The 108542-nt window shown below is 71.5% G+C and carries 114 protein-coding genes and 3 tRNA genes (2 of these 117 running past the window's edge); 38 read left to right on the top strand and 79 right to left on the bottom strand.

All coding sequences use genetic code 11. The annotated features are described in order from the left end of the window. Positions 1-378 carry the 5' end (the start) of a ribokinase gene (locus ACVWWH_RS06225; RefSeq protein WP_457316002.1) on the bottom strand. 573 nt of this gene lie to the left of the window's left edge, so 378 of the gene's 951 nt are visible here — the first part of the coding sequence; it begins with the start codon at positions 376-378; its stop codon lies off the left edge, out of view. Between the two features lie 116 nt (positions 379-494). Next, complete coding sequence (locus ACVWWH_RS06220) at positions 495-2492, bottom strand: S53 family peptidase (RefSeq protein ID WP_084249239.1); 1998 nt, start codon at positions 2490-2492, stop codon at positions 495-497. A gap of 280 nt (positions 2493-2772) precedes the next feature. Here ACVWWH_RS06220 and ACVWWH_RS06215 point away from each other — a divergent pair, with 280 nt between their 5' ends. Together ACVWWH_RS06215 and ACVWWH_RS06210 are read left to right on the top strand one after the other, a co-directional pair. Next, positions 2773-3960, top strand: a complete 1188-nt coding sequence (locus ACVWWH_RS06215) for a TerC family protein (protein ID WP_066494788.1) — start codon at positions 2773-2775, stop codon at positions 3958-3960. 101 nt (positions 3961-4061) lie between these two features. Next, on the top strand, positions 4062-4199 hold the full coding sequence (locus ACVWWH_RS06210) for a DUF1905 domain-containing protein (protein ID WP_457316001.1): 138 nt from the start codon (positions 4062-4064) through the stop codon (positions 4197-4199). Position 4200: 1 nt separating this feature from the next. Here the strand turns inward: ACVWWH_RS06210 and ACVWWH_RS06205 are convergent, their stop codons facing one another. After that, positions 4201-4869: a haloacid dehalogenase type II gene (locus ACVWWH_RS06205; RefSeq protein ID WP_457316000.1), complete on the bottom strand. Its 669-nt coding sequence runs from the start codon at positions 4867-4869 to the stop codon at positions 4201-4203. A 17-nt stretch (positions 4870-4886) separates the two neighbouring features. Between ACVWWH_RS06205 and ACVWWH_RS06200 the strand changes: the two genes are divergently transcribed. Next, positions 4887-5270 (top strand): VOC family protein, encoded by a 384-nt coding sequence (locus ACVWWH_RS06200; RefSeq protein ID WP_457315999.1) that lies wholly within the window; start codon positions 4887-4889, stop codon positions 5268-5270. Here the strand turns inward: ACVWWH_RS06200 and ACVWWH_RS06195 are convergent. Further along, positions 5267-5920: a TrmH family RNA methyltransferase gene (locus ACVWWH_RS06195; protein WP_457315998.1), complete on the bottom strand. Its 654-nt coding sequence runs from the start codon at positions 5918-5920 to the stop codon at positions 5267-5269. The two genes, ACVWWH_RS06200 and ACVWWH_RS06195, sit on opposite strands and share 4 nt — an antisense overlap. A gap of 69 nt (positions 5921-5989) precedes the next feature. Between ACVWWH_RS06195 and ACVWWH_RS06190 the strand changes: the two genes are divergently transcribed. The 4 genes from ACVWWH_RS06190 to ACVWWH_RS06175 are packed head-to-tail and all read left to right on the top strand — an operon-like array spanning position 5990 to position 10107. Continuing rightward, complete coding sequence (locus ACVWWH_RS06190; RefSeq protein WP_457315997.1) at positions 5990-7015, top strand: amidohydrolase family protein; 1026 nt, start codon at positions 5990-5992, stop codon at positions 7013-7015. 50 nt (positions 7016-7065) lie between these two features. Beyond that, positions 7066-7749 carry a 4-carboxy-4-hydroxy-2-oxoadipate aldolase/oxaloacetate decarboxylase gene (gene ligK / locus ACVWWH_RS06185; RefSeq protein WP_457315996.1) on the top strand — a complete coding sequence of 228 codons (684 nt, stop codon included), beginning with the start codon at positions 7066-7068 and terminating at the stop codon, positions 7747-7749. A gap of 35 nt (positions 7750-7784) precedes the next feature. Further along, a complete protein-coding gene (locus tag ACVWWH_RS06180; RefSeq protein ID WP_457315995.1) occupies positions 7785-8720 on the top strand; it encodes an amidohydrolase family protein in 936 nt (311 codons plus the stop codon). A gap of 28 nt (positions 8721-8748) precedes the next feature. Continuing rightward, positions 8749-10107 carry an MFS transporter gene (locus tag ACVWWH_RS06175; protein ID WP_457315994.1) on the top strand — a complete coding sequence of 453 codons (1359 nt, stop codon included), beginning with the start codon at positions 8749-8751 and terminating at the stop codon, positions 10105-10107. A 160-nt stretch (positions 10108-10267) separates the two neighbouring features. On the opposite strand, the gene mltG is transcribed toward ACVWWH_RS06175, so the two are convergent. The 5 genes from mltG to ACVWWH_RS06150 all read right to left on the bottom strand — a co-directional run bounded on the left by mltG (position 10268) and on the right by ACVWWH_RS06150 (position 14140). Continuing rightward, positions 10268-11455, bottom strand: coding sequence for an endolytic transglycosylase MltG (mltG, locus tag ACVWWH_RS06170; RefSeq protein WP_457315993.1), 1188 nt, complete (start codon positions 11453-11455; stop codon positions 10268-10270). 129 nt (positions 11456-11584) lie between these two features. Then, entirely contained in the window at positions 11585-12040 is a 456-nt protein-coding gene (locus ACVWWH_RS06165; RefSeq protein ID WP_457315992.1) for a cupredoxin domain-containing protein, read from the bottom strand. Positions 12041-12071: 31 nt separating this feature from the next. Beyond that, positions 12072-12809, bottom strand: a complete 738-nt coding sequence (locus ACVWWH_RS06160) for a class F sortase (RefSeq protein WP_457315991.1) — start codon at positions 12807-12809, stop codon at positions 12072-12074. Positions 12810-12840: 31 nt separating this feature from the next. Further along, complete coding sequence (locus ACVWWH_RS06155; protein ID WP_066494775.1) at positions 12841-13599, bottom strand: hypothetical protein; 759 nt, start codon at positions 13597-13599, stop codon at positions 12841-12843. Positions 13600-13732: 133 nt separating this feature from the next. Beyond that, the gene (locus ACVWWH_RS06150) at positions 13733-14140 is read right to left on the bottom strand and encodes a hypothetical protein (protein ID WP_457315990.1); all 408 of its coding nucleotides are present in this window, start codon (positions 14138-14140) and stop codon (positions 13733-13735) included. A 337-nt stretch (positions 14141-14477) separates the two neighbouring features. On the opposite strand from ACVWWH_RS06150, the gene ACVWWH_RS06145 reads away from it, so the two are divergent. After that, entirely contained in the window at positions 14478-15026 is a 549-nt protein-coding gene (locus tag ACVWWH_RS06145) for a COG4315 family predicted lipoprotein (protein WP_457315989.1), read from the top strand. An 18-nt stretch (positions 15027-15044) separates the two neighbouring features. Here ACVWWH_RS06145 and ACVWWH_RS06140 read toward each other — a convergent pair whose 3' ends face one another. The 4 genes from ACVWWH_RS06140 to ACVWWH_RS06125 are packed head-to-tail and all read right to left on the bottom strand — an operon-like array spanning position 15045 to position 18211. Beyond that, entirely contained in the window at positions 15045-16169 is a 1125-nt protein-coding gene (locus ACVWWH_RS06140; RefSeq protein WP_457315988.1) for a sulfate/molybdate ABC transporter ATP-binding protein, read from the bottom strand. Further along, a complete protein-coding gene (locus ACVWWH_RS06135) occupies positions 16166-17044 on the bottom strand; it encodes an ABC transporter permease (protein ID WP_457315987.1) in 879 nt (292 codons plus the stop codon). The genes ACVWWH_RS06140 and ACVWWH_RS06135 overlap by 4 nt, the downstream gene beginning before the upstream one ends. Continuing rightward, a complete protein-coding gene (gene modA, locus ACVWWH_RS06130; protein ID WP_457315986.1) occupies positions 17022-17807 on the bottom strand; it encodes a molybdate ABC transporter substrate-binding protein in 786 nt (261 codons plus the stop codon). Before modA ends, ACVWWH_RS06135 begins: the two co-directional genes overlap by 23 nt. Continuing rightward, the gene (locus tag ACVWWH_RS06125) at positions 17804-18211 is read right to left on the bottom strand and encodes a TOBE domain-containing protein (RefSeq protein ID WP_457315985.1); all 408 of its coding nucleotides are present in this window, start codon (positions 18209-18211) and stop codon (positions 17804-17806) included. The genes modA and ACVWWH_RS06125 overlap by 4 nt, the downstream gene beginning before the upstream one ends. A gap of 156 nt (positions 18212-18367) precedes the next feature. Here ACVWWH_RS06125 and ACVWWH_RS06120 point away from each other — a divergent pair, with 156 nt between their 5' ends. Both ACVWWH_RS06120 and ACVWWH_RS06115 read left to right on the top strand, forming a co-directional pair. Continuing rightward, complete coding sequence (locus ACVWWH_RS06120) at positions 18368-19198, top strand: HAD-IIA family hydrolase (RefSeq protein ID WP_066494768.1); 831 nt, start codon at positions 18368-18370, stop codon at positions 19196-19198. A gap of 116 nt (positions 19199-19314) precedes the next feature. After that, positions 19315-20073: an SDR family NAD(P)-dependent oxidoreductase gene (locus ACVWWH_RS06115; RefSeq protein ID WP_457315984.1), complete on the top strand. Its 759-nt coding sequence runs from the start codon at positions 19315-19317 to the stop codon at positions 20071-20073. A 62-nt stretch (positions 20074-20135) separates the two neighbouring features. Here the strand turns inward: ACVWWH_RS06115 and ACVWWH_RS06110 are convergent, their stop codons facing one another. From ACVWWH_RS06110 to lhgO, 3 genes are all read right to left on the bottom strand, one after another. Beyond that, positions 20136-21137 carry a thioesterase domain-containing protein gene (locus ACVWWH_RS06110; RefSeq protein WP_457315983.1) on the bottom strand — a complete coding sequence of 334 codons (1002 nt, stop codon included), beginning with the start codon at positions 21135-21137 and terminating at the stop codon, positions 20136-20138. Between the two features lie 37 nt (positions 21138-21174). Further along, positions 21175-21753, bottom strand: a complete 579-nt coding sequence (gene pyrE / locus ACVWWH_RS06105) for an orotate phosphoribosyltransferase (RefSeq protein WP_457315982.1) — start codon at positions 21751-21753, stop codon at positions 21175-21177. 171 nt (positions 21754-21924) lie between these two features. Beyond that, positions 21925-23127 (bottom strand): L-2-hydroxyglutarate oxidase, encoded by a 1203-nt coding sequence (gene lhgO / locus ACVWWH_RS06100; protein ID WP_457315981.1) that lies wholly within the window; start codon positions 23125-23127, stop codon positions 21925-21927. 131 nt (positions 23128-23258) lie between these two features. Here lhgO and ACVWWH_RS06095 point away from each other — a divergent pair, with 131 nt between their 5' ends. Further along, positions 23259-24863, top strand: coding sequence for a stealth conserved region 3 domain-containing protein (locus ACVWWH_RS06095; RefSeq protein WP_457315980.1), 1605 nt, complete (start codon positions 23259-23261; stop codon positions 24861-24863). Between the two features lie 10 nt (positions 24864-24873). Here ACVWWH_RS06095 and ACVWWH_RS06090 read toward each other — a convergent pair whose 3' ends face one another. From ACVWWH_RS06090 to ACVWWH_RS06040, 11 genes are all read right to left on the bottom strand, one after another. Continuing rightward, positions 24874-25848 (bottom strand): metallophosphoesterase, encoded by a 975-nt coding sequence (locus tag ACVWWH_RS06090; protein ID WP_457315979.1) that lies wholly within the window; start codon positions 25846-25848, stop codon positions 24874-24876. A 183-nt stretch (positions 25849-26031) separates the two neighbouring features. After that, on the bottom strand, positions 26032-27459 hold the full coding sequence (uidB, locus tag ACVWWH_RS06085) for a glucuronide transporter (RefSeq protein ID WP_457315978.1): 1428 nt from the start codon (positions 27457-27459) through the stop codon (positions 26032-26034). 42 nt (positions 27460-27501) lie between these two features. Continuing rightward, the gene (uidA, locus tag ACVWWH_RS06080; protein ID WP_457315977.1) at positions 27502-29346 is read right to left on the bottom strand and encodes a beta-glucuronidase; all 1845 of its coding nucleotides are present in this window, start codon (positions 29344-29346) and stop codon (positions 27502-27504) included. A 106-nt stretch (positions 29347-29452) separates the two neighbouring features. After that, the gene (locus tag ACVWWH_RS06075) at positions 29453-29965 is read right to left on the bottom strand and encodes a gluconokinase (protein WP_229710686.1); all 513 of its coding nucleotides are present in this window, start codon (positions 29963-29965) and stop codon (positions 29453-29455) included. After that, on the bottom strand, positions 29962-31191 hold the full coding sequence (manD, locus tag ACVWWH_RS06070; protein WP_457315976.1) for a D-mannonate dehydratase ManD: 1230 nt from the start codon (positions 31189-31191) through the stop codon (positions 29962-29964). The genes ACVWWH_RS06075 and manD overlap by 4 nt, the downstream gene beginning before the upstream one ends. Positions 31192-31292: 101 nt before the next feature. Continuing rightward, the gene (locus ACVWWH_RS06065) at positions 31293-32612 is read right to left on the bottom strand and encodes a mannitol dehydrogenase family protein (RefSeq protein ID WP_457315975.1); all 1320 of its coding nucleotides are present in this window, start codon (positions 32610-32612) and stop codon (positions 31293-31295) included. A 26-nt stretch (positions 32613-32638) separates the two neighbouring features. Then, entirely contained in the window at positions 32639-34060 is a 1422-nt protein-coding gene (gene uxaC, locus ACVWWH_RS06060) for a glucuronate isomerase (protein ID WP_457315974.1), read from the bottom strand. 36 nt (positions 34061-34096) lie between these two features. Further along, positions 34097-34936, bottom strand: coding sequence for a sugar phosphate isomerase/epimerase family protein (locus ACVWWH_RS06055; protein ID WP_066494743.1), 840 nt, complete (start codon positions 34934-34936; stop codon positions 34097-34099). 2 nt (positions 34937-34938) lie between these two features. Then, positions 34939-35862: a carbohydrate ABC transporter permease gene (locus ACVWWH_RS06050; RefSeq protein ID WP_457315973.1), complete on the bottom strand. Its 924-nt coding sequence runs from the start codon at positions 35860-35862 to the stop codon at positions 34939-34941. Further along, positions 35859-36878 carry a carbohydrate ABC transporter permease gene (locus tag ACVWWH_RS06045; protein WP_066494741.1) on the bottom strand — a complete coding sequence of 340 codons (1020 nt, stop codon included), beginning with the start codon at positions 36876-36878 and terminating at the stop codon, positions 35859-35861. Before ACVWWH_RS06045 ends, ACVWWH_RS06050 begins: the two co-directional genes overlap by 4 nt. 28 nt (positions 36879-36906) lie before the next feature. Further along, positions 36907-38256, bottom strand: coding sequence for an ABC transporter substrate-binding protein (locus ACVWWH_RS06040; RefSeq protein ID WP_457315972.1), 1350 nt, complete (start codon positions 38254-38256; stop codon positions 36907-36909). Between the two features lie 138 nt (positions 38257-38394). Here ACVWWH_RS06040 and ACVWWH_RS06035 point away from each other — a divergent pair, with 138 nt between their 5' ends. Next, entirely contained in the window at positions 38395-39411 is a 1017-nt protein-coding gene (locus ACVWWH_RS06035) for a LacI family DNA-binding transcriptional regulator (RefSeq protein WP_066494737.1), read from the top strand. 63 nt (positions 39412-39474) lie between these two features. On the opposite strand, the gene ACVWWH_RS06030 is transcribed toward ACVWWH_RS06035, so the two are convergent. From ACVWWH_RS06030 to dgoD, 6 genes are all read right to left on the bottom strand, one after another. After that, positions 39475-40641 carry a Gfo/Idh/MocA family protein gene (locus ACVWWH_RS06030; RefSeq protein ID WP_066494735.1) on the bottom strand — a complete coding sequence of 389 codons (1167 nt, stop codon included), beginning with the start codon at positions 40639-40641 and terminating at the stop codon, positions 39475-39477. Positions 40642-40654: 13 nt separating this feature from the next. Then, complete coding sequence (locus ACVWWH_RS06025) at positions 40655-41515, bottom strand: sugar phosphate isomerase/epimerase family protein (protein ID WP_457315971.1); 861 nt, start codon at positions 41513-41515, stop codon at positions 40655-40657. A gap of 114 nt (positions 41516-41629) precedes the next feature. Then, the gene (locus ACVWWH_RS06020) at positions 41630-42673 is read right to left on the bottom strand and encodes a Gfo/Idh/MocA family protein (protein WP_457315970.1); all 1044 of its coding nucleotides are present in this window, start codon (positions 42671-42673) and stop codon (positions 41630-41632) included. A 76-nt stretch (positions 42674-42749) separates the two neighbouring features. Next, a complete protein-coding gene (locus tag ACVWWH_RS06015) occupies positions 42750-43706 on the bottom strand; it encodes a sugar kinase (protein WP_457315969.1) in 957 nt (318 codons plus the stop codon). Continuing rightward, the gene (locus tag ACVWWH_RS06010) at positions 43703-44356 is read right to left on the bottom strand and encodes a bifunctional 4-hydroxy-2-oxoglutarate aldolase/2-dehydro-3-deoxy-phosphogluconate aldolase (protein ID WP_457315968.1); all 654 of its coding nucleotides are present in this window, start codon (positions 44354-44356) and stop codon (positions 43703-43705) included. The genes ACVWWH_RS06015 and ACVWWH_RS06010 overlap by 4 nt, the downstream gene beginning before the upstream one ends. 26 nt (positions 44357-44382) lie before the next feature. Beyond that, entirely contained in the window at positions 44383-45528 is a 1146-nt protein-coding gene (gene dgoD / locus ACVWWH_RS06005) for a galactonate dehydratase (protein WP_457315967.1), read from the bottom strand. Between the two features lie 18 nt (positions 45529-45546). Here dgoD and nadE point away from each other — a divergent pair, with 18 nt between their 5' ends. The 3 genes from nadE to ACVWWH_RS05990 all read left to right on the top strand — a co-directional run bounded on the left by nadE (position 45547) and on the right by ACVWWH_RS05990 (position 48157). Next, positions 45547-46392 carry an ammonia-dependent NAD(+) synthetase gene (gene nadE / locus ACVWWH_RS06000; protein ID WP_457315966.1) on the top strand — a complete coding sequence of 282 codons (846 nt, stop codon included), beginning with the start codon at positions 45547-45549 and terminating at the stop codon, positions 46390-46392. A 78-nt stretch (positions 46393-46470) separates the two neighbouring features. After that, a complete protein-coding gene (locus ACVWWH_RS05995; RefSeq protein WP_457315965.1) occupies positions 46471-47283 on the top strand; it encodes an exodeoxyribonuclease III in 813 nt (270 codons plus the stop codon). A gap of 40 nt (positions 47284-47323) precedes the next feature. Further along, positions 47324-48157, top strand: coding sequence for a hypothetical protein (locus ACVWWH_RS05990; protein ID WP_066494723.1), 834 nt, complete (start codon positions 47324-47326; stop codon positions 48155-48157). Between the two features lie 28 nt (positions 48158-48185). Here ACVWWH_RS05990 and ACVWWH_RS05985 read toward each other — a convergent pair whose 3' ends face one another. From ACVWWH_RS05985 to ACVWWH_RS05915, 15 genes are all read right to left on the bottom strand, one after another. Then, the gene (locus ACVWWH_RS05985; RefSeq protein ID WP_457315964.1) at positions 48186-48770 is read right to left on the bottom strand and encodes a DUF3618 domain-containing protein; all 585 of its coding nucleotides are present in this window, start codon (positions 48768-48770) and stop codon (positions 48186-48188) included. Beyond that, positions 48767-49213, bottom strand: coding sequence for a phage holin family protein (locus ACVWWH_RS05980; RefSeq protein ID WP_066501839.1), 447 nt, complete (start codon positions 49211-49213; stop codon positions 48767-48769). The genes ACVWWH_RS05985 and ACVWWH_RS05980 overlap by 4 nt, the downstream gene beginning before the upstream one ends. A gap of 29 nt (positions 49214-49242) precedes the next feature. Continuing rightward, positions 49243-50163, bottom strand: coding sequence for a hypothetical protein (locus ACVWWH_RS05975; RefSeq protein ID WP_457315963.1), 921 nt, complete (start codon positions 50161-50163; stop codon positions 49243-49245). Between the two features lie 71 nt (positions 50164-50234). Beyond that, complete coding sequence (locus ACVWWH_RS05970; protein WP_066494714.1) at positions 50235-51257, bottom strand: LacI family DNA-binding transcriptional regulator; 1023 nt, start codon at positions 51255-51257, stop codon at positions 50235-50237. Positions 51258-51295: 38 nt separating this feature from the next. After that, positions 51296-51550, bottom strand: coding sequence for a hypothetical protein (locus tag ACVWWH_RS05965; protein WP_066494713.1), 255 nt, complete (start codon positions 51548-51550; stop codon positions 51296-51298). 17 nt (positions 51551-51567) lie between these two features. Further along, on the bottom strand, positions 51568-52449 hold the full coding sequence (locus tag ACVWWH_RS05960) for a carbohydrate ABC transporter permease (RefSeq protein ID WP_066494711.1): 882 nt from the start codon (positions 52447-52449) through the stop codon (positions 51568-51570). Position 52450: 1 nt separating this feature from the next. Next, positions 52451-53455 (bottom strand): carbohydrate ABC transporter permease, encoded by a 1005-nt coding sequence (locus ACVWWH_RS05955; RefSeq protein WP_066494709.1) that lies wholly within the window; start codon positions 53453-53455, stop codon positions 52451-52453. Positions 53456-53546: 91 nt separating this feature from the next. Beyond that, complete coding sequence (locus tag ACVWWH_RS05950; protein ID WP_371326643.1) at positions 53547-54839, bottom strand: ABC transporter substrate-binding protein; 1293 nt, start codon at positions 54837-54839, stop codon at positions 53547-53549. A gap of 229 nt (positions 54840-55068) precedes the next feature. After that, positions 55069-55350 carry a hypothetical protein gene (locus tag ACVWWH_RS05945; protein WP_457315962.1) on the bottom strand — a complete coding sequence of 94 codons (282 nt, stop codon included), beginning with the start codon at positions 55348-55350 and terminating at the stop codon, positions 55069-55071. 122 nt (positions 55351-55472) lie between these two features. Continuing rightward, positions 55473-56117, bottom strand: coding sequence for a hypothetical protein (locus ACVWWH_RS05940; RefSeq protein ID WP_066494707.1), 645 nt, complete (start codon positions 56115-56117; stop codon positions 55473-55475). After that, positions 56114-56743 (bottom strand): DUF6286 domain-containing protein, encoded by a 630-nt coding sequence (locus ACVWWH_RS05935; RefSeq protein ID WP_457315961.1) that lies wholly within the window; start codon positions 56741-56743, stop codon positions 56114-56116. The genes ACVWWH_RS05940 and ACVWWH_RS05935 overlap by 4 nt, the downstream gene beginning before the upstream one ends. Further along, a complete protein-coding gene (locus tag ACVWWH_RS05930) occupies positions 56736-57086 on the bottom strand; it encodes a hypothetical protein (protein ID WP_371326642.1) in 351 nt (116 codons plus the stop codon). Before ACVWWH_RS05930 ends, ACVWWH_RS05935 begins: the two co-directional genes overlap by 8 nt. Before the next feature lie 86 nt (positions 57087-57172). Further along, positions 57173-57364 carry a hypothetical protein gene (locus ACVWWH_RS05925; protein ID WP_066494703.1) on the bottom strand — a complete coding sequence of 64 codons (192 nt, stop codon included), beginning with the start codon at positions 57362-57364 and terminating at the stop codon, positions 57173-57175. Further along, a complete protein-coding gene (locus ACVWWH_RS05920) occupies positions 57361-57795 on the bottom strand; it encodes an Asp23/Gls24 family envelope stress response protein (protein WP_066494702.1) in 435 nt (144 codons plus the stop codon). The genes ACVWWH_RS05925 and ACVWWH_RS05920 overlap by 4 nt, the downstream gene beginning before the upstream one ends. A gap of 80 nt (positions 57796-57875) precedes the next feature. Beyond that, positions 57876-58424, bottom strand: coding sequence for a TetR/AcrR family transcriptional regulator (locus ACVWWH_RS05915; RefSeq protein ID WP_066494701.1), 549 nt, complete (start codon positions 58422-58424; stop codon positions 57876-57878). A 121-nt stretch (positions 58425-58545) separates the two neighbouring features. Here ACVWWH_RS05915 and ACVWWH_RS05910 point away from each other — a divergent pair, with 121 nt between their 5' ends. Continuing rightward, entirely contained in the window at positions 58546-59964 is a 1419-nt protein-coding gene (locus ACVWWH_RS05910; protein ID WP_457315960.1) for an MFS transporter, read from the top strand. Between the two features lie 18 nt (positions 59965-59982). On the opposite strand, the gene ACVWWH_RS05905 is transcribed toward ACVWWH_RS05910, so the two are convergent. From ACVWWH_RS05905 to ACVWWH_RS05890, 4 genes are all read right to left on the bottom strand, one after another. Beyond that, the gene (locus ACVWWH_RS05905; RefSeq protein ID WP_457315959.1) at positions 59983-60432 is read right to left on the bottom strand and encodes an SRPBCC family protein; all 450 of its coding nucleotides are present in this window, start codon (positions 60430-60432) and stop codon (positions 59983-59985) included. 133 nt (positions 60433-60565) lie between these two features. Beyond that, positions 60566-60638, bottom strand: a tRNA-Phe gene (locus ACVWWH_RS05900). A 50-nt stretch (positions 60639-60688) separates the two neighbouring features. Then, a tRNA-Asp gene (locus tag ACVWWH_RS05895) sits at positions 60689-60762 on the bottom strand. A gap of 82 nt (positions 60763-60844) precedes the next feature. Further along, a tRNA-Glu gene (locus ACVWWH_RS05890) sits at positions 60845-60917 on the bottom strand. 63 nt (positions 60918-60980) lie between these two features. On the opposite strand from ACVWWH_RS05890, the gene ACVWWH_RS05885 reads away from it, so the two are divergent. Continuing rightward, positions 60981-61355 (top strand): metallopeptidase family protein, encoded by a 375-nt coding sequence (locus ACVWWH_RS05885; protein WP_457315958.1) that lies wholly within the window; start codon positions 60981-60983, stop codon positions 61353-61355. Between the two features lie 239 nt (positions 61356-61594). Here ACVWWH_RS05885 and ACVWWH_RS05880 read toward each other — a convergent pair whose 3' ends face one another. Beyond that, positions 61595-62635 (bottom strand): universal stress protein, encoded by a 1041-nt coding sequence (locus tag ACVWWH_RS05880; RefSeq protein ID WP_066494697.1) that lies wholly within the window; start codon positions 62633-62635, stop codon positions 61595-61597. 270 nt (positions 62636-62905) lie between these two features. Between ACVWWH_RS05880 and ACVWWH_RS05875 the strand changes: the two genes are divergently transcribed. Further along, positions 62906-63535, top strand: coding sequence for an FAD-dependent monooxygenase family protein (locus ACVWWH_RS05875; protein WP_229710701.1), 630 nt, complete (start codon positions 62906-62908; stop codon positions 63533-63535). A 10-nt stretch (positions 63536-63545) separates the two neighbouring features. Here the strand turns inward: ACVWWH_RS05875 and ACVWWH_RS05870 are convergent, their stop codons facing one another. Further along, complete coding sequence (locus tag ACVWWH_RS05870; RefSeq protein ID WP_066494695.1) at positions 63546-64193, bottom strand: copper resistance CopC family protein; 648 nt, start codon at positions 64191-64193, stop codon at positions 63546-63548. A 124-nt stretch (positions 64194-64317) separates the two neighbouring features. Here ACVWWH_RS05870 and ACVWWH_RS05865 point away from each other — a divergent pair, with 124 nt between their 5' ends. Next, positions 64318-65751, top strand: a complete 1434-nt coding sequence (locus tag ACVWWH_RS05865; protein WP_066494694.1) for an NCS2 family permease — start codon at positions 64318-64320, stop codon at positions 65749-65751. A 110-nt stretch (positions 65752-65861) separates the two neighbouring features. Beyond that, positions 65862-66428, top strand: coding sequence for an NADPH-dependent FMN reductase (locus ACVWWH_RS05860; RefSeq protein ID WP_066494692.1), 567 nt, complete (start codon positions 65862-65864; stop codon positions 66426-66428). On the opposite strand, the gene ACVWWH_RS05855 is transcribed toward ACVWWH_RS05860, so the two are convergent. From ACVWWH_RS05855 to ACVWWH_RS05845, 3 genes are read right to left on the bottom strand one after another with little or no spacing between them, the layout of a single operon-like run. Beyond that, complete coding sequence (locus ACVWWH_RS05855; protein WP_066494688.1) at positions 66406-67194, bottom strand: permease prefix domain 1-containing protein; 789 nt, start codon at positions 67192-67194, stop codon at positions 66406-66408. The genes ACVWWH_RS05860 and ACVWWH_RS05855 overlap by 23 nt on opposite strands. Further along, a complete protein-coding gene (locus ACVWWH_RS05850) occupies positions 67191-67514 on the bottom strand; it encodes a PadR family transcriptional regulator (RefSeq protein WP_066494686.1) in 324 nt (107 codons plus the stop codon). The genes ACVWWH_RS05855 and ACVWWH_RS05850 overlap by 4 nt, the downstream gene beginning before the upstream one ends. 40 nt (positions 67515-67554) lie before the next feature. Beyond that, a complete protein-coding gene (locus ACVWWH_RS05845; RefSeq protein ID WP_141305571.1) occupies positions 67555-69669 on the bottom strand; it encodes an elongation factor G-like protein EF-G2 in 2115 nt (704 codons plus the stop codon). A gap of 162 nt (positions 69670-69831) precedes the next feature. On the opposite strand from ACVWWH_RS05845, the gene hutG reads away from it, so the two are divergent. From hutG to ACVWWH_RS05830, 3 genes are read left to right on the top strand one after another with little or no spacing between them, the layout of a single operon-like run. Next, a complete protein-coding gene (gene hutG, locus ACVWWH_RS05840; RefSeq protein WP_457315957.1) occupies positions 69832-70812 on the top strand; it encodes a formimidoylglutamase in 981 nt (326 codons plus the stop codon). Between the two features lie 30 nt (positions 70813-70842). Continuing rightward, entirely contained in the window at positions 70843-71340 is a 498-nt protein-coding gene (locus tag ACVWWH_RS05835; RefSeq protein ID WP_066494682.1) for a MarR family winged helix-turn-helix transcriptional regulator, read from the top strand. Then, complete coding sequence (locus ACVWWH_RS05830; RefSeq protein WP_457315956.1) at positions 71337-73019, top strand: MFS transporter; 1683 nt, start codon at positions 71337-71339, stop codon at positions 73017-73019. The genes ACVWWH_RS05835 and ACVWWH_RS05830 overlap by 4 nt, the downstream gene beginning before the upstream one ends. A gap of 16 nt (positions 73020-73035) precedes the next feature. On the opposite strand, the gene ACVWWH_RS05825 is transcribed toward ACVWWH_RS05830, so the two are convergent. Continuing rightward, positions 73036-73728, bottom strand: coding sequence for a DUF4396 domain-containing protein (locus ACVWWH_RS05825; protein WP_457315955.1), 693 nt, complete (start codon positions 73726-73728; stop codon positions 73036-73038). Positions 73729-73761: 33 nt separating this feature from the next. Beyond that, a complete protein-coding gene (locus tag ACVWWH_RS05820; protein ID WP_457315954.1) occupies positions 73762-75528 on the bottom strand; it encodes a chloride channel protein in 1767 nt (588 codons plus the stop codon). 81 nt (positions 75529-75609) lie between these two features. Here ACVWWH_RS05820 and ACVWWH_RS05815 point away from each other — a divergent pair, with 81 nt between their 5' ends. Further along, positions 75610-76116, top strand: a complete 507-nt coding sequence (locus tag ACVWWH_RS05815; protein WP_170221558.1) for a MarR family transcriptional regulator — start codon at positions 75610-75612, stop codon at positions 76114-76116. A 96-nt stretch (positions 76117-76212) separates the two neighbouring features. On the opposite strand, the gene ACVWWH_RS05810 is transcribed toward ACVWWH_RS05815, so the two are convergent. From ACVWWH_RS05810 to ACVWWH_RS05795, 4 genes are all read right to left on the bottom strand, one after another. Continuing rightward, the gene (locus tag ACVWWH_RS05810; RefSeq protein WP_307723593.1) at positions 76213-76398 is read right to left on the bottom strand and encodes a hypothetical protein; all 186 of its coding nucleotides are present in this window, start codon (positions 76396-76398) and stop codon (positions 76213-76215) included. 256 nt (positions 76399-76654) lie between these two features. Then, positions 76655-78256 (bottom strand): histidine ammonia-lyase, encoded by a 1602-nt coding sequence (gene hutH / locus ACVWWH_RS05805; protein ID WP_457315953.1) that lies wholly within the window; start codon positions 78254-78256, stop codon positions 76655-76657. A gap of 14 nt (positions 78257-78270) precedes the next feature. After that, entirely contained in the window at positions 78271-80034 is a 1764-nt protein-coding gene (locus tag ACVWWH_RS05800) for a urocanate hydratase (RefSeq protein WP_457315952.1), read from the bottom strand. A gap of 145 nt (positions 80035-80179) precedes the next feature. Beyond that, entirely contained in the window at positions 80180-80593 is a 414-nt protein-coding gene (locus tag ACVWWH_RS05795; protein WP_066494667.1) for a GNAT family acetyltransferase, read from the bottom strand. Positions 80594-80652: 59 nt separating this feature from the next. On the opposite strand from ACVWWH_RS05795, the gene ACVWWH_RS05790 reads away from it, so the two are divergent. Beyond that, positions 80653-81066 (top strand): hypothetical protein, encoded by a 414-nt coding sequence (locus tag ACVWWH_RS05790; protein WP_457315951.1) that lies wholly within the window; start codon positions 80653-80655, stop codon positions 81064-81066. 31 nt (positions 81067-81097) lie between these two features. Here ACVWWH_RS05790 and ACVWWH_RS05785 read toward each other — a convergent pair whose 3' ends face one another. Next, positions 81098-82450 (bottom strand): LCP family protein, encoded by a 1353-nt coding sequence (locus ACVWWH_RS05785; protein ID WP_457315950.1) that lies wholly within the window; start codon positions 82448-82450, stop codon positions 81098-81100. Between the two features lie 111 nt (positions 82451-82561). Continuing rightward, positions 82562-83149 (bottom strand): TetR/AcrR family transcriptional regulator, encoded by a 588-nt coding sequence (locus ACVWWH_RS05780; RefSeq protein WP_066494658.1) that lies wholly within the window; start codon positions 83147-83149, stop codon positions 82562-82564. 95 nt (positions 83150-83244) lie between these two features. Between ACVWWH_RS05780 and ACVWWH_RS05775 the strand changes: the two genes are divergently transcribed. Beyond that, positions 83245-84255, top strand: coding sequence for an NADP-dependent oxidoreductase (locus ACVWWH_RS05775; protein WP_457315949.1), 1011 nt, complete (start codon positions 83245-83247; stop codon positions 84253-84255). A 45-nt stretch (positions 84256-84300) separates the two neighbouring features. On the opposite strand, the gene ACVWWH_RS05770 is transcribed toward ACVWWH_RS05775, so the two are convergent. Beyond that, the gene (locus ACVWWH_RS05770; RefSeq protein WP_066494654.1) at positions 84301-85092 is read right to left on the bottom strand and encodes an IclR family transcriptional regulator; all 792 of its coding nucleotides are present in this window, start codon (positions 85090-85092) and stop codon (positions 84301-84303) included. Positions 85093-85343: 251 nt separating this feature from the next. Here ACVWWH_RS05770 and ACVWWH_RS05765 point away from each other — a divergent pair, with 251 nt between their 5' ends. After that, positions 85344-86780, top strand: a complete 1437-nt coding sequence (locus ACVWWH_RS05765) for an amino acid permease (protein WP_457315948.1) — start codon at positions 85344-85346, stop codon at positions 86778-86780. A 114-nt stretch (positions 86781-86894) separates the two neighbouring features. Here ACVWWH_RS05765 and ACVWWH_RS05760 read toward each other — a convergent pair whose 3' ends face one another. Both ACVWWH_RS05760 and ACVWWH_RS05755 read right to left on the bottom strand, forming a co-directional pair. After that, a complete protein-coding gene (locus ACVWWH_RS05760) occupies positions 86895-87638 on the bottom strand; it encodes a 3-hydroxybutyrate dehydrogenase (protein ID WP_066494649.1) in 744 nt (247 codons plus the stop codon). Further along, positions 87635-89011, bottom strand: coding sequence for an MFS transporter (locus ACVWWH_RS05755; RefSeq protein WP_457315947.1), 1377 nt, complete (start codon positions 89009-89011; stop codon positions 87635-87637). Before ACVWWH_RS05755 ends, ACVWWH_RS05760 begins: the two co-directional genes overlap by 4 nt. Positions 89012-89191: 180 nt before the next feature. Here ACVWWH_RS05755 and ACVWWH_RS05750 point away from each other — a divergent pair, with 180 nt between their 5' ends. Then, on the top strand, positions 89192-90157 hold the full coding sequence (locus ACVWWH_RS05750; RefSeq protein WP_084249232.1) for a LysR family transcriptional regulator: 966 nt from the start codon (positions 89192-89194) through the stop codon (positions 90155-90157). 58 nt (positions 90158-90215) lie between these two features. Here ACVWWH_RS05750 and ACVWWH_RS05745 read toward each other — a convergent pair whose 3' ends face one another. The 4 genes from ACVWWH_RS05745 to ACVWWH_RS05730 are packed head-to-tail and all read right to left on the bottom strand — an operon-like array spanning position 90216 to position 92705. Beyond that, a complete protein-coding gene (locus ACVWWH_RS05745; RefSeq protein ID WP_066494645.1) occupies positions 90216-91070 on the bottom strand; it encodes a spermidine synthase in 855 nt (284 codons plus the stop codon). Beyond that, positions 91070-91609 (bottom strand): N-acetyltransferase family protein, encoded by a 540-nt coding sequence (locus tag ACVWWH_RS05740; protein ID WP_457315946.1) that lies wholly within the window; start codon positions 91607-91609, stop codon positions 91070-91072. The genes ACVWWH_RS05745 and ACVWWH_RS05740 overlap by 1 nt, the downstream gene beginning before the upstream one ends. A 4-nt stretch (positions 91610-91613) precedes the next feature. After that, complete coding sequence (locus tag ACVWWH_RS05735) at positions 91614-92276, bottom strand: O-methyltransferase (RefSeq protein ID WP_066494641.1); 663 nt, start codon at positions 92274-92276, stop codon at positions 91614-91616. Positions 92277-92333: 57 nt separating this feature from the next. Beyond that, positions 92334-92705 carry a thiamine-binding protein gene (locus ACVWWH_RS05730; protein WP_066501827.1) on the bottom strand — a complete coding sequence of 124 codons (372 nt, stop codon included), beginning with the start codon at positions 92703-92705 and terminating at the stop codon, positions 92334-92336. 93 nt (positions 92706-92798) lie between these two features. Between ACVWWH_RS05730 and ACVWWH_RS05725 the strand changes: the two genes are divergently transcribed. Both ACVWWH_RS05725 and ACVWWH_RS05720 read left to right on the top strand, forming a co-directional pair. Next, complete coding sequence (locus tag ACVWWH_RS05725) at positions 92799-93425, top strand: TetR/AcrR family transcriptional regulator (protein ID WP_066494640.1); 627 nt, start codon at positions 92799-92801, stop codon at positions 93423-93425. Positions 93426-93480: 55 nt separating this feature from the next. Beyond that, the gene (locus ACVWWH_RS05720) at positions 93481-94128 is read left to right on the top strand and encodes a DUF5684 domain-containing protein (protein ID WP_457315945.1); all 648 of its coding nucleotides are present in this window, start codon (positions 93481-93483) and stop codon (positions 94126-94128) included. A gap of 118 nt (positions 94129-94246) precedes the next feature. On the opposite strand, the gene ACVWWH_RS05715 is transcribed toward ACVWWH_RS05720, so the two are convergent. From ACVWWH_RS05715 to ACVWWH_RS05705, 3 genes are read right to left on the bottom strand one after another with little or no spacing between them, the layout of a single operon-like run. After that, positions 94247-94558, bottom strand: a complete 312-nt coding sequence (locus ACVWWH_RS05715; protein ID WP_066494638.1) for an AzlD domain-containing protein — start codon at positions 94556-94558, stop codon at positions 94247-94249. Next, complete coding sequence (locus tag ACVWWH_RS05710) at positions 94555-95334, bottom strand: AzlC family ABC transporter permease (RefSeq protein WP_066494636.1); 780 nt, start codon at positions 95332-95334, stop codon at positions 94555-94557. Before ACVWWH_RS05710 ends, ACVWWH_RS05715 begins: the two co-directional genes overlap by 4 nt. A gap of 55 nt (positions 95335-95389) precedes the next feature. After that, positions 95390-96262, bottom strand: coding sequence for a glycerophosphodiester phosphodiesterase (locus ACVWWH_RS05705; RefSeq protein ID WP_066494634.1), 873 nt, complete (start codon positions 96260-96262; stop codon positions 95390-95392). 109 nt (positions 96263-96371) lie between these two features. Here ACVWWH_RS05705 and ACVWWH_RS05700 point away from each other — a divergent pair, with 109 nt between their 5' ends. Together ACVWWH_RS05700 and ACVWWH_RS05695 are read left to right on the top strand one after the other, a co-directional pair. Continuing rightward, the gene (locus ACVWWH_RS05700; RefSeq protein WP_457315944.1) at positions 96372-97781 is read left to right on the top strand and encodes an MBL fold metallo-hydrolase; all 1410 of its coding nucleotides are present in this window, start codon (positions 96372-96374) and stop codon (positions 97779-97781) included. 94 nt (positions 97782-97875) lie between these two features. Next, the gene (locus ACVWWH_RS05695; RefSeq protein ID WP_457315943.1) at positions 97876-99177 is read left to right on the top strand and encodes a DUF445 domain-containing protein; all 1302 of its coding nucleotides are present in this window, start codon (positions 97876-97878) and stop codon (positions 99175-99177) included. Positions 99178-99259: 82 nt separating this feature from the next. Here ACVWWH_RS05695 and ACVWWH_RS05690 read toward each other — a convergent pair whose 3' ends face one another. Then, positions 99260-100090, bottom strand: a complete 831-nt coding sequence (locus ACVWWH_RS05690) for a hypothetical protein (protein WP_066501823.1) — start codon at positions 100088-100090, stop codon at positions 99260-99262. Positions 100091-100269: 179 nt separating this feature from the next. Between ACVWWH_RS05690 and ACVWWH_RS05685 the strand changes: the two genes are divergently transcribed. The 6 genes from ACVWWH_RS05685 (at position 100270) to ACVWWH_RS05660 (ending at position 106595) form a co-directional block, all read left to right on the top strand. After that, complete coding sequence (locus ACVWWH_RS05685) at positions 100270-100524, top strand: DUF6458 family protein (RefSeq protein WP_307006951.1); 255 nt, start codon at positions 100270-100272, stop codon at positions 100522-100524. Positions 100525-100704: 180 nt separating this feature from the next. After that, positions 100705-101496 (top strand): DeoR/GlpR family DNA-binding transcription regulator, encoded by a 792-nt coding sequence (locus ACVWWH_RS05680; protein ID WP_066501817.1) that lies wholly within the window; start codon positions 100705-100707, stop codon positions 101494-101496. Continuing rightward, the gene (locus ACVWWH_RS05675; protein WP_066494632.1) at positions 101493-102455 is read left to right on the top strand and encodes a 1-phosphofructokinase family hexose kinase; all 963 of its coding nucleotides are present in this window, start codon (positions 101493-101495) and stop codon (positions 102453-102455) included. The genes ACVWWH_RS05680 and ACVWWH_RS05675 overlap by 4 nt, the downstream gene beginning before the upstream one ends. A 12-nt stretch (positions 102456-102467) precedes the next feature. Next, positions 102468-104498, top strand: coding sequence for a PTS fructose transporter subunit IIABC (locus ACVWWH_RS05670; RefSeq protein ID WP_457315942.1), 2031 nt, complete (start codon positions 102468-102470; stop codon positions 104496-104498). Between the two features lie 25 nt (positions 104499-104523). Next, positions 104524-106236 (top strand): phosphoenolpyruvate--protein phosphotransferase, encoded by a 1713-nt coding sequence (gene ptsP, locus ACVWWH_RS05665; RefSeq protein WP_457315941.1) that lies wholly within the window; start codon positions 104524-104526, stop codon positions 106234-106236. Between the two features lie 80 nt (positions 106237-106316). Next, positions 106317-106595 (top strand): HPr family phosphocarrier protein, encoded by a 279-nt coding sequence (locus tag ACVWWH_RS05660; RefSeq protein ID WP_066494625.1) that lies wholly within the window; start codon positions 106317-106319, stop codon positions 106593-106595. 80 nt (positions 106596-106675) lie between these two features. Here ACVWWH_RS05660 and ACVWWH_RS05655 read toward each other — a convergent pair whose 3' ends face one another. The 3 genes in view from ACVWWH_RS05655 to ACVWWH_RS05645 are tightly spaced (each overlapping or abutting the next) and all read right to left on the bottom strand, a layout consistent with a single transcriptional unit that may run on beyond the window. After that, positions 106676-108052 (bottom strand): FAD-dependent oxidoreductase, encoded by a 1377-nt coding sequence (locus ACVWWH_RS05655; protein ID WP_457315940.1) that lies wholly within the window; start codon positions 108050-108052, stop codon positions 106676-106678. After that, entirely contained in the window at positions 108049-108468 is a 420-nt protein-coding gene (locus ACVWWH_RS05650) for an arsenate reductase ArsC (RefSeq protein ID WP_457315939.1), read from the bottom strand. Before ACVWWH_RS05650 ends, ACVWWH_RS05655 begins: the two co-directional genes overlap by 4 nt. After that, positions 108465-108542, bottom strand: partial view of an aquaporin gene (locus ACVWWH_RS05645; protein ID WP_066494621.1) — the 3' portion only. 624 nt of this gene lie beyond the right edge of the window; only the last 78 of its 702 coding nucleotides appear in the window; the start codon falls outside the window, past its right edge; its stop codon occupies positions 108465-108467. Before ACVWWH_RS05645 ends, ACVWWH_RS05650 begins: the two co-directional genes overlap by 4 nt.

Raw genomic sequence — 108542 nt, 5'->3', positions numbered from 1 at the left:
CGCTTCTGCGACCTCGGCGGGGCCGAGCAGGGCGTTCGCCCCCGGCACGATCACGATGCTGTTCTCGCCCTCCGCGTCGACGGTGATCCCCGCGACCCCGGTCGGCACGCCGCCGGCCGCTCGGACCGCGGAGACGTCCACGCCCGCGGCGGTGGCGGAGGCCAGGAGCAGGCGCCCGTGCGCGTCGTCGCCGACGCTCCCCACGAGCCGCACGGCGGCCCCGAGCCGCGCCGCGGCGACCGCCTGGTTCGCGCTCTTGCCGCCGGGATGGACGGCGAAGCCCGTCCCGGCGACCGTCTCGCCCGGTGCGGGCATCCGCTCCGCCGAGAAGACGAGGTCCGCGTTGAGTGATCCGACCACGACCACGGTGGAGTCCATGCGACTCATCCTAGGGTCGCCCTTCCCGGGGCGACCCTAGGACAGCGGCGGGGCGCACGACGCCGGTCCCCATCCGCCGTCGTGCGCCCCGCCGTGCGCGCTCCTTCAGGAGCGGATCAGTGCGCCGCCGCCACCTGCTGCGCGAACGCCTCGGTCATGCTGCCGACGCCGGTGACGTCGTCGTAGCCCGGCGCCGTCGCGAGGGACGAATCGTGGTCCATGCCCACCAGGTAGGTGTTGCCGCTGACCGTGCTCGAGAAGGCGACAGAGACCGGGTTGGCCGGCGGCGCGACGTCATGCTCCGCGCCTCCCGCCGCTGCGGTGTCGTAGATCGCCGGGTTCGCGAACCCGATGACCTTGTTGGCCGTGGCCTGGGCAACCGCCATCTGCGCGGCCGTCAGGGGGCTGGCGAGCGAGGTGCCGCCGTAGGTCTCGAACGCGAAGCCGCCCGTCTTGAGGACGTGGTCGTTCGTGATGGGGCTCAGGCCGATGCGGTAGCCGGTGTACGGGTCCGCCAGGGACGCGACGTCCGGCGAGACGCGGTGGCCGCCGGCCAGGGCTGCTGGCACGAGCCCGCTCTGGTAGGCGGGCTGGGCGAAGACGGCGCTCGTGCCGCCGCCGGCACCGAACCTGAACGGCCCGGGCAGGGAGCCGGCGTAGGTGAGGTTGCCCGAGGCGTCCTGCACCACGCGCTGGCGCGCGGTGCCCCAGCCGGTCTCGAACTTGTAGGTGTCATCGGCGCCCACCGCGAGGCTCGTGCCGCCCACCGCGGTCACGTACGGGGAGCTTGCGGGGAAGTCCGGCGACGCGTAGCCGAGGTTGGCCTTCTCGTCGCCCGAGTCGCCGCTGGAGAAGTACAGGCCGATGCCCTCCCCTGCCGCCTGCAGGTGGATGTTCTGCTCACCCTGGAGGGCGTCCGGGGAGAGCGCCTCGCCCACGTTGCCGTAGCTGTTGGAGACGATGTTCGCGAGGTGCCCGTCGAGGATCGTCGACATCGCGATGTCGAGGCCGCCGCCGCAGTTGAACCCGCCCACATAGAGGATGTTGGCCCCGGGTGCGAGGCCGTGCACGGCCTGGACGTCGAGGGTCTGCTCGCCCTGCCATCCGCTCGGCTGCGCGCAGAGCGCCTGGTCGAGGAACATCTGCGAGTCCGGCACGATCTGGCTGTACTGTCCGGGCGCGAGGGCGGGGACGCCGCTGGCAGCGGCCCACGTGTTGGTGTCCGACTCGATGGTCGGCGAGGCGTACGCGTCGATGATCGCGACCGTCTGGCCGGAGCCCGCGGTGCTGCTCACCGTCCCCGGCGTGGAGACGCCGTAAGCGCCCTGGAGCTGCTTCGGGGTGTACCCGCAGATGAACGTCGGGAAGCTCGTGGTGCCGTAGGCCTCCGGCAGGGTGACGCTCTTCTCGCCCCAGGAGGTGGAGCACGGCGCCGTCACCGGCGGCTGGATCGGCTTGTTGCCGTCCGGCGACGACGGGGACGCCTCACCGGAGGTGGGCGAGGCGAGGGCCGGGCGGGTCAGCAGCCGGCCCTGATCCACCGAGACCGACTGGATCGAGGCCGCGATGTCCGCGGGCACCGAAGGCGCCGTGGCCGGCCCGATGAGGGTCTGGCCCCCGAACGAGTAGTTCTGCTCGGTGGTGCTGAACACCTGGTTGATCTGGGCGACGGTGCCCCGGAAGACCACGTACAGGCGGCTCTGCGGGACGCCCATGATCACGAGGCCCTGCGCCTTGAGCCAGTTGACGGTCGCATCCACCGTGTCCTGCGTCGGGGCGTACTTCGAGATCCAGTCCCCGGGCTTGAGGTACTGGCCGTAGGCGGCGCTGTCCGGGGTCGACACTGCGTCCGCCGCAGCCTTCGCCCCGGCCAGGTCCGGGAGGTTGAAGTAGATCTCGCCCTCGACGGTCGTGTTGCTGAGCGGAATGCCGGTCTTGGTCCGCGATCCTGCCCACGAGGGGACCGAGCCGGGGAACGACTTCGAACTCTTGGGAGGGGGGTTGGGCGGCGCGGCCGCCGCACTCGTGGCGGCGAGCCCGACTGCGCTGGCCACGGCCGCGGTGACGGCCAGGACGCGCAGGGACAGCCGGTGGGAACCGTGATCTGGTGCCATGCTTCATCTCCCCTTCGGCCGGACACCCCAGTGCATCCGGCTTCGAGCGACACTAGTTGCACCGAATGCCTTACAGGGAGTGTCCAGAAGCTGGGAGTTCGCCATGAGTTGGCAGCGCGCCCGGCGGCCCGGTAGGCTTGATCCTGCGCAGGGGAGTATCCCAAGCGCTGCACACGTCAGCACGTCGGGCGCCGGAGCCCGGCCGGGTGCAGCGGCCATCCGCGGAATCGGGTGGTAGAGAGACTTGTGGCGGTTACGCCTACCTGCGAAAGGGACTTCGATGTCCGTCTCTCCCCTTGTCTGGGGCATCACCATCGTGGTGATCCTGGCCCTGCTGGCCTTCGACTACTTCTTCCACATCCGCAAGGCGCACGTTCCCACCCTCAGGGAAGCGGCCGTGTGGTCCTCCCTCTACGTGGGGGCCGCGATCGTGTTCGGCCTGCTCGTGCTCATGTTCGGCGGCCCCACGATGGGCGGCGAGTACTTCGCCGGCTTCATCACCGAGAAGGCTCTCTCGGTCGACAACCTGTTCGTGTTCCTCGTGATCATGGCCAGCTTCCGGGTGCCCCGCGAGGACCAGCAGAAGGTGGTCCTGTTCGGGATCGTCTTCGCGCTGGTGGCCCGCTCGGCGTTCATCTTCGCCGGCGTCGCACTCATCAACGCGTTCGCGTGGGTGTTCTACCTCTTCGGCATCATCCTGCTCGTCACCGCCGGAAACCTCCTCAAGAGCGAGGACTCCGGCGAGGAGGAGGCGGACAACGTCGTGATCCGCCTCGCCCGCAGGCTCCTGCGGACCTCCGAGCACTACGACGGGGACAAGCTCTTCACCGTCGAGAACGGCAAGCGTGTCCTGACCCCGATGCTCCTGGTCATGGTCGCGATCGGCGGCACGGACCTGCTGTTCGCCCTCGACTCGATCCCCGCGATCTTCGGCCTCACGCAGAACCCGTACGTCGTCTTCACGGCCACCGCGTTCTCCCTCATGGGCCTGCGCCAGCTGTTCTTCCTGCTCGACGGCCTGCTGGACCGGCTCATCTACCTCTCGTACGGGCTCGCGGCCATCCTCGCGTTCATCGGGGTGAAGCTCATCCTGCACGCTCTGCACGAGAACACGCTGCCCTTCATCAACGGCGGCGAGCACGTGGCGGTCTTCGAGATCACCACGGCCCTCTCGCTCAGCGTGATCATCGGCGTCCTCCTGGTCACGGTCCTCGCCTCGCTCTACAGCCGGGCCGGCAAGGCGCACGCGGCCGTCAACAACGCCCGGCGCCACGCGGAGAGCTACCTCGACCTCGGCTACACTGCGGACCTGGCCGAGCGCGAGCGCGTGTACCGCGCCCTCCTGGAGGAGGAGCAGGACATCCTCCGGATGGACAAGAAGTACCGCGACAAGGTCAAGGACATCGAGGCGATCCGGGCCAAGGTCGCCCAGGCCCACGAGCGGCACGCCGAGTTCACGGCGCGCTGACCCGGCGCCTCCTCACGGGACGCGACGCACGACGGCGGGCCGGTCGCCCCTGGTGACCGGCCCGCCGTCGTGCGCTGCCCGCTCACTGCCTAGACTCTGCCGTGGGAGTCCTGCCCCCGTGGACCACCGCGCTCATGCCGAAGGACGCCGCGCACCTCGTGCCGCTGCGGAAGGCCTTCCGCGAGGCCGAAGGGATGGAGGTCGACGACGTCGGCCCGGTCGCCCCCGTCCTCGGATGACCTAGCGGAGCGCTGCCCTGAGCTCGGCGAGCGAGGAGACCACGAGGTCCGGTGAGGCGAAGTAGCCCGGGTACGCCCCGCCGTCGCGGTTCACCCAGGCGGTGCGCAGTCCCGCGCGGGCGGCCCCGTGGATGTCCCAGGGGTGCACGGCGACGAGCACCATCTGATCCGGCCGGGTTCCACACGCCTGGGCCGCGTAGGCGTAGGAGGACGGGTGCGGCTTCCAGTTCGGCGCGTCCTCGACCGAGAGGAGCTTCTCGAACTCGCCGAGGATGCCGGCCGCGTCGAGGAGCTTCTCCGCTACCTTGGCCGAGCCGTTGGTGAGGGTCACAAGGCGGTGCCCCGCTGCACTCAGCGAGCGGACGGCGTCGGCCACCTCCGGGTGCAGCGGTAGGTCGCCGAGCGATCCCGCGAGGCGCCGCGCCATCTCCCCCGGCTGGGTGACGCCAGCGGCGTCAAGCAGCGGCGCGAGGATTCCCGCGCCGACCTCCGCGAAGCCCGCGGAGTCCCCGGTGGCGGCGAGGGCGAAGCCGTCGCGGAGGAGCGCGGCGAACCACTGCTTCGCGAGGTGGGCGGGCGCGCCGGCATCGGCGAAGCGCTGCCCCATCGGCGCCAGGTCGGACAGGGTCTCGTTGACGTCGAAGACGACGACGCTCGCGGCTGATGCCATGGGTCTAGCCTAGAGCCATGGCGATCGCTGTGCCCTATCTCAGCTACGCGGACGCGCCCCGGGCCATCGACTGGCTCGTACAGCTCGGGTTCTCCGTCGTAGCCCGCCAGGACGGCGCGGACGGCCGGGTGGTCCACTGCGAGCTCCGTCTCGGCGACGCGGTCCTCATGGCCGCCAGCGATGACGCGGACTACACCTTCCCGGCCCTGAGCGGGCAGTCCACGGGGGCGGGCGTCTACCTCGCGACGGACGACGTCGACGAGATGTTCAGCCGCGCACTCGCCTCCGGCGGCACTCCCGTGATCGAGCCGGAGGACACGGAGTGGGGCTCGCGCCGGGCGCGGGTGCTCGACCCCGGCGGACGCGAGTGGAGCTTCGGCTCGTACCTCCCGGGCGGCTAGGAGGGCCGGGCGACCTGCCCGAAGACCCAGCGGCGCACCCACGCGTGCATCGCGATGGCGGCCGCCGAGGCGGCGTTGATGGACCGGGTCGAGCCGAACTGCTCGATGGACAGGGTTGCCTCCGCCGCAGCGTGGACCTCTGCGGTGAGGCCGGGGCCCTCCTGCCCGAACACGAGCACGCACCGGCGCGGCAGCTCGTAGGTCTCCAGCGGCACAGAGTCCGGGAAGATGTCCACGGCGAGGATCGGCAGGTCCTCGGCGCGCGCCCATTCGACGAAGTCCTCGACACTCGGATGGTGGCGGATGTGCTGGTAGCGGTCGGTGACCATCGCCCCGCGCCGGTTCCACCGCCGTCGGCCGATGATGTGCACCTCCTGAGCGAGGAACGCGTTCGCGCTGCGCACCACGGTGCCGATGTTGAGATCGTGCTGCCAGTTCTCGATGGCCACGTGGAACTCGTGCCGGCGGGTGTCCAGCTCGGCCACGATCGCCTCGTGCCGCCAGTACCTGTACCGGTCCAAGACGTTGCGGCGGTCGCCGTGCTCGAGCAGCTCTGGGTCCCACTGCTCGCCCTCGGGCCAGGGGCCCTCCCAGGGGCCGACTCCCACCTCGTGCCCCGCCTCGCGCCCTTCGGCCACCTGATCTGCCACCGAACAAGGGTAGGACGAAATGCGGACGAGATATTGTCAACAATTTTGTGTGCACCTATGCTCATCCTCATGATTATCGACATCCACGGCCACTACACGACCGCGCCACCCGCTCTCGGGCAGTGGCGCGACCGTCAGGTCGACGCGGTCGCGCGGGGCGCCGCGGAGCCCGACCCGGCCGAGCTGCGCATCAGCGACGATGAGCTGCGCGAGAGCATCGAGGCCAACCAGCTCAAGGTCATGGACGAGCGCGGGATCGACGTCACGGTGTTCTCGCCGCGCGCCTCGTTCATGGCGCACCATATCGGCGCGTTCGGGACCTCGGCGGCGTGGGCGCGGATCTGCAACGACCTGTGCCACCGCGTCAGCGAGCTGTTCCCCGAACGGTTCGCCCCCGCCGTCATGCTTCCCCAGTCCCCCGGCGTGGAGCCGGCCACCTGCGTGGACGAGATCAAGCGCGCGGCGACGGAGCTCGGCGCCGTCGCCGTGAACCTCAACCCGGACCCCTCGGGCGGGAACTGGACCGCACCGCCGCTCACCGACCGCTCCTGGTACCCCGTCTACGAGGCGCTCGTGGAGCACGGGCTGCCGGCCATGGTCCACGTGAGCACGAGCGTGAATCCGTGCTTCCACACCACGGGCGCGCACTACCTCAACGCGGACACGACCGCGTTCATGCAGCTGCTCCAGGGCGACCTCTTCAGCGACTTCCCCGACCTCAGGCTCGTCATCCCGCACGGCGGCGGCGCCGTGCCCTACCACTGGGGGCGCTTCCGCGGCCTCGCGCAGGCGCTCGGCAAGCCGGAGCCGGAGGAGCACCTCCTCGGGAACGTCTTCTTCGACACCTGCGTCTACCACCAGCCCGGCATCGACCTCCTGCTCGAGGTCATCCCCCACCGGAACGTCCTCTTCGCCTCCGAGATGATCGGCGCCGTCCGCGGCATCGACCCCCGCACGGGGCACCACTTCGACGACACGCGCCGCTACGTCGAGGCGGCCGGCCTCTCTCCCGCGGACCTCGCCGCCGTCGAGGAGGGCAACGCGCGCCGCGTCTACCCCCGCCTCGACGCCCGCCTCGCCGCCCAGGGCCGCTGACCCGCTCGGCACCACTGCCCCACCGCACTCCCGAGGAGGACTTCAGAAGCATGTACGAGATCGGAGTCGTGCACCGCACGATCACCCGCGCCGAGCCCGCCGCGCTGAAGGCGCTCGCGCCGTTCGGCGTCGCCACCGTCCACGAGGCGATGGGCCGCACCGGACTGATGCGTCCCTACATCCGGCCCGTCTACGAGGGCGCAGCCCTCTGCGGGACCGCCGTCACCGTCCTGCTCCAGCCCGGGGACAACTGGATGTTCCACGTGGCCGTCGAGCAGCTCACCCCCGGGGACGTGCTCGTCGCCGCGTGCACCACGGAGTGCGAGGACGGATTCTTCGGCGAGCTCCTGGCCACCTCGGCCCGGGCCCACGGCTGCGCCGGGCTCGTGATCGACGGCGGCTGCCGCGACATCGACGCCCTGCGCGGCATGGACTTCCCCGTCTTCAGCCGCGCCGTCAATGCCAAGGGCACCGTCAAGGCCACCCTCGGCTCCGTCAACGTCCCCGTGGTCTGCGCCAACGCCCTCGTCCACCCCGGCGATGTTGTGGTCGCGGATGCGGACGGCGTCGTGGTGGTCCCCGCGGGCCGAGCCGCCGAGGTGGCCGAGGCGGCAGCGCGGCGCGAGGAGAACGAGGAGGGCAAGCGCGCCCGCTTCGCGGCCGGGGAGCTCGGCCTCGACATCTACGGCATGCGCGAGAAGCTCGACGCCGCCGGCCTCCGCTACCTCGACTGACGCCCGGCCGGACCGAACCCATCCTGAAAGGCCCCATGACTCCCGTCTTCGAGAAGACTCCCGGCTGGCTGGACTGGCATGCCTCCCCGTCCACGCCCGCCTTCGCCCTCCCCGCTGGCGCGGTGGACGCCCACTGCCACGTCTTCGGGCCCGGCAGCGAGTTCCCCTTCGCTCCCGAGCGCAGGTACACCCCGTGCGACGCCGGCAAGGACCAGCTCTTCGCGCTCCGCGACCGCCTCGGCGTCAGCCGCAACGTGATCGTCCAGGCCACGTGCCACGGCGCCGACAACCGCGCGATGGTGGACGCCGTCCGCTCCGCCGGCGGCCGGGCGCGCGGCGTCGCGACCGTCCGGCCGGACGTGTCCGCAGCCGAGCTCGCCCGGCTGCATGAGGCCGGCGTGCGCGGGGTGCGGTTCAACTTCCTCAAGCGCCTCGTCAGCGCGGCGCCCCGGGACGAGCTCGCCGAGATCGCGCGCAAGGTCGCCCCGCTGGGCTGGCACATCGTCATCTACTTCGAGGCAGCGGACCTTCCCGAGCTCGAGGGCTTCTTCGCCTCGCTGCCGGCCCCGCTCGTCGTGGACCACATGGGCCGCCCAGATGTCTCCCAGCCGGTGGGCGGACCCGAATTCAGCCGCTTCCTCCGCTTCGTGGAGCGCAACGAGGTCTGGGTCAAGGTCTCCTGCCCCGAGCGTCTCAGCCTCGCCGGGCCGCCCGCGCTCGACGGCGAGCGGGACGCCTACCGCGACGTCGTCCCCTTCGGGCGGCGGGTCGTGGAGGAGTTCCCCGATGCCGTCCTCTGGGGCACCGACTGGCCGCACCCCAACCTCACCGACCACATGCCCGACGACGGGCTCCTCGTGGACTTCATCCCGCACATCGCCGTGACGGCCGAGCAGCAGCACCGGCTGCTCGTCGCCAACCCCACGCGCCTCTACTGGCCAGAAGAGGCCCTCCCCGGCGAGGCCCTCTAGACCCCCGAGAATCCCAGGAAGGGCTTCAGTGCCGAATCCCAACGTCGTCAGCCGCGTCAACCGGCTGCCCATCGCCCGCTTCCATAAGATCACCCTGCTCGCCGTCTCGTTCGCCTACTTCTTCGAGTTCGCCGACACCAACACGTTCGCCACCACCGCGCCGAAGCTCATCAAGCTGTGGGGCGTGACGGTGGGGCAGATCGCCTACGTCACCTCGCTCTCCTTCGTGGGCATGTTCCTCGGCTCGCTCGCCGCCGGCTGGCTCGCCGACCGCTGGGGCCGGAAGAAGGCCCTCACGGTCACGACCCTCTGGTTCGGGGTCTTCTCGCTCGCCTCGGTCTTCTCCTGGGACGTCGTCTCGCTCGGCGCGTTCCGCGTCCTGACGTCCGCGGGCCTGTCCGCGATGACCGTGGTCGCCGTCATCTACGTCAACGAGCTCTTCCCGGCGGCCAAGCGCGGCAAGTACCAGGCCTACGCGATCGTGATCGGCATCTGCGGCACCCCTGCCACCAACCTCATCGCGAGCGCCGTGGTGCCCTTCTCCGACTGGTCCTGGCGTCTCGTGTACCTGTGGGGCGCGCTGGGGCTGCTGTTCGTCCTCTTCATCCGGCACCTCAAGGAGTCGCCCCGCTGGTACGAGAGCAAGGGCCAGCCCGAGCGCGCGGACGCCGTCCTGACCGAGATCGAGGCGATCGTCGCGGCCGAGAAGGGCCCCCTCCCGGCGCCGGCCGCGCCCGTCGAGGTGGCGCCCCAGGCCAGGGCCCATCTGCGGATGCTCCTGCAGAGGAAGTACCTCGGGCCCACCCTGCTGCTCTCGCTGCTGTGGGTCACCCAGACCATCGGCTTCTTCGGCTACTCGAGCTGGGCGCCCACGCTCCTGTCGAAGCAGGGCTTCAGCGTCGAGAGCTCCATCTTCTACGTCGCCCTCACCACGGTCGGCGCCCCGCTCGGCTCCTTCATCGCGGCCCTCGTCTCGGACCGGTGGGAGCGCAAGTGGTCGCTTGTCGTGTTCGGCACCGCCATCGCGATCAGCGGCCTGCTCTACGGCCTGACGTTCAACCCGGTCATGATCGTGGCGTTCGGGTTCCTCGTGAACATGTTCGAGCGCGGCTACACGGCCGTGGCGTACGCCTACTCACCCGAGCTGTTCGACACCCGGGCGCGGTCCCTGGGCACCGCCGTCTCCTACGGGCTGGGCCGGCTCTCCAACGCCGTGGGCCCGCTCATCATCGCTGCCCTGTACACGGGGAGCGGGTATCAGAGTGTCTTCATCTTCATTGCCGGGACCTGGCTCGTCGGGGCGCTCGCGCTGGCGCTCTTCGGGCCGAGGACCGGGGTGAGGGCGGCCGAGGCTGCGGACGGCCCGGAGAGCGTGCTCAGGCACTGAATGTTGGGACCGCGTAACCTTTCGGGGGCGCCGGACGATTACAGCGATGGAAGCCGGGCGGCACCTGTCCCCCCATCTGGTTGCGGCCCGGCTGACCCTGTCCAATGCAGCCGGGCCGGAGCCTTCCCCAGATGCTCCGACCCGGCTGCGGGCTTTCACGTCACTGGCACTTGCCCGGGTTGGCGGTGCACCACTGCTCGTACTGGGCCACGTAGCCCTGGTGCTCGGCGTAGGTCTTGGCGAACTTCGTCTCCCCCGTGTCGAGGTTGACGGTGACCCAGTACAGGTAGTCGTTCGGGGTCGGGTGCGCCGCCGCGGCCACGGCCTTGGACCCCGGCGAGCCGATCGGCCCGGGCGGGAGGCCCGGATGGACGTACGTGTTGTACGGGTTGGACGCGTCCTGCTTCTGCGTATCGGTCAGCTGCACGGTCTTCGTGCCCAGCCCGTACGTCACCGTCGCATCCGACTGGATCAGCCCGTTGGTCTGGTCATTGGGCTTGAGCCGGTTCTCGATCGCCCCGGCCACGTTCCCGTAGTCCGCCTGCCCGCCCTCGGCCTGCACGATGCTCGCCACCGTCAGGACCTGGTACTGCTGGTCCGGGTCGGTGATGCCGTCCTGCTTGAGCTCGTCCACCGTGGTCGAGACCAGCTTGGCCAGGATGTCCTTGGCCGAGGTCCCCACTGGGAACCGGTACTCCCCCGGCGCCAGGTAGCCCTCCAGGCTCTTCGCCTTCGCCGGCAGCCCGAAGTCCCCCGGCTTGGAGTTGAGCGCATCGAGGTCCTTGCGGTCCACCGAGGCAGCCTTCGCGATCGCATCGAGCGAGTCGCCCACCCGCATCCCCGCGCTCAGGGCGAAGTAGATCACCTTCGCGCTGTCCGAGCCGGCCAGGATCGCCGCCGCGTCCGAGGCCTTCATCTCCTTCTTGAACGTGTAGTCACCGGGGCTGATCTTCCCGCCGGTCCCGGCGAGGGCCCGCACGAAGGTCTCGGCGTCGGCAATGACTCCGTCCTGCTGGAGTTCCTGCGCCACGGACAGGGGGCCCGCGCCCGCGGGGACGGTCACCTGGACCTGTCCGGTGCCCGGGCCGGGATAGTCCGTGACCTTGTCCATCTTCAGGGCCGCGCGGAGGCCGAGCCCGAGCAGGATGGAGCCGGCCACAGTGAAGGCGATGACGACACCCATGGCGATGGCTGCGGTGCGGAGCGGATGCCGGGCCCGGCGGCGCTGTGCTGCCGGATCGTTCAGGGGCTTCTCGGGCGCGCCCGGGGTGGCTGTGATCGCCTCGACTCCCACGGCCGCGACCGGGTCTGCGGCAGGGGGCCTGCCCGGTCGCCTCGGGATGGTCACCGTATCAATGCTCCTAGCGCTCGTGGGCCTCAGTCCGCCCCGGGGGTAGGGCCAGCCACATGGGCCACCCGGAACTTTACCCCGCGTCCGCCACAATCAAACGCGGAAGCTGCCGGCGGCGCGTCCGCGTCATCCCACGGTGAGGGTGCCGTGCATGTCCGCGTGGTACTCACAGTGGAAGGGGTAGGTGCCGCGCGCGGCCGGGGCGGTGAAGGTGACGCTGCGGCCGGCCGGCGCCGTGACCTTGAAGGCGCCGCCGTCCGCCGTGACGGTGTGAGCCTGCGCGTCCATGTTCATGACCGTGACCGTGGCGCCGGGGCCGACAGTGCCGGGATCGGAGTAGGCCGAGGCGCTGATGTGGATGGTGACCGCCGCTGCGGAGGTGGACCCCGAGGGGCCCATGGCCATGCCCGGGTCCATCGATGCAGTCGCGGCAGGCGCGGACTGGGCCGCGCCACTGCCGGCGCTGGCGCTGCCGGGGCTGCCCATGGCAGCGCCGGAGCAGGCAGTGGCGCCCAACGATAGCGCGCTGAGGAGGAGGGCCAGGCCAGCCAGGCGTCGGCGGGAGCGTGGGGACAGTTCCATGGTCAGGGTCCTTCGGGAAGATCGGCCCGGTTCAGGCCGGGTGGCTCGAGACGAGGTGGGCGTAGACGACGGTGTTGTCCAGGTACTGGCCCGACGCCGGGTCGTAGCCGCCACAGGTGATCAGACGCAGTTCGGCCCGGTCCGCGTTGCGGTAGACCTCGACGGTGGGGAACTGGGACTTGTGGTAGACGTCGGTGCGGTCCACGACGAACACGGCTGCGGTGTGGTCGGCCCGCACCACAGTCACCTGGGCGCCGGGCGCGAGCTCGTGGAGGCGGTAGAACACGCCGATGGGTGTGCCGATGGCGTTGACGTGCCCGAGGATGACGGCGGACCCGGAGGCGCCGGGCGCGACCGACCCGGTGTACCAGCCGGCCGGAGACCCGGGTGCGCCCGGCGGAACGGCGACCTCGCCGTCGGGCTGCTTGCCCAGCTGGATCAGGGGCGTGTCCACTCCGATCGAGGGCGCTTGGAGGCGGGTGGGCGCGGAGGCGGGCAGCACCGGGCCGGAGTGGGCGGGGGGCGGGACCGCCTGTACGGACCTCCCTGCATCAGCTGATGGCGTGCTCTCCCCGCCCGCGGGGGACGGCGCGGGCGGGGAGGCAGGGGCCGTCGCGGGGACCCCCGTGGGGGCTCCGGTCTGGCCCACGGGGGCGTTCCCGTGGGCCAGACCGAGGCCGATCCCCGCGAGGCCTCCGGCGAGCAGGAGGGTGGCACCGGCGGAGGCGAGACGGCGCCCACGGCCACCGTTGGCGGCACCTTCTCTCATCGGGTCTGACCCTCCTGCTCGCACGGGGGAATCAGGCCTTGGCGGCCAGACGGCGGCGGATGCCGTAGACCCCGCCTGCAGCGGCAATCAGGCCTGCACCGGTCGCGATGAGACCCAGGTCCACTCCCTGCTGCTGTGCCGGGGCAGCGATGCCCGTCCCGGGGGCGCCGGCGGGCATCGCAGTGAGGGTGCCGCAGAGGGCGGGCGAGGTTGCCGCCAGCGGCAGCGAGGGCACCAGGTCGCTGGGCTCCTTCTGGGCTCCGGCCGGCAGGGTCGCGGGGTCCAGGCCGTGCACGACGACGACAGCCGTGCCGGACTGCAGCGATGCCAGCGTCTTCGCGTCCAGCGTGATGGTCCGCTGGTAGGTGAAGGAGGAGCCCATCCCTGCGACAGCCAGGTCGGTGCCCGCCGCGGGGCTGGTGTCACCGCTCGTGGAGAGGGTGGCGCCGATGCCCCCGTAGAACGGGGCGCCCTCGGTGGTGCTGATCACCCCGTCGCCGCTGGTGTCGGCCGAGGGTCCGGGACAGGTGCCCTTGGCGCCGATGTGGATGTGCTGGACGTGCGGGTAGGGCTTGCCGTTGAAGGTCGCGGCGAGACCCGAGACCTTCTCGGTCACGGTGGCCTGGTTTCCGTTCAGCGTGATCATGGCCGTGCCCGAGGCATTGGAGCCGTTGATGGCCCCCAGGTTCGCCTGGTACGTGGTGCTGTCCGCCGCCAGGGCCGGGCTCGTGGAGAGGGCCATGGCCCCGAGGGCGAGGGCCGGGGCGATCAGGAAGGCAGATTTCTTCATGATGGTGATTCCTCCATGCTCGTTGTCGCGTCGCCGGCCCCGAGTGGCGCCGGTCGCCGGGCTCTGGAACTGTCCGACAGCAACTGTTCGGAGTGGTCCGGATCACGGATTGGACCGGTGCGGGGCCGCCTGCTCATTCGCTCCAGCACGCCAGCACGTCGGTGGCGATCTGGTAGGCGAGGGAGCTCCGGGAGACGCCGTGGGGGCCCACTGGCTCCTTCAGGCCCGTGGCGTCCACGGTGAGGGTGAAGCTGTCCTTCGCGAAGGCCACGGTTCCCGCGGGACTCTGGTAGCCGGGCAGGCCGAGGTTCGCCAGCCCCTCGATCGGGGCAGCGCTGGGCATCACCGCGATCGCGCTGTGGGCGGCGGCGCGGGCCGCCGCCGGATCCGGGGATTCCTGGACGGCGAGCACCAGCGCGCCCGAGGGGAGCCGGTAGGTGCAGGTGTAGCGGCCGCCGGCCCACGTCGAGGACGGTGACGGGTCGGCGGGCAGCGCCAGGATCTGGGCGATCTTCGCCCTGATCTCCTGCCCGCACACCATTGCCGCCGCCGATGACGGGCCTGCCGGCGAGGCGGAAGAGGAGGGTGCCGCAGCGGACTGCTGCGCTGCCTCCCGCGGCGCAGGTGCGCCCTGGGCGGACGCGCAGCCGCTCATCATCAGCGCCGCGCAACTGAGCGCGGCCAGGCGGCGAACAAGGCGTGCGCCCATCGTCGTGTCCCTTCCCTCCGCCGGCGTCGCCCCGCGACCTCGGCACCATGGTTGCTGCTGCTCCATCATTCGGAGCCGGCCCCCGCGCGGACTGGCGATGAACCGGATCGCCGCGCACGGCGTCTCATGGGCAGCGGCAGACAGCCGCCGGATCAGGGAAGGCGACACCATGAACAAGCGAGCAGCACTCTTCTTGGCCGCTGCATCGGCGGCCTCCGCCCTCGCCCTCGCCGGCTGCGGCGGTGGGAGCGGCAGCACGGGCTCGTCGAGCGCCCCTGCAGCGGCGCCCGCCACATCGTCGTCGGCGCCCGGCTCGTCGGCGTCGGCCGAGGTCGAGACGCTCAAGACCGCGACCGTGGCGGGCCACACCGTCGTCGTCGACGGCGAGGGCAAGGCCGTCTACGTGTACACCCGGGACAACCCGGGCGCGACCGCGAGCGCCTGCACCGGCGGGTGCGCCTCCCTCTGGCCCGCCGTGACCAGCGTCGGCGCGCCGACGCTCCAGGGCGTGACCGGGAAGATCGGCAGCATCACCGGCGTGAACGGCAAGCAGCAGATCACGGTCAACGGGATGCCCATCTACTACTACGCCAAGGACACGGCGCCCGGACAGTTCAACGGCCAGGGCGTCGCCAACGTGTGGTACGTGATCGGCGCCGACGGGACCATGATCCAGACTCCGCTGGCCTCGACGGCCGCGAGCACGGGCGGGTACTAGGCCGGTGAAGGCGCCCGCTCAGGCGCCGTAGACCGTCACCGCCGCGGCCTTCGCGACGAGCACGACGGCGGCGCCCGGGGCCAGGTCGAGCTCGGCGGCCGCCGCCGGGGTCAGGTCCGCGACGAGGGCGTGGCCCCCGGCGCCGCAGTGCACCCGCACCTGGGCGCCGCGCGGCTCGAGCTCGCGGACGACGCCGCGCCATGCGTTCCGCGGGGACCCGTGCGGCACGCCGGGCTCCCCGCCCGGGGCCGTGGGGACCGGGTACAGGGCCACGTCGGCGGGCCGGAACACGGCGACGCCCGCCTCGCCCGGGCGCGGCGGCTCCACCCCGTCCGGGACCGTGCCCGAGACCTCGCCGAGCCCGTCGACGCTGAGCCGGCCGGGCGGCGTCGTGCGCCCGGACGCGGCGCGCCCCTCGACGAAATTGAGCCCGGCGAGGCCGGCGGCGAAGCGGCTGCGCGGCCGGTCGAGCAGCTCGGCCGTGGGCCCGGACTCGGCGACGCGGCCGGCCTCGAGGACCACGACCCGGTCGGCGAGCAGGTGCGCGTCGAGAGGCTCGTGCGTGACCACGAGCGCGGTGCGGTCGGCGAGCACGCGGCGCAGGAGCCGGCGCAGCGCGGGGGCGGCGGCGACGTCGAGCGCGGCGAACGGCTCATCGAGCAGGAGGACCCGGGGCTCGGCCGCGAGCGCCCGGGCGATCGCGACGCGCTGCGCCTGGCCTCCCGAGAGCTCGGCGGGGCGGCGCCCGGCCAGCTCCTCCGCCTCGACCTCGCGCAGCCATCGGCCGGCAGCGGCGCGGGCCTCGGCCCGTGGGGTGCCGGCGGCCCGCGGCGCGAACGCGACGTTCTCGAGCACGCTCAGGTGCGGGAAGAGCAGCGGCTCCTGGGCCAGCAGCGCGACCCCGCGCTGGTGCGGGGGGACCCAGGCGCCGCGGGCCTCGGCGAGGACCCGGCCAGCGAGCGTGACACTGCCGGTGTCCGGCCGCAGCAGCCCCGCGCACAGCCCGAACAGCGTCGACTTCCCGGCCCCGTTCGGGCCCATGACCGCGACCGTCTCGCCCTCCCCGACCGCGAGGGCGAGCCGGACGCCGCGGGCGGCCAGGCCGGCGTCGACCGTCAGGGGGCCTCCCGAGCCCCCGGTCACCGCGTGCCCCCGGCCCGGCGGCCGTAGGCGAGGCCCACCACGGCGGCGGCGACGGCGACGAGCACGAGCGCGAGGGCCACGGCGGCGTCGGGATCCGTCTCGCGCTGCAGGTAGACCTCGAGCGGCAGGGTCCGGGTGACCCCCTGGAGGCTGCCGGCGAACGTGAGGGTGGCACCGAATTCGCCGAGCGAGCGGGCGAAGGCGAGCACGAGCCCGGAGGCCAGGCCTGGCAGCACGAGCGGGAGCGTGACGCGGCGGAACGTGCGGGTGGGGGACGCGCCGAGGGTCGCGGCCACGGCCTCGTAGCGGCCGCCCGCGGTGCGCAGCGCCCCCTCGAGGGAGACCACGAGGAAGGGCAGCGACACGAAGGCCTGCGCCATGACCACGGCCGTGGTGGTGAAGGCGACCTGCACGCCGAGCACGTCGAGCCAGCGCCCCACGAGCCCCAGCCGGCCGAACGTGTACAGGAGGGCGAGGCCGCCCACCACGGGAGGCAGCACGAGCGGCAGGAGCACGAGGGCCCGGAGCCACCGCAGCCCGGGGACGCCGCCGCGGGCCAGGGCCATGGCCATCGGCACCCCGAGCACGAGCACGAGGGCGGTGCTCGCCGCGGCCGTCACCAGGCTCAGCCGCAGCGCCGCGAGGGACGCGTCCGAGGTGACCAGCGGGATGAAGTGCGGCCAGTCCACGCGGGCGAGGATCCCGGCGAGGGGAACGACCACGAACAGCGCCCCGACCGCCGCGGGCACCCAGAGCCAGCCCGGGAGCCCGGTGAACCCGCGGGAGCTGACCTTCAGGAGGTGCCCCCCAGACGGTCCCTGCGCTGAGGGGTCATGTCCCTGCGTTGAGGGGTCAGGGCGCGCCGAAGCCGGCATCCGCGAGCACCTTCCGTCCCTCGGGGCCCGCGACGTAGTCGGCGAACTCGCGGGCGAGCTCCTTGTCCTTCCCGTCGCGCAGCACGGCGATCGGGTAGCGGTTCACCGCGGAGCCGGCCTCGGGGAACGGCACCGCGGCGACCTTCCCGCCGGCGCCGCGCGCATCCGTGACGTACACGAGCCCGGCATCGGCCTCCCCGGAGATCACCTTCCCGAGGACGTCGGTCACGTTGGACTCCTGCGACACCGGGGCGAGGGCCACGCGGGCGGACGTCGCGGCCGCCTGCGCCGCGGCCCCGCACGGCACCTGCGGCGCGCAGTCGACGAGCTTGAGCCCGGGCCGGGCGAGGTCCGCCAGTCCCCTGATCCCCGCGGGGTTCCCGGGCCGCACGGCGATGGTGAGCACGTTGGTGGCGAAGTCCGCGGGGGCGCCGTCGGCCAGCCCGGCCCCGGTGACCTTGTCCATGGTCGCGGTGTCCGCGGAGGCGAAGAGGTCCGCGGGGGCCCCGTTGGCGATCTGCGCCGCGAGGTCCGAGGACCCCGCGAAGCTGAACGCCACCCGGGTCCCGGGGTGCGCGGCCTCGAACTGCTGCCCGATCGCGCTGAAGCTCTTCTTCAGGGATGCGGCGGCGAACACCGTGAGGGTGCGGCCCCCGCCGTTGCCGGACGACGACGCCGGGCCGCCCGCCGCCGTCGTCCCCCCGCACGCCGTCAGCAGCGCCACCGCGAGGAGTCCGGCCAGCGCCGCGGCCGCGCGCCTCACAGGGCCCTCCCGCCCAGGGTCTCGACGATCACGGTGGTGGCCTTGACCACCGCGGTGGCCACGGACCCGGGCTCGAGCCCGAGCTCCCGCACGGCCTCCGAGCTCATGAGCGAGACGACGCGGTGGGGTCCGCACTGCAGCTCCACCTGGGCCATGACCGTGTCCACCGTCACGGCGGTCACGAGGCCGACGAACTGGTTCCGGGCCGAGCGCCCCACCCCCGAGGGGTCCGATGGGGCGGCCGCGATGGCCCGGGCGTGCGCGGCGAGCTCGGCGCCGTCCACCGCCGCCCGGCCGGACTCGTCCTTGTGGGCCGTCAGTGTGCCGGAGTCGACCCAGCGGCGCACGGTGTCGTCAGAGACGCCGGTGAGCCGGGCGGCGTCGGCAATGCGGAGCAGTCCCATGGGGGCAGTCTACGGGCCGGGTTCCGCATCTGCGGAGGAAGAGCCCACCAGAAGGTCGCAACTGCGGAAATGGAGTTGAATAGACCGGCGAGATGGAAGACTGAGGGTGCGTCCGCCGTCGTGCGCGCACCCTCCCCCCGACCCGAGGAGCGTTTCATGAGCGAGTCCCCCGACGTCGAGCCGACGCAGCCCGCCGGCCCGGTGGTCTACCGCAGCGGCCAGGAGATCGAATGCTGGCTGACGGACATGGACGGCGTGCTCGTCCACGAGAACCATCCGGTCCCCGGCGCCGCCGAGCTCATCCAGCGGTGGGTGGACACCTCCCGCCGCTTCCTGGTCCTCACGAACAACTCGATCTACACCCCGCGCGACCTCGCCGCCCGCCTCGCCTCCTCGGGCCTGAGCATCCCCGAGGAGAACATCTGGACCTCGGCGCTGGCCACGGCGGTGTTCCTCAAGGACCAGATGCCCGGGGCGCGGATCTACGTGATCGGCGAGGCCGGGCTCACCACGGCGCTGCACGAGGCAGGCATGATCCTCACCGACCAGGACCCGGACTACGTGGTGCTCGGCGAGACGCGCACGTACTCGTTCAACGCGATCACCACCGCCATCCGCCTCATCCTCGACGGCGCCCGCTTCATCGCCACCAACCCCGATGCCACGGGCCCCTCGCGCGACGGCGTGCTCCCGGCCACGGGAGCGATCGCCGCGCTCATCAGCAAGGCCACGGGCCGCACGCCCTACACCATCGGCAAGCCGAACCCCATGATGTTCCGCTCGGCCATGAACCAGATCGACGCCCATTCGGAGACCACGGCCATGATCGGGGACCGGATGGACACCGACATCATCGCGGGCATGGAGGCCGGGCTGCACACCGTGCTCGTCCTCTCCGGCATCACACGGCGCGAGGACATCGCCGCCTACCCGTTCCGTCCCAACCAGATCCTCAGCTCCGTCAAGGACCTCCTGCAGCAGCTCTAGTGTCTGGCCGGTCACTCCTGGGTGTCCGCAACGAGACAGCCCCAGACGGAATGCGCATGCATCGCGGCGCGCTGCACTGAACGGTTGACAATCCAGCGAAGACAGAGGAGATCGACATGGCACAGTTCACCGACAGGGTAGCCCTCGTCACGGGCGGCGGCTCGGGTCTCGGCGAGGCGATCGGGAAGGAGCTCGCGGCCAAGGGCGCGAGCGTGGTCCTGACCGACATCAACCTCGAAGCAGCCCAGCGAGTGGCCCAGGAGATCACCGATGCCGGCGGGACGGCGTCCGCCTTCCGGGCCGACACGGCGAAGAAGGAAGACGCCGAGAAGTCGGTCCAGTTCGCCGTGGAGACGTACGGCAAGCTGAACTACGCCGTCAACAACGCCGGGATCGGCGGGAAGAACGCGCCTACCGGCGAGCTCGACCTGGACGACTGGGACAAGGTCATCGACATCAACCTCAACGGCGTGCTGTACGGGATGCGCTACCAGATCCCCGAGATGCTCAAGGCCGGCGCCGCGGAGAGCGCGATCGTCAACATGGCTTCGATCCACGGGATGGTCGCGGCGCTCGGCAACAGCGCGTACACCGCCGCCAAGCACGGCGTGGTGGGCGTGACCAAGAATGCCGCCGCGGAGTACGGCCCGCAGGGGCTGCGGATCAACGCCGTGGGCCCCGGCTACATCCAGACCCCGCTGCTCGAGAACAACCTGTCCGCAGAGGTCATGGAGGCCCTCAAGGCCAAGCATGTCCTGGGCCGGCTCGGGCGCCCCGAGGAGGTCGCCCACGTCGTGACGTTCCTCCTGTCCGAGGATGCCTCGTTCGTCACGGGCGGCTACTACCTCATCGACGGCGGCTACACGGCCGTCTGAGCCGCGCGCACGACGGCGGCCGGTCACCCCATGCGGGTGGCCGGCCGCTTCACCTGTGCCCCCTACCCCGCCCCGCCGCCAGCGGCCCCCACTCTCAGGGGCAGCGGCAGGAGCTGGGGCAGCAGACGGTTGAGGACGCGGTTGTAGACGATGCCGCTCCACTGCGGGCTCGCGTGGGCCGGGAAGGCCCCGATGGTCTGCAGGTCCGAGCTGACCAGGTTCTTCGCGAACAGCCGCTCCCACCGCGACCGGGCCGAGGAGTAGTCCACGGTCTGGTCTCCCGGGTTGCCGATGAACGCCATCTGCGCCGTGCCGAGCGAGTCGGTGAACCGGGTGGCGTCCCACTGGTAGATGTACTCCGACTCGCTCTGGATGAGCACGCTCGAGGGCGCGAGCGGCGAGAGCTGCTCGAGCGTCTGGTTCACGATCTGGCCCCACGTCCGCTCGTTCTTGTTCACCACCCGCTCGCCGAACTCGTAACCGCCGCGCACCACGGACGGTATCCGGATCCCGAGGTCGTACAGGTACACGACCGAGTCGAACCAGCCCTGGTCGAGGACGTCGAACTTCGAGGCCGGCGTCGAGTCGAGGAGGATCACCTCGACCTGGAGGCCGTCCTCGGCGAGCAGCCTCGAGGCGGCCTCGACCGCGACCATCCCGCCGAACGAGTGCCCGTAGAAGTACAGGGTGCGCAGGCGCCGCTGGCGGATGTAGACCCGCAGGGTGTCCAGGATCTCGTCCAGATCGAGGCCCAGGTTGGAGTAGCCGATCGCGGCGAGCTGCCCCCGCTCCGAGAGGGAGGACCGCAGGGAGGCGAGGATGATCCTCGCCTCCTCCCAGCTCGTCTTGTAGCCGGGGAACAGGATCCAGGAGGTGCCGGGGAAACGCTCCCGCGCGGCGTCGTCCGCGAGGTCGAGCAGGACCGTCTGGCGGCGCCGGCTCTGCACCTCGCGGGTGACGAACATGTCCGCGGCGAGCAGCGCGGAGGCGGTCGCGCCGCCGAAGAAGGCACGGCGGGAGAAGGCCTTGACCCGCAGAGCGGCCCGGAGCAGAGCCGGGTCCACGGATGGTCCCCCCACGTCGCTGCCCGGGCCTGGTCCCTCAGTCGAGACCGAGCTCGTCCTTTCCGAAGGCGTAGAGGTAGGGCACACCGGCCTCGGCCTCGATGCGCTCCTTCGCGCCCGTGGCGCGGTCCACGATGACGGCCACCGCGGTCACCTCCCCGCCCGCGTTGCGCACGCCCTCGACGGCCGCGAGCGCCGAGCCGCCGGTGGTCGAGGTGTCCTCGAGCACCACGACCTTGCGGCCCTCCACGCCAGGTCCCTCGACCTGCCGGCCCATGCCGTAGGACTTCTGCGCCTTGCGCACCACGAAGGCGTCCACAGCGCGGCCGGCCTCGCGGGCCGCGTGCATGAGGGCGGTGCCCACCGGATCGGCGCCCATCGTGAGCCCGCCCGCGGCGTCCATCTGGACCCCCGCGCGGTCGATCAGGTCCAGCATGACCTGGCCCACGAGCTGGCTCGCCTCGTGGTGCAGGGTGATGCGGCGCAGGTCCACGTAGTAGTCCGCTTCCTTGCCGCTCGAGAGGGTCACCTTGCCCCGCACCACGGCGAGCTCCTTGATGAGCTCCAGCAGGCGGGCGCGGGCGGCAGCGGTGTCGGCGGGTTCGGCGTCAGTCATGGCACCGATTCTAGTGGCGGTGCCGGGCGAGCCGCCGACGTCACCCCGTCGAGGCGCGACGTCACCCCAGGGCCTTCTTCCCCAACTTCCCCGCCCTCGCTCCCAGCTTTGAAGCTCTGCACTTGGCCGCAGCGGCAGGATTCCGCCGACTGCAGGGGGTGGCCTCGGCGGTCAGGCGGGGAGGGAGAGGTTCTCGACGATGTGCTCGGCGATCGCCATGGACGAGGTAGCGCCGGGCGAGGGGGCGTTGCGGATGTGGGTGATGCGGCCGCGGCGCTGGATCGCGAAGTCGTCCACGAGGCTGCCGTCGCGGTTCATGGCCTGGGCCCGGATGCCCCGGGAGGCGCCGACGGCCCGCGCGCCCTCGAGCGCGGGGACGTAGCGGCCGGCCTCGGCGATGAAGCGCCCGGGCGAGGCGAGCGTCCTGATCTCCCGCGCGGCCGTGGCGAGGTTGCGGCCCGAGAACCGCCAGAAGCCGTCGAAGCCCAGGGTGGACGCGACATCCCGCAGGTCCAGGCCCAGCCCCGCGTAGCCCTCGCGGGAGAGGGAGAGGAAGGCGTTGGGCCCCACGGTCATCTCGCCGTCGACCCGCTTCGTCAGGTGCACGCCGAGGAACGGGTAGCGCGGGTCCGGGACGGGGTAGACGAGGCCGCGGACCACGTCGCGATAGGCCGGCTCGAGGACGAAGTACTGGCCGAGGAAGGGCACGATGGCCGGCCCCGCCTCCTCGCCGGACCGGGCGGCCAGACGGTCGGACTGCAGCCCCGCGCAGGCGATGACCGCATCGAAGCGCTCGCGCCCGTGGGCCGTCTCCACCGTCGCGGCGGCGCCGACCTCCGTCACGGCCCGCACCTCGGCGCCGAACCGGACGGAGCCGCCCGCGGCGCGGGCGTCGTCGAGGAGGGCCTCGGTGACGAGCGCATAGTCCACGATCGCGGTCTCGGGCGAGTAGAGCGCGCGCCGGCCCACGGCGTTGGGCTCGATCTCGCGCAGCTCGCCGGCGTCCACCAGGCGCACGCCGGGCACGCCGTTGGCGACCGCCCGCTCGTAGATCTGCTCGAGCCTGGCCTCCTCCTCGGCGTCGAGGGCGACGACGACCTTCCCGCACGCCTCGTACGGCAGCGCCCGCTCGGCACACAGGTCCTTCAGGAGCCCCACGCCGCGGCGGCACAGCCGGGCCTTGAGGCCGCCGGGCTCGTAGTAGAGGCCCGCGTGCACGACCCCCGAGTTGTGTCCGGTCTGGTGCGCGGCGGGGCGCGGCTCCTTCTCGAACACCGTGACCGCGGCGCCCGGGAAACGGCGTGTGAGCTCCCGTGCCACAGCCGCGCCGATGATCCCCGCACCCACGACGGCGAACGACTCCCCTGCGCCCACGGTGCTCCTCTCCCCGGGCCTGTCGCCCGGCCGGCCACTGCTGGGCCCAGCCTAGCGAGGAGGCGGCCCGCGGCGAGGGCCTGCGGGGCCTATCATGTGCCGAGAACCCCAATGTTTCCCAGAGGAGGCCAGTGAACACGTCCCCGACGCCCGCCGAGGTCTACCATGCGACCCCAGACACCGCGGAACCGGCGCCCGCTGCGCTCGAGGTCACCTCCGCCGAAGCTGGGCGGCGGCTCGCGGACAGGGACGACGTCCTGCGGCACAGGAAGCGCGGCTACGCGCTCGTCAACAGGACCCAGACGCCCCACGAGGCCATGGTGGAGGACCTCCTGTTCGTCCGGGACGTGCTGGACCGCGCCGACATCCCCTACCTCCTGGTGCGCGGCAACGACGCGCGCCCGGTGATCGCGGTGGACTGGACCCGGCGCAAGGACCTGCGCCGCGCCCTGGTCGAGGCGTGCCGCGACGAGCCCTTCTACTCCCTGACGGTCGACGCGCGGAAGGACCGGGCGCTGCTCGTGGCCGACGGCCGCCTCGCCGAATCAGGGCAGGCGCGCATGTTCCGGCTCTACCGGCCGCGGATCGAGCCGGCCGGCGGACTGCGGTACGGCCACGAGACGGGCGTGCAGGTGGAGCTGTGGAAGTGGGAGGGCGAGACCCTCCAGCTGCCCATCGAGAACTCCCTCACCCGGCGCACGCTCCCCCGCAACGAGGCCGTCCGCGGCACTGTCGAGCGCTTCGGCCGGACCTGGCCCACGATCGAGAACATGTTCGCGGACCATGCGACGGACATCGACTTCACGATCGACATCGTGTTCTCGTGGGTGGACGGGGCGGACCCGGAGCTGCGGCGCTACCGCGAGTCCTTCCTGCCCGCCGTGGTGCACGGCGAGGGCGACGACGCCGATGCCCGCGTCCGGCAGATCAATGAGCTCAAGTACGCCCTGCGCAGCGTGCACATGTTCGCGCCCTGGATCGGGCGGATCTTCATCTGCACCGACTCGAAGCCGCCGGCGTGGCTCGACACGGCCCACGAGAGGGTCACGGTCGTCCCGGCTGCGGAGCACTTCAAGGACCCGTCGGTGCTGCCGGTCTTCAACTCCCAGGCCATCGAGTCCCAGCTGCAGCACATCGAGGGCCTCTCGGAGTACTTCCTGTACTCGAACGACGACATGTTCTTCGGCCGGCCCCTCGGCCCGGACATGTTCTTCTCCCCCGGCGGCATCACCAAGTTCATCGAGGCCTCGACCCGGATCGGGCTCGGCGACAACCACCTCGACCGCTCCGGCCACGAGAACGCCGCCCGGGTGAACCGGCGGCTCCTCTACGAGCGATTCGGCCGGATCACCACGCGGCACCTCGAGCACACGGCGGCGCCCCTGCGGAAGTCCGTGCTGCTCGAGATGGAGCAGGAGTTCCCCGAGGAGTTCGCCCGGACGGCGGCCGCGCGCTTCCGCTCGTGGGACAGCATCTCGGTCACCAATTCCTTCTACCACTACTACGCGCTGCTCACGGGCCGCGCGGTGACGAAGGTCGGCGCGAAGGTCCAGTACATCGACACGACGGTGCGCGCGGGGCTCGATGCGCTGCCCAAGCTGCTCAAGAAGCGGAATCAGGACTTCTTCTGCCTCAACGACGGCTCGTTCCCCGAGGTCTCCGGCGAGGAGCGCCAGGAACGGGTGACGGACTTCCTCGAGAAGTACTTCCCCATCCCCGCGCCCTGGGAGCGGTAACCCCGCCGTCTCAGACGGTGGGCAGCATGCCGGTGGCGGGCCCGATCCTCTCGGACGTGCTCCGGCGTGAGCGCCGGCCCGCGCCGTCGTCGGCGGGGAAGGTGACCCCGTGCTCGGCGAGGATGCGCTCCACATCCTCGGCGGGCACGAACCGTCCCACCGTGTCGCCGCCCGCGGCCGGCACCACCGAGTGCAGCACGGAGTCCGCGTAGACGTGGACCAGGTTGTACGCCTGGGCGTCGTCCCGGCCGCGCGTGGCCCGCAGGCCCGTGGCCGGGTGGACGGCGGCGGCCAGATCCTGCGTGTAGCACGTGGCGGAGGCGACGGACACGGGGACCCCCGCGAAGGTGCCTGAGGTCGAGTAGTGCAGGTGGCCGGCGAGGATCGCCCGTACATCCGAGCCGCGCAGCACGTCCGCGAGCGCGGCCTGCCCGCGCAGCTCCACGAGCACCGCGAGCTCCTGCACGCTCGGCACGGGCGGGTGGTGCATGGCCAGGATGGTCCCGTCCGGCGCCGGGAAGCTCAGCTCCTCGGCGAGCCAGTCGAGCTGCCCGGGCGAGAGCTCGCCGTGGTGGGCGCCCGGAACGCTCGTGTCGATCACCACGACGCGCAGCCCGTTGACCCAGTGCACCCGGTCGAACGGCTCCGCCGACGGCTCCTCGCCGAGGAGGTGCTCCCGGAGCGCGGGCCGCGAGTCGTGGTTGCCCATGGCCCAGATCAGGCGCGCTCCGAGGGCCTCGGCGGCCGGCTCCGCGATCTCGCGCAGCCGCGCGTACGCCTCCGGCTCGCCCCGGTCCGCGAGATCGCCGGTGACGACGATCGCCTCGGGCGAGCCCCCGGCGTCGTGCATCTGGGCGAACAGGCGGCGCAGCCGGGCCTCGGAGTCGAGGGAGCCCGCGAGGAGGCCGCCGCCGAGGAGGTGCGTGTCGCTGACGTGGAGGAGGAAGTGGCGCGGCCGCGGATGCTCGGCCTGGATGGTGCCCATCGGGACCCTTCTATCGTCTCGGAGTCAGTTTCCCCAGTGCACACATCCAAGACATCGCGCGGGTGAATGTCCAGTTAACGCGCCACAAACTGCCCAATGCCCCGGGGATTCGGAGGGAACGCCGAGGCTGGCGACGGCGGGAGCCGCCTCCCGCCGTGGCCCGCCCCGCCCGGGGTCCCCGGCTCAGGCCTCCGGCTGCGAGTGCAGCGCGACCCTCTCCGAATCCGCGCCGAGGCCGGCCCCGGCCTGGGCGTGCCGCTCGCGGATCTCGGCGACGATCGTGGCGTGCCGCTCGTCGGTGAGGGTATAGAAGACCATGATCGCGCCGGCGGCGAGGGCGAGGACGGCCGGGATGAGGCCCGCGGCGATCTGGATCCCGAGCACCGCCTGCGGGGACTGCTGGGCCGCGTGACCGTTGTAGCCGCCCCAGGCGATCGCATAGCCGGCGAGGGCACCGCCGATCGCCTGGCCCGTCTTGCGGGTGAACGAGAAGAGGGAGTAGATGATGCCCTCCGAACGGACCCCGGTCTTCCACTCGCCGTACTCGACGGTGTCCGCCTCGAGCGCCCACACGACGATGTTGACGCCGACGATCCCGGCCATCGCGATGAGGAAGCCGAGGAAGCCGAGCCACGCGAGGGCGGCGGGCGCGAGGAGCACGATCACGCCGCCCACCACGAGGACGCCGACGAAGGCGATGTAGGCCGCGCGCTTGCCGGCCCTGGCCACGACGGCGGGCATCACGGCGCCGAGGGCGAGCGTGACGACGAGCTGGGCGATGGAGAGCACGGGGACGAGGCCGAGGCTGTGGAGCACGTCGCGGAAGTAGTAGACCTGCACGGTGGTCAGGGAAAGGTAGCCGGAGAGGAAGAGCACCGAGGACAGGCACAGCATCAGCAGGGGCCGGTTGCCCTTGAGGGTGCGCATGCTCTGCTTGAAGGAGACCTTCGGCACGTCGCGGACCACCTTCTCGCGGGTGGTGAAGAACGTGACCAGGTACAGGGCCACACCGATGACCATGAAGACGACCGTCACGGTCGTGAAGATCGGCTGGAGGTCGGCGCCGGCCTTGAGCAGCGGGGCCACGAAGATGCCGAGGGCGGAGCCGACGAGCAGCGCCCCGATGGTCCGCGAGGATGCGAGCTTGGCACGCTCCTTGGGCTGTGGCGTCATGGCGCCGGCCATCGAGCCGTAGGGGATGTTCACGAGCGAGTAGGCCAGGCCCAGGGTCGCGTACACGACGTAGGCGTAGGCGAGCTTCCCGCCGGCCCCGATCTGGGGGATGTGGAAGTTCAGGACCGTGAGCACCATGAGCGGCACGGCGCCGAAGAGGATGAAGGGGCGGAACTTGCCCCACCGCTTGGTGTAGGTGCGGTCCACCATGCGGCCCGCGAACAGATCGGAGAAGGCGTCGAAGACGCGCACCACGAGGAACAGGGTCCCCGCGGCGGCCGCGGAGATTCCGGCCACGTCGGTGTAGTAGACGAGCAGGAACATCGTGGTGGTGGTGAAGGCGAGGTTGTTCGCGGCGTCGCCCGCGCCGTAGCCGATGATGCTCCTCAGGCCGAGCGTGCCGGCCTTCGACGGGGCGGGGGTGGGTGAAGACGTCATTGTCATGGTCCTTGGTGCTGGGGTGCGGCCGGCGGCGGGGGCTCAGGCCTGGAATGCGGTCTTGTTCTGGGTCCAGCGCCTGCGCAGCGCGAAGGCGGCGGCCTTGGGACGCCGGTCCCGGGTGAAGGCGCCCTTCTTGTTGCCGTCCACGCGCATGATCCCGTTCGAGGTCGCGAAGTCGGCGAAGTTCCACACGTGCTCGCCGGCCATGGCGTCGACCCGGTTGAACACCCGGTGGTACATCTGAAGCAGGTCGGCCTGGTACTCCTCGCTCCACGGCGCCTCGTAGAGGGAGTGGAAGCCGGCGAGGGTGTCCGCCCCGTACTCCGTCATGATGATCGGCTTGCCGAGCTTGGCGTCCCACGCCCGCAGCTCGGCCTCGAGCGCGGCCTCCGCGGCCGCGAGGTCGCCGGTGTTGACGTACCAGCCGTAGTAGCGGTTGAGCATGATCACGTCGAACAGGTCCGTGATGGTGTCCTTGTCCGGGCCGTCGAACATGACGTTGACGAAGCCGACGGGGCGCGTGGGATCCAGTTCCCGGGCGAGCGCGGCGAGCGGCTCGAAGTAGGCGCGGGCCCCCTCCTCGGAGGACTGCGGCTCGTTGGCGATCGACCAGACCACCACAGACGGGTGGTTCTTGTCCCGCGCGATGAGCTCCTCGATGACCTGCCGGTGCGCGGCAGCGGTCTCACCGTTGACGAACTCGGGCCCGTAGGTCTTCTTCGCGCCGGTGCCGAAGAACCCCGCGAAGTCCGCGTTGAGCCCCACGGCGGGCGTCTCGTCGATCACCACGATCCCGTGCCGGTCGGCGTAGTCCATGACCTCCTCGGCGTAGGGGTAGTGCGAGGTCCGGAAGGAGTTCGCCCCGATCCACTCCAGGAGGGAGAAGTCGTTGACCATGTGCGCGCCGGAGTGGCCCTTGCCGATGGTCCCGTGGTCCTCGTGCATGCCGAACCCGGTGAAGTAGAAGGGCTCGCCGTTGATGAGGAAGTCGGTGCCGCGGACCTCGACCGTGCGGACGCCGAACGTCTGGGTGTAGGAGTCGTGAACGGCGGGGCCGCCGGCCGCGGCACCCGCGCCGGACCCGCCGTCGTGCGCGAGGACCTCGACGACGAGGCGGTAGAGGTAGCCCCTCCCGGGCTGCCAGCGGACGACGTCGGGGATCGCCACGGTGCCGGAGATCCCCTCCGCGGCGCCCACCTGGGTGCCCTCGGCGTCCAGGACGCGCACCCGGACGGGGTGGATGTCGGCGCCCTCGCCCGCGACGACGACGGCGTAGTCGACCGTGGCGGTGGTGCCGTCGCCGTCGAACCCGGTGACGACCGTGACGTCCTCGACGTGCACGGCGGGGGTCGAGTAGAGGACCACGCTGCGGTGGATGCCGGCGTAGTTGTAGAAGTCGTGCATGTAGGTCTGCGTGCGCCGGCCCGCGGCGTCCTCGGCGATGCTGCCGGGCGGAATCGTGGACTGGGTGAGCTCGTTGCTCACGGCGACCGTGAGGCGGAAGGTCTCCCCGGCCGTGACGTGGGAGGTGATGTCCGCCTCGAAGGGCGTGTAGCCGCCCTGGTGCTCGGCCACGAGCGCGCTGTCCACGAAAACCTTGGCCCCGTGGGTGACGGAGGCGAAGCGGAGGACGATCCGCTCGCCGGCCCAGCCGCGCGGGACGCGGACCTCGCGCTGGTACCAGACCCGGCCCACATGGCTGCGGATGGCCGGGTCGGCGAAGACGTCGTTGTAGCTGGCGGGGACCGCCATCTCGAGCGGAGTGGCCAGCGGGGCGTCCTGCCAGCGCTCGCGGACGCCCACGCCGCTCGAGTCAACCGCGAAGGCATAGAGCCCGTCGAGGCTCACGAGTTCACGGGTGGGTCCGTCTTGCGGCTTGAGCATCGTGCTGCACATCCTTGGGCTGGAGGAATCAGGTCCGCCTCCAGCCTAGGAACTCAGTGAAACTTGCGGCAACCGTTTGCCAAAAGTTGCCGCTTCAAGTATCCGCTCAGGAGCGGAGCCACTCCGCGGCCTCGTCGGCGATCTTCTCGGGCGGCTCCGCGATGTCGAAGACCCGCCCGCGCTCGTCCTCCTGGAGGGGTTCGAGTGTGGCGAGCTGCGAATCGAGCAGGGACACCGGCATGAAGTGCCCCGGCCGCGCGGCCATGCGGGCGGCGAGGAGCTCGCGCGTGCCGTGCAGGTGCACGAACTCCGTGTCCGGGGCCGCGTGGCGGATGATGTCCCGGTAGGCGCGCTTGAGCGCGCTGCAGCCGATCACCATGGTGCCGGAGGCGCCGGCCATCTTCTCCCCGATCAGGCGCAGCCAGGGCTCCCGGTCCGCGTCGTCGAGCGGGATGCCCGCCGCCATCTTGGCGACGTTGGCCTCCGGATGCAGGTCGTCGCCGTCGAGGAACTCCCCGCCCAGCTCCTGGGCGAGGAGCCGCCCCACGGTGCTCTTGCCGCACCCGGAGACGCCCATCACGATGACGTGGAGCATCCCGGGGTCCGCTGCGTCGGTCACCAGTCGTGCACCGTGCCGTCGATGAGGCGGTTGTAGGGCAGGTACGCCTGCTGGTACGGGAAGGAGTTCGCGGCCTCCTCGTTGAACTCGACGCCGAGGCCGGGCTTGTCGCCCGGGTGGAGGTAGCCGTCCGTGAACGTCATCGACTGCTCGAAGACGGTGTTCGTCTTTTCGGAGTGCTGCATGTACTCCTGGATCCCGTAGTTGTGGATCGCGAGGCCCACGTGCAGCTGGGCGGCGAAGCCGACCGGGGAGATGTCGGTGGGGCCGTGGAAGCCGGACTTGATCTGGTACTGGGCCGCGTAGTCCATGACCTTCTTCAGCGGCGAGATGCCGCCGAAGTGGGTCGAGGCCGCGCGGACGTAGTCGATGAGCTGCTCGCGGATGAGCAGCTGGAAGTCCCAGACGGTGTTGAAGATCTCGCCGATGGCCAGGGGCGTGGTGGTGTGCTGGCGGACCAGGCGCAGGCCCTCCTGGTTCTCGGCCGGGGTGCAGTCCTCGAGCCAGAACAGGTCGTACGGCTCGAGGGCCTTTCCGAGCTTGGCGGCCTGCATCGGCGTCATGCGGTGGTGGCCATCGTGCAGGAGCGGGATCTCGGGGCCGAATTCGTTGCGCACGGCCTCGAAGACGGTCGGGAGGTGGCGCAGGTAGGCGCGGGTGTCCCAGTCCTCCTCCTGCGGGTAGGCGCCGCGGCCGGCGGGCTCGTAGTCGTAGCGCTCGCCCGAAGCCTGGGACTGGGCGGCCACCCCGTAGACGGCCTTGATGCCCGGGATGGCGGTCTGGACGCGGATGGACTTGTAGCCGAGCTCGAGGTGCTCGCGGATCGAGTCGAACAGCGAGGGAAGGTCGGTGCCCGAGGCGTGCCCGTAGGCGCGCAGGCCCCGGCGGGAGGCGCCGCCGAGGAGCTGGTACACCGGCAGCCCGGCGACCTTGCCCTTGATGTCCCACAGCGCCATGTCCACGGCCGCGATCGCGGCCATGGTCACCGGCCCCCGCCGCCAGTAGGAGGAGCGGTAGAGGAACTGCCAGGTGTCCTCGATCATGTGTGGGTCCCGCCCCACGAGCAGCTGGGCCACGTGCTCCTTCAGGTACGCGGCCACGGCGAGCTCACGCCCGTTGAGCGTCGCATCGCCGATCCCGGTGATCCCCTCGTCCGTGGTGACCTTCAGGGTCACGAAGTTGCGCGTGGGGCTCGTCACGAAGACTTCAGCGGAGACGATCTTCATCGTCGCGTCCTTTCACTGGGGCCGGGGGCTCGGAGTTCAGCATACTGAGGGTGGCCTGGGCGGCGGCAACCGCTTGCCATACTTTGCCATGGCAATCGGGGTCATTGCCGGTCGAGGGTGCCCCGCAGGGAGTGGATGCGGTCCACGAGGACCGGGTCGCCGGCGACGGCTGGGGACACGAGCTCGGCGAGCGCCTGGGTCCGCTCCCTGCCCTCGAGGGACGCGGCCTCGAGCACCTGGTCCTTCAGCGGATCCTGGAAGTCTCCCGAGGCAGCGGCGGAGACGAAGTCCATCCACACCGCGATCATCCGGGCGGCCGCCACGCCCGTGCGGCCGCCGGCGATCTCGGCGGAGAGCACCGGCACGGCGCGCATGCGCAGCTTCGTGGTGCCGTCGGCGGCGATCTGGGCGAGGTGGTGGGCGATCCTCGGGTTCGAGAACCTCTCGATCAGGGCCGCCCGGTACTGCGGGACGGCGAGCTCGGGCAGCGTCAGGTGCCGGGCGGCCGCGTCCCAGAAGGCCTCCACGGCGTCCCGGCACACGGGGTCGGCGATCGCCTCGGCCACCGTGGTGTGGCCGCGCAGCTGCCCGGCATAGGCCAGGATCGAGTGGGCGCCGTTGAGGAGCCAGAGCTTGCGGTTCTCGAACGGCTCGATGTCCGCCACGAACTGCGCCCCCGCGTCCTCCCAGCGCGGGCGTCCCGCCGGGAAGTCGCCTGCGAGGATCCAGTTCGCGAACGGCTCGGCCACCACGGGGGCCTCGTCGCGGTAACCGCACTCGGACGCGACGAGGGCCACGTCGTCCGGCGTCGTGCGGGGCGTGATGCGGTCCACCGAGGTGCCCACGAAGCTGACGCTCTCCCGCATCCACGAGGCCAGCCCGGAGTCGAGGCCCTCGGCGATGGCGAGCAGCGCCTTCTGCGCCACCTCGGCGTTGCCGGCCACGTTGTCGCAGCTGACGACGGCGATCGGGCCGGCGTCCGCCTGCCTTCTCGCCGAGAGCCCGTGGCACAGCCGCGCGAGGGGCGAGTCGGCGTCGTGCTTCTCGTAGACCGCCTCGGTGACCGTGAGGGTCACGATCGCGGTGGACGGCGCCGCGAGCAGGGCGTCGAGGCGGGCGGTGTCCGCGCCGTCGATCGCCTCGGCAATCGAGCCGACCACCTCGAAGCGGTCGCCGTCGCCGCCGCGCTCGATCAGGGTGAAGAGCCCGTCCTGGGCCGCGAGGACGCGGGCGGCGTCGGGGCGGCGCCCGGTGAAGGAGGCGATCCCCCATTCGGCGGCGTCCGGGGCGTGGGCGGTGAACCAGGCCTGGTGCGAACGGTGGAAGGCGCCGAGGCCGAGGTGGACGATCCGCACCGGGGGTGCGGGGGCGCCGGACCTGCCCAGGAGGGGAAGCACCTCGGTCGAGACGGTGGCATGCATGGTGACTCCCCTTTCGGGACTGGGAACTAGAGCTTGAAGACGCGCCGCGGCGAGCCGTCGACCAGGTCCACGATGATCTCGTGGGCCCTCGCCTCGGTGATGCGGTGCTCCGCGACGAGCCTCGCGAGGAAGCCCGCGTCCATGCGACGGCTCATGTTGTGCCGTGCCGGGATGGAGCAGAACGCCCGCGTGTCGTCGATGAAGCCCGAGGTCCGGGTGAAGCCGGTCGTCTCCGTGACGGCCGAGCGGAACCGGAGGATGGAGTCCGGTGCGTCGAGGAACCACCACGGGGCGCCCACGTACACGGACGGGTAGAACCCGGCCAGGGGCGCGAGCTCCCGGCTGAAGACCGTCTCGTCGAGGGTGAACAGGACGAGGTGGAAGTCCTTGGCCGTGCCGAAGTCCTGCAGGAGCGGGCGGAGCCCCTCCGTGTAGTGCACCGCGAACGGGATGTCGTGGCCGGTGTCCGCCCCGAACTGCGTGAAGGTGGCCGTGTGGTGGTTGCGGAACGAGCCGGGGTGCACCGTCATCACGAGGCCGTCCTCGACGCTCATCCGGGCCATCTCGTACATCATGTGGCCCTCGAAGGCGTCGCGGTCCGCCGCGGTCGCCTGGCCGCGGCGTGCCTTGGCGAACAGCGCCTCCGCCTCGGGGCCGCTCAGCTTGAGCGTGAGCGGGGTGCGCACCCCGTGGTCGGCCGAGACGGCGCCGTTCTCGACGAAGTAGCGGCGCCGGTTCTCCAGCGCCCGGAGGTAGCCCGCGTAGCCGCCGACGCCGTCGCCCGCCTCTGCGGTGAGCCGGTCCACCCGCGCGGCCCACTCGGGGTGCGCCACGTTGATGTAGGGGTCGGGGCGGAAGGTCGGCAGGACCCGTCCGGTGAACGACTCGTCCTTGGCCAGGAGCCGGTGCGCCTCGAGGCTGTCGAGCGGGTCGTCAGTCGTGGCGAGCACCTCGAGGCCGAAGTCCTCGAACAGCTGCCGCGGCCGGAAGGAGGGCTCGGCGAGCTTCGCCGCGATCGCGTCGTAGACGGCGTCGGCTGTCTCGGCGCCGAAAGAGTCCACGGTCTCGGCCGGAAGGCCGAAGACGTGCTCGAACTCGCTGCGGATCCAGTAGCCCGAGGCGGTCCCGTCGAAGAGCGGCCACGCCGCGGCGAAGTGCCGCCACGCGGTGCGGGAGTCCACACTGTGCGGTCCGGGGCCGACGCGGAGCTGATCCAACCCCACGCCGCCGGCATGGATGAGCCGCGTGACGTAGTGGTCCGGGCTGACCAAGAGGGCCGTGGGGTCGGGGAACGTGGTGTCCTCCGCGAGCATCTCGGCCGGCACGTGCCCGTGCGGGGAGATGAGCGGAAGGTGCTCGACCTCGGCGAGCAGCTCGCGCGCGATCGCCCGGGTTCCCGGGTCGACCGGCAGGAGGCGGTCGGGGTTGGCCGCGATGGACTGGCTCATGGGTGCTTCTTCTCTCTCTGGGCGGCGGATGCCGGGTCAGCGGGCCTCGACGCCAGCGGCCTCGAGAACCTTCGCGAACGCGCGCGCAGCGACGCCGAACGCGAACGGGCCGCTGAAGCCGCCCGTCTCGTACGCATACGCGAGATGGGGTTCAAGCGAGGCGAAGCCGGAATAGCCGCTGTCGCGCAGGGCCTCGACAGTGCGGAGCACCTCGCCGTCCCCCTCGCCGGCCGGGACCACCTTTCCCGACGAGGCCAGAGCGTCCTTGACCTGCAGGTACACCACATGCGGGCGGAGCTCCTCGTAGCCCTCCGTGAACGGCTTGACCCCGCACTGGACGAAGTTGGCGGGGTCCCATGCGAGTTTGAGGGCAGGAGAGTCCACAGACTCGACGATGTCCAGGACGCGCTCGGGCACGTCGCCGAAGATGTCCTTCTCGTTCTCGTGCACGAGCACCACGCCCGTGCCCTCCGCCCGTCGGGCCAGCGCCGTCATACGCTCGATCACCGCGTCCCGGACTTCCTCCGGGGCCTTGCCCTCGTAGTAGAAGGAGAAGATGCGGATGTACGGGGCGCCCAGGACTTCGGCGGCGCGGAGGGCCCGCCCCAGGCGCTCAAGCTCGTGCTCGACGGGGAGGGCGACGTCCACCTTGCCGATCGGCGAGGCGATCGCGGAAGCCTTGAGACCAGCCTCGTCGAGGACCGACTTGAGCTCACCGAGCTGCTCCTCGGACAGATCCACGATGTTCGTGCCCCACGCGCTGCGGACCTCGATGTGGCCCGCACCCAGCGCGCGCATCACGGCCGCCTGGACCCGCGGGTCCGCGTCGATCTCGTCACCGAAACCGGACAGCTCCCACTGGACTGCTTCAGACATTGTCACTTGACTCCTCCGGACGTCAGACCGCCCACTAGGTACTTCTGGAAGAACATGTAGATCAGGACCACCGGCGCTGCGCTCACGAGCGAGGCCGCCATCATCTGGCCGTACTGCGGGATCGCTCCCCCCTCGGTTGCACTCGAGAAGATCTGCAGGGCCACCGCCGCCGTCTGGGTGTCAGGCCGGGTCATCACCGAGGCGAAGAGCACATCATTCCACCCAGGAAGGAACGCGAAGATCGCGGAGACGACCAGACCGGGCCAGCTCAGCGGCAGGATGATCCTGGTCAGCACGCCGAGGTTGGTCGCGCCGTCGATGCGGGCCGCCTCCTCAAGCTCTTTCGGCAGGCCGCGCAGGTAGGTGACCATCACCCATGTCGAGAACGGGAGCGAGAAGGTCAGATAGGTGACGAAGAGGCCCCACCGAGTGCCGATGACCTGAAGGCCGAGGTACGTGGCCGAGGAGGAGAACAGCACGAAGAGCGGCAGCACGAGCAGCGTACCGGGAATGCTCTGGAGGCCCAGGAGGGCCCGCAGGATCGTGCGCCGCCCCCGGAACTGGTAGCGGACGAGGACATACGCCGTCCCAATGGAGAACGCGGCGGAGACAACAGCGGTCGAGCCGGCCACGATGAGCGAGTTCATGAGCCCGTTGGCGAGCCCGACGCTCGTCCAGATGGTGAAGTAGTTGCTGATGGTCCAGGAGCTCGGCCAGAACTCTCCGGACGCGACGCCGATGTCCGAGTTGAAGCTCGCCAGGCCGATATAGACGATCGGAAGCAGGACCGCGGCACACAGCAGCACGGCGATGAGGACGAGCAGCCACCCTGGCAGGAGGCGGGTCACCTCACGCTGCTGCTGCGATCCGGGACGGTCGACGGCGGTGCTGCCGTCCGAGGGGCGAATTGCTGCGGTGGTGGTCACTTTCGACCTCCGGGGGTCTCGGCGTCGTCCAGCTTGACGGCGCGCAGATAGATGAAGAGCGGGATCGCGACGAGGATGAGCGAGACGACCGCCATCCCGGCGCTCAGGCCGAAGCGGAAGCTCTCGAAGCTCGTCGCGTACGTCAGGTACGGGAGCACCTCGATGTCGTTCGGGGCAGGGAGCCCGAAGAGCACGTACGGGAGCGTGAAGTTGTTGATGTGGTTGAGCATGCCGATCAGAACCGCGAGCGAGATCGGGCCCTTGAGGTACGGGAAGATCACGTACCGGAGCTTCGTCCACCACAGGGCGCCGTCAAGGGCTGCGGCCTCGTGGACCTCGTGGTCCACGGCCTGGAGGCCGGAGAGCGCCAGCAGGTAGATGAACGGCCACGAGGACCAGATCTGCACGAAGACGAGGACCCAGTACGTATTGGGGCCGTTGAGGAAGAGCCCCGGGTCGATGCCCAGGTGGTGCAGCGCGATGGTGATGACGCCGCTGGGCTGGAACATGGTCCGCCACACCGTGGCGACGACGAAGCCAGGCAGCACATACGGAATGAGGAAGACGGAGCGGACCAGCGCCCGGCCGCGGAACTTGTTCTGCGTCGCTACCGCCGCCGCGATTCCGAGGGGCAGGGTGACGATTGTCGCGATCGCCGAGTAGGAGACGCTGAGCCAGACCGAACGCAGGATCCCGGACTGGGTGATCGCCTCGACGTAGTTGGCGAAGCCGATGAACGGCGCCGAGAGCCACTGGCGCAGCGAGTACTGGTCGAGGTCGAGGAAGGAGATGTAGACGCCGAGCAGGAGGGGTACGACGATGACGACCAGCATGAGGACGCCGCCGGGGATGAGCATCCAGAGGGGGCGATTGCGCTCGGAGAGCCCGCGGCGCCTGCCCGTGTCCGGTTCAGGGGTGGGGCCGTCATCGATCGGGGCAGGGGCGGGCCCGAGGCCCCGGCCCGCCGCTGCTGCGGCGAGCCGGGTCTCCGGGGCGGGGTTGCTTGCTGTGGTCATGATTACCTCAGTGGATCCGCGAGGCGGACTACTTGGCTCGGCTCAGCGACTGCTGAGCGGTGTTCTGCGCAGTCTGGAGGCGCTGGCTCAGGTTCGAGTCGGAGACCTCCCCCGAGGCGAGGTCGGGGATGCTCTGCACCGCGACGTTCACGAGGGCGAGCTGGATGTCCGCCCACGCACCCGTGAAGGGCGTCGCGTAGGACTTGGCCGCAGCATCGGTGATTCCCGCCATGTGCGGCGCGGAGCTGAACGTCGCGAGTGCCTCCGCGTTGGTCGGCAGGTCGCCGAAGAGCTTCTGGTAGTTGACCTGGGCGTCCTTGTCCGTCACCTGCTTGAGGAAGGCCAGGGCGAGGTCCTTGTTCTTCGTGTACGAGGCGACGCCCATGTTGTCGCCGGACAGGATCGACGCGACGGGGGTCCCGCCGTTGGGGTTCGAGCCGTTGACCGAGGTCGGCATGAGCGCGTACTCGAACTGGTCCTTGATCGCCGACTTGCCGAGGGTCACCTCAGAACTGATCGAGGTCATCGGGAAGAAGGCCGACTTGCCGGACGCAAAGTTCGCGAGGGCCTGGCTGTCGGTCCAGCCTACCGACGCGGGGTCGACGACCTTGTCCTTCGTGAGCCAGCCGAAGTAGGTCTGGTACGCGCTCTTCACGATGTCGTTGTTGATGTTGGCGTTCTTGCCGTCAACGAGTTTGTTGCCCTGCTGCTCCGAGAACGCCCAGATGTACTTCCACGGGGAGTAGCCGTCCTTGTAGCCGACAGACATGCCGTAGACGCCCTTGGAGGGATCGTTGACCTTCTTGGCCTGCTGCTCGAGCTCGTCCCACGTGGTGGCGGGCTTGTCGATCCCAGCGGCCTTGAGGAGGCTCTTGTTGTACGCCATCACGAACGGCCTGCTGGAGAAGGGGACCGCGTAGAGGTGGTCCTTGTCCGGGCCGGAAATCCCGAGGGCAGCCTGGTTGAACTTCGCCTTCCCGCCCACGGCGTTCCAGTCGGAGTCGCTGAGCTGGGCGAACGCGCCGGTTGCGACGGCGGTCGGGGTGAACGTGGTGCCGAGGTCGTAGACGTCAGGGCCCTGGCCGGAGACGGCGGAGGTCTGGATCTTCGTGAGCTCGTCGTTGCCCGAGGAGAACGTCTCGAACTTCAGATCTGCGCCGGTATTCTTCTTGAACGTCGCGGCCGTGTCGGTCATCCACTGCTGCTGCTGCTGCGGGAAGGTCGTGCTCTTGGCGATGAAGACGTCGAGCGTCCTACCGGCGCCGTTGACGGCTCCGCCGGAGGAGTTCCCGCTGGACGCACCACCCCCACAGGCAGAAAGAGCGAGGGCTGCGACCGTCGCCACGGAGGCCAGAGCGGCCTTCTTGCCAAAACGCATGAAACTCCTCCTTGAGGTTGCTCGGGCAGCTGATGTGATTCAGCTCACCCCATGCATCGATACCGTCGAGCTTAGGAAGTAGGCGAAACTAGCGGCAAGCGATTGCCATAAGTTGCCAAAGATGCTCCAATGGCATGCATGACCCAGGACCCCACCTCCTCCGAGCGGCTGCCGACCATACGGGACATTGCGGAGCTTGCCGGCGTTGCGACCTCAACCGTGTCGCGTGCGCTGTCCAACCCACAGCGCGTCAACGCCAGGACGCGGGAGAAGATCGAGCGGATCGCGTCGGAGCTGCACTATGTGCCGAGCAGCCAGGCGCGGGGGCTCAGTTCGGGCCGCACTGGGGTCGTCGCGATTCTCGTTCCCGACATCACGAACCCCTTCTTCTTCGACATCATCCGGGGCACGCAGCACCAGCTGAAAGCCTCGGGCTACACGCAGCTGCTCGTCGACACCGAGGAAGCGACGGACGTTGAGCTCGACACGCTGCGCAAGATGCGCCGCTCGACCGACGGTGTGATCCTCGCTGCCTCGCGCCTCACCGACCAGCAGCTCGCGGATACAGCGCTGCGGCAGCCGCTCGTCACCATCAACCGCGCGACCGCCGACGCTCCCACTGTTCTGATCGACACGCCCAGCGCCGTGGTCCAAGCCCTTGAGCACCTCGCCTCATTCGGGCACAGGTCCGTGGTCTACGCAGCTGGCCCGACGAGCTCGTGGTCCAATCACCGGCGCTGGAAGGCGATCGAGGAGGCTGTGGCGCAGCGCGGGATGACGGCCACGCGGATCGGCCCCTACGCCCCGACGGCGTTCTCGGGCGCGGCCGCGGCCGATGCCGCCCTCAGCACCGGGGCAACGGCGATCGTCGCCTTCAACGACCTGCTCGCGATCGGGATGCTGCAGCGGTTCAACGAGCGCGGCGTGCGCGTGCCCCTGGACGTGAGCATCGTGGGGTGCGACGACATGTTCGGTTCTGACTTCTGCAACCCGCCCCTCACCACGATTGCCTCGCCTGTCGAGCAGGCAGGACGGGTCGCAGTCTCGATGCTCATGGCGCAGCTCGACCCGATCCACGGCGGCACGGCCCGCAAGCTCGCGGTCATGCCCACCCACCTCAAGATCCGCGCCTCGACGGGGCCTGCCAGGGCCTGACGCGCAGCGGAGGGCGGCCCCGGCGCCGAATCGTGCGCAGGGGCCGCCCTCTCAGCGAGCCCCTCAGGAGCGCTGCGGGAAGATGCCCTCCTCGGCGATCCGCTTGTTGAGCTCGGCCAGGAACTCGCCCTCGTCGAAGTCCATCGGAACCTCCTTGCCGGTCCAGGCGGAGAGGTGGATCGCGTTGGCGAGGCGGACCCCGAGGATCCCGTCGCTTCCGGGGGCGATGAGCGGGGTGCCGTCGAGGATGTTCGCGGCGAAGTTCTCGAGGACTGTCGCATGCTGCCCGCCCCACGCCGTGTCGAACTCGAGGGTCTCGTGCGTGTAGTACTCGTTCGGGTCGAACTGGTCGCTCGTCATCTTCCAGATGTCCTCGGTCGGGATGCTGGCGTTGATCTCCTGCTCCGAGCGGCGGTAGCGGGTCACGACCGCGGTCTTCGAGTCCGTGACGACGATCTTGCCCGCGTCCCCGGTGATCTCGAAGCGGTCTGTGCCCACCAGCTCGTGGGTCGCGGTGGTGAACGTCCCGGTCGCCCCGCCGCCGTAGTCCACGACGGCGACCACCTCGTCCTCGACGTTGATGTTCCGCCGGAAGCCGAAGCCGGCCTTCGCGAACACCTTCTCCGGCACGCCGCAGATCCACTGCCACAGGTCAAGGTTGTGCGGCGCCTGGTTCACGAGGACACCCCCGCCCTCGCCGCCCCACGTGGCGCGCCAGTCGCTCTGGTCGTAGTACGCCTGGGGGCGGTACCACGTGGTGATGATCCAGTTGGTGCGGCGGATCGCCCCGATCTCCCCCGACTCGACGATCTGCTTCAGCCGGCGGTAGAGCGGGTTGGTGCGCTGGTTGAACATGATCGCGAACGTCAGCTCCGGCTTGCTCGCGGCGAACTCGTTGAGCTCGCGGACCTGCTTGGTGTAGACGCCCGCCGGCTTCTCGACGAGCACGTGGATGCCGCGCTCGAGCGCCTGGATGCCCATCTGCGGGTGGAGGTAGTGGGGCACTGTGGTCACGACGGCCTCGACGGCACCCGATTCGAGCATCGTCGCGTAGTCATCGAACACCGCGACCCCGGGGTGGCGCTCGGCCGCGAGGTCGCGGCGGCCCGGGTCCGTGTCGGCGATGGCGACGACGTCGATGTTCGGCACGCGCCCGTCTGCGACCAGCGCCGCGTACTGGCTGCCCTGGTTGCCGAACCCGACGATGCCGAGGCGCACTTTCCTGCTCATGCTGGAGCCTTTCCTAGAAGAGGTCGCCGAAGCCGAGGGCGACGAGGTTGTCGTGGGAGGTGGTGAGGGCCTCGAAGACGGTCCGGCCGTAGAGCAGGTCCTGCTCGACGAGGAGGTAGCGCGCGCCGGCGTCGATCGCGGCGGGCACGATCGCGGCGAAGTCGAGGTTTCCCTCGCCGACCTCGGCGAACTGGACCACGTCCTTGAAATAGCCCTGGAAGGAGGCGGAGTCGCCGGACTCGTAGGCGGCGATGCCCTCCTCGGGCAGCGCGCCGATGCGGTAGTCCTTGAGGTGGACCATGGCGGTGCGGCCGGCGTACTTCGCGAGGGTCCGGACGGGGTCGAGGCCGCCGCGCTGGACCCAGTGGACGTCCACTTCGAGGCCCATGCTGGGCGCCTCTTCGGCGAGGATGTCCATCACGTAGCGGCCGCCCATCTTCGCGAAGTCGACGTGGTGGTTGTGGTAGTAGAGGGTGATCCCGTGGTCGGCGAGGGCCGGCGCGGCCTTCTCGACGCGGCGGGCGTAGTCGACCACGCGGTCCTCGCTGCGCAGCTCGGACATGGGAAGCATGCCGATGCGGAGCATGTCGGTTCCGAGCCGCGCGCAGTGGGAGGCTGCGCGCTCGACGTCCACGGCGAGCGCGTAGGGCGTGGCGCCCGGCTCGCCGTCGAGCTGTGCGGACAGGGCGGCGAACTCGATGCCCAGCTCGCCCCGGGAACGCTCGAGCTCGCGGACATTCGCCTCGTCCATGGGGATCTGGGAGACCTCGACGGCGCGGTAGCCGATCTCCGCGACCTTGCGGAGCGTCTCGAACGGGCCAATATCCGCGAAGCTCTCCTTGAGCATCATTGCCTGCACGCCGATCGTGGCCATGGGTCTCCTCAATCGTTCTTCGCGGCCGGCATCTGCGTGGCGGCCGTCACAGAGTGCTTTCACTCTAGGCAGGGCCCACGGGGGATGGTAAACGTTTGCCAGAAGTTGCCGAATTTAGACCCAGGCGCTCGGCGCATACGAGCGCGCATAGACGTCCTTGATGAGCCGCAGGGATTCGGAGGCCTCCCGCGCGCCGATCCAGAACCGCTCCCCCGTCGCCGCGCAGCGGTAGAAATCTGCGATGAGCAGCTGATGGGAAGCACCCCAGTAGCTCCGCTCCCCCGGGAGCACACCGGCCTCCTCGACCGTCTCGACGCGCCCGTCGCCATGCCGGACGGTGAGGGCGCCGCGCAGGCTCAGCTCCGCGGACTCCGTCTGGATGTCCAGGGTCACGGGGGCGTTGAGGCCGTTGGCGTTGGTCGCGAAGAAGACGCTGCGCGCACCCCCGGCATGCTCCAGGACCAGGTCCGCGGTGTCCTCGACCTCGATCACGTCCCCCAGGACCCGGGCCGCGGCGCGCCCGTCCACGACCTTCGCGGGCCCGACGAGCCACTGGAGGAGGTCGAGCGTGTGGATCGCCTGGTTCATGAGCAGGCCGCCGCCGCTGCCCGCCCACGTGCCGCGCCACGGCCGGGCCGCGTAGTACTCGGCCGGCCGATGCCACATCACCGTGGCCTGGGCCCCCAGCACGGCACCGAGCGCCCCGCCCGCCAGGAGGTCGCGCATCGCGGCGACGGGCGCGTTGTAGCGGTTCTGGAAGCACACGCCGAGCTGGGTCCGCCCGGCGAGCCACGCGGCGTCGGCCGCCCCGACGAGGCGCTCCGCGTCCGCGGACGTGTGCGCGAGCGGCTTCTCCGTCAGGACGTGCACGCCCGCGGCGAGCGCCTCGAGCGCTGCCGGGGCGTGCTCGCTGTGCGGGGTGCAGACGTGGACGACGTCGGTGCCTCCTTCGGCGAGCAGTTCGCCGACGCTGGCGTAGCCGGGGACGCCGTGGGCAGCGGCCGCGGCGCCGCGCCGCGCGGGGTCAGGGTCGACGACGCCGACGAGCCGCGCCGCGCCCTGCGCCGCGAGCGCCCCGATCGCGGCAAAGTGCTGGGCCGAGATGTCGCCGCAGCCGACCACAGCGGCGCGGAGCACGGGCGTTTCCTGAGGCTGCATCCCTCCACGCTAGTGAGCCGCCCTCAGCGTCGCAATCGGTTGCCATCCTGTGCCGTCACCGGCGGCGCCGGGCGGCCTAGCGGTGCGTCTCGCCGTCGCCCAGATCGAGGAGGGCGAGCTCGTCGCGGCGCGGCAGCCCTTCCCAGTCCCCCAGGTGCCCCACGGCGAAGGCTCCCAGGAGGCAGCCCCGACGCAGCCGTCCTGCCACGTCGTCGCCGTCGAGCCTCGCCGAGAGGTACCCGGCAGTGAATGCGTCCCCGGCGCCGACCGTGTCCACGGCCCTGACCGGGAAGGCGGGGGCGTGGAGCAGGCCGTGGGGCGTGAAGGCCTGGGCGCCGTCCGCGCCGAGCTTGGCCACGACCTCGCCCACGCCCGTGCCGAGGAGCTCCTCGGCGGCGGCCTCGAGCGTGGCACCCTCCGGGGCGGCGAGCGCGAGCTCGGCCGGGGAGCCGATGACCACCTCGGCGCCCTCGATGAGCCAGGGCAGGACCTCTGCCGCCTCCTCGGGACTCCACAGCTTGGAGCGGAAGTTGATGTCCACGGAGAACGGGACCGCGCGCCGTCGGCAGAGCTCCGCCGCGTGGAGCACGGCGGCGCGGGCCACGTCGGAGAGAGCGGGGGTGATGCCGGTGAGGTGCAGCCACCCGAGATCCCGGTCGAGGATGCGGTCCACATCATGCGGCGAGAGCCGGGCACCTGCGGAGCCCCGCCGGTTGTAGAAGACCCGCGAGACCTCCGGGGTGCGCGCCTCGAGGAACATGATGCCCGTCGGCCTGGAGTCGCGGCGCACGCGGGAGGCGTCGACGCGCTCGGCGGCGAGGCTGCGCAGGATGAACTCGCCCAGCTCGTCGTCGCCCAGCACGCCGCCCCACGAGGACTCGTGGCCCAGCCGGGCGAGGGCCACGGCGACGTTCAGCTCCGCCCCTGCGGCGTGCATCGTCAGCTGGCCGCCGATCGCAAGCGGTCCGCCCGACCGCAGCGAGACGAGGGCCTCCCCCAGCGTGACGGCGGCACCGCCGCCCTGTCCCCTCACGCCGCGCCCTCGAGTTCCCGTGCGGCCGAGACGAACGCCCGGGCGCGCTCGGCCAGCGCCTCGGCGCTGCCGCCCCGCGCGCCGTCCCCCACGAGCGGGCCGCCGGCGCCGATTCCCAGGGCGCCCGCTGCGACGTACTGCGGGAGCTGCTCGAGTCCCACGCCGCCGACGGCGAGGAAGGGGATCTGCGGGAACGGCTCGGTGAGGGCCTTGAGATAGGCGGGGCCGACCGCCGAGGCGGGGAAGAGCTTGACGGCGGCGGCGCCCTGCCGCCAGGCCTCATAGGCCTCCGTCGGGGTGAACGCGCCGGCGAGGACGGGGACGCCCCGGCCGGCGGCGTACGGGACCGATTCGCTCACGGACGGGGTCACGACGAACGTCGCGCCCGCCGCGATGACCGCGTCGACGTCCTCGAGGGTCATGACGGTCCCCGCGCCGAGGTAGGCGCCCTCGGGGACCTCCGCGGCCACGGACGCGATCGCGTCCGGCGTGCCCGGCGTGGTGAGGGCGATCTCCACGAGGCGGATGCCCTCGCGGAAGAGCACGCGCGCGGCGTCGGCGGCATGCTCGGGCGAGTCCCCGCGGATGACGGCGACCACGCGGCTCGCGCGGACCACCTCGAGGAGGGTGGGGTTGTCGAGAGTGCTCATGGCTGCCTTTCCGTCGCTGCCCTTTATCACCACTCCGCGAACGATCCGTCGGAGTGCCGCCACACCGGCCCGCGCCAGGCGTGGCCCCGGAGATCGGCATCGCGGACCGCCGCCTCGTCGACCTCGATGCCGAGGCCGGGGGCGGTGAGCCGCTCGATGCAGCCGTCCACGAACGCGAGCGGCCGGGTGTCCACCACATAGTCCAGCACCTCGGCGCCCTGGTTGTAGTGGATGCCGATGCTCTGCTCCTGGATCAGGTAGTTGGGGGTCGAGAACCCGACCTGCAGGCAGGCCGCGAGCGCGATCGGGCCGAGCGGGCAGTGCGGGGCGAGCTGGACGTCGAACGTCTCGGCGAGTGCGGCGATCTTGCGCACCTCGGTGATGCCGCCGGCGTGGCTCAGGTCCGGCTGGGCGACCGCGATGCCGGCCTGGAGCACCGGGAGGAACTCCTGGCGCGAGTAGAGCCGCTCGCCGGTGGCGATCGGGATCGCGGTGGACTCCACCATGCGCCCGATCAGGTGGGAGTTCTCCGGCACCACGGGTTCCTCGAGGAAGAATGGGTGCAGGTCCGCCAGGAGCGAGGCGGTCCGGCGCGCCGTGGCGAGTGTGAACCGGCCGTGGAAGTCGACCGCCACATCGCGGTCGGGGCCGAGGACCTCGCGGGCGGCGGCGACGCGACGCACGACGCCGTCGAGCTCGGCGACGCTGCCGTTCGCCGACATGCGCCCCGACGCGTTCATCTTCACGGCCGTGAGTCCCGCCTCGACCTGGGCGGCGATCGCCTCGGCCACCTCGTTCGGCTCGTCCCCGCCGACCCATCCGTAGACGCGGATCCGGTCCCTGACCGGGCCGCCGAGCAGCTGGTGGACCGGCGCCCCGAAGTGCTTGCCGGCCACGTCCCACAGGGCCTGGTCGAGGCCCGCCACGGCGCTCGCGAGGATCGGGCCTCCACGGTAGAAGGAGCCCTTGGTGAGGACCTGCCAGTGGTCCTCGATCCGCAGCGGGTCCCGCCCGATGAGGAGTTCGGACAGCTGGTCCACGGCCGTGCGGACCGTTTCCGACCGGCCCTCGCAGGTCGCCTCGCCCCAGCCCACGATCCCGGTGTCGGTCTCGAGGCGGACGAAGAGCCAGCGCGGCGACACGAGGAAGGTCTCAATGCGGGCAATCTCCATGGCCAGTACGCTATCCCCATGCGCGAACTCCAGGCGAAGATCATCGAGGAGATGGGCGTCAAGCCCGAGGTCGACCCCGCGGAGGAGGTCGAGGCGCGCGTCGCCTTCCTCAAAGACTACCTGCGGGCCACCGGCTCCCGGGGCTTCGTCCTCGGGATCAGCGGCGGCCTGGACTCGTCGCTCGCGGGACGGTTGGCCCAGCTCGCGGTCGAGTCGCTCGCGGAGGAGGGGGTCGAGGCGGACTTCGTCGCCGTCCGCCTGCCGCACGGCGTCCAGCATGACGAGGACGACGCCCAGGCCGCCCTCGGCTTCATCCGGCCGAAGTCGACCCTGACATTCAACATCAAGGAGGCCGTCGACGGCTTCGAGGCGGAGTACGAGCGGTCCTCCGGCGGCGAGCTGAGCGACTTCGTCCGCGGCAACACCAAGGCCCGTGCCCGCATGACGGCCCAGTACATGATCGCCGGCGAGCGGAACCTCCTGGTGATCGGCACGGACCACGGCGCCGAGTCGGTGACCGGCTTCTTCACCAAGTACGGAGACGGAGGGGCGGACATCCTTCCGCTGTTCGGGCTCGACAAGCGCCAGAACCGTGCGCTCCTTCAGCACCTCGGCGCGCCGGAGCAGGTGTGGCAGAAGATTCCCACGGCCGACCTCCTCGATCTCCAGCCGGGGCGCACGGACGAGCACGAGCTCGGCATCACCTACAACGACATCGATGACTACCTCGAGGGTCGGGACGTCTCGGACGAGGTCGCCGAATCCATCGAGCGCCGGTACCTCATCACCCGCCACAAGCGCGCCACCCCCGTGACACTGTTCGACTCCTGGTGGCACGAAGGGGCCGCGAGCTGGTCCAAGTAGCGCCCTCCGCCCTGCGAGCCGGCAGCGAGTCGGCACCCCACGGTGCCGACTCGCTGTGCGGTTGATAGCGTGGGCGGCGTGAAGCTTGCTACCTGGAACGTCAACTCCCTCCGTGCCCGCGCCGACCGCGTCGAGAACTGGCTCCTGCGCAGCGACGTCGACGTGCTCGCGATCCAGGAGACCAAGTGCAAGGACGAGAACTTCCCGTGGGAGCTCTTCGAGCGCAACGGCTACGAGGTCGCGCACTTCGGGGTGAGCCAGTGGAACGGCGTCGCGATCGCCTCCCGCGTGGGGCTGACCGACGTCGAGCGGACCTTCCCTGACCAGCCCTCGTTCGGGAAGAACGGCGAGAACGCGGCCCAGGAGGCGCGGGCCATCGCGGCCACGTGCGCCGGGGTGCGGATCTGGAGCCTCTACATCCCCAACGGTCGCGCCCTCGACGATGAGCACATGCCCTACAAGCTCCAGTGGCTGAAGGTGCTCCAGGGCCACGCCGCCGAGTGGCTCGCGCAGGATCCCGAGGCGCAGATCGCCCTCGTCGGGGACTGGAACATCGCTCCGAAGGACGAGGACGTGTGGGACATCGACCTGTTCCGCACGCAGGGGCTCACGCATGTCAGCGAGCCCGAGCGGGACGCCTTCCGGGCGTTCGAGGCCTCGGGGTACACCGACGTGGTGCGGCCGTTCACCCCTGGGCCCGGCGTGTACACGTACTGGGACTACACCCAGCTGCGCTTCCCCCGGAAGGAGGGCATGCGGATCGACTTCGTCCTCGGCTCGCCGGCCCTCGCCTCGCGCGTCACGGGCGCCATGATCGACCGCGAGGAGCGCAAGGGGAAGGGCGCTTCCGACCACGCGCCCGTCGTCGTGGACCTGGCGGACCCCTCGTGACCGCGGCATGCGCGCCCGCACGCGCCAAGAGCGGAACGGGATGAGCGCGCGGCGCGTCCGCGCGGGGCGCCCTCTCGCCTCCCAGCTGCGCGTGTACGAACCCCTCTCCGCCTTCACTGCCGAGGAGCAGGAGAGGATCAGACGCGGGCTCTCGGAGCAGGGGCGGAACGAGCTCGACCGGGCCGAGGCCGAGGACGCGCTGCGCCGCATCGCCCGCCAGTCGGGCGACCCTTTCCCGGACGGCCGCGCAGAGTTCACCCGGAGCATCACGGCGGATGGGAAGACGGTCTACTGCCCGTCCCAGCTCGTCCTGCGCTCCGGGCTCGCCGCCGAGTCGGTGCTGACGACGGCGCCCGCTCCCCTCGCGTCCGTCCTGCTTCCCGAGACGGCGCGCGCCCGGCACCAGGAGCGGGTGGACCGGCTTGCCGAAGAGCCCGGGACACCCCGGATCAATACGCGAGAGTCGCTCTGGGGCATCCCGTTCAGCTGGTTCGTGCTGTTCCATGAAGGGGACCCGACCGACGTCGTCGAGGAGGACGACCATGTGGCGACCGTGCGGATCACCGCCACGTGGGCCAAGGCGATCAGCCGGGCGCGCTTCGCGGTCGCCAATCTCGCCCTCGCCGCGCCCGAGATGAATCTGCTGGACGAACTCACGACCCTCACCGAGTGGCTCGAGGAGTTCAGCCCCGATTCGATGGTCGAGCTCGACTACGGGAGCGTGGCAGACAGGGTCTTCCCCGATGATTCTCCGACGGATGTCCTCCTCGGCATCGAGTGCCTGGCCGAAGGGGACATGACGGGCGCCGCTGCCGCCTACCGGCGCCTCGCCTCCCGGTGGATCCCGATCCGCCAGCTGGCCCGCGCTTCCTGAGGCCAACTGGAAGACCGGTGGGCGCCCGTCAGCTGCCGCTGGCGTCGCTCACGTTCTGGCGGGCCTCCTGGACGCGGCCCTGCATGGAGTCGCCCTGGGTCTGCGCCTCCTCCTTCACGTTCTGCGCGCCGTCGGCAGCGGTGCCCTTCACCGAGGCCACGGCTTCTTGGGCCGGCGCCTTGAGGTGGTCGGCCACCTCGCGCGCGGCGCCCGTGACCTGCTCAGTGAGCGGCTGTGCCTTGTCCTTGAGGGTGTCGGCGAGCTCCTGCTCCTTCTCGCTGGCCGGGATGAGCGAGGAGACGAGCAGGCCGGCGCCGAAGGCGATGAGCCCTGCGGCGAGGGGGTTCCCGCGCGTCTTGCGGACCACGCCCTCCTGCGCGTGCCCCACGGTGTCGCCCGCCCCGTGGACCGTGTCCCTGGTCGAGGCCCTTGCGTCCTCGGCGGTTCCCATGACCCTGTCCTTCATGTCCGTCATCGCCCCTTTGATCTTCTCGGTCTGGCGGTGCGCTATGTGGGACGGGGTGACCTTGTCGGCCACGGCGTCCACGTCATAGCCCAGCCGCGCGCGCGTCTGCTCGATGTTCTGCCTGACTTCTTCGGGGTTCTGGCTCATCGTGGCTCCTCACTCGGCTTGAGCGACTCAGGAATCTTCTTGACGGTTTCCGCGGTGCGCGGCAGGCCCTTGGCAGCCTGCAGCTCCTTCTTGGCCCGGACCGCCAGGATGGCGGCCACGATGCCCCAGAGCACGGCGACGATCACGGCCGACCAGCCGAGACCGACGAGGTAGTACCCCAGGGCCCACCACAGGGCGAGGGAGAGGAAGAGCAGCACGAAGTGGCCGGCGATTCCGGCACCGCCGTACATCCCTGCACCCTTGCCCGCGCGGGTCGCGGTCTCCCGCGCCTCGGCCTTCGCCAGCTCGAGCTCCTGGCGCACGAGGGTCGAGAGGTCACCCGCGACGTCCTTGACGAGATCGCCCAGCGAATTCGTCGCGGCCTTCTCCTCGGCGGGCGGTGTGGCGCCGGCTCCCGGGGCGTAGCCCGGTCCCCCGGCCACCGGGGAGGTTTCGTACCCGGGACTGTGGCTCACGGCAGCTCACCCCGCTGCGGGTCGCGCGGCTCCATGAGGCCGGAGGCGTGCCGACCCGTGTACTCGTCGACCTCTTCGGGCCCGGCGGCATAGTCGGGGTTGCCCACCGCACCCGCTGCCTGCTCGGCGTAGCCGGTCTCCTCGGGGTATCCCTCGCCGGCGCCCGCAAGGCCCTGTCCGTAGCCTGCTCCTGCTCCATAGCCCGTCTCCTCGGGGTACGCGCCAACAGGCGGGTACACCGATCCGGCACCGGCACCGGCACCGGCGCCCGCTCCGGCGGCGTAGCTGCCGTCGGTCGGGAAGCCTTCACCTGTCGGGTACGCCGCAGTGGGCGCAGCCGGCTGGGACGGCGCCTGCGTGGGCTGGGCCGGAACCTGGGCGGACCGCGACGGTGCCTGGGCCCCGCCGTCGGACGCGTTCGCCGCGAGCGAGCGCGAAAGGCGCCCCGCCAGCAGGCCTGCCCCCGCCGCGATGGCGAGGAAGGCACCGGGCTTGCGCCGTGCGTAGCCCTTGACCTCCTCCAGGAGGGAGCCCGGGTCCCTCGCGTCGAGCCAGTCCGCGAAGGATCCTGCGCGGGTTGCCGCCTGGCGCACGAGGTCGGTCCCGACCCCGGATCCTTCGCTGTTGGAGGCCATGGAGTGCAGCTCGCGGTGGATGGAGCGCAGCCCCTCGGCAGCCCTCGACTGCTGGCTGGCCGCCTGCTCCATGAGTTCCTGGCGCCCCTGGTGGTAGAGGTCCTTCGCCTGGTACTTCGCTTCGTGGGCAACGTTCGTGGCCTCCTGCTTGGCCACGCCTCCCACGGCTCCAGAGGAGGAGGCCGCGTCGCCCGCAACCCCCTGGGCCTCGCCCTTCACCGCGTCCGTGGTGGATGGTGACTGCTCCGGTCCTCCGGGATATCCAGACAGAGATTCGCTCATGGTCTTTTCCTTTCGCGATCTTCACTAGGTCGAGTACCTGACGCATGGTCGAATACCCGATCCCCGGAAATTCACACGAAAGGCGCGGACGACGGCGGCGCGGTCGACTCCCGGACGATGAGCCGCTGCTCGGCCACTTCGCTGTGGACCGCGCCCGTCTCGCCACCGAGCTCGGCGAGCAGCATCTGGGTCCCGCGGCGGGCCTGGGCCCGAGGATCCTGCCACACCGTGGTGAGGCCGGCCGAAGCCCCCATCTCGTGGCCGTCGATCCCCACCACCGAGAGGTCCTCGGGCACGCGCAGGCCCAGGCGCCGCGCTTCGAAGAGCACGCCAAGGGCCATCTCGTCGGACGCACAGACGATTGCCGTGGGCCGGGGCTCGGGCAGCGCCACGAAACGGTGCAGGGCCTCGACGCCGCTCGCGACCGTGAAGTTGCCGTAGAAGGAGGCGTCGGGGTGGAGCTCGAGCCCCGCCGCGTGGACGGCGTCGTTGAACCCTTCGACGCGGATCTGCGGCACGGAGAAGTTCAGGTCCGAGTCGTCCTGCCCGTGCAGGAGTGCGATGTGCCGGTGGCCGAGGTTGATGAGGTGCTCAGTGATGGAACGCGCCGCGCGGTAGTCGTCGATCCCCACGTTCGAGCACCCGGGCACCGGGCCGCCGACCACCACGAGGGGCATGTCGATCGCATGCAGGTCCTCGATCTCCTCGGGGCGGAGGAACATGCACAGGAGCAGGAGCGCGTCGATCTGCTTGTGCACCATGGCCTTGCTGAAGAGCCGCTCGCGCGGGGAGGAACGTCCCCCGAGATTGAACAGGGAGAGGTTGTACCCGCGTCCGTGCAGTTCCTGGTCGACGCCGGCGATCGCCTTCCCGAAGAACCACCGGTCCACGTAGGGGGCCAGCACCCCGATGGTGCGCGTCTTGCCGCTCGCGAGCCGTGACGCGGCCGAGGACGGCACGTAGCCCAGTTCCTTGGCTGTCGCGAGAATCCTGGCACGGGTGTCCGGCGAGACCCGCGGCAGACCTCGGATGGCGCGCGAGACCGTCGCCGTCGACACCCCCGCGGCGGCAGCGACGTCGTCGATCCCTACCATGTTCCCTCCCCGGGGAAGGCCGCCGCGGCGGCCCAGTATCAGCCCTTGAACTCGTCCTTCTCGCCGCGGAGCACCCTGCGCCGCAGCTTCCACAGGCCCGCGATCGCGAGCAGGACGGCGAGCAGGCCGAGCGCCCAGCCGAGCGCGGGCTGGCCGGTGACCTCGAGCCACACGGTCACGACGAGGAGGATCAGGCCCCAGAAGGCCAGGAAGCCGATGAAGATCTCAAACTGCTCGATCACGGCCTTCCTGTGCGGGGTGGAGCGGCGGTACGCCGCCCCACCCATGGACATCGGATCATGGTGATCGATCACTTGACCGCACCGGCGGTGAGCCCCGCCACAATCTTGCGCTGGAACACGAGCACCAGGATCACCAGCGGGATCGTGACGATGGTGCCGGCCGCCATGACGGCGGTGTACGGTTCTACGTGCGGCTGCGAGCCGGCGAACGAGGCGATCGCCACTGTCACCGTCTTGGTCGCGTCGGAGGACAGCTGGCTGGCGATGAGGAACTCGTTCCATGCCCCGATGAAGGCGAGGATCGCCGTCGTGAACGTCGCGGGCGCGGCGAGCGGCAGGATCACCTTCCGGAACGCCTCGCCCTGGGTGCACCCGTCGATGCGCGCGGCCTCCTCGAGTTCCCACGGCATCTCGCGGAAGAACGAGGTCAGTGTGTACACCGTGAGCGGGAGTGTGAACGAGATGTCCGGGATGATGAGAGCCTGGTAGGTGCCCATCCAGCCGATGTTGGTGAAGAGCTGGAACAGCGGCGTCACGAGCGCGACGCCTGGGAACATCGACGCCCCCAGGATGAAGCCCATCACGGCGAACTTGAACCGGAAGTTGAGCCGGGCCAGCGCATAGGCGGCGAAGACGCCGACCACAAGGGCCACGACCGTCGTGACGCCCGCGACGATGAAGCTGTTGAGCAGGTTCTGGGCGAAGTGGTTCCCCAGGCTCGTGTCGAACACGGTCTTGAAGTTGTCGAAGGTGACGTGGGTGAAGAAGAACGTCGGATCGAACGTGTACCCCACGTCGCGGAACGCCGTGACGACCATCCAGTAGAACGGGGCGAGGCACCAGAGGAGGATGATCGCGGCCGAAATGTAGGTCCGGACCGAACGCCAGACGAAACGCTTGCGCGGCGCTGGGGCTGCTGCGGTCCGGGGAAGGGTTGCGGTGGCTGCCATGTCACTTCTTTCCCGCGGAGGTGGCCGCGCCCACGGCGTTCGCGCCGAGGAAGCGGACAAAGATGAAGGCCACGATGAAGATCACGAGGAACGTGATGGTCGAGAGCGCGGCGGCGCTGTTGAACCCCTGTCTGATCTGGTCGACGACGAGGATCGAGAGGGTGGTGGTGTTGTTGCCGCCCTGGGTCATGATGTAGGGCAGGTCGAACATCCGGAGCGCATCGAGCATGCGGAAGAGGATGGCGACCATGAGGGCCGGCTTGACGAGCGGAAGCGTGATCTGGGTGAAGCGCTGCCACGTCGACGCGCCGTCGACCTTTGCCGCCTCGTACACCTCGTCCGGGATGAGCTGCAGGCCGGCGAGGATCAGCAGTGCCATGAACGGCGTGGTCTTCCAGACGTCGGAGATGATGATCGCCCACTTCGCGGGCCACTCGGACCCCGTCCAGAGGATGTGGGTGCCGAAGAGGCTGTTGGCGATGCCGTCGACCGCGAAGATGAAGAACCAGAGCTTGGCGGTCACGGCCGTGGGGATGGCCCACGGGACGAGGACGGCCGCGCGGACCGCGCTGCGCCCGCGGAACGTCCGCGCCATGATGATCGCCATCCAGAAGCCGAGGACGGTCTCGAGCGCCACGGTGACGATTGCGAAGAAGAAGGTGGTCCCGAACGCGTTCCAGAACTGGGACCCGAGGGTGCCCGGGGGGCACGACTGGCCGTTGCACTGCTGCGCGAGCCAGTGGGTGTAGTTGTCGAACCCGGCCGCCCCGCCTTGGACGAAGAAGCCGTTGACCAGCCCGGCGTCCTTCTGGAAGGACATGATGATCGCGTTGACCACCGGGTAGACGATGACGACCGCGAGCAGGATGATCGTCGGCAGGAGCAGGATCGAGGCCGAGCGGCCCTGGGTGATCTGCCTGCGGTCGGCGCTCTCCTTGCCCGGGGTGTGGTGCGGCTCGCGCGTTGCCGCCTCGCTGGCGGCCCGGGGCGGGACCTGAGTGGACATGGTGTGACTCCTCTGTGAGGACTGTGCCGGCTCTGGGAAGGGGGCGGGCGGTCCGGCGCCGCAGGGCGCCGGACCACCCGCCCCGCAGCGGCTACTGGCTCGCCGCGGTGATGGCGGACTGCATGTCGGTCAGGGCCTGGTCAACCGACTTGGACCCCTTCAGTGCCGCGTAGGCGTTGTCCTGGATGGCCTTCGTGACGCCCGGGTAGTACGGCGTGACGGGGCGCGGCACGGCGTTCTGGATCGAGGTCAGGAGGGTCGGCAGGTACGGCAGCTTCGCCGTCAGCTGCGGGTCCGTGTAGAGGGACGAGAGCACCGGCGCCAGGGATCCCTGGGTCGCGTAGAACTTCTGCGTGTCCGAGCTCGCGATGAACTTAAGGAAGTCCAGCGCCGTCGCCTTGTGCTGCGAGTAGACGCTGATCGCCGCGTTGTGGCCGCCCAGCGAGGACGCGCCGGGGCCGTTCTGGCCAGGCAGCGGGGCGATGCCGAACTTGTCCTTGACCATCGAGGAGCCGTCGGTCTTGGCCAGGTTGTAGACGTACGGCCAGTTGCGCAGGAACATCAGCTTGCCGTTCTCGAACGCCGTGCGGCCCTGCTCCTCCTGGTACGTGATGGCGTCCTGGGGGATGTTGCCGTTCTTGTAGGCGTCGACGAGCTTGCTGAGCCCCGTCTTGGCCTCGGGCGAGTTGACCACGGCCTTCCCGGAGTCGTCCACGATCTTGCCGCCGAACGAGTTGATCGCCTCGGCCGTGTTGACCGTGAGGCCCTCATACTGGGCGAACTGGCCGGCGTAGCAGCCGATGTTGTTCTGCTTCGCGATGGAGCACATGCTCATCATCTCGTCCCACGTCTTCGGCGGGTTCGGCACGAGGTCCTTGCGGTAGTACAGCAGGCCACCGTCGGACGACTGCGGCGTCGCGTAGAGGGTGCCGTTGTAGGTGGCGGTCTTCACCGTCGCCGGGAGCATTCCCGTGGTGTCGATGGCCATCTTGTCCTTGAGGGGCTGGAGCCAGCCCTTCGCAGCGAACTCGGCCGTCCAGACCACGTCGACATCGACGACGTCGTAGTTCTGGTCCTTGGCCTGGAAGTGCTGCACGAGGTCGTCGTGCTGCTGGTCGGCCTGGTCGGACTGCTCCTTGAAGGTGACCTTCTGGTCCGGGTGGGCCGCGTTCCACTTGTCGATGAGCGGACGGACGACGTTCGAGTTGTCCTTGCCCTGGACGTAGGTGATCGGGCCGCGCCCGTCGAGGTTGTTGGCTGCATCCCCGCCGCCGGTGCTTCCCCCGCCCCCGCTGGATCCGCCGCTGCAGGCCGAGAGGGCCAGCACCAGTACGCTTGCCGCGGCCAGAGGAGAGGCATATCTGGAGAAGGTTCGGATTCTCATGCTCGACTCCTGTGTCGGTCGAGGCAGCGCTCACGCTCCGCCGCCCCAGTGATTTGTGGTGGACCTCACACTAGGGGCGATGCAAGGATTTGTGCAAGCGCTTACGCAGATCGTTTCCTCCCCGTGACCTGCCGCACCAGCGGGACGCAAGGGGCTGGTGGGACGCGCAGCGGGGGCGCCCCCTGGCTGAACCAGAGAGCGCCCCCGCACGGCCCGGGGGCCGGCTGGCCTACTCGGCCTTGTCTCCCGTGAAGATGCCGGCGATCTTCGAGCCGAAATCCTTGACGCTCCCGCTGACGCCCTCGGCCAGGTCCTTGGCGTGCTGGCCGACATCGCCGGAGAAGAACTCCTTCACGTTCTCCGTCGCGTCCGTCGCGAACTCCTTGCCCTTCTCGACCGCGTCCGTCGCGAACTCCTTGCCCTTCTCGACCGCGTCCGTCGCGAACTCCTTGCCCTTCTCGACCGCGGCCTCGATGCCGTCCTTCGCTCCCTCGGTTCCGTTCCCGCTCATCTGCTTCCTCCTGTCGAGGCCGTGCCGGCCAGTTCGGCGTGGGCGAGGATGCGCCCCCGCGCCTCACGCTAGGCGGTGGCGCTGCGGGGATTCAAGCAGCCCCTCAGTCGGCTCGGGCGGCGCTAGCGGACGCGTTCGGCTCGGCTGAATCGGGTGCGCGCGCCCGAGGTGATGTGCAGGAGCACGGGGACGGAGACACCGACCACCTGCCGGAGGCGGTCCACGAGGCCCTCGACGTCCTCGGCGATCGCGGCGGGGTCCGCGCTCTGGCGCGCGACGAGCCGGATGCGCAGGGCCGTGCGGCCCTCGAAGTCCACGGCCACCACGCTGCTGCCCAGGACGTCCTTGCGCGGCGCGAGCGCTCCCCGCACCGCCTGCTCCACTGCGGCGGCGGCGATGCTCACGCGGCCCCGAGCCTCGCCGGGGGCGAACTCCCCCTCGGGCCCGGCGCCGCCGTCGGGGCCGGTCGCGGCGACCAGGTCGCTGCGCCCTTTCCCCTGCTGGGCGACCCACCACACCATGAGGAGGATGACGACGACGGCGGCCACGGTGAGCAGGAGCCAGAGCCAGGAGACCGTGGTCCCCGGCACGCGTGACCCCGTGAAGACGGTCCCCGCAGACTCCGCGGCAGGCGGCGCCCAGCTGTGCCACCAGGACGCCACCGGGGGCACGGCGGCCAGCAGCACGAGCAGGGCCCCGAGGGCGAGCAGGACGAGGCCGAAGAGGAAGATGAGGACGCGGTTGAGGGCCCTCGGTGTGCCGTTCATGCGCCGACCACCCCTGCCCCCTCGACCCGTACCCGCAGCTGGAGGTATGGCTCCGGGCGCAGCCGGGCGAGCTCGTCCTCGGTCGCAGCGAGCACGTCCTCGGCCCGCACGGGGATCCCCGAGGTGGGGCGGACGTTGACGATCGCCTCGCGCTCGGTCATGACCACGTTCACCTGTTCGGGCCGGACCACGGCGGCCGCCCGGGCGCGCCGCGCCAGCGCGGAGGCCAGCACCTCGTCGTCGACGACGACGGCGATCCGACCGCCGGGCAGCGAGCGGCGCCCCCGGCGCCCCGGCCGCACCGCGACGACGATGAGGATGAGGCCGACCATCGCGAGCACCGCTCCGGCGAGCCCGAGGAGCCCGCGGTTGGCCCCAGCAGGGAGCCCGGCAACAGCGCGGGCCGCCGACTCGGGATCGATGAGCCACGCGGGCTGGCCCACGGCCTGCAGCGTGGACTCGAGGAGGCCGTACGCGCAGACGGCCGCCACGACGAGGGCAACGAGGCCGGACACGTACGCCCGCGATGAGCTCGTCTCGCGCCGGACCGCGGACTCGAGCCCATGGCCGCCGCCTGGCGACGGCGCTGCGGTGCCCTCAGCCCTGGCGGCGCGGCGCTCAGCCATGCGGGACCCCCACGGAGCGGCCGAGGACCGCGGGCCGCCGCTCCGCCCGCATGCCCGAGACGCGGATGTCCACGCGCGAGAGGGTCGTGCCGCTGAGCCGCGCGACGGAATCGAGGATGCGGCCCTTGGCCGCGGCACAGCGCTCCCAGACGCTTCCGCCCCAGGCCGAGAGGTCCACCGGCGCACCCGCTTCCGAGAGGTCCGGAATCGCCACCGGTGCGACGATCCGCAGAGCCAGCAGGCCGGCGTCGTCCGACCAGTCCGCCCGGACGTCACCGGGGCGGATGCCGAGCTCGGCCGCGGCGGCCGCCTGCGCGAGACTCGTCAGGGCCTGTGTGCTCACCCGGTTGAGGCCGGCGTGAGCGCTGCCGGGGGGACGCGCGGGCGGCGCCGGCACGGACGCCCCGCCGCCCGGGAGAGGCATCTGGATCACGAGGAGGATCGCCGCCCCAGCAGCGCCTCCCAGACGCGCCGCAGGTCGAGCCGCCCCTCGGCGGCCCTCCCCAGCGCCGCGCCGATCGCCATGAAGAGGAGTGAGACGAGGAAGCCCCACACACCGAACTGGAAGGACATGAAGGCCAGGAACGCTCCTGCGCCGATGCCCACGACGACCAGACTCACTGCACCTCGATTCCGGGCTTGGCGCCCTGGCGCGGCTCGCCGATGAAGACGTCGGCGATCTCGACGTTGACCTCGATCACCTGCAGCCCGGTGAGCCCCTCCACCGCGCGGTAGACGGCCGCGCGAACCTGATCGGCGAGCTGCTGCAGCGGGACCCCGTACTCGGCCACGAGCGTGACGTCCACGGCCGCCTGCGCCTGGCCGACCTCGGCGCGGACGCCGGCGGCATGGTCGCTCAGCGCCGGGCCGACGGCCTCGCGGATCGCTCCGAGGGCGCGGGAGGGCGAGGACCCGAGGGAATGGATGCCGGGGACCGACCGGGCGGCTGCCGCGGCGACCTTGGCCACAGCGTTCTCATGGACCACGGTCCGTCCGGTGGCGCCGACAGCAGCGCCGTACTCAGCACCGACCGCGCCTGGTTCCTGGGTCATGCGGCCTCCCCTCGTCGCCTCTGCGCACTACCTTAGTACGCGCCGCCGACACTGGGCCCGAGGCCCGCGCGGGACAGCTTTCAGGCCGCGACGAGGCCGTCCGCGACGACGCCGAGCATCGAGCCGACCTCGTCCGGATCGAGCGCGCTCGCGTCCGCTACGGCGGCCACGGCGCCGACGAGGCGCGAGATCTCCATGGCGCTCACCCCGGGGCGCAGGGCGGGCCCCAGCTCGTCGATCACGCGCTGGTTGGCACCGAGGTACCGCGTGCACTTCGCCACGAACGGAGAATCGGGGTCGCCGAGCGCGAGGGTGATGCGCGCGGCCGCGCCCTTGTGGCCATTGAGCAGGTCGACGTAGTCGCCGAACCAGCTCACGAGCTTGTCCCTCGCGGAGCCGTCGAGTCCGAGGGCGCGGTCCACGGCGGCCTTCACCTTGTCCGTCCAGGCCTCGAGCACGGCGTCGTACAGGGCCTCCTTGGTGGGGAAGTGCCGGTACAGGGTGCCGGCCCCGACCCCTGCGGCCTTGGCCACCTCGTCCATCGACACCCCGCTGAAGCCCTTGTCCTTGAACAGGGCGCGAGCGATCTCGACGATGCGATCGCGGTTGCGGCGGGCGTCAGCACGCACGGGCTACACACCTTTCCTCGGGCACGGTTGCCAAACGGAGAGTGTCTCCGTATAGTTCTAACCGGAGGATCTCTCCCCTTTAGTGTACGTCAGCCCCTCGGCCAGAACAGGACACTTCCCCATGCCGCAACCCATCGCCGTCCGCGCGCCCGCAGCGACCCAGTCCGCGGGTGCAGCACATCCCCGCCGCGCCGCCAGCATCGGCCTCTGGCTCGTCATGCTCGCCCAGCTCATGCTCGTCCTCGACGCAACCGTGGTGAATGTCGCCCTTCCGCACATCGCCACCGACCTCCGTTTCTCCCCCGCCCAGCTCAGCTGGGTGCTCAACGCCTACGCGCTCGCCTTCGGCGGCGTCCTCCTGCTGGGAGGACGGGTCGGGGATGTGTTCGGGCGCCGCCGCACCTTCCTCATCGGTGTCGCGGCCTTCACCGCCTTCTCCCTGCTCGGGGGCCTGGCGACGTCACCGCTCCTCCTCGTTCTGGCCCGAGCCCTCCAGGGCCTCGGCGCCGCCTTCGCCGCACCGAGCGTGCTCGCGCTCGTCACGACCTCCGCGAAGGACGACGGCGCGCGCCACCGCGCGCTCGCCCTCTTCTCCGCCATCGCCTCCATGGGCGGCGCGCTGGGACTGATCCTCGGCGGCGTCCTCACCGACGCAGCCAGCTGGAGGTGGACGCTCTTCATCAATGTGCCCATCGGCGCCCTGATCCTCGTGGCCGTCCCGCGGCTCGTCCCTGAGACCCCGCGCCGGTCCGGCCGCTTCGATGTGCTCGGCGCCGTCACGGCGACGGGCGGCGCCGTCGCCATCGTGTGGGCGCTCCTCCAGGCGGCCGACCACGGCTGGACGGACGTCCGGACGCTCGGCGGCCTGGCCGCGGGTGCTGCGCTGCTGGTCGGGCTCGCCATCACCGAGCGCCGCGTAGCGCACCCGCTGCTGCGCCCCGAACTGCTGCGCAGCCCGAGCCGGGTCGGCGCCCTCGCCGCGATGGCGGCGACGTACGGCGGCATGCTCGCGATGTTCTTCCTCATGGTCCAGTACCTTGAGGACGTCCTGGGCCTGTCCCCGCTCGTGACCGGGCTGGCTTTCCTGCCGATGCCGCTGAGCGTCTTCGCCATGTCGCGGGTCATCCCCAGACTGCTCGAGCGCTTCGGCGCCGAGCGGCTTGTGGTCTTCGGCGCCCTGCTCCGCGTCGTCGGGTTCGTCCCGCTCACCCAGGTCGGGGCGCACACCCCGTTCCCCGTCGTCGTGGGCGCACTGGTCGCCACCGGGATCTCCGCGGGCATGACCTTCATGCCGCTCACCACCCTCGCGCTCCGGAACGTCGAGCCAGAGCACGCCGGGGCGGCGTCGGGGCTGTTCCAGACCATGCAGCAGCTCGGCGGCGCGGTGGGCCTTGCCATCGTCGCGTCGACCTACGCGGCCTTCGCGGTCCCCGGCGATGTCCTCGTCGGCGGCCGGGCCGGGTTCGTCTCCGCCACCGTCCTCTCGGGCCTCGCGCTCGTGGCCGCAGTGGGGCTGTCGCTCAGGGCCCGGCGGGCGTGAGTGCGGCCGCGGACACGCTCAGCCGGCCTCGACCAGGAGCTTGAGGTTCTCGAGCGTCTGCTCGCGCGCCCGCTCCTGCATCCGCTCGATGATGAGCTCGTCCGCGAACTTCCCGATGGCGCTTCCGGGCACGTTGTAGTCGAACTCCGCCGTCACCTCGGTTCCGGCCCCGTTCGGCTCGTAGTCCCACACCTGCCATCCGCGGAGGGGGCCCTCGAACTCGATGCGGATGCGGTGGCCGCCAGACGGGGTCGGGCCGCTCTCGGCGACCCGCGTCGTGACGTGGAAGGGGACCCCGGCCATGAGGTACTTGTGCTCCACGACGGTGCCCGCGCCGCCGTCCCCCTCGATCTTCTCGGCTTCGCCCAGGTTCACCCACCAGGAGGCCCAGTGCTTCGGATCCGCCGCCACCTCGACCACCCGCCCGACCGGCGCGTCAATGGAAGTGCCCACCTTGATGTGTCCCATGGAATGACGCTAGAGCGGCGGCCGGCGCCCGGCCACTGCCCAAAGGCCCGGCAGCTGCCCTGCACCCGCGGGGCCGGGCAGGCAGGACACAGCAACAGAGGCCCCCGCAGTTGCGGGGGCCTCTGTTGTGAAGTGGCTCCGACCGGCGTCGATCCGGTGACCTTTCGATTTTCAGTCGAACGCTCTACCAACTGAGCTACAGAGCCTCGATGATCTCTCACCGAAAGGCAACAGACCATGGGCCATGTCGCCGAAGCGACCCTGACGGGACTTGAACCCGCGACCTCCGCCGTGACAGGGCGGCGCGCTAACCAACTGCGCTACAGGGCCTCGTTTTCGCGGGTTTGTTCCCCGCTCACAAGACTTAGATCCTAGCAGACCCTTCGGGGCCACCCCAAATCCTCATCCTGCGTACCCCCAACGGGATTCGAACCCGTGTCGCCGCCGTGAAAGGGCGGTGTCCTAGGCCACTAGACGATGGGGGCCAGCCAGACCATCAAACTATAGGGCCCGGCTCTCTGGCCAGACAAATCAGTAGAGTTGCCCGTATGGGCGCGGCGTGGATGGGCGAAGACGAGTTCGAGGCCGCCGTGGACGCCGCCCTCGCCCGGATCCCCCGGAGGGTCGCCAAGCACATGGACAACGTGGCCGTCTTCATCGAGGACACCTACGTTCCGGGCGAGCACGAGGACCCGGACACAGTCCTACTGGGCCTCTATGAGGGGACACCGCTCACCGAGCGGGGCGAGTGGTACGCGGCCGGCTCGCTCCCGGACCGGATCACGATCTTCCGCGAGCCGATCCTCGAGGTGTGCTCCACCCGCGAGGAGGTCGTCCACGAGGTGCTCGTGACCGTGGTGCACGAGTTCGCGCACCACTTCGGCATCGACGACGCCCGTCTCCACGAGCTGGGCTGGGGCTGACCTACCAGGGCCACCCTTCTCTGCCCCGGTATCCGGCCGCCTTCCCCTCCGTTTCGGGTACGCATCTCGTCGCCCCTCGGGCATTCCGGGTACGACGCCGGCCACCCGGCTGCCGCTCGGAGTGGCGCCTGGGCGAGCAGCCGGCGTCGTGCGCGCGGACGGCGGCCGGAAGCTCCGCCGCCTCGTACCCGAAACGGGAAAAAGCCGTCGAGATGCGTACCCGAAACGGAGGTTGGGGGTTAGGGGGCGAGCATCGGGCCGAAGGACGACCGGTCGGCGAGGCGCTCGTCGGCACGGTCCGGGACCACCATGACGGGGCCCTTCGCGTGGTGGAGGACGCCGTCGGTCGTCGAGCCGAGCAGCATGCCCGTGAAGCCGCCGCGGCCCCGCGTGCCGAGCACGAGGAGGTCCACCGTGTGCGAGACGTCCACGAGCACGTCCACGGGGGCGCCGTCGAGGAGGCTCGTCTGCACCTCGAGGTCGGGGAAGTGGCTCTGGAGCCACGCCGTCCCGGCCTTGAGCTGGGCGCGGATGTCCTGGAACAGCTGCTCCCGGTCCACCGGGGCGGGCACCCACGCCAGGCTCCCGCTGAACTGCGGCACGGCACAGACGACCCGCAGCGGCACACCCCGCATCATGGCCTCCTCGGCCGCGATGAGCACCGCAACCCGGGCCTGGTCGGACCCGTCGACGCCGACCGCCACCACGTCCTCGACGTGCACCGGCCCCTCTTTGGACTGCTCCTCGCGGATGTGCCGGTCCTCGATGACGCCGCCGATCCGCTCCGCGAAGCGCAGCGGGACGGTCACGGTGGCGCAGTGCGCATGGGCCGGGAGGGCGCTCGAGACGGAACCGAGGAGCCGGCCGACGAAGCCGCCGCGCCCGCGGGAGCCGAACACGAGGAGCTCCGCCGCCTTGGAGAACTCGAGGAGCACTCCGGCCGCGTCGCCGGACTCGACGGAGGAGGTGACCTCGAGGCCCTCGACGTCGCCGAGCTGCTCGATTGCCTCCTTGAGGACGGCCTCGGCGCCGTCGCGGATCACGGTGTCGTCGAAGGTCGCGTAGCCGCCGTCCAGGCCCGAGGCCGCGAAGAGGGGAACGCTGTAGGCCGTCACCACGTGGAGGGGCCGCCGACGCCGCCGGGCCTCCTGGGCAGCCCACGCGAGGGCGCACCGGCCGTGCTCGGAGCCGTCGACGCCGACCACGATCCCGGTGGGGAGATCGGCCTCGGCCGGCTCGCCTCCGGCCGCATCGTCCTGGGGGTGGAGCTGGGCGTCCATGGCATCCTCCTCGACTCGCTGGGAGCCTAACACGGGCCCCACACGGCCAATGTCCCCCGTCGCACAGGGGCGGTCAAGGCCATCCTGAGAACCCTCCGCAAGGTCACGGAACGGTCTACCGAAGCGCCCCGATTTTCTGTAGGGTCGAGTGCGTCACCCCGTTCTGGAACGATCCTTTCGGATGCGGGGTGGTGTTCTGCAAGCAAGTCGGGGGAACCGCGCGAGCAGCAACCGACCGTGCCATTCCGCAGGAGGACCAGCCCCGTGCCTATGCCGTCGAGCCATGAGGATGTGCCGGACCCGCAGGCCCGGGCACTCCAGGGCGAGGACCCCGTCGCCGAGTCGACCAGTGCCGTCGTGATCGGGACGGGCCTGTCGGGGCTCGCGGTGGCCGCCGAACTCGCCCGCCACGCCGTGGCCGCGGTCACGGTGGACGGCCTCGAGAGCTCGGCCCCCACCACCGCGACGTGCGCCCTGCGGGTTGCAGACCTCTCGAGCGCCGAGTCCATGGAGTACCTCGAGGTGCTGCGGCACCTCCGCAAGCACGCCGTGAGCCACGGCCTCGACGTGCGCCATCAGCTCACCGCCCGTCACCTCGCGCTCGTCGAGTCGCCGGAGCCGGATGCCCCGGCGCGGTGGGCCGTGCGCACGGACGCGGGCGTCCTGTACGCGGACGCCGTGGTCCTCACCCGCTGCGCCCACAATCAGCTGCGGCGCTTCCTCGCGGACCTCGGCTACTCCCTCGGGGAGCACCTGCTCGAGGCCCTCGGGCAGATCGGCCTCTACCTCGTGGGGGTGACAGGGCTCGCCGCACCCAGCACGCGCGAGGTGCTGCTGCAGGCCAAGCACGTGGGCGCCGAGGTGTCGGCGCGCGTCGGCGCCGGCCTCCAGCCCGCCTGAGTCCAGGCCCTCAGTCCTCGGCGCGGCCCTCCGGCCCCTCGTCCCCTCGGGAGAGCCGGCGCCGGGCGCCCACGCCGAGCGCGGCGAGAAGGCCCACGGCGACCACGGCGAACACCGCGATCATCCACGGGAACGGTTCTGCCTGCGCCGCCGGGGCGGGCGGAGCCGTCTGGGGCGTACCCGGCTGGGAGGCCTGGATCCCGGGCGGGGTGGCCGGCGCAGCGGACGCGGCGGCGCCGGAGGCCGGCGTCGTGCTTCCCCGGGCGACCGTGAAGGTGAGGGTGCCCTCGATCGGGTGCGAGTCCGAGCTCACCACGCGCCACACCACGGTGTAGGCGCCGGCCGGGACGCCGGCGCGGAGCCTCTGGTGGACGCTGCGGTCGACCACCTCGGGAGCGCCGTCCGAGACGTCCGTCCCGGCGGGGTCCTTCACCATGACCTGCGCGCCGACGCCGAGGGGTGCCTCGCCGAAATCCAGCCGCACCTCCGCGGGAGCCGTGGCCACCGTGGCGCCCGACGCCGGCGCGGAGCCTTCCAGCGCATCGTGGGCGACCGCCGGGGCCGGGGCCAGGAGGACGAGCGCGAGGGCGGCCAGGGCCGCCGACGCCGCCGCGGCGGCACGGGCCGAAGACACGCCGAGGCTTCGGAGGATCTGCATCACACCAGCCTATTTTTCGGCCGGGGGCCTCACAACTGGCGAGTAGTATTGACCCGGCCTTCCGGCTGCCCGGGATGTCAAGCCCCCACCCCACACACCCTTTGACCCTTCATCAGGAGCGCCCATGGCATCGGCAGTGGACCGGTACTTCAAGATCAGCGAGCGCGGCTCGACGGTGTCCCGCGAGATCCGAGGCGGCCTCGCGACGTTCTTCGCGCTCAGCTACATCGTGGTCCTCAACCCGCTCATCCTCTCGGGGGCCGACGCGGCGGGGAACCACCTGGGGATCCCCCGCGTGGCGGCGATGACCGCCCTCGTGGCCGGGGTGCTGACCATCCTCATGGGCGTGTGGGCCAAGCACCCGTTCGCGCTCGCCACGGGGCTGGGCGTCAACGCGTTCGTGGCCGTGACCGTGGCCACCCACCCGAACGTCACGTGGCCGGACATGATGGGCCTCGTGCTCGTGGCCGGCGTGGTCATGTTCGTGCTCGTGCTCACGGGCTTCCGCACGGCCGTGTTCAAGGCGGTGCCGGAGGGGCTCAAGACGGCGATCGTGGTGGGCATCGGCGTCTTCATCGCCCTCATCGGTCTCGTCAACGCGGGCTTCGTGCGCCGCATCCCGGACGCCGCGGGCACCACCGTGCCGCTGGGCCTCGGCGATGCGGGCCGGCTCATCGGCTGGCCCACGCTCGTGTTCGTGGTGGGCCTGGTCCTCACGATCGCCCTCATGGTCCGGAAGGTGCGCGGCGCGCTCCTGATCGGCATCATCGCCGCGACGATCCTCGCGAACATCGTCGAGCTCGTCTTCCACGTCGGCCCGTCCGTCGCCCCGGGCCAGGCGCCCAACCCCGCAGGCTGGTCCCTCGTGGTCCCCGGCCTCGGCAGCGTCGCCCCCGTGGACCTCAGTCTCTTCGGCCAGGCCAACCCGCTCGGGGCGTTCGCGCACCTGGGCACGCTCGGCGCCCTCCTCATGGCGTTCGTGATCCTGCTGAGCATCTTCTTCGACGCCATGGGCACCATGGTTGGCCTGGCCCGCGAGGCCGGGACGATGGACGAGAACGGCCAGATCCCGAACGTGGACCGCGTGCTCCTCGTGGACGCGTTCGGCGCGATCGCCGGCGGCGGCACCTCGATCTCCTCCAACCAGATCTTCGTCGAGTCGGGCGCGGGCATCGGCGAGGGCGCCCGGACCGGCCTCGCCTCCGTGGTCACCGGGGCGCTGCTCATCCTGGCGATGTTCCTGACCCCGCTGATCAACCTCGTCCCGTTCGAGGCGGTGGCCCCGGCGCTCGTGATCGTGGGCTTCCTCATGTTCCAGCAGGTGGCGAGGATCGACTGGCACGATCTGGGGATCGCGATCCCGGCGTTCCTCACGATCGGCCTCATGCCCTTCACCTACTCGATCGCCAACGGCCTGGGCGCGGGCTTCATCTCCTACGTGCTCGTGCGCCTCTTCCAGGGCCGCGCCAGGGAGATCCACCCGCTGATGTGGGCCGTCGCCGCGGCATTCCTCATCTTCTTCGGGATTGGGCCGGTGGAGAAGGTCCTCGGCTTCTAGCGGACATCGCGCACGACGGCGGCGGGCCGGCTCCTCAGGGCCGGCCCGCCGTTGGTGTTTCCTCCTCCGGGACCTTCCGGTCCGCACTCGCGCAGTCGTACGCTGGCGCGATGGCCTACACCGTCGGCTACTTCATCGGCAGCCTGTCCCAGAAGTCGATCAACCGCACGCTGTCCAAGGCGCTCATCCGCCTGGCCCCCGACTCTCTCGCCTTCGAGGAGATCCCCATCAGGGACCTCCCGCTCTACAACCGGGACCTCGACGCCAACTACCCGCCCGAGGCCCGCGCCCTCAAGGAGGCGATCGAGCGCGTGGACGCCGTCCTGTTCGTCACGCCCGAGTACAACCGGGACATGCCGGGCTCGCTGAAGAACGCCATCGACTGGGCCTCCCGCCCCTGGGGCACCAATTCGTTCAACCACAAGCCCTCAGCCGTCATCGGCGCGTCGCCGGGCAAGATCGGGACGGCCCTCGCCCAGCAGAGCCTGCGGGCCGTCCTCTCGTTCTGCAACTCGCCGCAGATGAGCGCCCCGGAGGCGTACATCCAGTTCCTGCCCGGCGTGTTCAGCGACGACGGCGAGGTGGGCGACGCGGGCACGGAGGAGTTCCTGCGCCACTACATGGAAGAGTTCGCGCTGTTCGTCGAGCGGGTCCTCACCGTGCTGCCCCGGGCCTGAGGCCACCCTGGCGGCGCAGGCCGGCCAGGGCCAGGATCCCCAAGGCGATCCCGAGCGGAAGTGCAACGCTCGTGGCGCTGAGCCACGCGCCGACCCCCTGGCCGCCCTGGACGGCGGCCGTTCCAGCGGCCAGGCCTGTCGCCGCGGATGCCAGCAGGAAGGCCGCGGCGCCGAGCGCAGGGACGACCCCCGCCGGGAGGGGCACATCCTGGGGCAGGATCCTCCACAGGGCCAGGAGCACGAGGCCGACAGCACCGAGGAACACCCGGCCCTCGACGACCTCGCCCCAGTGGTGTTCGGCGGCCGCCTGGGCGCAGTCGAGACCGGGATACGGCGCCTGCAGGACGGCGCAGCGCGCGGCGGTGTAGGCGACTCCGGGCAGATCGCCGGAGACGAATCCCGCGCCCCACAGCCGTCCGAAGACCTCGGAGAGAATGCCGCTGAGGCCCACGGCGATCGCTCCGATGGCCGCCAGCCCCACAGCGGGCCGCATGAGGGCGCGCAGCGGCAGTCGGCCGAGGGAGCGCAGCGGCGTCCGGAGCGCCGAGGTCGCGGCCCCCACCGGCCCGAAGCGGCGCACGGCCTCCGCCTCGGCGTCCTCGGGACTCAGGCCCTGGGCCATGAGGCGGCCGGCCGACTCGCGCAGGTGCGACTCCGCCTCGGCGAGCAGCCGGCGGGCGGCGGCGGGCTCGGAGTCCCGTGCCGCGGCGAAGAGTTCATCGAGGTAGGCGTCGATGGCGCCCGCATCCTCCGGCCGCGGATTCACTGCGCTGCTCCGAGGACGCCGCGCACGCCCGAGGCGAATCCGTCCCATTCCCGGGTCCTGCGCTCGAGTTCCGCGCGGCCCGCCGCGGTGAGGGAGTAGACCCGGCGGCGCGCCGGAGCGGCGTCGGCCCAGCGGCTCGCCGCCCATCCGGCCGCCTCGAGCTTGTGGAGCGCCGGGTAGACCGAACCCTCCTGGAGCTCGAACTGCGCGCCGCTGCGCTGGTGGATGCGCGCAATCAGCGCATATCCGTGCGCTTCGCCCGCGCCGAGCGAAGCGAGGAGGAGGAGGTCAAGCTGTCCGTTCACGCCGCTGCGTCCCATACCTAGACAATCTAGGGTCACGGGGACCGCCCTGCAAGGGTCAGTGCGGCACGGGGTCGTGGCGGAGGTACTCGCGCCGGAACGTCCCCGTGCCGGCGGTGAGCCCGCGCAGCTCGACGGCGTAGCGCAGCAGCTCCGCGTCAGGCACCTCGGCGCTGATCTCGGTCGTCTCCCCTGCGGAGGTGGTCCCGGTGAGCCGGCCCCGCCGTGAGGAGAGGTCGCTCATGACCGCGCCGACGTAGTCGGCCGGGACGCTGATGGTCACGGCCGAGACCGGCTCGAGCAGCTGGATCCGTGCGGAGGCGGCGGCCTCGCGCAGCGCGAGCGCCCCGGCGGCCTGGAACGCGGCGTCGGACGAGTCCACGCTGTGCGTCTTGCCGCCCACGAGCGTCACCCGGATGTCCACCACGGGGAAGCCCTCCGCCACGCCCTTGGCCATCTGCGCCCGCACACCCTTCTCCACGGACTCGACGAACGGCCTCGGGATGGCGCCGCCCACGATCCGGTCCACGAACTCGAAGCCGGAGCCGCGCCCGAGGGGCTCGACCTCGATGTCGCAGATCGCGTACTGGCCATGGCCCCCTGACTGCTTGACGTGGCGGCCGTGGCCGGCCGCGGCGGCGGCGAACGTCTCGCGCAGGGGCGTGACGACGTCGACCGTCTGCAGCTTGACCCCCTGGTCGCGCAGCCGGTCCAGCACCACCTCCGCGTGCGCCTCCCCCATGCACCACAGCACGAGCTGATGGGTCTCCGGGTTGCGCTCCACCCGCAGGGTGGGGTCCCCGGCGGCGACCTTCGCGAGGCTCTTGGCGAGCGCGTCCTCGTCGCCGTGTGAGGCGGCCTCGACGGCCACGGGCATGAGCGGCTCCGGCATCTCCCACGGCGCGACCAGGAGGGGCCGCTCGCGCGCCGAGACGGTGTCCCCCGTCTCGGCCCCCAGCCGCGCGACCGCGCAGAGGTCGCCCGCCACCGCGTAGGGGGCGGACTGCAGCGTCGCGCCGAACGGGGTGTAGAGGTGCCCGAGCCGCTCGTCGGCGTCGTGGTCCGGGTGCCCGCGCTCGGCCAGGCCGTGCCCGGCGACGTGGACGGGCGTGTCCTCGCGCAGTGTGCCGGAGAAGAGCCGCACGAGGCAGACACGGCCCAGGAACGGATCCACGGTGGTCCGCACGACCTCGCCCACGACCGGCCCGTCCGGATCGCAGCGCAGACCCTTGACCGGCGTGCCGTCGAGGTCCGTGACGGGGGGAACGGCGTGCTCGGCAGGGGACGGGAAGCCGCGCCGGACCAGCTCCAGGATCTCCGCCGTCCCGAGGCCAGTGGGGGCCGAGGCGGGCACCACAGGGAAGAACGAGCCGCGGGCCACGGCCTTCTCGAGGTCGCCGATGATCGTGTCCAGGCCGATGTCCTCCCCGCCGAGGTAACGGTCCATGAGGGTCTCGTCCTCGCTCTCGGCGATGATGCCCTCGATGAGGGCCCCGCGCTCCCCGTCCCAGCCGGCGATCTCCTCGGCGGTGCCGGGGCGCAGCTCGGGCTGCGTGCCCGGAGGCGCCGCCTCGTCCGGGTAGTCCGAGACGGTTCGCGTGAGCAGGCCGAGCAGGCCGCTCGGCGCGCCGCCGGGCCCCATGGGGACGTAGAGCGGGAGCACCGACTCGCCGAAGGCTCCCTGGCACCGGGCGAGGGCGGCGGCGTAGTCCGCGCGGGGGTGGTCGAGCTTGCTGATTACCACCGCGCGCGGCATCCCGACGCGCTCGCACTCGTCCCACAGGGCGACGGTCGCGGCGTCGACCTCCTCGGCGGCCGAGACGACGAACAGGGCGGCATCGGCGGCCCTCAGCCCCGCGCGGAGCTCGCCCACGAAGTCGGCGTATCCGGGGGTGTCCAGGAGGTTGACCTTGGTCTCGTCCGCCATGACCGGAGCGAGCGACAGCGCCACGGACCGCTGCTGGTGCACGGCGGCAGGGTCCGAGTCCCCCACTGTGGTGCCGTCCGCGATGGTGCCCCGGCGCGCGATCGCCCCGGCCGAGGCGAGGATCGCCTCGAGGAGCGTGGTCTTCCCCGCGCCCGAGTGGCCCACGAGCACCACATTCCGGATCAGCTCCGGACGGTCCGCGGAGACGGGAGCCTTCGCGGCCCCGTTGGTCCCTCTGCCCGACATGAGTTCCTCCTGCTCCTGCTCCCCAGCCGGCCGTATGGTGTCCCCTATCCTGCCCCCGGTGCGGCCCTGAGGCGAGTGGCCGTCGGCACCGAATCCGGAGGCCCGGACATGAAGGGCGGCGGGCACTGGCGCGGGTCCGGTCCGATGCGGTGTGCTGGGAGGATGAGCGAACCCCTGGACATCCCGCGCGTGCCCTGGTCCGGCCGCAACGACGGCGACTCCGCGGAGCACCGCCGCTGGTGGCAGGCCGTGCGGCCCTACTCGCCCGAGGCGCTCTCCGCGGCGGTCGCAGCGCACGACGGCGAGCGGTCCCGCCCCGCCGTGCTGCTCGGCTTCCGCTCGGAGGAAGGCGTGCGCCGCAACAAGGGCCGGCTCGGTGCCGCCGAGGGGCCGGGGGCGATCCGCGCGGCCCTCGGCCCGCTCGCCTTCCATCTGGACCGCGAGGTGTTCGACGCGGGGGACGTGGCGGTGGCCACCGGCAGGGACGAGGTCCCCGGCGACCTCGAGGGCGGCCAGGAGCGCTTCGGGTCCGCGCTCGCCGCGGCGCTGGACGCCGGCGCGCTCACGGTGGGGCTCGGCGGGGGCCACGAGACGGCCTATGCGAGCTATCTCGGCCTGACCGAGTCGGAGCGCACCGGCGGGGCCCGGGTCGGGGTCCTCAACCTCGACGCGCACTTCGACCTGCGCAGCGAGGACCGGGCGACCTCGGGGACGCCGTTCCTCCAGATGGCCCGGGCCGAGGCCGCCGAGGGCCGCGAGCTGCAGTACGCGGTGCTGGGGATCTCCACGCCGAACAACACCCGCGCGCTGTTCGAGCGGGCCGACGAGCTGCGCGTGCGCTACCTGCTGGACGAGTACACGACGCGGGAGACCGCGGAGTCGTTCGTCGAGGACTTCCTCGCCGACCTGGACGCGCTCTACCTCACGATCGACCTCGACGTGCTGCCTGCCCCGGTGGCCCCGGGGGTGTCCGCCCCCGCAGCGGTGGGCGTCCCGCTCGAGGTGATCATCGCCGTCGTGCGCCGGATCGCCGCGAGCGGGAAGCTGCTCCACGCCGACATCGCCGAGCTGAACCCCGCCTTCGACGTCGACGGGCGCACCGCGCGGGTCGCGGCGCGGCTCGTGGACACCCTCCTCGGGTGATGCATAAGTACCTTATGCAATAATCTCCGCATGCCGACCGTGCGCCTCTCCGATCAGCAGCTCGTGGGGCGGTTCTCGCTCCTGCTCGAGCAGCTCGTGCGGCGCCTGCGCACCATCTCGTCGGTGGGCGGGATCAGCGCCTCCGCCGCGAGTGCGCTCGGGCGGCTGGGGGCGGAGGGCCCCCTGAGGATCACCGAGCTGGCCCAGGCCGAGGGCGTCTCCCAGCCGGCCATGACCCAGCTCGTGGCCCGGATGAGCGCCGACGGCCTCGTGGCGCGGACCGCCCCCGAGGGCGACCGGCGCGGCGTCCTCGTGGTCGTCACCGCGCACGGCCGGGACGTCCTCGAGCGGCGGCGTGCCCGCCACGTCGGGTTCCTCGACGAGCTGCTGGGCGGCCTCGACCCGGCCGACCGCGCGGCCATCGCCGCGGCGCTCCCGGCGCTCGAGCGCCTCGTGGACTCCGGCCCTCCCCCGTTCCGATCCCCGAAGCAGCGCGAGAATCCGAGCCAGGAAGAGGAGCACCCATGAGCGCGCACCACGGAAGCGCCCCGGCCAGTCCCTTCAAGCAGCCCGGCGCCGTGTGGGCGGTGGCGTTCGCGTGCGTGATCTCCTTCATGGGCATCGGGCTCGTCGACCCCATCCTCCCCGCCCTCGCCGCCGGGCTGCACGCCTCGCCGAGCGACGTCTCGCTCCTGTTCACGAGCTACCTCGTGGTGACGGCCGTGGCGATGCTCGGCGTCGGCTGGGTCTCGAGCCGGATCGGGTCGAAGTGGACCCTCGTGGTGGGGCTGGCCCTCATCGTCGCCTTCGCCGCCCTCGCCGGGAGCTCCGGCACGATCGGCGGGATCATCGGCTTCCGGGCCGGATGGGGCCTCGGCAACGCGCTCTTCATCGCCACCAGCCTGGCCGTGATCGTCGCCTCCGCGAAGGGCGGGTTCTCCGGCGCCATCATCCTCTACGAGACGGCCCTGGGGATCGGCATTGCGGTAGGTCCCCTGCTCGGGGGCGAGCTCGGCAGCATCTCCTGGCGCGGGCCTTTCTACGGCGTCGCGGTGCTCATGGCCATCGCCCTCGTCGCGACCCTCCTGTTCGTGCCCCGGCAGCCCAAGCCGGCCCAGAAGACGAAGCTCAGCGCCCCGCTGACGGCGCTGAGGCACCGCGGCCTGCTGACCATGGGCCTCATGGCCCTGCTCTACAACTGGGGCTTCTTCACGATGCTCGGCTATGCGCCGTACCCCATGAAGCTCGGCCCGCACGAGCTCGGCCTCGTCTTCTTCGGCTGGGGCGCCGTCGTGGCGGTCTTCGCCGTGTTCCTCGCCCCGAGGCTCCAGCGCAGGTTCGGGACGGTGGCCGTGCTGTACGCGAACCTGGTGGGCCTTGCGATCGTGATGGCGGTCATCGCGCTCGGGGTGAGCCGGCCCGCCGTCGTGATCGTGGCCGTGATCGTCAGCGGGGCGTTCATCGGCATCAACAACACGCTCACCACCCAGGCGGTCATGCTCGTGGCCCCGGTGGAGCGGTCCGTGGCGTCCTCGTCCTACGGGTTCATCCGGTTCATCGGCGGCGGCCTCGCGCCGTTCGTGGCGGGAAAGATCGCCGAGGCCACCAACCAGAGCGTGGCGTTCTGGGTCGGCGCGATCGCCTTCCTGCTCGCGGTTCCCGTCCTCGCCTCGGGCGCACGGCTCGTCACGAGGGCGGAGCGGGGGACGGACGAGCCCGAGGCGGTGCTGCCGGCGCTCGAGCCGCTCGGGGCGGCCCCCGCAGGGAGACGGCCGATCGTCGTCGCCGTCCGGGCCACCCCGGCCGCCGCCGAGATCGCGGACCGCGCCGCCGAGCTCGCCTCCCTCGAGGGGGCACCGCTCGAGGTGGTCCACGTCCGCGAGACCGAGATCATCGAAGAGCTCGCGGTGAGCCCCGAGACGGAGGAGGAGGCGCGGGCCGCCGTCTCCGCGCACGTCGACCGACTGGCCGGCACCGGCCTGGCCGTGCGGGGCCTCGTCCTGCACAGCGTGGGCGACCACGCGGCCTCGGCGGAGGCCCTTGCCCGGCACGCGGCGCAGGTCGGCGCCCGGGCGCTCGTGGTGCGCAAGGTCCCCCACGGCCCGGTGAGCAGGCACCTCGGTGCGAGCCTGGCGGCCGCCGCCGACGGCGCGGCCGCCCCGGAGCTCGTGGTGATCGACCTCGAGCCGGAGGCCTCCACGGCGTAGGGCGCCGGCGCCGCGGCTACATCGCCTCCTTGACCCCCTTGCGGATGAGCCAGACGTTCGCCGGCCACGCCGTGGCGAAGCCGATGACCATCCCGACCTGCATGAGGAACCAGTACACGGGCGAGTCGGGGTGGAGGTGCGGGTGGGGGAAGAAGGCGAACGCCATGAGCGCCATCCATCCGAAGAGCCCCACTTCGAAGGCGGTCAGGGAGAGCACGTCGGCCATGGCGGCAGCCACGATCCCCTTCTTCAAGCCGAGCCCGCGCATCGGGGCGATCGCGAAGTACTGGAACGCGAGCCCGAGGAGGACGGCCAGGAGGTAGTCGCCGGCGTATTCGGCCCACAGCGCGGTGCCCGCGATCTGGAGGCCCAGGAGGAAGATCCCGGTCTCGGCGATGATGTCACCCAGCGTGCAGCCCGCGCCGCAGTGGCTGACGCCGACCGCGACCTGGGCCCAGAAGGGCTTCTCCGGGGGCTCGTCGAGTCCGCGGTCCTTGAGCCACCGCGAACTCGTAGTGCGCCCGTAGCGCCAGTACCCCCACACCGCGACGGGCCCGAGGTAGAGGGCCGTGACGGGCCAGACCGCCTCCATCACGCGCATCCGGAGGCGGTGTCCGCGCCCGTAGATGTCGACGAGGATGACGGCGGCGCTGGCCGCGGCCGCGGCGAGGCACGCCCAGGCGAGGGCAGTCAGCCAGATCGGTACCATGATGCTCCTTGACCCGTGGGACGACGATGCTGCTCAGGACGAGGCCATGAGCCAGCGCAGCACGTGCTTGGTGTCGAGCCAGCCCGTGAGGACCCCCTCGTCGTCGACCACCGGAAGGCCATCGGTGTCCGCGGCGGCGAGCACGAGGTCGATGCCGGCCGAGAGTCCCTCGGACTCCCGCAGCGCGCCCGAGGACTGGGCGAGGTCGCCCGCGGTGCGCCCAGCGACGTCGTCGTCCTCGAGGCCCTCGGCAAGCACCGCCGGGGTGATGACGCCGGTGAGCCGCTGCGCGCCGTCGACCACGGGAGCGGCCCGCGCGGCCGACTCCGCGAGCAGCGCGGCAGCCTCGCGGGCCGGCAGGGTCGCAACGAGCGGCCGCGGCGGCGCCGTCATCGCCTGGGCGACCGTGAGCCCATGGAGCGCACCCCTCTGCTGCGGCGCCGAGAGGTCGATGCCCCGCCGGAGGAGCTTGCGCGTGTAGATCGTGTCGCGGCTGGCGAGGGCAGACACCGCGGTGGCGACGAGGACGGCGAGCAGGAGCGGCAGGATGAGCGTGTACTCCCCGGTGAGCTCGAAGATGATGAGGCCGGCCGTGATGGCGGCCCGGGTGGAGCCGGCGAAGACCGCGCCCATGCCGACGAGGGCGAACGCGCCGGTCTGCCCGGCGAGGGACGGCATGGCCGCGGCCGCGATCTGGCCGAACGCGGCCCCCGTCGTGGCCCCGATGAAGAGCGAGGGCGCGAAGACGCCGCCCGAGCCGCCGATCCCGATGGTGAGGCTCGTGGCGGCCATCTTCGCCACGGTCAGCAGCAGCAGGAACGGCAGGGCGTAGTGCCCGAGGATGCTGTTCTGCAGCACGGGGTAGCCCACACCGTACATCTGCGGGAGCGCGAGGAGCAGGCAGCCGAGCAGGAGACCGCCGACGGCGGGGCGCAGCCACTCCGGTCCGCGCCAGAGCCAGTCGCAGGCGTCCTCGATCGCGTAGAGGACCTTGGAGAAGAGGACGCCGACCCCGCCCGCCACGAGCCCCAGGAGGGCGAAGACGAGCATTTGGCCCGGGTCCGAGACGGTGAAGGCGGGCAGGGGCAGGAAGGGGTAGTTGCCGAGCAGGGAGCGCCCGACCACCGAGGCCGCAATCGAGGAGAGCATGACGGCGGCGAAGGACCGGGCTGCGAAGTCGCGCAGGATCAGCTCGAGGGCGAAGAACACGCCGGCGAGGGGCGCGTTGAACGTCGCGGCGATGCCGCCGGCGGCCCCGCACGCGACGAGGGTGCGCAGCTGGGACTCCGAGGAGCCCGCGAGGGTCCCCAGGCGCGAGCCGAGGGCGGATCCGATCTGGACGATCGGCCCCTCGCGCCCCACAGAGCCTCCCGAGCCGATGGTGAGTGCGGAGGCCAGTGCCTTGACCACGGCGACGCGTCCCTTGATGCGCCCACCCTTGCGGGCCACTGCGTACATGACCTCGGGGACACCGTGGCCGCGGGCCTCGCGGGCGAACCGGTGCACGAGCGGGCCGTAGATGAGCCCGCCGACCGCGGGGGCGAGGACGATGAACGCCGGGCCGAGCCACGGGACCCAGTGGTTCGCGGGGTGCCCGGTCGTGGCCGCGTAGTCGGCCGTGCCGGAGAAGAGCTGCGTGGCGCCGACGATCAGCCAGCGGAAGCCCACCGCCGCGAGCCCGGCGCCGAGCCCGACCACCACGGCGAGGCCCACGAGGTACAGCGAGCCGACCCCGATCCGGTCCCCCACCGCCCGCGCGGCCGACCTCCAGCGGGCTCCGCGGACCGATGCAGACGGCATGGACACCCTTCCTCCTATGCAGAACGACAATAGTTGTATTTGTGCATATTTCTTGCAGAAGAGGTTAGCATGGGAGCCGTGATGGACGAGAGGCATGCGGCCAGCCGGCAGGCCGGCGGAGGAACTCCAGACGGCGCGGACGCCGACGTCGAGGCGGTCATCAGGGCCTCCAGGGCCCTTCTGGGCGTCATCGCCACCTCGGTCACCGAGGCGCTCGAGACCGTCACCCTCCCCCAGTTCCGGGTGCTCGTGGTGCTCGCGAGCTCGGGCCCGCTGCCCATCGGCGCCGTCGCGGCCCGCTTGAACGCCGTGCCGTCCACGTTCAGCCGCTTCCTGGACCGGATGGAGGATGCGGGGCTCGTCGCGCGGAGCCCCAGCCCTGGCAGCCGCCGCGAGATCCTCGTGCAGCTGGCAGAGAAGGGCGCCCGGATCGTCCACGAGGCCACGCAGCGCCGCCGGGAGTCGATGGCGGAGATCCTCGGCCGGCTCGGGCCGTCGGAGCGCGCCGCGATCGTCGCAGCACTGGACACCTTCTCGGCCGCGGCCGGCGAGCCCTCGCCCGAGACGATGCTCACGATGGGGCTCTGAAGGGCGCCCAGCGCACGCAGAGGGGCCCGCACCGGTAGGTGCGGGCCCCTCTCGTTGCGAGCCTCTGCGAGGCAGGCCGCAGCGGCGAGCGGTGGCTCAGCCGCGGCGGACGATCACTCCATCCGACTTGAGGCACAGCTGGCGGTCCTGCGGACCCTGCGGAAGGATCCACAGGACGTTCCCGCTGAGGGACACCTCCTCGACCGTTCCGCGGGCCACGACCTGCGCGTGCCGGACCACTTCCACGACCTCCCCCACGGCGAGTTCGGCCCAGTTCTCCACCGGTGCCTGGTATGCGCCGCGCCGGGAAAGTACTGCTCCACGTGCCTTCATTGCCTCTTCACTCCCTTGTGCAGAAACCTGCGCCCGTTGATGTGCTGTGATGCAGGCCACGCATCCATGGCCCCAGTGTGGTCCGCGTCATCGCGGATACCTCTTTCTATCGGGTTGCCCGGCGCGTCGCCATGTAGGGTCTGACCACGATTCGCGCGAATCGTTGTGCAACCTTCCAGAGCGCGTCAGGCCGGCGTCGCCGCCGTCAGCGGAGACCGCCGACGGCGGCGCTCACCGCGGCGAGCAGCTCGCCCCCGGCGAGCACCCGGTCCGCCTCCTCGAGCTCGGGGGACATGAAGCGGTCCGCCCCCGGGCCGGGCACCGTGCGGCGGAGGACCTCGAGCGCAGCGGCGCCGCCGGGGCCCGGGACGAGCGCGCCGCCGGAGGCCTCGGTGCGGAGGTCGATCGCGCGGGCGGCGGTGACGAGCTCGATCGCCAGGACCCTTCGCAGGTTCTCCACGGCCTTGCGGAGCTTGCGCGCGGCGTGCCACCCCATCGACACGTGGTCCTCCTGCATGGCCGAGCTCGGGATCGAGTCCACGGAGGCCGGGACGGCAAGGCGCTTGCAGTCCGAGACGAGCCCGGCCTGGGTGTACTGGGCGATCATGAGGCCGGAGTCGACGCCCGGGTCATGGGCGAGGAACGCCGGGAGCCCGTGGGAGCGCGCAGGGTCGAGCATCCGGTCGGTGCGCCGCTCTGCCATCGACGCAAGGTCCGCGACGGCGATCGCGAGGAAGTCCAGCACGTACGCGACCGGGGCTCCGTGGAAGTTGCCGTTGCTGGACACGCGGCCGTCCGGCAGCACCACCGGGTTGTCGATCGCGGCGGCGAGCTCGCGCTCGGCCACGGTCTGCGCGTGGGCGATCGTGTCCCGCACGGCGCCGGCCACCTGCGGCGCGCACCGGAGCGAGTACGCGTCCTGGACGCGGGAGTCGCCCTCGCGGTGGGAGGCGACGATCGCGGAGTCCCGCAGCACGGCGAGCATGTTGGCGGCCGAGTCGGCCTGGCCCGGGTGCGGGCGCAGCGGGGCGTGCAGCTCGGGCAGGAACACCTGGTCGGTGCCCATGAGTCCGTCGACGGACAGGGCCGCGGTGACGTCCGCCGTCGTGACCAGCTGGCGCAGGTCGGCGAGCGCCATGAGCAGCATGCCGAGCATGCCCTCGGTGCCGTTGACGAGGGCCAGGCCCTCCTTCTCGGCCAGCACGATGGGCCGGATGCCGTGCTCGGCGAGCAGCTCCGCGACGCTGCGCTCGCCCGCCCCGCCGCACCGCTCGCCGTCGGGCCCGAACGCCTCCCCCTCGCCCATGAGCACGAGGGCCACGTGGGACAGCGGGGCGAGGTCGCCCGAGCAGCCCAGCGAGCCGAACTCGCGGATCACGGGGGTGATGCCCGCGTTGAGCAGCGCCACGAAGGTCTCGAGGACCACCGGGCGCACGCCGGTGCGGCCCGAGGCGAGGGTCTTGGCGCGCAGGAACATGAGGGCGCGCGCCACCTCGCGCTCGACGGCCGGGCCCATGCCTGCGGCGTGCGAGCGGATGAGCGACTTCTGCAGCTGGGTGCGCTTCTCCTGCGGGATGTGCAGGTTCGCGAGGGCGCCGAACCCGGTCGAGATCCCGTACGCGGGGATCTCGGACGCGGCGAGCTCCTCGACGTGGGCGCGGACGCGGGCGACGGCGACGAGCGCCTCGGGCGCGACGGCCACCGTGGCATTGTGGCGGGCGACGGCGACGACGTCCTCGGCCGTGAGGCCGGCGGTGGAGAGGGTCACCTGGGTGGGAAGGTGGGTTTCGGGGGCGGTGAGGGTCATGTCCGTGGAGTCCTTTACTTGGCCGTGCCGGGGGCCGGGGTCATGGGGATCTTGACGCCGCGCTCGGCGGCGACCTCGGCGGCGCGCTCGTATCCGGCGTCGACGTGGCGGATCACGCCCATGCCCGGGTCATTGGTCAGGAGGGCGGTGAGCTTGGCGGCGGCGAGCTCGGTGCCGTCGGCGACGGAGACCTGGCCCGCGTGGATCGAGCGGCCGATCCCCACGCCGCCGCCGTGGTGGATCGAGACCCACGTGGCGCCCGAGGACGCCGCGGTGAGCGCGTTGAGCAGCGGCCAGTCGGCGATCGCGTCCGAGCCGTCCTTCATGGCCTCGGTCTCGCGGTACGGGGAGGCCACCGAGCCGGAGTCCAGGTGGTCGCGGCCGATCACGATCGGAGCCTTCACCTTGCCCTCGGCGACGAGGCGGTTGAAGAGCAGCCCGGCCTGGTGGCGCTCGCCGTAGCCGAGCCAGCAGATGCGGGCCGGGAGGCCCTCGAACTCCACGCGCTCCTCGGCGGCGTCGAGCCACGTATGCAGGTGCTTGTTCTCGGGGAAGAGCTCCTTGATGGCCTGATCGGTGACCTTGATGTCCTCGGGGTCGCCGGAGAGGGCCACCCAGCGGAACGGGCCGAGGCCCTCGCAGAACAGCGGGCGGATGTAGGCCGGGACGAAGCCGGGGAAGGCGAACGCGCGCCCGTAGCCGCCCTTGCGGGCCTCATCGCGGATCGAGTTGCCGTAGTCGAAGACCTCGGCGCCCTCGTCCTGGAACTCGACCATGGCCTGGACGTGGCGGGCCATCGCGTTCTCGGCCTTCTTGGTGAAGCCCTCCGGATCGGCCTCGGCCTCGGGCTTCCACTGCTCCACGGTGTACTCGGTGGGCAGGTAGCTGAGGGGATCGTGGGCGGAGGTCTGGTCGGTCACGACGTCCACGGTGAGCTCGCCGGCCCTGTGGCGCCGGAGGATCTCGGGGAACACCTCGGCGGCGTTGCCCACGTAGCCCACGGACCAGCCGCGGCGCTCCTCCTTGGCCTTGCACACCTTGGCGATCGCGGCGTCGAGGTCCGTCTCGACCTCGTCGAGGTAGCGCTTGCCGACCCGGCGGCGGAGGCGGGACTCGTCGACGTCGATGATGAGGCACGCGCCGTCGTTCAGGGTGACGGCGAGGGGCTGGGCGCCGCCCATGCCGCCGCAGCCGCCGGTGAGCGTGAGGGTGCCGGCGAGGGGGCCCTCGGCGGAGTCCTGAGCGGGGGGCGCGGGGTGACGCCCCTCGGCAATGAGCTTGCGGCCCACGGCGGCGAACGTCTCATACGTGCCCTGGAGGATGCCCTGCGTGCCGATGTAGATCCATGAGCCGGCGGTCATCTGGCCGTACATCGTCAGGCCCTCGGCCTCGAGGCGGCGGAACTCGGGCCAGGTGGCCCAGTCGCCCACGAGGTTCGAGTTCGCGATGAGCACGCGGGGGGCCCAGACGTTGGTGCGGAAGACGCCCACCGGCTTGCCGGACTGCACGAGCAGGGTCTCGTCGTCGTCCATGGCCTTGAGGGTCTCGACGATCGCGTCGAAGGCCTTCCACGAGCGGGCGGCGCGCCCTGTGCCGCCGTAGACGACGAGCTCGTCGGGGCGCTCGGCCACCTCGGGATCGAGGTTGTTCATGAGCATGCGCATGGGCGCCTCGGTCTGCCACGACTTGGCCGTGATCTCGGTGCCGCGGGGAGCACGGACCGGGCGGGCGCCGGTGGTGAAGTCGGCCTTGGGGGCGGGGCTGGTGGTCTCCGTCATCGTGACTCCTGCGTCGGGATGGATGGGTGTCTGCTGGACCGTTCGATCCTCTGCATCCATCACACCGCGCCGCGGCGGGCGCGAACAGGGGCTCCGCCGGGGTGCCGTCCGGCATTCCAGACAGGCCCAGCCCCCCTCCGGCCCCTCAGTCCGGGATGAGCCGCTTGCCGAACGTCGCGACCTCGTCCTCGCTGTACCCGAGACCGCCGTAGAAGCCGTGCGCGCCCTCATTGCCGCGCCGGACCATGAGCATGACCTTGGGACAGCCCAGCGCCGTGAGCCGCGACTCGGCCTCGGCCAAGAGCGCGCGGCCGATCCCCTCGCCCTGCCGCCCGGGCTCCACCGCGAGGTAGTAGACCCAGCCCCGGTGGCCGTCGTACCCCGCCATCGCCGTCCCGACGACCTCCTCCGCCGCGGCCACGACGAAGAGCTCGGGCCAGGTGGACGTGGCTCGGTCGATGTCCCGCCCGGGATCGTTCCAGGGCCGGGTGAGGCCCGCGGCGTGCCAGAGGGCGATCACGGCCTCGCGGTCCGGCTCGGCGTAGGTGCGCAGGATCATCCCGCCACGCTACCGCGCGGGGCCTGGACCGTGTTGACTACCTCCGTAAGGGGGGCACGGTGGACTACAGGGATCCGAGCGCGTGGCGCGGGCTGCTGCTCAGCGGCTGCTGGGGCAGGGCGGCGCAGCGGGGCAATCCGCGCGGGCGGCATGTGCTCGGCATCGCCTCGACCGTGTGCGGCGTGCTCTCCCTCGCCGGTGCCCTCTCCGTGTCCATGGTCCTGACGTCCGAGCTCGGCTGGTACGGCCCCCGCGGTGCACCCGAGGTCGGCACCTGGCTGCTCCTCCAGTGGGACTCCCTCGTGGCGGTCTGGCTGTGCGCCGGCTCGGCCGTGGCGGGGCTCGGCTCGGGCATCGCCTCGCTCGCGGCGCGCTGGTCCCTCGGCCTGACGGTGGTCGGGCTCACGCTCTCGGCGGCGGCCCTCGCGGCGACGCTCAACACCTGGGGCCTGTTCTTCTTCAACCACCTGTAGGCCGCGGCGGCGCCGCTGGGCCCCGCAGGCGCTACTTGACGCAGGGCACGCTGCCGCCCTGGAGCTGGCCCTGCCAGTCCGCGTAGGTCGTCGTGGTGGGGGCCGTCGTGGGCGTCGGCGTGGCGGTCGGTGCGGGGGCCGCGGCGGACGACGGCGAGGCGGCTCCCGCCGCCGGCGAGCTCTGCGCGGCCGTGGGCGCCGGAGCGGTCCGCGTGGCCTTCGGCGCGGGCGGCGGGGTCGGGGCGAGGAGGGCGCGGACGCTCGCCTGGATCTGCGCCACGTCCACGAGGTTGACCGAGGCGCCGTCCGGCGAGGTGCCGAAGCCGAGGATGGGCAGCGTGCTGAAGGAGATGTTGCCGCCGGTGAGGGAGGTGGCCTGCTGGGCGAGCGTGAGGAGGTCCAGGCTCCGGTCCACCGCCATGTTCTTGCTCACCGCGTCGAGCACGGCCTCCATCTTCGGCAGGTTCGTGAAGGTGCCCGCCTGCTTGAGCTGGTGGAGCACCGAGACGATGAAGGCCTGCTGGCGGCGCGTGCGGTCGAGGTCGGTGAAGTCGTAGGTGGGGTCCGAGGTGTCGCGGCGCTGGCGGACGAAGGCCATCGCCTGCTGGGCGTCGATCTGCTGGGTCCCGGCGCGGAAGTCGGCCCCGGAGAAGGTGTCCTGGGTGGCCCGGTTGACGCACACGGTGATCGGGGCGATCGCGCGGGCAACCTGGTAGAACGCCACCATGGTGATCTCGACGAAGTGGTCGATGCGGACCCCGCCGAGGAAGGCCGACACGGTGGCGAGCTCGGCGGCGCGGCCGGCGTCCCGGGCGGCCTGGTACGTCGCGTCGTCGTTCGGCCTGCCTGCTCCGAGGAGCGCGGCCTGCTTCGCCGCGAAGCCGTAGCTGTAGGCCTCCTTGACCTTGGTCTTGAATCCCGCGCCGGGGAACCCGGCCGTCTGGACGTAGTCGTCGCGGGGAACCGAGATCGCCGTCGACCGGGAGCCGTCGGCCGGGATGTGCACGAGCATGAGCACGTTGGCGTTGTAGAAGCCGCCGCTGTCGTCCCCCGCGTGCAGCGCGTCCTGGATGTCCTGGGGAAGCGGCCGGCCGTTCTCGTCCAACCGGGAGTCGAGGCCCATGATGAGGATGTTGGTGTCCTTGGACAGCTTCGGGACCGAGGGCGCCGAGGCGGTGGCCGAGGGGCTCGCCGTCTCGGCGAAGGCCTCGGAGAGCGCGTCGGAGCGGTGCACGTTCGCGTTGAACCGCCCGGCCAGCTGCACGACGTAGACGACAGCCCCCGCTCCTGCGAGGGCCAGGACAGTCGCGACGATGAGCACCGCGCGCAGCCATCTTCGCCGGCGCGCGGGCCCTGCGCCCGCCCCGCTTCCCTGCTCCGCCATGCGCAGCCCCCTCGGCAGGACGCGCCCGGCTGCGCCTGCGGCCGGCGGGCATCCATGTGATGCACACCATACTCCCGCCGCCCTTCGGCGCGCATCAGCGCACCTGCGGGCCTACTGCTGGAACCCGTCGATGAGCCCCCGCGCGGTGAGCAGGCTGCGCGAAGCCTCCTCCGGCGCGATGCGCACAAGGGCGAACGCGGCGACGACGAGCCCCGTCACGGCGTCGGCGAGCCGCTCCCGGTCGGCCGCCGCGGCCTCCGGCAGGCGCGCAGCGATCCCGTGGCCGACGGCGGCGCGCAGCTCGTCCCGGTAGGCGGCGATCACGCGGGCCACCTCGGCGTCATGGGCGATCGGGGCCCCGGCGGCGTTGATGAGCAGGCAGCCGTTGGCGGCCGGCGCGGACCCGGCACCGCGGAGCGCCTCCCGCAGCCCGTCGAGGTAGTCGGTGATGGCGCCCGGCTCGACCTCGGCCTCCTGGAGCGGGCCCAGCCGCGGGCGGACCACCTCGTCGAGATAGTTCTGCACGGCCGCGTCGAAGAGCCCGCGCTTGGACCCGAAGGCGTTGTAGATGCTCGAGCGGCTCAGCCCGGTGGCCCGCTCGAGGTCCGGGACCGAGGCATCCTCGTAGCCTGACTGCCAGAATACGGCCCGGGCGCCGCGCACCGCCGTCTCCCGGTCGAAGGACTGGGTCCTGCCCACGGGCCACCCCACTTTCTGTAATGACCAGTCCAGTATATAGTGGACCGGTCGTTACAGAATACGAGTGGACCCAGTTCCGGCGAAAGGGACCCAGCATGTCGCAGACCTCCAGCACCCAGATCCAGCTTGTCCGCCGCCCCTCGGGATGGCCGACCCACGAGGACTTCCGCACCGTGACCGTGCCCTACGGCGACCTCGAGCCGGGCCAGGTGCGCGTGCGCAACGAGTTCGTCTCGGTCGATCCGTACATGCGGGGCCGGATGAACGACTCCCGCAGCTACGTAGCGCCCTACGCGCTGGGTGAGACCATCACCGGCGGCGCCGTGGGCCGCGTCGTCGAGTCCGCCGCCGACGAGGTGCCGGTCGGCGCCGTCGTGCTCCACCAGCACGGCTGGACGGACGTCATCCAGGCGGACGCGGGGACGTTCCGGGTGCTCCCCGACATCCCGGGGGTGCCGCTCTCGGCCCGCCTGCATATCCTGGGCATGACCGGCATGACGGCCTACGTGGGCCTCACGGAGATCGCGGGCCTCAAGGCCGGGGACACGGTGTTCGTCTCGGGCGCGGCCGGCGCCGTGGGAACTGCTGCGGGCCAGATCGCGAAGCTCCTCGGCGCCAAGCGCGTGATCGGCTCCGCGGGCTCGGCGGAGAAGGTCGCCCTGCTGACGGAGAAGTACGGCTACGACGCAGCCTTCAACTACAAGGACGGGGACGTCCGCGGCCAGCTCGCGGCAGCCGCCCCCGAGGGCATCGACGTGTTCTTCGACAACGTGGGCGGCGAGCACCTCGAGGCCGCGCTCGAGGCCTTCAACGACGGCGGCCGCGCGGCCCTGTGCGGGGCGATCTCGGCCTACAACGCCACCGAGCGCCCGGCCGGCCCGGACAACATGCCCAACCTCATCACCCGCGGGCTCACGCTGCGCGGCTTCACCCTCGGCCACTACCTGCACCTCGCCCCCGAGTTCACCGAGCGGATGACCGGGTGGTTCGCCGCGGGCAGCATCGCCTACGACGAGACGATCGTGGACGGGATCGAGCACACGGTGGATGCGTTCCTGGACATGATGCGCGGGGCGAACACCGGCAAGATGCTCGTCCGGATCTGAGGCGCGGCCGCCGACGGGCCAGCCCGGGCCGCGGCCTGCCCGGGTTCAGCCGCGGCCGTAGATCCTCGCGGCGAGGTCGCCGGCCGCCTTCTGGGCCCGGGCGGCGAGCTCCTCGCGCCGCCGCTCGGGCACGCGCTCGGCCTCGAACGTGATCGCGACGGCCGCCGTGGGCCAGCCCGCGTGGTCCCGGACCACGGCCGCGACCGAGGCCAAGCCAGGCGTGACCTCACCGCCCTCGGTCGCGTAGCCGCGCTGGCGGACCTGGTCCAGCTCCGACTGGAGGGCCGAGTACGAGCGGATCTGCTCGCCCTCCTCGGTCCGGGACGTGAAGGCCGCCGCGTTCGGGTACAGCGCGCGGACCTGGGACTTGGGCAGCGCCGCGAGGATCGCACGCCCGCTCGCGGTGAGGTGGCTCGGCAGGCGCACCCCCACGTCGGTCACGAGCGAGGGCCGGTTCTTGGCCCGCTCCTCGACGATGTAGAGCACGTCCCGGCCGTGCAGCACCGCAAGGTGCGTGCTCTCCCCGATCGCATCCACGAGCGCCGCGAGCAGCGGCCGGCCCAGGCGCGAGAGCGGCTCCTGCCGGGAGTAGGCACTCGAGAGCTCGAACGCGCCGATGCCGAGCCCGTACCGCTGCTCTTCCGGAAGATGGAGGACGAACCCGTTCTCCTCCATGACCGCGAGCAGGTGGTAGACGGTGGAACGCGGCAGGCCGAGCTGCGCCGCGATCGCCGAGGCCGGCTGCGGTCCGCGCCGCGAGGCGAGCAGGCGCAGGATCCGCAGCGTGCTCTCCGCCGCGGGCACCTTCGACTTCTCCCGTGCCTGGGTGGGGGGCATGGCGACTCCTTCCGCTCCGCCGGGCTGCCTGCTGTCTGCAATCCCGGACCACCTCCAGTGTGGAGCGGACGACGGCGGCCGCGCACCCGCCGTCGTGCGCTCACCGTCCGGAATACCGGACACTAGTCCTCTTGGGCGCATCTGGCATGCGAGACACACTCTGGTCGTGACGCCACTCACAGCCCCCGCCGGGCCCGGCACAGTGGGAGGAGCCTGGCCCGAAGGCCCCTTCCCAACGACGTGAGGACTCCATGCAGACCACTCATCCCGCCGCGCTCAGCCGCGGCCTCAACGTCCGGCACATCCGGTTCATGGCCCTGGGGTCGGCCATCGGCACCGGGCTGTTCTACGGCTCCGCCGAGGCCATCCAGGCGGCGGGGCCGGCCGTCCTGATCGCCTACATGATCGCCGGTGCCGCCGTGTTCATGGTGATGCGCTCGCTCGGCGAGATGGCCGTGCGGCACCCCGTGGCCGGCTCGTTCAGCCAGTACGCCGGCCGGTACCTCGGCCCGTTCTGGGGCTTCGCGACGGGCTGGACCTATGTCTTCGAGATGGCGATCGTGGCACTCGCGGACATCACCGCGTTCGGCATCTACATGGGCTTCTGGTTCCCCCAGGTGGACCGGTGGGTGTGGATCGCCGCCGTGATCCTCGTGCTCACGGCCATCAACCTGCTCAGCGTCAAGGTCTTCGGCGAGCTCGAGTTCTGGTTCTCGCTCGTGAAGGTGGCCGCCATCATCGCCATGATCGCCGGCGGCGCCGCCCTCATCGCCTTCGGCTTCTCCTCCCCCTCCGGCGGCCAGGCCGGCGTGCACCAGCTCGTCGCGAACGGCGGGCTCTTCCCCAACGGCTTCGGCGGGCTGCTCGCGTGCTTCTCGGTGGTCGTGTTCGCCTTCGGGGGCGTCGAGACGGTCGGGGTCACGGCGGGCGAGGCCGCGGACCCCAAGAAGGCCATTCCGCAGGCCGTGAACACGGTGCCCGTGCGGATCCTGCTCTTCTACGTGCTCACGCTCGCGGTGCTCATGAGCCTGTTCCCGTGGAACCAGGTGGGCGCCCAGGGCAGCCCCTTCGTGCAGATCTTCAGCGGGCTCGGGATCCCCGGTGCGGCCAATGTGCTCAACGCGATCGTCATCACCGCCGCGCTCTCCGCGATCAACTCGGACATCTTCGGCGCGGGGCGCGTCCTGTTCGGCCTCGCGCAGCAGGGCCACGCGCCGGCCTCGTTCGGGAGGGTGTCGTCGCGCGGAGTGCCGTGGATGACCGTGGTGGTCATGACCGGCGTGCTCGCCGTCGGGGTGGTGCTCAACGCGCTGATCCCGGAGGACGTGTTCACGGTCATCGCCTCCATTGCGACGTTCGCCACCGTGTTCGTCTGGGCCATGATCCTCGCCAGCCATGTGGCCATGAAGCGCGAGATCCGGCGGTACGCGCTCGCGCCCAGCGAGTTCCCTTCGCCGCTGTGGCCCGTGGCCTCGGTGCTCGCGATCGCGTTCATGGCGTTCGAGACCGTGCTCCTGGGCTGGTTCGAGGACACGCGCGTGGCCCTCGTGGTGGGCGGCGCCTGGATCGGCCTGCTCGCCGGGGCGTATGCCCTGTGGGTCCGCGGCGACGGGCGGCGCCGCCCGGGGCTCCTCGACGAGACTGCCCCGCTGCCCGTGGTCTCCCAGGACGAGCGGGTGCGGGCTTAGCCCTCGGCGCCCGCGGGCATTTCGACACAACTCAGCGCCGTTCCTGCCCCTTTCGGGGCGGAAACGGCGCTGAGTTGTGTCGTTGTGCTCGGGTTGGCGGACGGCGGGCCGGACCTAGCGGGCCGACCAGCCGCCGTCCATCGTGTAGGACGCGCCGGTGACCATCCCGGCGTCCTCCGAGGCCAGCCAGCACGCCAGTGAGGCCACCTCGGACGGCTCGACGAGCCGCTTGATGGCCATCTCGGTCAGCATGACCTTCTCGAGGACCTCGGACTCGGGGATGCCGTGCGTCAGCGCCTGGTCCTTGATCTGCTTCTCCACGAGTGCCGTGCGGACGTAGCCCGGGTTGATGCAGTTGGACGTCACGCCGTGCTCCGCGCCCTCGAGCGCGGTGACCTTCGAGAGGCCCTCGAGGGCGTGCTTCGCGGTGACGTACGCGCTCTTGAAGGCCGAGGCGCGGAGGCCGTGGACCGAGCTGAGGTTGATGACCCGGCCCCAGCCGCGCTCGTACATGTGCGGCAGGGCGGCCCGGACCAGGAGGAACGGCGCCTCGACCATGAGCCGCTGGATCCGCCGGAACGCCTCCGGGTCGTACTCGTGGATGGGGGCGACCTTCTGGATCCCCGCGTTGTTCACGAGGATGTCGCAGTCGAGCCGCAGGTCCTCGAGCGCGGCGGTGTCGAGCAGGTCCACGGCCCACGCCGTGCCGCCGAGGTCCGCGGCGAGCTTCTCGGCGGCGCTTCCGTCGAGGTCGGCGACCACCACGTGCGCGCCCCGGTCCGCGAGCCCTCGGGCCACCGCGGCGCCGATGCCTGCCGCGCCGCCGGTGACGAGTGCCCTGCGGCCGTTGAGGCTCATGCGCGGGCTCCTGCCTCGGACACCGTGCCCCGGACGCGGGCGGCGTCCGCGGCGTCGAGCGCGTGGAGCGAGGCGCCCTTGGTCTCCCGCATGGCGAGCACGGCGATGAGGGTGATGACGCCAGCGGCGGCGAGGTAGACCGCCGTGGGCCACCACGAGCCGGTCGCCTTGAGCCACTCGGTGGCGAAGACCGGGGCGAGCGAGCCGGCCACGATCGAGGTGACCTGGTAGGCGATCGAGACGCCGGAGTAGCGCATGCGGGTCGGGAACATCTCGGCCATGATGGCCGGCTGGCCGGAGTACATGAGGCCATGGAAGACCAGGCCCACGATGATGGTCAACAGGATGACGAACACGTTCTTGGTGCCGAACGCCGGGAAGGCCCAGAAGCCCCAGGTGCCGCCGAGGATCGCGCCGGCGAGGTAGACCGGCTTGCGGCCGATGCGGTCGGCGAAGCGGCCGATCACCGGGATGATCGAGAAGTGGCAGATGTGCGCAATCGCGATGACGCCGAGGATCGAGGCGGTGTTCATCTTCAGGCCGGTGCCGAGGTAGACGATCGAGAACGTGACCACGAGGTAGTACAGGATGTTCTCCGCGAACCGCAGGCCCATGCCCACGAGGACGCCGCGCGGGTAGTGCTTGAGCACCTCGAAGACGCCGTAGCCGGCGGCCTTCTCGGTCTCGAGCTCGGCCTTGGCGGCCTGGAAGATCGGCGCCTCGTCGATCTTGGTGCGGATCACGTAGCCCACGATCACCACGATGGCGGAGAGCCAGAAGGCCACGCGCCAGCCCCAGACGAGGAACGCGTCGGAGGAGAGTGCCGAGGTCATGACCCACAGGACCACGGTCGCGAGGACGTTGCCCAGCGGCACCGCCGCCTGCGGCCACGACGACCAGAACGCGCGCTTCGCATCCGGCGCATGCTCGGCCACCAGCAGGACGGCACCGCCCCATTCGCCGCCGAGCGCGAGGCCCTGGATGAAGCGGAGGAGGACGAGGAGGATCGGAGCCCAGATGCCGATCTGTGCGTAGGTCGGCAGGCAGCCCATGAGCACCGTGGCAGCGCCGATGAGCATGATGGTGATCTGCAGGGTCTGCTTGCGGCCGATCCTGTCGCCGATCTGGCCGAACACGATGCCGCCGAGCGGGCGTGCGATGAACCCCACCGCGTAGGTGAGGAACGCGGCGATGATCGCGTCGTACTCGTTGCCCATCTTGGGCAGGAGGATCTTGTTGAACACGATCGTGGACGCGGTCGCGTAGAGGAAGAAGTCGTACCACTCGACCACCGTGCCCGCCATCGAGGCGGAGACGATCTTCTTCAGCAGTGGTTGCTCGGTGCTGCCGGCGGAGCGCTGATCAACGCTCATAGGGGGTGCCTCCTGGGTGTCGTCACTGACACGGCTCACATTCGGGGCCTCGCGGGCGTCTTCACGGTATGACGCCCATCACATGTCCCGACGAGTATTCCCTGCGCAGGACTGCGCCTTCAATGATCAATTCAGCACTGATCCTGTGCAGATTTGCAGATGGACCCGTAGGGTGTCCCCATGACGTCGGCGCAGCCCTCCCCCGATCTCCTCCTCGTGCTCCTGGAGGTGTCCCGCTCCGGGAAGTTCACGACGGCGGGCGAGAGCCTAGGTCTGAACCACACCACGGTGGCGCGCAAGATCGCGGCCCTCGAGAAGTCCCTCGGCGGCCGCGTGCTGGCCCGCGCCGCAGGCGGCTGGGAGCTCACCCCGCTCGGCGAGCGGGCCGTGGGCGTGGCGGCCCAGGTCGCCGACGCTGTAGGGCGCCTGGGTCCCGGCAGGGAGGACCCCATCACCGGGGTGGTGCGCATGACGGCGACGGACGGCTTCAGCGCCTACATCGCCTCTCCCGCGGTGGCCCGGCTGCGGGCCGAGCACCCAGGGCTCACCGTCGAGCTCGTGACTGTGACCCGGCGTGCCCTCCAGCAGCGTTCCGGAGTGGACCTCGAGGTCGTCGTGGAGGGCGAGCCGCAGGTCCACCGCGCCCACGCGGTCCGGCTCGGCGAGTACACGCTGGGGATGTACGCCTCCCGCGAGTACCTCGCCCGGCACGGAGCTCCGCGGACGCCCGAGGAGCTGGCCCGCCACGGCCTCGTGTACTTCGTCGACTCGATGCTCCAGATCGACGACCTCGACACGCCGCGCCGCCTCGCACCCGAGATGCGGGACGGCCTGACGTCGACCAACGTGTTCGTGCACGTCGAGGCGACCCGGGCCGGGGCAGGGATCGGCTTCCTGCCGTGCTTCATGGCGGACCGGCACGAGGACCTGGTGCGGCTGCTCCCCGACTACTTCCGCGAGCAGCTCCCCTACTGGATGGTGCTGCGGCCCGACTCGTACCGGCAGCCGGCCGTGGCCGCGGTGGCCGAGGCGCTGCGCGACCAGATGGAGCGCTCGCGTCCCATGCTCCTCGGCCTGAAGCACGCGTCCGAGGGGCGGCCCGTCCCTTCTGGCGAGGGTGCAGACCCGGAGCCCAGCCCCGTCTGAGGCGGGTGCGGAGCGGCCTCCGGCCGCACACCGTCTGCGCCACCCTGCAGCTGGGCCTTCACGCACCCCGCGGGCCAGCGCCGCCCGGGGACGCCCCGTCGCGTCGCGGCTCCGCGGCCCCGACCCACGCTCGGACCCGTCCGTCGTCCCAGACCTGGGCCGGCAGCGCCCCGCCGAGCAGGCGGCGACGCAGCGCGGGCGAGGCGGGGATCGGCGTCGTGCTCGCGGCGATCACGAAGTTGCCGTACCTGCGCCCCTTGAGCATGGCCGGATCTGCGACGATCGCCGTGTGCGGGAAGACTGCGGCGATCGCGGCCGCCTCGGTCCTCGCAGAGACGTGGTCCGGGGAGCTGCCGATGTTGGCCACGAACAGGCCGCCGGCGTCGAGCAGGCGGGCCGAGGCCTCGATGAACTCGACAGTGGTCAGGGGATCCGGCGTGGTGGACCCGGCGAAGACGTCGCGGACCACGACGTCCCGGGTGGCCGGGGTGAGGGACTCGGTGACCTGCCTGGCCTCGCCGACGCGGATGCGCAGCAGCGGCGCGCGCGGCAGGTCGAACCATCCGCGCACGTAGTCGGCGAGCTTCGCATCGAGTTCGACGACGACCTGCCGCGCGTCCGGGTAGCGCGCGGCGAGGTATCGGGGGATGGAGCAGCCGCCCCCGCCCTGGTGGAGGGCACGGAGCCGCTCGGTGCGCTCGGGGTCGAAGCGGTCCTCGATGAGGGCCACGATCCAGCGCATGTACTCGAAATCGAGCCGGAGCGGGTCGGACAGGACGATGTGCGAGCTCTGGACCCCGTTGATCTTCAGCAGCCAGCCGTCCCGGGAATCCCCGTCGGGCACCAGTTCGGCGCTGCCGGTGCTGATCGGGTAGAGGCCCGCCACCGGGCCCTGACCCTGCTGGGCGGCCATCAGGCGTCCCCCCGGGCGCCGCGGACCATGCGGATCTCGGGCAGCGTTGCCCCGCCGATCTCGTCGAGGTGGCGGGCGCCGTCCGGCACAAAGCCGAGCTTGCCGTAGAACGCCCGGGCCCGTGGGTTGTCCTCGAAAACCCACAGGGATGCCGGCCGGTCCGCGAGGACGCGCTCGACCACCGCCCGTCCCGCGCCCGTGCCGTGCATCTCGGCCAGCACGTAGACGGTGTAGAGCTCCTCCTCCGCGGGGGCATCGTCGTCGCGGGCGGGGCCGGCCCCCGCGAACCCGACCACGCGCCCGCGGGAACGGACCAGCGCGAACCGCCCGGGCGACTCCGGGGCGAGGAAGCGGCGCCAGCGCTCGGTGCGTGCGGGCGAGTCGCCGAGGCCGCCAGCGAGGAACGCCGCCGGGAGCAGGTGGGCGTAGGCCTCGCGCCACGAGGCGTCCTTGACCGCAAGCACCGCCTCGGCGCCATCGGGCGTCGCGCCGGTGATCTCGAAGGCGCGCTCGGGCGGGGTGCCGCTGTGCTGGACCATCGCGCTACCTCACCACGGCCAGGGCGAAGCCGTCCCAGCCCTTGGACCCGGCGGTCTGCACGACGGTCGCGTCGAAGAGCGGGCCGCCGAGGAGCTCGAGGGACTCCACGATGAACGGCGCGTCCTGGTCCCCGCCGTCAGGGTGCAGGAGCGTGCCCTCCCACACGGCGTTGTCGAGCACCACCACGGTGCCCGGCCGCCCCAGCCTGACCGCCCACTCGAGGTAGCGGGAGTTGTTCTGCTTGTCGGCGTCGATGAAGACGAGGTCATAGGGTCCGGACAGCCGCGCGAGCGTCTCGAGCGCACGGCCCACGTGCACGGTGACCTTCTCGGCAAGGCCCGCGGCGGCGAGATTCTGCCGCGCCACGTCGGCGTGCTCCGGCAGGTACTCAAGGGTGTCGAGGTGGCCGCCTGCGGGCAGGGCCTGCGCCATCCAGATGCTGCTGAACCCCGCCAGGGTGCCGATCTCGAGCACCCGCGCCGCTCCGGAGATCCGGACGAGGAGGTTCAGCAGCTTGCCGGACGTGGGCTGCACCTCGATCGGCGGCATGCCACGAGCCTCGGCCGTCTCGAGGGCCCGCTCGTGTTCCGGGCCGGGCTTCACGACGGTCCGCGTGAGCCACCGTTCGACCTCGGTCCATTCGGGCTGCGCGACGTGTTCGACCATGCCGCCAGTCTGGCACCTCGTGCCGAGGCCGCGACAGCGCCGTGGCGGACCGGCGCGTCAGCCGCCCGCGGGCTCTGCGCCCTGGCCCGCGATCGCCCGCTCGAGGCGTTCTACCTTGCCGGTGAGCTCACCGGTGTGGCCCGGGCGGATGTCGGCCTTGAGGACGAGCGAGACCCGCGACCCATAGCGGCCCACGGCCTCGGTGGCGCGCTTCACGACGTCCATGACCTCGTCCCACTCGCCCTCGATCTCGGTGAACATCGAGCTCGTGCGGTTCGGCAGGCCGGATTCCCGCACGATCCTGACCGCTGCCGCGACCGCCTCGTGGACGGAGTCGGAGGGAGCGGACGACGGCGAGTCGGCCGCCTCAGCCGGGCGGCCGGCGTCGGGCGCGGGGCCGGAGGGGGATACAGAGAACGCGACGATCATGCGCACCAGTGTGCCACCGCGGCTCGGCCGGCGAGCTGGGAGCGCACCGTCATGTAGGCGACACCCGGACTCTCGGATGGGTACTGTTGAGGTATGCAGCAGGAACGGGCGTGGCGCAAGCCGATGCGCGCCGACGCGGCACGCAACATCGAGAAGATCATCACGGCGGCCCTCGACTGCTTCCGCGAAGAGGGCCCGAACGTGTCCCTCAAGACCGTCGCGGACCGGGCCGGGGTCGGCCCAGCCACACTCTTCAGGAACTTCGCCGACAAGGACGAGCTGGTCCTCGCCGCGGTCGAGCGGCAGATCAAGGTCAAGGTCGAGCCGGTGGCCGAGATGGCGCTGGACAACCCCGACGCCGCCTCCGGCCTCGTCGAGGTCCTCAGCGCGGTGATGCAGGTGGCCAATGATGAGCACAACCTGCTCTCGGCCGTCGCGGGTCGGCGGAGCCTGCTCGTGGGGCTCGCCGGCAAGCTCATCGAGTCCCTCGGGGTCCTCCTCCAGCGTGGCCAGCGGGAGGGCACCCTGCGCGAGGAGCTCCAGCTGATCGACATGGTGCGCCTCGTCGCCATGCTCATCGGTGCGGGCGACACGCTGGAGCCCGGGTCCTTCGCGTGGCAGCGGTACGTGGCGCTCGTCGAGGACGCCATCCGCACCCACCGGGAGAACCGGCCGCTGCCTCCGCTCGGCCCGATCCCCGGCGTCGAGCTGCCCCTCTGACGGCGGGGAGCTCTGCCCATGGCGGACCCGGGGCGGGCCCGCTAGCGTCTGGGGCATGACCATGCTCTCTGTCGCCGCATCCACGACATACGGGACCTCCTCCGGAGACGCCGCCGTAGGCCTCATCGGCGGGCTCTTCGGTGCCGTCATCGGCCTCGCCGTCGTTGGACTCCTGTATATGGGGATCTTCACCAAGGCCGGCCGTCCGGCGTGGGAGGCCTACGTCCCCTTCTACAACTTCTACGTGCTGATCACCCAGATCGTGGGTCGTCCGGCCTGGTGGTTCTGGGTCATCATCGCCTCGAGCGTGATCCCGGTCCTGAACTTCATCACGTGGATCGCGGCGGCCGTGTTCGGCATCCTCGTCATGAACGACCTGTCCAAGTCGTTCGGCAAGGACTCCGCCTACACGGTGGGCCTGGTGCTGCTGCCGATCGTCTTCGTGCCCATGCTCGGCTACGGCCAGGCGCAGTACCTCGGCAAGGGCGCTCTCGTGGCGCCGGGCGGCTACGGCCAGCCCCAGCCCTACGGCCAGCAGGCCCAGCCCTACGGCCAGCCCCAGTCCTACGGCCAGCCCCAGCAGTACGGCCAGCAGGCCCAGCCCTACGGTCGGCCTCAGCCCTACGGCCAGCCTCAGCAGTACGGCCAGGAGCGCCCGAGCCCCTATGGCCAGCAGCCCGGCTCGGACGAGCCGCGTCGCTGAACCGAAACGGCCCCTCTCCATCTGAAGGTCATGTTCTGGGAGTCACCTCAGGTGACCTTCAGAACGTGACCTTCAGGAGGTGACCTTCAGAAGCTGACCTTCAGAAGGGGCTGGGCGGTCAGCCCCAGCCGAGGAGGCGCAGGAGCGCGGCCGCGGCGGCGCCGGCGATCACCACCACGAGGAACGGGGCCCGCAGCACGAGCGCGACGGCGGCCGCCGCGAGGGAGCCGAGCCGGGCGTCGAGCACGAGGGACTGGCCGCCCGCAAACGTGTTGACGGCGGTCAGGGACGCCAGCAGCCCGATGGTGACGGTGCCCGCGACGCGGAGCATCCGCTCGTTGTCCATCCATCGGCGCGGCAGCAGGTAGCCGAGCAGCTTGAGCGCATACGCGGCTGCGCAGGCGAGGACGATCCAGGCCCACAGGCTCATGCCCGGCCCCCGCCCTGGCCGCCGTCCCCGCGGGGGTCCCGGCGGGAATAGGGGTCGAGGTCCGGCCCCAGCCCCTCCACCCCGGCGCCCGCGGACGGCCGGCCCGAGGCGGCCCTCGCATGGCTGACCCATCCGAGGACGGCGGCGACGAGCGCCGCGATGAGGATCGGGACGCCGGGCGGCACGAACGGCACCGCGAGCACGGTCGCGAGGGCGCAGACCACGGCGATCGCCCAGGGCTCGCGGCCCTTGAGCCGCGGCCAGAGGAGCCCCAGGAACGCGGCCACGGCGGCGCCGTCGAGCCCCCACTGCTTGGGGTCGCCGAGGGCGTTCCCCGCCAGGGCGCCCACGGCCGTGAAGATGTTCCAGAGCACGAACACCCCGACGCCGGCCACCCAGAATCCTCGACGCTGCTCGGTCGGCGACTCCTGGCCCACGGCCGTGGCCGTGGACTCGTCGATCGTGAACTGCGGAGCGACGAAGCGGCGCCAGCCGGCAGGGGCGAACATCGCGTTGAGCTGCATGCCGTAGACCGCGTTGCGCACGCCGAGCAGGGTCGCCGCAGCGGTCGCGGCGGCGCCCGAGCCGCCTCCGGCCAGCACCCCGATGAAGGCGAACTGCGAGCCGCCGGTGAACATGAGCAGGCTCAGGGCCACGGTCTGGAGGACGTCGAGCCCCGAGGCGACCCCGAGCGCGCCGAAGGAGACGCCGTAGAGGCCGGTCGCGACGGCGATCGAGAGGCCGATCCGCGCCGCCGGCGAGCGGCGCAGCGGCACCGGCCCCGCGCCGTCGTGCTCGGGTTCGGGTTCAGGATCCGGGCGGGGATCCGCCTCAGCCAAGGGCCGCCCCCAGCTGGGCCAGCACCTCGGCGGGGCGGTTGGTGGTGATCTGCTGGACGCCGACGGCGAGGCAGTGCTCCACGTCCTCGGGCGCGTCCACGGTCCAGACGCGGAAGGTCAGGCCGGCCTCGAGCCACGCCCGCACGCGGTTGGGGTGGTCCCGGATGTAGCGGATGCCGGGGCCGGCGATGCCCACGCGGCCCTCGTCGAGGATCGCCTCGGCGTCGAGCTGGGCCGCCTTGAGGACGTTGGCGACCGCGCCGCCCGTGAGGGCCCCCAGCGCGGCCGACTGCCGCAGCTCCTCGACCGAGACGTCATCGACGAGCATGCAGACGTGGCGGGCGGGGACCGAGGAGAGGAGGTGCTCGATGGCCTCGGCGTCGAAGCTCATGAAGCTGACCTGGACGCCCCCCACCCGAGAGGCCTCCGGCTCCCACCCGCGCGAGCGCAGCAGCTCGAGCACGCGGTCCTCGAGAGCACGGCGGTAGGGACTGGGGTGCTTGAGCTCGATCGCGAGGCCCACCTCGCGCCCGGAGGCGACCAGCAGGTCCAGCAGCTCGGGCAGCGTCAGGAGCTGCTGGCTCTGGGCCCCGAACTCGTCCGGGACCCGGACGCCCTTCCAGGAGGAGAAGTCGAGCTCGCGGAGCTGGGCGAGGGTCCGCTCCGCCACGGGCCCCGTGCCGCTGGAGGTGCGGTCCAGGTTCGCATCGTGCAGGAGGACCAGGTGCTGGTCCCGGGTCAGGTGGACATCGCATTCGACGCCGTCCGCGCCGTCGGCGAGCGCCTGGAGGTAGGCGGCGCGCGTGTGCTCGGCGAAGCGCGCGCTCGCACCACGATGGGCATACACAAGGGGGCGGCTGGTCATGGCGCAAGGGTATCGGACCGATCCGACGCCCAGATTGCGTCATACCCCCTGGGGTACTATTCTGGAGGAGAAGCAATACCCCTAGGGGTATCCCAACGGAAGGAGAGCCATGCTGCTCGAGCGCATCTACGACCAGGACCTGGCGCAGGCCAGCTACATGATCGGCTGCCAGGCCAAGGGCGAGGCCATCGTCGTCGACGCCCGGCGCGACATCGCCCCCTACCTCGAGCTCGCCGCCGCGAACGGCATGAAGATCGTCGCGGTCAGCGAGACCCACATCCACGCCGACTACCTCTCCGGCTCCCGGGAGCTCGCCGCTGCCACCGGCGCGGAGCTCTACGTCTCCGGTGAGGGCGGCGAGGACTGGCAGTACGGCTTCGAGGCCGAGCGGCTGGTCGACGGCAGCACCGTCCAGCTGGGCAACATCACGGTCACTGCCGTGCACACCCCGGGCCACACCCCCGAGCACCTCTCGTTCCTCATCAAGGACGGCGCCTTCAGCGACGAGCCCGGCTACCTCCTCTCGGGCGACTTCGTCTTCTCGGGCGACCTCGGCCGCCCCGACCTGCTCGACGAGGCCGCCGGCGGGGTGAACACCCGCTTCGAGGGCGCGCGCCAGCTCTTCACGAGCCTCAAGGAGAAGTTCCTGACCCTCCCGGACCACGTCCAGGTCCACCCCGGCCACGGATCCGGCAGCGCCTGCGGCAAGGCCCTGGGCGCGATCCCGTCGACCACGGTCGGCTACGAGCGCCTGTTCGCCTGGTGGGCCCCCTACCTCGCGGCCAACGATGAGGAGGGCTTCGTCCGCGAGCTCCTCGACGGCCAGCCCGACGCGCACGCCTACTTCGGGCGCATGAAGCGCCAGAACCGCCTCGGCCCGGCCGTCATGGGCGGACGCGGCGCGCTCCCCGAGCTCTCCACCGAGGCGATCGCCGAGGACCTGGCCGCGGACCGGATCACGTTCGTGGACACCCGCCACCACGCCGACGTCCACCGCGGCACCGTGGCCCGGGCCCTCAACATCCCCGCCGGCGGCAAGATGGCCACCTACGGCGGATGGGCCTACGACCCCGAGACCGATTCCCGCCCGCTCGTGCTCCTCGCCCAGAACGAGGAGGCCGCGGGCCGCATGTGGGACTCGCTCGTGCGCGTCGGGATCGACAACGTTGCCGGCTTCACGCCCACCCTCGAGGGCCTTCCCATGACGGCCCCCCGCACGCTGGAGCCTGCGGACCTCGAGGGCTTCGACGCCGCGCTCGTCCTCGATGTGCGCAACAAGACCGAGCACGCCGCGGGCCACATCCCCGGCTCGGAGCAGCTCAGCGCCGGCCGCGTCCTGTGGCACACGGACCAGCTCCCCTCGGAGGGCGTGATCGTGAGCTACTGCCAGAGCGGCGTCCGCAACTCCGTCGCCGCGAGCGCCCTGCGCCGCGCCGGGTACGAGGTCGTCGAGCTCGAGGGCAGCTACCTCGGCTGGAAGTCCTTCGCGGACTCCCAGGAGGCCGCCGCCGCCCGCTGAGCCGCCCACCGGCCCACCCCAGACCCCGGATGCCCCGCCTGTCCCCCCGCAGGCGGGGCATCCGGCTGTCCGCCCCCGCCGGTAGGGTTGAGGCATGGTGACGCTGAACCGCACCCCAGGCCCCCGCCCGGGAGCGGAGTCCGGCTCCGGTCCGACCGACCTCGAGCGGGCCGCCGCCCTGGGCCGGATGAAGGCCCTCGCCCTCTCCCTCCTGATCGGGATGGCCGTCATCTTCGCGGTCTCGTTCGCGCTCCAGGACCGCTACGCGTGGCTCCAGTATGTGCGGGCCGCCTCCGAGGGCGGCATGGTCGGGGCCCTCGCTGACTGGTTCGCCGTCACCGCGCTGTTCAAGCACCCGCTCGGGCTGCCCATCCCCCACACCGCCATCATCCCCACGCGCAAGGACGCGATCGGGGCGTCCCTCAGCGGGTTCGTGCGGGACAACTTCCTCTCCTCCGCCGTGGTGCGCGCCAAGCTGGACAGCGTCGACGTCGCGCGGAAGGCAGGCACCTGGCTGGCGAGCCCCGCGGGCGCCGAGCGGGTCGCGAAGGAGGGCGCCGCCGTCGTGCGCGGGGCGTTCACCGTGCTCAACGACGACGACGTGCAGGCCGTGATCGAGGGCATGGTGCGGCGCCACCTGCTCGCCCCGCCGTGGGGGCCGCCGCTCGGCCGGGTTGCAGACCAGGTCCTCGCCGCGGGCCACCACCACCAGCTCGTGGACCTGCTGGTGGACCGCGCGGCGGACTGGGTCGCGGCGAACTACGAGGCCGTCACCCGCGTCGTCTCGGACCGCTCCCCCTCCTGGGTGCCGAGCTTCGCCAACGACCTCGTCGGCGACAAGATCTACATCGAGCTGTCCAAGTTCGTGGCGGCCGTGCAGTCGGACCCGGACCATCAGGTGCGCCGGTCCATCGACGCGTACCTGAGGGACCTCGCCCAGGACCTCCAGCACGAGCCTGCCATGATCGCCCGGGTGGAGGGCATCAAGGCGCAGGTGCTCGGCGACCCGCAGGTCCGCAGCCTCGCCGGCCGCACCTGGGCCACGCTCAAGCGGGTGCTGCTCGAGGCGGTCTCGGACCCGCGCAGCGAGCTGCACCAGCGGTTCACCACCGCGGTGCGGGACTTCGGCGCCCGGCTCGTCGAGGACGAGGAGCTGGCCGGGAAGGTCAATGCGTGGGTGGCGGACGCGGCCTCCTACGTGGTGGCGACCTACCGCGACGACATCGCGGGCGTCATCGAGGACACGGTGGCCCGCTGGGACGCGCAGGAGACCTCGGAGAAGATCGAGCTCCAGGTCGGCAAGGACCTCCAGTTCATCCGCATCAACGGCACCGTGGTGGGCGCCCTGGCAGGCCTGCTGATCTTCGCCGCGGCGCATGCCGTGTTCGGCGGCTAGACGGACGACGGCGCGTGGCCGCCTCGGGCGGGCTGCGCCGTCGGGCGGCCGGTGCCGTCCGGGAAGCGGACCGGCCCGCAGTTCAGTCCGCGAGCGGCTCGATCCCGGCGCGGCCTTCGAGCAGCCGCGCCCGGCGCTGCTCGATCTCACGCTCGACGGCCTCCTGGGGCGTCTCGGCGGGCAGCACGTCCGGCACCGGGCCGAACGCCGCCTGGGCGGCACGCACCACGGCGCGCCCCATGAGGAGGTTGCCGGCCCCGCCGACCACCGCGCCGACCCCGAAGGGAAGGGCCCGGCCCACGAGCGCGCCGCCCTGCCGCTTGAGCAGCCAGGTGAGGAAGCGCCGCTGCACGGTGCCCTGGAGTACCTTGACGGCCTGCGACGGCATGGACCGGTTCAGCGCCACGCCCCACGCGCTGGCCGGGTGTCCGCCACGGCCCAGGGCCTGCCCGCCCAGCGCGGAGAGCAGGGCCGTGCCCTCCTCCCCCAGCATGAGCGCCATGATGGTGGTCCGGGCTCGGTCCGGGTCCTCGAGGTGCACCCCGTGGAGCTCCGCGATCGAGGCCGCGTAGAGGGCGGTCGCCTCGAGGAAGCCCACCGTGGCGGCGGCGGAGAGGCCCAGCGACGTCATGGTCCCCAGACCGGGAATCGCCGCGGTGCCGCCCACGGCGACGCCGGTCCCGCCCACCGCCGCCAGATAACGGCGCTCGAGGCGCCGGGCGAGCTGGGCGGGGGAATCGTTGGGGTACTGTCGGTGCAGCCGGCGCAGGTTGGCCAGCACGAGCGGGCGCTGCACGTCCACCGCCGCCAGGAGGGCCCGGTGGACGCGGGGGGTCGCCTGGCCCCGGGCGTCGAACATCGTCTGGTGCGCCGTGTCCTGCGCGATCCGCAGGGCAATGTTCTTCTTCGCCATCTGCACAGGCTAGCCCCGGGCGCCGGACATGTCCCGCGCCCTTCGCGCTTGGCGTAGCCAGCGGATCGGGCCGCCCCGCACTGTTTCAGACGGACGCCGGCGGGGAAACTCAGGGGCGACCCGCGCCCCGCGGGCTTGGAGCGCTGCCAGTGCACCGGCAGCGGCGGAAGGAGCTCATCATGGGCATCGGTGCGTCAATCTTCCTCATCGCCATCGGCGCGATCCTCGCATTCGCGGTGACGCCGGGCCTCATCCCGTTCATCGACCAGACACTCGTGGGCTACATCCTCATCGGCGTGGGCGTCCTGGGGCTGATCGTCTCGCTCGTCATGATGGGCAGCTCGCGCCCGCGGCGGCGGGTCACCGAGTCGCGTCAGCTGGTGGACCCGGAGACCGGCGAAGCCGTCACCCGGCGCGACAGCCGCGAGATCTAGGCGGCCCAGGGACCCGGACGGGCCCGGCGGAGCACTCGCTCCGCCGGGCCCGTCTGCGTTTATGTGGAACCCCTTGACTTTCCAACATAAACGCAGATACAGTCAATCAATCCCACATTCGTGTGATGGAGACCACAGGCTGGACGAGGGGCTCAGAGAGGAGAGGTGCCGGGCATGTCGATGTTCGCAGAAGAGCGTCAGCGGCTCGTCGCCGACCGTGTCGCCGAGGTCGGCCGGGTGAGCGTCACCGAGCTCGCCGAGCGCTTCTCCGTCACCACCGAGACCGTGCGCCGCGACCTCGCGGCGCTGGAGTCCGCCGGCGTGCTCCGTCGCGTCCACGGCGGCGCCGTCCCGGCCGAGCGCAGCGCCACCGCGGAGGCCAGCCTCCTTGAGCGGCAGATCCAGAACCTCCTCGAGAAGCGGGCCATCGCGGACGCCGCGGCGGACCTCATCGAGTCCTCCCGCGCCGGCAGCGTCCTCCTGGACGCGGGCAGCTCCACGGAGGCGCTCGCGGAGCGCCTCATGGGCGCTCCCCTGGACGGCGCTCCCCTCGTCGTCGTGACCAACGCCCTGCCCATCGCGGACAAGCTCGCGGCGGATGCGAACCTCAACGTCCAGCTGCTCGGCGGCCGGATCCGCCCGCTCACCCGGGCGGCGGTGGGGCCGGCGACGGTCGACGCCGTCGAGCGCCTCCGCCCGGACCTCGCCTTCGTCGGGGCGAACGGCCTGCACGCCCAGTTCGGGCTCAGCACGCCGGACGTCGAGGAGGCCGCCGTCAAGGCCGCCTTCGTGCGCTGCGCGCGCCGCGTCGTGGCCCTCGTGGACCACACCAAGTTCGGCGTCGAGGCACTCGTGCAGTTCGCGCGCCTCGACCAGCTGGACGCCATCGTGACCGATCGGGCACCCGAGGGGGACGTCGCCGACGCCCTCGCGGACGCCGGAGTCGACGTACTGGAAGCAGGGAAGCAATGATCGTGACCCTCACCGCGAACCCGAGCCTGGACCGCACGGTCGAGCTGGGCGCACCCCTGCTGCGGGGCGAGGTGCAGCGCGCCGTCTCGGTGCGGCAGGAATCCGGCGGCAAGGGCGTGAACGTGGCCCGCGCGCTGCGCGCCTCCGGGCTCGACACGCTCGCCGTCCTCCCGGGGGATGCCTCCGATCCCGTCGTCGCCGGCCTCGCTGCCACCGGCGTGCCGTACGCGGCACTGCCCATCGGGGCGCCGCTGCGCTCGAACGTGGCCCTCACGGAGCCCGACGGCGTCACCACCAAGGTCAACGAGCCCGGCCCCGAACTCTCCCAGGCCCTCCAGGAGGCCCTGCTCGCCCTCCTCGTCGACCGCGCCCGTGGGGCCTCCTGGGTGGTCCTCGCAGGATCGCTCCCCCCGGGGGTTCCCGAGGACTTCTATGCCACGGCGGCCGAGCGCCTGCGCTCGGCCGCCGACGGAAACGCGCCGAAGATCGCTGTCGATTCTTCCGGCGCGCCGCTCGCGGCCTCCCTCTCGGGCAGGCCAGAGCTGCTCAAGCCCAACGCGGACGAGCTCGCGGAGCTCGCCGGACTCGTGGGCCTGAAGGACACCGGCACACCGGCCGAACTCGAGGCCTCCCCGGCGCTCGCCGCGAAGGCGGCACGGGCGCTCGTGGACGCCGGGGTCGGAGCGGTGCTCGCGACCCTCGGGTCGAAGGGCGCCGTGCTCGTCACACGGGACGGCGCGTGGCACGCCACGCACCTGCCCATCAGGGCCGTCAGCACCGTCGGTGCCGGCGACTCCTCACTGGCCGGGTACCTCCTGGCCGACTCGACTGGGGCGGACGCCGAGGGCCGCCTGCGCCAGGCAGTGGCCCACGGGGCCGCCGCCGCGTCCCTGCCGGGATCCACCGTCCCGGCAGCGAACCAGACCACCCCCTCTGCCGTGACCGTCACGGCCCTCTGAGAAGGACTCATCATGACCGAACTCATCGCCCCCGAGCTCGTGGTGCTCGATGCGTCGCTGGGCTCTTCCCCCGCCGACGTGATCAGGCACCTGGCCGGACTCGTTGCGGATGCCGGCCGCGCCACAGAGGTGGACGGGCTGTTCGCGGACGCCTGGGCGCGCGAGCAGAAGACCGCCACCGGCGTCCCCGGAGGCATCGCCATCCCCCACTGCCGCTCCACGGCTGTGACCGAGCCGTCGCTGGCGATGGCCCGCCTGTCGCAGAAGGTCGGATTCGGCGCGAAGGACGGCGACGCTGACCTCGTGTTCTTCATCGCCGCCCCGGAAGGCGCGGACCAGGAGCACCTCAAGCTCCTCGCGAAGCTCGCCCGGAGCCTCATCAAGAAGGACTTCACCGCGTCCCTGCGGGCAGCGGCTTCGCGCGAAGAGGTGGTCGCGCTCGTCAACGAGGCCCTCGGACTCACCGCAGCAGGCGAGCCGACAGCGGCGGGCGCCGCAGCCGGAGAGAGCCAGACGCCCTCGTCGTCCACGAGGCGCATTGTCGCCGTCACCGCCTGCCCCACCGGCATCGCGCATACCTATATGGCCGCGGACTCCCTCGTCGCCGCTGGGAAGGACAAGGGAATCGACGTCCAGGTCGAGACCCAAGGCTCGGCGGGCTCGACACCGCTCCCGCAGTCCGTCATCGACGCCGCCGACGCCGTGGTCTTCGCCGTGGACGTCGATGTGCGTGGCAAGGAGCGCTTCGCGGGCAAGGCGTACGTGCAGTCGCCGGTCAAGCGCGGCATCGATGAGCCGGGCGTCATGCTCGACGAGGCCCTGGCGGTTGCCGCCGACCCGAACGGCCGGCGGATCGCCCGCGGAGCGGCCGGCGCGGCGTCGTCCGCCTCCGGCTCCGAGACGAGCGAGTCCGTCGGAAAGAAGCTCAAGCGAGCGCTGCTCACGGGTGTGAGCTACATGATCCCGTTCGTCGCCGCGGGCGGCCTCCTGATCGCGCTCGGCTTCCTCCTCGGCGGCTACGACATCACGAAGTACGCGGACACGATCGTCCTCAAGAACAACGTGTTCAGCCTCCCGACCGAGTTCGGACCGCAGGCCTGGGGCCCCCTCGGCGCCTACCTCGGTGCTGTGCTGTTCAAGATCGGCGGCCTGTCGATCGGCTTCCTCGTCCCGGCCCTCGCCGGGTACATCGGCTACGCCCTCGCGGACCGGCCGGGCATCGCCCCGGGCTTCACCGCGGGCGCCGTGGCGGGCTTCATGGGCGCCGGGTTCCTCGGCGGCATCGTGGGCGGCCTCCTCGCCGGCTACACCGCGCACTGGCTCGCGTCCCTCCCAGCACCCCGCTGGCTGCGCGGCCTCATGCCGGTCGCGATCATCCCGCTCGTCGCGTCCATCGTGGCCTCCGGCCTCATGTTCGTGGTGCTCGGCGGTCCCATCGCGGTGGTCACGAAGGCCCTCAATGACTGGCTCACAGGCATGAGCGGTGCCGCCGCCGTGATCCTCGGCGTCATCCTCGGCCTCATGATGTGCTTCGACCTCGGCGGCCCCGTCAACAAGGTCGCGTACTCGTTCGCCGTCGCCGGCCTGAGCGCGGCGAGCGCGACCAACGCTGCGCCGTACCACATCATGGCTGCCGTCATGGCCGCGGGCATGGTCCCGCCGCTCGCCATGGCCCTCGCCACGGTGCTCGACCACAAGAACTTCAACGCCACCGAGCACGAGAACGGCAAGGCGGCGTGGCTCCTGGGGGCCTCGTTCATCTCCGAGGGCGCGATCCCGTTCGCCGCGGCGGACCCGCTGCGGGTCATCCCGGCGTCGATGCTCGGCGGCGCGCTGACCGGAGCGCTGTCGATGGCCTTCAACGTCTCCTCCAAGGCCCCGCACGGCGGCATCTTCGTCTTCTTCGCGATCGACAACTTCTTCCTCTGGGTCGTCTCGATCGCGGCAGGCGTCGTCGTAACCGCTCTGGCAACCATCGCCCTCAAGCGATACGTTGGCAAGAAGGCGCCCGAGGCCGCGGAGCCCGTGCCCGTCGCCGCCTAGCGAGAGAGAGTTCGAGGTCTTGATGATGGAGCAGTTTCACGGTGTCGGTGTCACCCCGGGGCGTGTGATCGGGCGGGTGCGGCAGATGCCCGCACCGGTCGCAGAGCCCGCGGCGGGGCCCGTCTCCGGCGGGCTGGACGCTGCCGCGGAGGGCGAGCGGATCCGCTCGGCGTCCAAGGCGGTCCAGGCGGCGCTGAAGGCCCGCGCAGCGTCTGCCTCGGGGGACGCGAAGGGCGTCCTCGAGGCGACCGCCCTCATGGCGGCGGACCCGATGCTGGTCAAGGGCGCCGTGAAACTGCTCGACCCGTCCGCGGACGGCGGGTCCCGCTCGGCCGAGCGGGCGGTGTGGGAGTCCGGCGCCGCGGTCGCGGACAAGCTCAAGTCCCTCGGCGGCTACATGGCCGAGCGGGCCACCGACGTCCTCGACGTGCGCGCCCGGATCGTCGCCGAGCTGCGGGGGCTCCCGGCCCCGGGCATCCCGGAGTCGGATGAGCCTTTCGTCCTCGCCGCCGAGGACCTCGCCCCCGCGGACACCGCGACCCTCGACCCCGCCAAGGTCACCGCCCTCATCACGAGCGGCGGCGGCCCGCAGTCCCACACCGCGATCCTGGCCAGGGCCCTCGGCCTGCCGGCCGTCGTGGCGGCGCCCGGGGTCGAGGCGATCGCGGACGGCTCCGAGGTCTACGTCGACGGCGCCGCGGGCACGGTCCAGACCGAGCCCGGGCAGCACGAGCGGGACGCGGCGGCCGCCTGGACCACCCAGGCGGCCGCCCTGGCCGCCGGGTTCGCCGGAAACAATCGGCTCGCCGACGGGCACGCCGTTCCGCTGCTCGCCAACGTGGCCACCGGCAAGGACGCGGCCAAGGCCGCCGCTGCCGGCGCCGAGGGCGTGGGCCTGCTGCGCACCGAATTCTGCTTCCTCGACCGGGACACCGAGCCCACCCACGAGGAGCAGGTGGCCGCCTACACGGCGGTGTTCAGGGAGTTCGCCGGCAAGAAGGTCGTGATCCGCACCCTCGACGCCGGCGCCGACAAGCCCCTGCCGTTCCTGACCAACGCGGACGAGCCCAACCCGGCCCTCGGCGTGCGCGGGTACCGCACCGACTGGACCAGCCCGGGCGTCCTCGCCCGCCAGCTCGCCGCGATCGCGCAGGCGGCGCAGGAGAACGAGGCCGAGATCTGGGTCATGGCCCCGATGATCGCCACGACGGACGAGGCCGCCCACTTCACGCGTTTGGCGAAGGAAGCCGGGCTCAAGACGGCCGGCGTCATGGTCGAGGTCCCCTCCGCGGCCCTCACGTCCTCGCACATCCTCCAGAACGCCGACTTCGCCTCGCTCGGCACGAACGACCTCACGCAGTACGCGATGGCCGCGGACCGCATGCTCGGCCCGCTCGCCCACCTCAACGACCCGTGGCAGCCGGCCGTGCTGCACCTCATCAAGGCAACGTGCGACGGCGCCGCGGCGGCTTCCGCGGCCACCGGCACCGCCAAGCCCGTGGGCGTCTGCGGCGAGGCCGCGGCCGACCCCGCCCTCGCCGCGGTGCTCGTGGGCCTGGGCGTCACGACCCTGTCGATGTCGCCGCGCGCCCTGACCGCCGTCAACCGGGTCCTGGCCACCATCACCGTCGAGGAGGCCCAGCGGCTCGCCGCCCAGGCCCTCGCCGCCCCGACCGCCGAGGCCGCCCGCGACGCCGTGCGCGGCAGCCTGCCGATCCTGGACGAGCTGGGCCTGTAGGCCCCCGGTACCGGGCCGCCGCGCCGACACTGTACGCTTCCTCCACCAGCCCGACTCCCCCCAAGAACAAGGAGCACCACATGGCAGAACGCACCGCAACGATCGGCTCGCGCGTGGGCCTGCACGCCCGCCCGGCGGCCATCTTCGCCGAGGCCGCAGGCGAGGCCGGCCTCGACGTCACGATCGCGAAGGTCGGGGAGCCTGCTGACGAGGCCATGGACGCCTCGAGCATCCTCTCCCTGATGAGCCTGGGCGCCGAGTACGGCCAGCAGGTTGTGCTGCGTGCGGAGGGCCCGGGCGCGGACGAGGCCCTCGCCAAGCTCGTGACGGTCCTCGAGACGGACCACGACGCCGAGTAGGCCCCCCAGGCCCCTGCCCGCCTGAACGGGCGCAGGAGCGCGGCCGGATCCCTTCGGGGACCGGCCGCGCTCCTGTCTGTTCAGAGCCTGGCGCCCTCAGCGGACCGGCCGTGCCGCAGGCCCGTCGGGAAGCCGATCGAGACCGGAGCAGGGGCCGGCGCGCCGCAGCATGATCCGGCGAGAGCGGCCTCGTCGGCGGTGCCGTCAGATCCGACGCCCGAGCACACCCCTGTTGCCGGCAACTCGAGCTCGACCGCGGCGGCGGCCGCGTCGTCGCCCGCGAGCGCGGCGGCGATCGAGCGGACCTGCTCGTAGCCGGTGGCCATGAGGAACGTGGGGGCCCTGCCGTAGGACTTCATGCCGGCGATGTAGAAGTCGTTCTCAGGGTGTGCGAGCACCTCTGCGCCATGGGGCTCGACCGTGCCACACGAGTGGAAGTCCGGGTCGATCAGCGGGCCCAGGCGCCGCGGTGCGTCGACCGCCGGGTCGAGGTCGAGGCGGATCTCGGACAGGATCGTGAGGTCGGGGCGGAACCCGGTGGCGGGGATGAGCCGGTCGACCTCGAGGGCGCGCCCATCGGCGGCGTGGACCCGCAGGCGCCCGTCGATGACCTCGAGCCGTGCTGTGCGGAAGCCGGTGAGGAGCTCGACGGCCCCGGAGCCGACCATGCTCTGCAGTCGCGTGCCGAGCTGGCCGCGTGCGGGCAGCTCGTCGGCGTTCCCGCCGCCGTACGCATGGGCGGGGGACGCAGCGCGGATGGCCCACGCGACTTCCGTCCCGGGGTGCGTCCGCGCGAGCTGGGCGAGCGCGAGGACGCTGTTGGCGGCGGAATGGCCGCCGCCCACCACGAGGGTCCGGCGCCCGGCGAAGCCCCCCGCGGCGACGTCGGCCAACGGCGCCGTGACGAGCCCCGCCGCGGTCGCCTCCTCCTCGCCGAGCGCCGGGAGGCCGGAGGATCCGAGCGGCGCGCGGTGCTCCCACGTGCCGGAGGCGTCGACGACGGCCCGGGCAAGGACCTCGGCCACCGTCCCGTCCGGACGCTGGACGCGCAGGAGGAAGGGCGCCTGGTCACGGCCGAGGCTGCTCCCCTTGTCCCGGTCCTGCCGCGCGACCGCGAGGACGCGGTGGCCGGTGCGGATGCGGCCGGCGAGCTCAGGCGTGGCGGCGAGGGGCTCGAGGTAGTCCTCGACGATCTGGGCACCGTACGGGAGCGCTGTAGGCCGGGGCGCCTCCCAGCCGTGCCGCTCGAGCAGGCGCACCGAGGCGGGGTCGAGGTTGTAGCGCCAGGTGGAGAAGACCCGCACGTGGCCCCACTCGCGCATGGCCGATCCGACGGCGGGGCCGGCCTCGAGGACGAGCGGCTCGAGGCCGCGTTCGAGAAGGTGTGCCGCGGCGGCCAGGCCGACGGGCCCGGCCCCGATGACGGCGACGGGGTGGTCGGTGGGGATCGCGGTCATCGCTGCGCCCCTCCGGCCGGGAGCAGCTCGGCAATGAGGGCCTCGACTCGGGACTTGATCTCGTCGCGGATGGGGCGGACGGAGCCGACGCCCTTGCCGGCGGGATCCTCGAGCTCCCAGTCCTCGTAGCGCTTGCCGGGGAAGATCGGGCAGGTGTCCCCGCAGCCCATGGTGATGACCACGTCGGAGTCCTTCACTGCCTCGGTCGTGAGGACCTTCGGCTTTTCCGCCCGGATGTCGATGCCCTCCTCGAGCATCGCCTCGACGGCGGCGGGGTTGACCGTGTCGGCGGGCGCGGAGCCGGCGGAGCGGACCTCGATCCGGCCCGCGGAGAGGTGGTTGAGGTAGGCCGCGGCCATCTGGGACCGGCCGGCGTTGTGGACGCAGACGAACAGGACAGAGGGCTTGTCGTTCACAGGAGGACCTCTCGATCGGCCGCCGCGGCGGCACGGGTGGCGATGGACGGGTAGAGGAGACGGACCAGCAGGAA

The organism is Sinomonas sp. RB5 (assembly GCF_054063535.1).
The sequence above is the reverse complement of the archived record's forward strand: the minus strand, read 5'-3'. Positions and strand labels throughout refer to the sequence as shown.

Coding starts and splice junctions, on each gene's coding strand:
- ACVWWH_RS05785 (WP_457315950.1), bottom strand. CDS start 82,450: ATGGCGGAGCAGGGAAGCGGGGCGGGCGCAGGGCCCGCGCGCCGGCGA.
- ACVWWH_RS05800 (WP_457315952.1), bottom strand. CDS start 80,034: ATGACGGAGACCACCAGCCCCGCCCCCAAGGCCGACTTCACCACCGGC.
- ACVWWH_RS05725 (WP_066494640.1), top strand. CDS start 92,799: ATGCAGCAGGAACGGGCGTGGCGCAAGCCGATGCGCGCCGACGCGGCA.
- ACVWWH_RS06010 (WP_457315968.1), bottom strand. CDS start 44,356: ATGAGCACTCTCGACAACCCCACCCTCCTCGAGGTGGTCCGCGCGAGC.
- ACVWWH_RS06045 (WP_066494741.1), bottom strand. CDS start 36,878: ATGACCACAGCAAGCAACCCCGCCCCGGAGACCCGGCTCGCCGCAGCA.
- ACVWWH_RS06035 (WP_066494737.1), top strand. CDS start 38,395: ATGACCCAGGACCCCACCTCCTCCGAGCGGCTGCCGACCATACGGGAC.
- ACVWWH_RS05765 (WP_457315948.1), top strand. CDS start 85,344: ATGCAGACCACTCATCCCGCCGCGCTCAGCCGCGGCCTCAACGTCCGG.
- ACVWWH_RS05920 (WP_066494702.1), bottom strand. CDS start 57,795: ATGACCCAGGAACCAGGCGCGGTCGGTGCTGAGTACGGCGCTGCTGTC.
- ACVWWH_RS05715 (WP_066494638.1), bottom strand. CDS start 94,558: ATGAGCCTGTGGGCCTGGATCGTCCTCGCCTGCGCAGCCGCGTATGCG.
- ACVWWH_RS05820 (WP_457315954.1), bottom strand. CDS start 75,528: ATGCCGTCTGCATCGGTCCGCGGAGCCCGCTGGAGGTCGGCCGCGCGG.
- ACVWWH_RS05850 (WP_066494686.1), bottom strand. CDS start 67,514: ATGGGACGCAGCGGCGTGAACGGACAGCTTGACCTCCTCCTCCTCGCT.
- ACVWWH_RS06215 (WP_066494788.1), top strand. CDS start 2,773: ATGTCCGTCTCTCCCCTTGTCTGGGGCATCACCATCGTGGTGATCCTG.
- ACVWWH_RS05685 (WP_307006951.1), top strand. CDS start 100,270: ATGGGCATCGGTGCGTCAATCTTCCTCATCGCCATCGGCGCGATCCTC.
- ACVWWH_RS06115 (WP_457315984.1), top strand. CDS start 19,315: ATGGCACAGTTCACCGACAGGGTAGCCCTCGTCACGGGCGGCGGCTCG.
- ACVWWH_RS06025 (WP_457315971.1), bottom strand. CDS start 41,515: ATGGCCACGATCGGCGTGCAGGCAATGATGCTCAAGGAGAGCTTCGCG.
- ACVWWH_RS05750 (WP_084249232.1), top strand. CDS start 89,192: ATGACGTCGGCGCAGCCCTCCCCCGATCTCCTCCTCGTGCTCCTGGAG.
- ACVWWH_RS06145 (WP_457315989.1), top strand. CDS start 14,478: ATGAACAAGCGAGCAGCACTCTTCTTGGCCGCTGCATCGGCGGCCTCC.
- ACVWWH_RS05735 (WP_066494641.1), bottom strand. CDS start 92,276: ATGGTCGAACACGTCGCGCAGCCCGAATGGACCGAGGTCGAACGGTGG.
- ACVWWH_RS05825 (WP_457315955.1), bottom strand. CDS start 73,728: ATGGTACCGATCTGGCTGACTGCCCTCGCCTGGGCGTGCCTCGCCGCG.
- hutH (WP_457315953.1), bottom strand. CDS start 78,256: ATGACCCTCACCGCCCCCGAAACCCACCTTCCCACCCAGGTGACCCTC.
- ACVWWH_RS06155 (WP_066494775.1), bottom strand. CDS start 13,599: ATGAAGAAATCTGCCTTCCTGATCGCCCCGGCCCTCGCCCTCGGGGCC.
- manD (WP_457315976.1), bottom strand. CDS start 31,191: ATGAAGATCGTCTCCGCTGAAGTCTTCGTGACGAGCCCCACGCGCAAC.
- ACVWWH_RS05670 (WP_457315942.1), top strand. CDS start 102,468: ATGACCGAACTCATCGCCCCCGAGCTCGTGGTGCTCGATGCGTCGCTG.
- ACVWWH_RS05830 (WP_457315956.1), top strand. CDS start 71,337: ATGAGCGCGCACCACGGAAGCGCCCCGGCCAGTCCCTTCAAGCAGCCC.
- ACVWWH_RS05940 (WP_066494707.1), bottom strand. CDS start 56,117: ATGAACGGCACACCGAGGGCCCTCAACCGCGTCCTCATCTTCCTCTTC.
- ACVWWH_RS05960 (WP_066494711.1), bottom strand. CDS start 52,449: ATGGCAGCCACCGCAACCCTTCCCCGGACCGCAGCAGCCCCAGCGCCG.
- ACVWWH_RS05880 (WP_066494697.1), bottom strand. CDS start 62,635: ATGGACGCCCAGCTCCACCCCCAGGACGATGCGGCCGGAGGCGAGCCG.
- ACVWWH_RS05775 (WP_457315949.1), top strand. CDS start 83,245: ATGTCGCAGACCTCCAGCACCCAGATCCAGCTTGTCCGCCGCCCCTCG.
- ACVWWH_RS05760 (WP_066494649.1), bottom strand. CDS start 87,638: ATGAGCCTCAACGGCCGCAGGGCACTCGTCACCGGCGGCGCGGCAGGC.
- ACVWWH_RS06190 (WP_457315997.1), top strand. CDS start 5,990: ATGATTATCGACATCCACGGCCACTACACGACCGCGCCACCCGCTCTC.
- ACVWWH_RS06055 (WP_066494743.1), bottom strand. CDS start 34,936: ATGTCTGAAGCAGTCCAGTGGGAGCTGTCCGGTTTCGGTGACGAGATC.
- ACVWWH_RS05770 (WP_066494654.1), bottom strand. CDS start 85,092: ATGCCCCCCACCCAGGCACGGGAGAAGTCGAAGGTGCCCGCGGCGGAG.
- ACVWWH_RS05700 (WP_457315944.1), top strand. CDS start 96,372: ATGCTGCTCGAGCGCATCTACGACCAGGACCTGGCGCAGGCCAGCTAC.
- ACVWWH_RS05970 (WP_066494714.1), bottom strand. CDS start 51,257: ATGGTAGGGATCGACGACGTCGCTGCCGCCGCGGGGGTGTCGACGGCG.
- ACVWWH_RS06160 (WP_457315991.1), bottom strand. CDS start 12,809: ATGAGAGAAGGTGCCGCCAACGGTGGCCGTGGGCGCCGTCTCGCCTCC.
- dgoD (WP_457315967.1), bottom strand. CDS start 45,528: ATGGAGATTGCCCGCATTGAGACCTTCCTCGTGTCGCCGCGCTGGCTC.
- uxaC (WP_457315974.1), bottom strand. CDS start 34,060: ATGAGCCAGTCCATCGCGGCCAACCCCGACCGCCTCCTGCCGGTCGAC.
- ACVWWH_RS06090 (WP_457315979.1), bottom strand. CDS start 25,848: ATGGGCACCATCCAGGCCGAGCATCCGCGGCCGCGCCACTTCCTCCTC.
- ACVWWH_RS06030 (WP_066494735.1), bottom strand. CDS start 40,641: ATGAGCAGGAAAGTGCGCCTCGGCATCGTCGGGTTCGGCAACCAGGGC.
- ACVWWH_RS05755 (WP_457315947.1), bottom strand. CDS start 89,011: ATGAGCGTTGATCAGCGCTCCGCCGGCAGCACCGAGCAACCACTGCTG.
- ACVWWH_RS05905 (WP_457315959.1), bottom strand. CDS start 60,432: ATGGGACACATCAAGGTGGGCACTTCCATTGACGCGCCGGTCGGGCGG.
- hutG (WP_457315957.1), top strand. CDS start 69,832: ATGAGCGAACCCCTGGACATCCCGCGCGTGCCCTGGTCCGGCCGCAAC.
- ACVWWH_RS05690 (WP_066501823.1), bottom strand. CDS start 100,090: ATGGCGAAGAAGAACATTGCCCTGCGGATCGCGCAGGACACGGCGCAC.
- ACVWWH_RS05885 (WP_457315958.1), top strand. CDS start 60,981: ATGGGCGCGGCGTGGATGGGCGAAGACGAGTTCGAGGCCGCCGTGGAC.
- ACVWWH_RS06180 (WP_457315995.1), top strand. CDS start 7,785: ATGACTCCCGTCTTCGAGAAGACTCCCGGCTGGCTGGACTGGCATGCC.
- ACVWWH_RS06065 (WP_457315975.1), bottom strand. CDS start 32,612: ATGCATGCCACCGTCTCGACCGAGGTGCTTCCCCTCCTGGGCAGGTCC.
- ACVWWH_RS05705 (WP_066494634.1), bottom strand. CDS start 96,262: ATGACCAGCCGCCCCCTTGTGTATGCCCATCGTGGTGCGAGCGCGCGC.
- pyrE (WP_457315982.1), bottom strand. CDS start 21,753: ATGACTGACGCCGAACCCGCCGACACCGCTGCCGCCCGCGCCCGCCTG.
- ACVWWH_RS05845 (WP_141305571.1), bottom strand. CDS start 69,669: ATGTCGGGCAGAGGGACCAACGGGGCCGCGAAGGCTCCCGTCTCCGCG.
- ACVWWH_RS05975 (WP_457315963.1), bottom strand. CDS start 50,163: ATGAGCGAATCTCTGTCTGGATATCCCGGAGGACCGGAGCAGTCACCA.
- ACVWWH_RS05660 (WP_066494625.1), top strand. CDS start 106,317: ATGGCAGAACGCACCGCAACGATCGGCTCGCGCGTGGGCCTGCACGCC.
- ACVWWH_RS05815 (WP_170221558.1), top strand. CDS start 75,610: ATGGACGAGAGGCATGCGGCCAGCCGGCAGGCCGGCGGAGGAACTCCA.
- ptsP (WP_457315941.1), top strand. CDS start 104,524: ATGGAGCAGTTTCACGGTGTCGGTGTCACCCCGGGGCGTGTGATCGGG.
- ACVWWH_RS06020 (WP_457315970.1), bottom strand. CDS start 42,673: ATGCAGCCTCAGGAAACGCCCGTGCTCCGCGCCGCTGTGGTCGGCTGC.
- ACVWWH_RS06125 (WP_457315985.1), bottom strand. CDS start 18,211: ATGGGACTGCTCCGCATTGCCGACGCCGCCCGGCTCACCGGCGTCTCT.
- ACVWWH_RS05935 (WP_457315961.1), bottom strand. CDS start 56,743: ATGGCTGAGCGCCGCGCCGCCAGGGCTGAGGGCACCGCAGCGCCGTCG.
- ACVWWH_RS05985 (WP_457315964.1), bottom strand. CDS start 48,770: ATGAGCCAGAACCCCGAAGAAGTCAGGCAGAACATCGAGCAGACGCGC.
- ACVWWH_RS05950 (WP_371326643.1), bottom strand. CDS start 54,839: ATGAGAATCCGAACCTTCTCCAGATATGCCTCTCCTCTGGCCGCGGCA.
- ACVWWH_RS05955 (WP_066494709.1), bottom strand. CDS start 53,455: ATGTCCACTCAGGTCCCGCCCCGGGCCGCCAGCGAGGCGGCAACGCGC.
- ACVWWH_RS05965 (WP_066494713.1), bottom strand. CDS start 51,550: ATGTCCATGGGTGGGGCGGCGTACCGCCGCTCCACCCCGCACAGGAAG.
- ACVWWH_RS05740 (WP_457315946.1), bottom strand. CDS start 91,609: ATGGTCCAGCACAGCGGCACCCCGCCCGAGCGCGCCTTCGAGATCACC.
- ACVWWH_RS05795 (WP_066494667.1), bottom strand. CDS start 80,593: ATGATCCTGCGCACCTACGCCGAGCCGGACCGCGAGGCCGTGATCGCC.
- ACVWWH_RS05745 (WP_066494645.1), bottom strand. CDS start 91,070: ATGGCCGCCCAGCAGGGTCAGGGCCCGGTGGCGGGCCTCTACCCGATC.
- ACVWWH_RS06165 (WP_457315992.1), bottom strand. CDS start 12,040: ATGGAACTGTCCCCACGCTCCCGCCGACGCCTGGCTGGCCTGGCCCTC.
- ACVWWH_RS06200 (WP_457315999.1), top strand. CDS start 4,887: ATGGCGATCGCTGTGCCCTATCTCAGCTACGCGGACGCGCCCCGGGCC.
- ACVWWH_RS05865 (WP_066494694.1), top strand. CDS start 64,318: ATGGCATCGGCAGTGGACCGGTACTTCAAGATCAGCGAGCGCGGCTCG.
- uidB (WP_457315978.1), bottom strand. CDS start 27,459: ATGACGTCTTCACCCACCCCCGCCCCGTCGAAGGCCGGCACGCTCGGC.
- ACVWWH_RS06135 (WP_457315987.1), bottom strand. CDS start 17,044: ATGCCGGCTTCGGCGCGCCCTGACCCCTCAACGCAGGGACATGACCCC.
- ACVWWH_RS05910 (WP_457315960.1), top strand. CDS start 58,546: ATGCCGCAACCCATCGCCGTCCGCGCGCCCGCAGCGACCCAGTCCGCG.
- ACVWWH_RS05835 (WP_066494682.1), top strand. CDS start 70,843: ATGCCGACCGTGCGCCTCTCCGATCAGCAGCTCGTGGGGCGGTTCTCG.
- ACVWWH_RS05730 (WP_066501827.1), bottom strand. CDS start 92,705: ATGATCGTCGCGTTCTCTGTATCCCCCTCCGGCCCCGCGCCCGACGCC.
- ligK (WP_457315996.1), top strand. CDS start 7,066: ATGTACGAGATCGGAGTCGTGCACCGCACGATCACCCGCGCCGAGCCC.
- ACVWWH_RS05990 (WP_066494723.1), top strand. CDS start 47,324: ATGAGCGCGCGGCGCGTCCGCGCGGGGCGCCCTCTCGCCTCCCAGCTG.
- nadE (WP_457315966.1), top strand. CDS start 45,547: ATGCGCGAACTCCAGGCGAAGATCATCGAGGAGATGGGCGTCAAGCCC.
- ACVWWH_RS05870 (WP_066494695.1), bottom strand. CDS start 64,193: ATGCAGATCCTCCGAAGCCTCGGCGTGTCTTCGGCCCGTGCCGCCGCG.
- ACVWWH_RS05720 (WP_457315945.1), top strand. CDS start 93,481: ATGACCATGCTCTCTGTCGCCGCATCCACGACATACGGGACCTCCTCC.
- ACVWWH_RS06040 (WP_457315972.1), bottom strand. CDS start 38,256: ATGCGTTTTGGCAAGAAGGCCGCTCTGGCCTCCGTGGCGACGGTCGCA.
- ACVWWH_RS05695 (WP_457315943.1), top strand. CDS start 97,876: ATGGTGACGCTGAACCGCACCCCAGGCCCCCGCCCGGGAGCGGAGTCC.
- ACVWWH_RS05680 (WP_066501817.1), top strand. CDS start 100,705: ATGTTCGCAGAAGAGCGTCAGCGGCTCGTCGCCGACCGTGTCGCCGAG.
- uidA (WP_457315977.1), bottom strand. CDS start 29,346: ATGCTCAAGCCGCAAGACGGACCCACCCGTGAACTCGTGAGCCTCGAC.
- ACVWWH_RS05860 (WP_066494692.1), top strand. CDS start 65,862: ATGGCCTACACCGTCGGCTACTTCATCGGCAGCCTGTCCCAGAAGTCG.
- ACVWWH_RS06205 (WP_457316000.1), bottom strand. CDS start 4,869: ATGGCATCAGCCGCGAGCGTCGTCGTCTTCGACGTCAACGAGACCCTG.
- ACVWWH_RS06220 (WP_084249239.1), bottom strand. CDS start 2,492: ATGGCACCAGATCACGGTTCCCACCGGCTGTCCCTGCGCGTCCTGGCC.
- ACVWWH_RS06120 (WP_066494768.1), top strand. CDS start 18,368: ATGAGCGAGTCCCCCGACGTCGAGCCGACGCAGCCCGCCGGCCCGGTG.
- ACVWWH_RS06150 (WP_457315990.1), bottom strand. CDS start 14,140: ATGGTGTGCGGGCAGGAGATCAGGGCGAAGATCGCCCAGATCCTGGCG.
- ACVWWH_RS05655 (WP_457315940.1), bottom strand. CDS start 108,052: ATGACCGCGATCCCCACCGACCACCCCGTCGCCGTCATCGGGGCCGGG.
- ACVWWH_RS05945 (WP_457315962.1), bottom strand. CDS start 55,350: ATGAGCGGGAACGGAACCGAGGGAGCGAAGGACGGCATCGAGGCCGCG.
- ACVWWH_RS05675 (WP_066494632.1), top strand. CDS start 101,493: ATGATCGTGACCCTCACCGCGAACCCGAGCCTGGACCGCACGGTCGAG.
- ACVWWH_RS05875 (WP_229710701.1), top strand. CDS start 62,906: ATGCCGTCGAGCCATGAGGATGTGCCGGACCCGCAGGCCCGGGCACTC.